Origin of the sequence: Streptomyces sp. NPDC048295, from assembly GCF_040652135.1 — a bacterium.
In the GTDB taxonomy this organism is placed as follows: Bacteria; Actinomycetota; Actinomycetes; order Streptomycetales; family Streptomycetaceae; genus Streptomyces.
On record NZ_JBEZLL010000010.1, the window covers coordinates 1 to 115343 of the forward strand.

A 115343-nucleotide genomic window follows, 5' to 3' on the forward strand; every position below is an offset into this window, starting at 1 on the left:
AAACGCCCGGTTACATTCCGAACCCGGAAGCTAAGCCTTTCAGCGCCGATGGTACTGCAGGGGGGACCCTGTGGGAGAGTAGGACGCCGCCGAACTCCTTTTACGGGAAAGCCCCGTGCCCTTGTGGCACGGGGCTTTTCTGCGTTTATGAGGAGATGGCAAGCCCTTTCCCCAATGAAGGCTTGATAGTTCGTGGCCGTGGGTTGCGTCAGAGCCGCCCTGCGCCCTTGAGGGCGAGGTAGGCATCGGCAAGGGCAGGAGCGAGGTTGCCCGGAGTGGCGTCGACAACCACCGCGCCGTGCCGTTGGAGCTGCTCGGCAGTGCGGATCCGCCTCGCCTGTGCCTGTTCCCCCGCGGCAGCTTCGTAGATCGCGTCCACTGTGCCCCTCGCACTTGCCATCTGCTCGACGTGCGGATCCGCCACCGAAGCCACCAGCACGGTATGGCGCTGGGTCAGACGACGGAGTACAGGGAGCAGACCTTCTTCGACCGGGGCTGCATCCAGGCCCGTGAGAAGCACGATGAGGGAGCGACGAGGCGCACCGGCGAGCACGGCGGCGGAGAGACCTCGGGCATCGGTCTCCACGAGTGCCGGCTCGATGGGCGCCAGGGCGTTCACCATGGCCGCCAGGACCTCTCCTGCCGACCGGCCCTGGACCTGTGCGCGGATGCGGCGGTCGTAAGCGAGTAGATCCACGCGGTCGCCCGCGCGAGTGGCAAGGGCGGTGAGCAGCAGGGCCGCGTCCAGAGAGGCATCGAGACGGGGCACGTCACCGACACGCCCCGCCGAGGTACGGCCGGTGTCCAAGACGACGAGGATGTGACGGTCCCGCTCGGGACGCCACGTACGTACCGCTACGGCGGATTGACGCGCGGTGGCTCGCCAGTCGATGGAGCGGGTGTCGTCACCCGGCACATAGGCACGCAGGCTGTCGAATTCCGTGCCTTCGCCACGGGTGAGGACACTGGTGCGGCCGTCGAGCTCGCGGAGTCTGGCGAGGCGGGACGGCAGATGCTTCCGGCTGGTGAAGGGAGGCAGGACCCGAACCGACCACGGGACCTCGTGATTCCCTTGCCGTGCAGCAAGCCCGAGAGGGCCGAACGAGCGGACGGTGACGCGTTCGGCCCGGCGGTCGCCCCGCCGTGTCGGTCTCAGGATGGTGGTCAGCCGACGGCGTTCTCCCGCCGGGACCGAAAGCGCGTGGCGCGAGGAAGCCTGGTCCGTGCCGGTGGGCCAGCTGCTGGGAGGCCAGGCATCGCGAAGGTGTGCTCGCAGCTTGCGGCGGGAAGGATTGGTTACGGTGAGTTGCACTTCGGCAGTTTCGCCAAGTCGAACGCTTGTGTCACCGGATCGAGTGAACTGAAGCGTTCGCACTGGTGCTGCCAGGGCGTAGTCGCACAGAATTGCCAAAGAGAGCGGTGCGTTGACTGCCAGCATCCCGGTCCAGCTGGGAGCCAGGATGCCTACAGGGAGTGACCCCAGGGCGGCCAGCAAGGCGGTGCGTCCAGTGAGGGCCACGGTCACCGCCTCATCGGGGTACGGGGACGTGGGCGAGGACGGCTGTGATGACGGAGTCGGGGGTGACACCCTCCATCTCCGCCTCGGGCCGCAACTGGATGCGATGACGAAGCGTGGGGAGCGCCAGGGCTTTGACGTCATCCGGAATGACGTAGTCACGGCCGGTGAGCCAGGCCCAGGCACGGGCGGTCGACAGCAGGGCGGTGGCGCCTCGGGGAGAGACTCCGAGGGAGAGCGAGGGGGATTCACGCGTGGCACGGCAGATATCGACGACGTAGCCGGCGATCTCGGGAGAGACCTTGGTCCGGGCGACTGCGTTGCGGGCGGCCTCCAGATCGGACGGGCCTGCGACGGGACGTATGCCGGCCGACTTGAGGTCGCGGGGATCGAAGCCCTCGGAATGACGGGTGAGGACGTTGATCTCTTCTTCCCGTGAGGGCAGGGGCACTGTCAGTTTGAGGAGGAACCGGTCCAGTTGGGCCTCGGGGAGAGGGTAGGTGCCCTCGTACTCGACGGGGTTCTGTGTGGCGGCGACGAGGAAGGGGTCGGGCAGCTGCCGGGGGGTGCCATCGACGGTGACCTGGCGCTCTTCCATGGCCTCCAGGAGGGAGGACTGCGTCTTGGGAGGGGTGCGGTTGATCTCGTCGGCGAGAAGCAGATTGGTGAAGACGGGACCGGGCTGGAACGAGAACTCGGCCGTCCGGGCGTCGTAGACCAGTGAGCCGGTGACGTCGCTGGGCATCAGATCGGGGGTGAACTGGACGCGCTTGGTGTCGAGCTCGAGCGATGCGGCGAGTGCCCGGACCAAGAGGGTCTTGGCTACTCCGGGGACGCCTTCGAGGAGGACGTGGCCGCGGCAGAGCAGAGCGACGACGAGTCCGGTGACGGCAGGGTCCTGACCGACCACCGCCTTGGCGATCTCTGAGCGCAGCGCTTCCAGAGACGCGCGGGCTGCGTCGCCGTTCCCGAGGGACTCGGTGGTCTCGGCGGGGACGGGGGGCGGGGCGCTCATGACGTGCGTACCTCTCTTTCGAGGGTGTCGAGTTGGTCTGCCAGTTGGACGAGAGCGGTGTCGTCGGACGGGGCTGGTCCGAAGAGCAATGTCTGGAGGCTGTCGTCAGTGCTGTTCAGACGGGTGCAAACGGCAGGGACGAGTGTTGAGGAGGAGTGGGCGTCGCGCGGGGAGACGCCGATGAGCGGGGCGATGCGGTTGCGGGTTGCGGAGCGCAGTGAGTCGGCGGCCCGGTCGCGGGCGTTCGCCTTGCGGTAGAGGCGGGCACGGCCCTCGGCGGATTCAGAGGCCCGGATGGCCACGGGCAGCCGTTCGGTCACCAGGGGGCCGAGACGACGGGCGCGCCAGATGGCGGCGAGCACGGCGGCCAGCGCGAGTTGCAGCGCGCCCCACAACCAGCCCCGGGGGATCAAGTCGCCGAAGCTGCGGTCGTCGGAGGTGCCGTCGCCAACGGTGCCCCCGTTCTCGGCGGTGGCTGATGCATCAGCGAGTGAGGGGAGGTACCAGATCAGATGAGGACGGGAACCGAGAAGCTGCAGGGCCAGGGATGCGTTGCCCTGGTTGGCGAGTCTGTCGTTGTGGAGAAGGTCGGGGGAACCGAGGAGCACGGTCTCGCCCGCGCCCCTTTCGACCAGGAGCACGGTGGGAAGGCCGCCGCTCGGGAAACAGCCGACGGTGTCGAGTCCGGACGAGGCGTAGCGGAAGCCTCCCGTTTCGACGGCGCCGGCGCTGCGGGCGGCGGGCAGGGAGCACTCGGGGGCGCGGGGGGCTACCGGTCCGGCGGACTCTGCCGTGACACCTGGGACCAGCCTGTGCACGGAGGGCGGGCCCGGTGCGAGCAGGACGGTGCGGCCGGCCGCGCTGTCGGTCGCGGCACGGAGTTCGCTCTGCCGGCGCGGTACCAGCAGATTGGGGGAGGTGACGAGCAACGTGGTGTCGGGGCCGAGCTCGGCGGTGGCGTCGTCCAGCGTGGTGACCACGTCAACGGAGACGCCGCGTTCCTTGAGGAGCTCGGCGACGGCCCGGCTGCCGAAGCGGTCGGCGGAACGAGGGTCGAGGCGGCCGTGCTGGTCGCCGGAGCGGACGGTTGCGAGGGCGATCCCGGCGACGACGAGTACCAGGAGGGCGAGGAGCAGACCGCGGACGCGGACCCAGATCTGGTGAGGGGTGAGGGCCGCAGAGGTGGGGGCGGCGGCGACCTCGGTCATTCGGCTGCTCCCCGGGCCGCGGCTGTCAGGAGAGGCTTGGCGGTTTCGAGATCGAGGTCGAGAACTCGTACGGCCAGATACGCCTGCTGGTCGGCGGTGCGGCCGCCGTATGTGACGTCGTCGAATTCTCTGGCGGCGGCGTGGAGGCGTGTTGCGTGTGCGGGCAGTGGGTGGCCTGCTTCTGCGGCGGCCTCGTCGGCGGTGCGTCCGGGGCGGGGGTCGAGCAGGGCGCGTTCCTCCAGGGAGCGGACGATGGCACGCATCCGTTCCTGGACCGCCTCGTTCCAACGTCGGGCGGCGGCGTGCGCCTCGGCTGCCTTACGGTGTTCGGCCGCGCTGCGGGGGCTGTCGTCGAAAAGCGCGTCCGCGGGACGCACGGTGCGGCGCGGAGTGCCCAGTCGCCACCAGAGCGCGGCGAGCAGGCCGATGACGAGCAGTACGAGCACGATCAGTCCGATCGGTCCACCCGGTGCGGCGCCGGAGGCCGTGTCGAGAAGGTCGCCGATCCAGCCCCAGAGCCGGTCGAGGCCCCGCTGGAGAAGGTTGGGATCGTTCTCGTGGTACATCGGTTTGGACAGTTCGTGCTTCGCTGCCTCGCGGGCGGGGACACGTGGAGTGTCCACGGGTATGTCGCTGCTCGCGTGGATCAGTAGTTGTACTGCTGTGACGCCCCCCGCCCCCGACACGGCATCAGCTCCTGGTGTCGTATCCCGGCAGACCTGCTGCCCGGGCGAGTTCGAGGTCGAGTGCCTCACGGCGGATGCGCTGGTCGATGTAGAGCAGTGCCATCACGCCGGCGGAGAGCGGGTACGTGATCGTCGCGACGATCACCTCGCCGATGCCGGAGACGATCAGGAAGGGCCAGCCGAAGTCCGCGGAGCCGTTCGTGAGGGCGGAGTCGATTCCCTCGCCGTCCACGGCCATCCCGATGACACCGAACGGGATGGCAATGATCAAGGCCACGACGAAGGTCAGCAGCCCGGTCAGCGCCAGGACGCCGAAGGTCCGCCACCAGGCGCCCTGGACGAGCTTCGCCGAACGGCGCATGGAGGTCGTGATCGACTGCCGCTCCAGCATCAGGGCCGGCGAAGCGAGGCAGAAGCGGACCATCAGCCAGATGACGACGACGAACGCGATCATGAACCCGATGAGGGCGAGTCCGGCACCCGCGGCGGAGCCGATGAGCATGCCCGGCAGCAGGCCCACCGCCATGATGGCGGCGCTGATCAGGGCCAGCAGCAGGGTCAGCCCCAGCAGCTGAGGAAGCCGGGACCGTGCCTCGGCCCAGGCTTCGGAAAGCGTCACGGTCCGGCCCAGCACCGAGCGGCTGATCACCACGGTCAGCACAGACGTCGTGATCAGCGTGGCGATCATGGTGATGAGCATGGACGGCACGCTGTTGAACACGGTCGACTGGGCCGAGTCGGCAGCCTGCCGCAGTACTTCCGCGCCGGTGGCGTTCGGATCGATCTGTGCAGGTTTCGGCAGCAGGAAGCGTTCCACAAGGATGGTTGCTACCTGGGCGATCACGGACACGGTGAGTGTGATGCCGAGGACCGTGCGCCAGTGGGCGCGCATCGTGGAGACCGCGCCGTCGAGGATCTCACCGACGCCGAGCGGCCGGAGCGGGATGACACCGGGCTTGGCCGCAAGAGGTGGCTGTCCCCAGCCGGGTCCCTGAGGCCCGCCACCCCAGCCCGTGGTGGAGGGCGGTGTGCCAGGACCTGTGCCGGGAGCGCTCGGTGGGGACCACTGCCCTGGGGGCGGCTGCGTGGGAGACCAGTTCCCTGCCGGGCCGCTGCCGTCGACGGGCTCGGAGGGCCGGGGTACACCGGCGCCCTGGTCCTCGGAGGGGGCAGATCCGGGCGAGGCCCAGCCCGGAGTGTCGTTCATTCTCGCTCCTTCATGGTCCTGTCCGCTCATCGGCGCGGCTCATCGGCGCGGCAGGTTGGCAGCCATCGTGCCACGCGTCGCTCCGCTATGGGCCAGGCGCTCCATCTCCTTCGTACCTTCATTTGTGGGCGGCTCACCGGGCAGACTGGGCAGATGGCTGATCAGGACGCGCAACCGCCGGTGGGCATCGAGCCTCCCCCGCTTCCCGTGCTTCGCTGGGTCGAGCCTCCGGAAGGTCCCGCGCTGGTGCTCCTCGACCAGACGCGGCTGCCGGCGGAGGAGGCCGAGTTCGTGTGCACCGATGTGCCCGCTCTGGTGCGGGCGATCCGGACGCTCGCGGTGCGAGGCGCCCCGTTGCTGGGTATCGCGGGTGCCTATGGCGTGGCGCTCGCGGCCCTGCGGGGGGACGAGGTGGCGGCGACCGCGCAGCTGCTGGAGCGGGCGCGGCCCACCGCGGTGAATCTCGGTTACGGGGTGAGGCGGGCCGCCGGGGCGTATCGGGAGGCAGTAGGGAAGGGCGCGGACCGGGAGCGGGCCGCGGCAGTGGCACTGGCCGAGGCCAGGGCGCTGCACCGGGAGGACGCCGAGGCCAGTGGGCGCATGGCGCGGTATGGCCGTGCCCTGTTGGACGAGTTGCTGCCCGATGGCGGTGGGTATCGCCTGCTGACGCACTGCAATACCGGGGCACTCGTCTCCGGTGGTGAGGGCACAGCCTTCGCGGTGGCACTCGGGGCGCACCGGGAGGGGCGGCTGCGGCGGCTGTGGGTGGACGAGACGCGTCCGCTGCTTCAAGGAGCCCGGCTGACGGCGTACGAGGCGTCGCGCCACGGAATGCCGCACAGCCTGCTCACGGACAACGCCGCGGGGTCGCTGTTCGCCGCGGGGGAGGTGGACGCCGTGCTCATCGGGGCGGACCGCATCGCTGCCGACGGGGCGGTGGCGAACAAGGTGGGGAGCTATCCGCTGGCGGTGCTCGCGAAGTACCACCACGTACCGTTCATCGTGGTCGCGCCGACGACGACCGTGGATCTGGACACCGCGGACGGTGCGTCGATCGTCGTTGAGCAGCGGCCGGGCGCCGAAGTGACGGAGCTCACATCGCCCCGGGGCGGGGCGGTGGGTGCCGGTGGACTGCTGGTGGCACCGGTGGGAACCACCGCGTACAACCCCGCGTTCGACGTCACGCCGCCGGAGCTGGTCACGGCGATCGTCACGGAAGAGGGCGCGATTTCCCCGGTCACAGGGGTCGGGCTGGCAGAGCTGTGTGCCAGATCATCGCAGGTAACGATTAGCTAATGGGATGATGTCGATTATGAAGGGACGCGTCCTTGTCGTCGACGACGACACCGCACTGGCCGAGATGCTCGGGATTGTGCTGCGTGGTGAAGGGTTCGAGCCGTCGTTCGTAGCGGACGGCGACAAGGCACTTGCCGCATTTCGTGAGGCCAAGCCGGACCTGGTCCTGCTGGATCTCATGCTGCCCGGTAGGGACGGCATCGAGGTCTGCAGGCTGATCAGGGCCGAGTCGGGTGTGCCGATCGTCATGCTCACTGCCAAGAGCGACACGGTTGACGTAGTGGTGGGCCTGGAGTCCGGGGCCGACGACTACATCGTCAAGCCGTTCAAACCTAAGGAGTTGGTCGCCCGGATCAGGGCACGTCTGCGGAGGTCCGAGGAACCGGCGCCGGAGCAGCTGGCCATCGGGGACCTGGTCATCGATGTGGCCGGTCACTCGGTGAAGCGGGAGGGGCAGTCGATCGCCCTCACCCCGCTGGAGTTCGACCTGCTGGTCGCGCTCGCCCGCAAGCCGTGGCAGGTCTTCACCCGTGAAGTGCTGCTCGAGCAGGTGTGGGGATACCGCCACGCCGCCGACACCCGGCTGGTGAATGTGCATGTCCAGCGACTGCGCTCCAAGGTCGAGAAGGACCCGGAGCGGCCGGAGATCGTGGTGACCGTCCGAGGGGTCGGTTACAAGGCCGGACCGAGCTGACATGCCTCCGAGTAGCGCTGCTCCGCAGCCCGGGGAGCCGGGAGCCCGTGCGGAGCGGGCTGCCGGTCCGGCACACAGGGCGTTCCGGATCGGGCGCTTCCTGCAGGGCGGCCGGTTGTTCCACGACCGGGCGCCCGGCGGACCTGTGCCGCGATTGCTGATGCGCTGGGTGCGGCGTCCGCTGCTGCCCGCCGTACGGCTCTGGCGGCGCAATCTCCAGCTGCGGGTTGTCGCGGGCACGCTGCTCATGTCGCTCGGTGTGGTGCTGCTCCTCGGGCTGGTCGTGATCGGGCAGGTGCGGAACGGTCTGCTCGAGGCCAAGGGCAAGGCCGCCCAGACGCAGGCGGCCGGCGGTTTCGCCGCTGCGCAGGAGAAGGCGAACGCTCCACTCACCCCAGGTGGTCAGGGCGGCGACACGACGGACGGCACCACTGCCAACAATTCCTGGCGGACGGAGCTCGTCGACCAGCTCGCCAGCGGCGGGAAGAACGCTTTCAACGTGGTGGCGCTCAGCGCAGACGAGGGAACGCGTGCCCCGCGCGGCTCGGGCAGCGTGGAGGCGGTGAGCATTCCGCAGCGCCTGCGGGATGCGGTGAACAAGGGGTCCGGGGCGTTCCAGACGTACTCCGAGATCCAGTACGCGAACGGTCAGGACCCGCAGCCCGGACTTGTCGTGGGCAAGCGGCTCTACGACATCGACCACAATCCGTACCAGCTCTACTACCTCTTCCCGCTGACGCAGGAGGAGAAGTCGCTGACGCTGATCAAGACCACGCTGGCGACCGCGGGACTCTTCGTGGTCGTGCTGCTCGGGGCCATCGCCTGGTTCGTGGTGAGGCAGGTCGTCACGCCCGTGCGCATGGCGGCCAGTATCGCGGAGCGGCTCTCCGCCGGCAGGCTCCAGGAGCGGATGAAGGTCACCGGCGAGGACGACATCGCCCGGCTCGGCGAGGCCTTCAACAAGATGGCGCAGAACCTGCAGCTGAAGATCCAGCAGCTGGAGGAGCTCTCCCGGATGCAGCGGCGCTTCGTCTCCGACGTCTCCCACGAGCTGAGGACCCCGCTGACGACCGTACGGATGGCCGCTGATGTCATCCACGAGGCCCGCAGCGACTTCGATCCCGTGACGGCGCGCTCCGCGGAGCTGCTCGGGGACCAGCTCGACCGGTTCGAGTCGCTGCTCTCCGATCTGCTGGAGATCAGCCGCTTCGACGCGGGGGCCGCGGCTCTGGAGGCGGAGCCGATAGATCTGCGGCAGGTCGTACGACGGGTGATCGGTGGGGCCGAGCCGCTGGCCGAGCGCAAGGGCACCCGGATCCGGGTGGTCGGCGACGAGCAGCCGGTGATCGCGGAGGCCGACGCGCGGCGTGTCGAGCGCGTCCTGCGCAACCTCGTGGTCAACGCCGTCGAGCACGGTGAGGGCCGGGACGTCGTGGTGCGGATGGGAGTGGCCGGAGGTGCGGTCGCCGTGGCCGTCCGGGACTACGGAGTGGGGCTCAAGCCGGGCGAGGCGACGCGGGTGTTCAACCGTTTCTGGCGGGCGGACCCGGCTCGTGCGCGGACGACCGGCGGTACGGGGCTCGGGCTCTCCATCGCTGTGGAGGACGCCCGGCTGCACGGCGGGTGGCTGCAGGCATGGGGTGAGCCCGGTGGCGGTTCGCAGTTCCGGCTGACTCTGCCGCGTACGGCGGACGAGCCGCTGCGCGGATCGCCGATACCGCTGGAACCCGAGGACTCCCGTCGTAACCGGGAGAGCCGTGAGCGGGCCCCGGCCGTGTCGAAGACCGGGAGCGGGCACCGGCTGGCGGCTGTGCCGGCCCAGCCCGTCGGCAGTGACCGGCCCGCACTGCCCGTGACGTCCCGTGCTTCCGTGGCTCCGCGGACGGCGCCGGCCTCGGTGCATCCGGCGGCCCTTCCGGGGAGCGGCGCACGGGTGGTCGCGCGTTCCGACGAGGACCGGCCGGGCGGCGAATTCGACACCGGGGCGCAGGACCCGGAGCGGGGGGACACGAATCGTGGGCACTGACCGTCGCAGGGACGGCCATGGGCGGGTGCCGGGGCTGCTCGCACTGCTCGGATGCGGCATGGTGCTGCTGTCCGCGTGCGGCTCGATGCCCGTCACCGGGGACGTCAAGGCCGTCGACGCCTCGCAGCCCGGCGATTCCCAGGTGCAGGTGTATGCCGTGGCGCCGCGTGACAACTCCACGCCCGACGAGGTGGTCGACGGCTTCCTGGAATCCATGACCAGTGATGACCCGCGCTTCAGGACGACCCGTCAGTACCTGACGAAGAAGGCGGCCGAGACGTGGAAGCCGAACGCGTTCACCACCGTGCTGACCAAGGCGCCGAACAGGAACGACCGCCCTCTGCGCGACAGCGACCGCAACGTCACCGAGGTCACCTACACCCTGACCGGTGAGAAGGTGGCGACGGTCGACGACCAGAGCGCCTATCAGCCGCTCGCGCCCACCGACTACAACCAGACCCTGCATCTGGTGAAGGAGAACGGACCGGACGGCAAGGAGTGGCGGATCGACCAGGTGCCGGACGGTCTTCTGCTCGGGCAGTCCGACTTCAAGCGCCTCTACCGCTCCGTCAACAAGTACTACTTCGCGGCGGGGCGGCCCGAGGTGCAGTCGACCCTGGTCGCCGACCCCGTCTATCTCCGCAGCCGGACGGACCCCGTCACGGGGATGGACACCGTGACGCAGTCCGTACGCAGCCTCCTCGCGGGGCCGACCAGTTGGCTGCGGCCGGTGGTCGCGTCCAGGTTCCCTCCCGGCACGGCGCTGAAGAAGGGGGTCACTTCGCTGGCGCCCGACGACCGCAGCGTGCTGAAGGTTCCGCTCGACAAGAAGGCGGACGGAGTCGGGCAGCGTTCCTGCCGCATGATGGCCTCGCAGATCCTCTACACCCTCAGGGATCTGACGTCCGCACGGGTCGAGCAGGTCGAGCTGCAGCGCTCCGACGGCTCCCCGTTGTGCCTGCTCGGGGCGGACCAGGCGGAGGAGTTCGCGCCTGACGGTTCGTCGAGCGGTCCGGACAGCCAGTACTTCATCGATGACAAGGGGCATGTGGAACGAATTCCCGGCAGCACCAAGAGCAGTGGAGCCCCGGAGGCGGTGACCGGCCCGTTCGGTGACGGGCCGGTGCGAATGGGCACGGTCGGTGTGGCCAGGGACGAGCAGTCGGCGGCGGCGGTCTCGCGCGACGGGGTGTCTCTCTATGTGTCGTCCATCGTCTCGGACGGCGAGCTTCCCACGGCGTCGGTGACCAGCGGGGCCCACGATGCGAAGAACCGTCTGTCGACACCGAGCTGGGACGGCCGGGGAGACCTGTGGGTGGCCGACCGGGATCCCGACAACACCAGACTGCTGCGACTGGCCGGTGGTACCGGCAAGCCGCAGGAGGTCGCCGTGCCCGACCTGGGCGGCGGGCGGATCGAGGCGCTGCGCATGTCCGCGGACGGAGTGCGGATAGCCCTGCTGGTGGACCAGGACAACCGCACCACGCTGAAGATCGGCCGCATCGAGCGGCGCGGGCCGGCGTCGGAGCAGCGGGTGTCGGTGGTGGAGCTGCGTCAGGCGGCGCCGCAACTGGCGGATGTGACGGCGATGTCGTGGTCGGGCCGCAGCCGCCTCGTGGTGGTCGGCAAGGAGCAGGGGGGCGTCCAGCAGGTGCGTTATGTGCAGGCGGACGGTTCGACGTCCGCGTCGGGCGTGCTGCCCGGTGTGAACCAGGTGTCGTCGGTCGCGGCGGCGGACGACGAGCAGCTTCCGCTGATGGCGGCCACGTCCAGTGACGGGATCGTGAAGCTGTCGCCCGGCGACAACTGGCAGACGGTGGTCAAGCAGGGCTCTTCGCTGGTCTACCCGGGCTGAGCGCCGCCAGGCCTGTTCCGCGCTTTCCGTGAGGGCCGTTCCGCGCTTTCCGCAGGGGTGGCCCGCCGTTTTCCACAGGGGTGGCCCGCTCGCGCCGGGAAGAGCACAGTGGAGTGATGCGGGGGTGGTGGCGGGAGATCTCCGGCCTGGTGCTGCCGGTGTCCTGCGGCGGCTGCGGCAGGCCGCGTGTGCAGCTGTGCGCGGAATGCCGTGCGGAGCTCCACGGCGGGGTGGCGCGCCGGGTGCGGCCCGTCCCGGAGCCCCGGGGCCTGCCGGTGGTGTACGCGGCCGCCGCGTACGAGAACGCGGTGCGCGCCGCGCTGCTGGCCCACAAGGAGCGGGGTGAGCTGGGACTGGCCGGGGCGCTCGGCAAGGCGCTGGCGGGGGCCGTGCGGGCCGGGACGGGGCATGCGGGTGGTGCAGGGCCGCTGCTGCTGGTGCCCGTGCCGTCGGCGCGGCGGGCGGTGGCGGCACGAGGCCATGATCCGACGCGCCGGATCGCGCTGGCCGCGGCGGGAGAGCTGAGGCGCGGCGGCATCCGGGCCCAGGTGGTCGCGGTGCTCCGGCAGCGGCGCGCGGTGGCCGACCAGGCGGGGCTGGGCGCCCGTCAGAGGCAGGCGAATCTGGCGGGGGCGCTGGAGGTCGTGGCCGGGGGCGAGCGGCTGCTCGCGGCCGGACAGGTGGTGCTGGTGGACGACCTTCTGACGACGGGGGCCTCGCTCGCCGAGGCGGCCCGTGCGGTGGGGACGGCATGCGGTCACGCGGGCGCTCGGGGCAGCGGGCAGGCGGCCGTTGTCGCAGTATCTCCCTCGGCCTTCGAAATAAACCGGAACTGTCAGTGAACTTGCATCGTTGCAGGTAATGAGTGACGAAAACAGCCCGAACGGAGGTACGCGCGAGTAGCGGGTGCCGACATCCGGCCAGGCAGGCTATGTTCGGTTGTGAGGAATGGTGAATGCCAGACCTCGATGAATGCACCGCCAGGTTTCGGGCAGGCAACACACCAGTGGTCCAGAGACTGGAAATTCGGTGGGGTGGAGACCTCACCGATGGGGGAGGAGGAGGTGGAAGTCACCGAGTCCGCGGCTCCGGTTGTCACCGGGGCCTGGTGCAAAAGGGAGATGCTCCGCCCCTGAGCGGAGCGATCCGGGAACGGAGTTCTGCGTGGACATCGTCGTCAAGGGCCGCAAGACCGAGGTGCCCGAGCGGTTCCGCAAGCACGTGGCCGAGAAGCTGAAGCTGGACAAGATCCAGAAGTTCGACGGCAAGGTGATCAGCCTCGATGTCGAGGTGTCCAAGGAGCCGAATCCCCGTCAGGCCGACCGTTCCGACCGGGTGGAGATCACGCTCCGCTCGCGTGGCCCGGTCATCCGGGCGGAAGCGGCCGCAGGCGACCCGTACGCAGCGCTGGACCTGGCCACCGGCAAGCTGGAGGCGCGGCTGCGCAAGCAGCACGACAAGCGCTACAGCCGCCGCGGCAATGGCCGGATTCCCGCTGCCGAGGTCGCCGAGACCGTGCCGGGCGCGGCGTCGTTCAACGGCGAGGGCGACCTGATCGCCAATGAGTCGGCCGAGTCCGTGCCCACCACCAGGTTCGGCTCGCTGGAGATTCAGGGCGAGGGTCCGCTGGTGATGCGCGAGAAGACGCATGTCGCGGCACCGATGTCGCTCGACCAGGCGCTCTACGAGATGGAGCTGGTCGGGCACGACTTCTATCTGTTCGTCGACTCCGAGACCAAGGAACCCAGTGTCGTCTACCGACGGCATGCCTATGACTACGGTGTCATCCACTTGAGGACCGACCCGCTGGCCGCCGACGAGGCGGGCGGCGCAGGCGGTGCGCTCGGCGGCTGACGCCACCCTTCCGCGGTGCCCCTGGAGTGTCTGTGCGCCCCCAGGGGCACCCGCGTGCGACCACGGGATCACCGCTTCGTCGTCCAGGCATGGAATCATGGCGTCCCAAGCCAACCGGTGCTCTGTGAACTGCCGTTGGTGGACAGTGTGTGAACTTCAGGCCACGGCCTTCAGGGGGAGGAACGATGGCGGACACCTTCGGGCCCATGCGCGATGCGAATGATTCCGACGAGATCGCCGGAGCCGGCACCGGCGCGGACATGGACAGTGGTTTCCGCAAGGAGCCGATCAGGGTCCTCGTGGTCGACGACCACGCGCTCTTCCGCAGAGGCCTGGAGATCGTCCTCGCCCAGGAGGAGGACATCCAGGTCGTCGGTGAGGCGGGTGACGGGTCGGAGGCGGTCGACAAGGCCGCCGATCTGCTTCCCGACATCGTGCTGATGGACGTACGGATGCCCAAGCGCGGTGGCATCGAGGCCTGCACATCCATCAAGGAGGTGGCCCCCAGCGCGAAGATCATCATGCTGACGATCAGCGACGAGGAGGCCGACCTCTACGACGCGATCAAGGCCGGCGCCACCGGCTATCTCCTCAAGGAGATCTCCACGGACGAAGTGGCCACGGCCATTCGCGCGGTCGCCGACGGGCAGTCCCAGATCAGCCCCTCCATGGCGTCCAAGCTGCTCACCGAGTTCAAGTCGATGATCCAGCGGACCGACGAGCGCCGACTGGTACCCGCGCCCCGGCTCACCGACCGGGAACTCGAAGTCCTCAAACTCGTTGCAACGGGCATGAACAATCGTGATATCGCGAAGGAACTGTTCATTTCCGAGAACACCGTGAAGAACCACGTCCGCAACATTCTGGAGAAGCTGCAGCTGCATTCCAGGATGGAGGCCGTGGTCTATGCCATGCGGGAGAAGATCCTCGAGATCAGGTGAGGGCGGGCGAACCCGGGCTCAGGCCAGGGCGCGGGCGATTTCCTGAGTGAGCGGCCCGCGCAGTTCCGGTGCGTCGACCCGCTCCAGCCGGACATCCGTACAGCCGACCCAGGAGGCGGCTTCCACCAGCGCCTCGGCCATCGGCGCCACGGCCTTCCTGCCCGCCAGGGACACCTGCCGGGCGACCAGCGTGCTGCCCTCGCGCGCCGGGTCGACGCGGCCCTGCAGCTTTCCGCCCGCCAGCAGCGGCATCGCGAAGTATCCGTGGACCCGCTTGGGCTTGGGGACGTAGGCCTCCAGGCGGTGGGTGAAACCGAAGATCCGCTCGGTGCGCGCACGCTCCCAGACCAGTGAGTCGAACGGCGACAGCAGCGTCGTACGATGCCGCCCGCGCGGCTCCGAGGCCAGCGCCGCGGGGTCCGCCCAGGCCGGTTTCGCCCAGCCCCGTACCGTCACCGGCACCAGTCCGGAGTCCGCCACCACCGCGTCGAACTGCTCGCCCTTCAGCCGGTGGTAGTCCGCGATGTCCGCCCGGGTGCCCACCCCCAGGGACTGCCCGGCGAGGGCGACCAGCCGGCGCAGGCACTCGGTGTCGTCCAGATCGTCGTGCAGCACGGCATCGGGCAGGGCCCGCTCCGCGAGGTCGTACACCCGCTTCCAGCTGCGGCGCTCGGTGCACACCACCTCGCCGTACATCAGGGCGCGCTCGACGGCGACCTTCGACGCCGACCAGTCCCACCACTCGCCGCCGTTCTTCGCGCCGCCCAGCTCCGTCGCCGTCAGCGGGCCCTCGGCGCGCAGCTGCTTGATCACCGTCTCGTACGCGCCGTCCGGCAGGTCGTGGTGCCAGTGCGGACGCGAGCGGTAGGCGCGGCGGCGGAAGGCGAAGTGCGGCCACTCCTCGACCGGCAGGATGCAGGCCGCGTGCGACCAGTACTCGAAGGTGCGGCCGCCCGACCAGTACGCCTCCTCGACGGGGCGCCGGCCGACCGCGCCGAGGCGCGCGTAAGGAATCAGCTCGTGCGATCGCGCGAGCACCGAGATCGTGTCGAGCTGTACGGCGCCGAGATGCCGCAGCACACCGGGAACCCCGGCCCGGCGGTCCGGAGCGCCGAGGAAACCCTGGGCGCGCAGGGCGATCCTGCGCGCCTGGTCGGCGGAGAGTTCAACGGCGGGAGGCGGCACAGACGTCATGCCCCGCACCCTAGAGGCAGCCACTGACATCCGGCCGGGGAGCCCGTGGAGTCCGTCAGGGGGCGGGCAGATAGGCGTGGGTGCCCGGCAGGCCGAGGTCGGAGGGGAGCAGCGCGCCGATCCAGGAGTCTCGCCGTACTCCCTTGTTGAGCAGGCCCGACCGCTGCTCGCCCTCCATCCGGAACCCCGTCCTCAGGGCCACGGCACGCGAGGGGATGTTGCCCACCTCGGCGCGCCACTCCAGCCGGTCACCGCCGAGGACGGTGAAGGTCCAGCGGGCGGCGGTCAGTACCGCCTCCGTCATGTAGCCGCGGCCCCGGTGCTCCTCGGCGGTCCAGAAGCCCACCTCGTACGTGCCGGGGAGGTTGCGGCGGTTGATGCCGAGGGCGCCGGTCAGGGCCCCGCTCCCGCGCAGGACCACCGCGAAGTTGTACATGGAGTCGTCGTGCCAGCCGTCGGGGCAGAGCTTCTCCGTGAAGAGTTCCGCGTCGGCGCGGCCGTACGGGGAGGGCACCACCGTCCACCGCTGGATGTCCGGGTCCTGACAGGCGACGTGGATCGCGTCCGTGTCGCCGCCGGTGAAGGGGCGCAGCAGCAGACGGTCGCTGGTGAGGGTGATCGGCTCCATGTACGGATTCTGGTGAGGTGCCGTGTGTGAAGCGAACACTTTTCGGACTTCCCGGCACCTTCGGCGCTCTCCGGCCGTTGACTCGGAGGGGATGGCGGGGCCGACGGGGCGGCAGCCCTCCCGGCGCGGCGGGGTCCTCGCTTACGATGGCCGTTGCGGTGGGGCCCACCTGCCGTGCCCGCGCCAGAGTCCATAACACGACCCAGTGCCAGGCCCGACCGGCAAGGAGACCAGCCTCAGTGTCCGTCTTCAACAAGCTCATGCGTGCAGGCGAAGGCAAGATCCTGCGCAAACTGCACCGCATCGCGGACCAGGTCAGCTCCATCGAAGAGGACTTCGTCAACCTCTCCGACGCCGAGCTGCGGGCGCTCACCGACGAGTACAAGGAACGGTACGCGGACGGCGAGAGCCTGGACGACCTGCTCCCCGAGGCATTCGCGACCGTCCGTGAGGCCGCCAAGCGGGTCCTCGGACAGCGCCACTACGACGTCCAGATGATGGGCGGCGCAGCCCTCCACCTCGGCTACGTGGCCGAGATGAAGACCGGCGAGGGCAAGACCCTGGTCGGCACCCTGCCGGCGTACCTCAACGCGCTCTCCGGCAAGGGCGTGCACCTGATCACGGTCAACGACTACCTGGCCGAGCGCGACTCCGAACTGATGGGTCGCGTCCACAAGTTCCTGGGCCTGACCGTCGGCTGCATCATCGCCAACATGACGCCGGCCCAGCGCCGTGAGCAGTACGCCTGCGACATCACGTACGGCACGAACAACGAGTTCGGCTTCGACTACCTCCGCGACAACATGGCGTGGTCGGCCGACGAGCTCGTCCAGCGCGGTCACAACTTCGCCGTGGTCGACGAGGTCGACTCGATCCTCGTCGACGAGGCCCGTACGCCGCTGATCATCTCCGGCCCGGCCGACCAGGCCACCAAGTGGTACGGCGACTTCGCCAAGCTGGTCACGCGGCTGACCAAGGGCGAGGCGGGCAACCCGCTCAAGGGCATCGAGGAGACCGGCGACTACGAGGTCGACGAGAAGAAGCGGACCGTCGCCATCCACGAGCCCGGTGTCTCGAAGGTCGAGGACTGGCTCGGTATCGAGAACCTCTACGAGTCGGTGAACACGCCGCTCGTCGGGTACCTCAACAACGCCATCAAGGCGAAGGAACTCTTCAAGAAGGACAAGGACTACGTCGTCATCGACGGCGAAGTCATGATCGTCGACGAGCACACCGGCCGTATCCTCGCCGGCCGCCGCTACAACGAGGGCATGCACCAGGCGATCGAGGCGAAGGAAGGGGTGGACATCAAGGACGAGAACCAGACCCTCGCCACGATCACCCTGCAGAACTTCTTCCGCCTCTACAGCAAGCTCTCCGGCATGACCGGTACGGCGATGACCGAGGCCGCCGAGTTCCACCAGATCTACAAGCTCGGCGTGGTGCCGATCCCGACCAACCGGCCGATGGTCCGTGCCGACCAGTCGGACCTGATCTACCGCACCGAGGTCGCGAAGTTCGCCGCGGTCGTCGACGACATCGCCGAGAAGCACGAGAAGGGCCAGCCGATCCTGGTGGGCACCACCTCGGTCGAGAAGTCCGAGTACCTCTCGCAGCAGCTCTCCAAGCGCGGTGTCCAGCACGAGGTCCTCAACGCCAAGCAGCACGACCGTGAGGCGACGATCGTCGCCCAGGCCGGCCGCAAGGGCGCGGTCACGGTCGCGACGAACATGGCCGGACGAGGCACCGACATCAAGCTCGGCGGCAACCCCGACGACCTCGCCGAGGCGGAGCTGCGCCAGCGCGGTCTCGACCCCGTCGAGCACGTCGAGGAGTGGGCGGCCGCGCTGCCCGCCGCGCTGGAGAAGGCCGAGCAGTCCGTCAAGGCGGAGTTCGAAGAGGTCAAGGAGCTCGGCGGGCTGTACGTCCTGGGTACCGAGCGGCACGAGTCGCGGCGTATCGACAACCAGCTGCGCGGTCGTTCCGGCCGTCAGGGCGACCCGGGCGAGTCCCGCTTCTACCTGTCGCTCGGCGACGACCTGATGCGGCTGTTCAAGGCGCAGATGGTCGAGCGTGTCATGTCGATGGCCAATGTGCCGGACGATGTGCCGATCGAGAACAAGATGGTGACGCGGGCGATCGCGTCGGCGCAGTCGCAGGTCGAGCAGCAGAACTTCGAGACGCGGAAGAACGTCCTGAAGTACGACGAGGTGCTCAACCGGCAGCGTGAGGTCATCTACGGCGAGCGTCGCCGGGTCCTGGAGGGCGAGGATCTGCAGGACCAGATCCGCCACTTCATGGACGACACGATCGACGACTACATCCGCCAGGAGACCGCCGAGGGCTTCGCGGAGGAGTGGGACCTGGACCGGCTGTGGGGTGCGTTCAAGCAGCTCTACCCGGTGAAGGTCACCGTCGACGAGCTGGAGGAGGCGGCCGGCGACCGGGCCGGGATCACGGCCGAGTTCATCGGCGAGTCGATCAAGGACGACATCCACGAGCAGTACGACGAGCGCGAGAAGCAGCTCGGCTCGGACATCATGCGTGAGCTGGAGCGGCGTGTGGTGCTGTCCGTCCTGGACCGCAAGTGGCGTGAGCACCTCTACGAGATGGACTATCTCCAGGAGGGCATCGGCCTCCGTGCCATGGCGCAGAAGGACCCGCTGGTCGAGTACCAGCGCGAGGGCTTCGACATGTTCAACGCCATGATGGAGGGCATCAAGGAGGAGTCCGTCGGCTACCTGTTCAACCTGGAGGTCCAGGTCGAGCAGCAGGTCGAGGAAGTGCCGGTGCAGGACGAGGCGGCCGAGCGGACCTCGCTGGCCAAGGAGGACGCCGTTCCGGCGGCGCGTCCGGAGATCCGGGCCAAGGGGCTCGATGCTCCGCAGCGTCCGGACCGGCTGCACTTCTCCGCTCCCACGGTGGACGGGGAGGGCGGGGTCGTCGAGGGCGACTTCTCCAATGGGGACGGTGCGACGGGGTCCGAGTCCGACGGGCTGACCCGGGCGGAGCGGCGCAAGGCCCAGAAGAACGGTGGGGGCGGCCGACGTCGCAAGAAGTAGCCGGAGCGGTAGCGACGGCGGTAGGTGGCGCGGCTGCCGGTGACGTCTTTGGACGCTGGTGCGGTGGTCGGGCTGTAGTTGGGCTGTAGCCGGGGTCGGGCGCGTGGTGTGGGCGTCCGGCCCCGGTGTTTTGGGGACACTGTTGGCGAATCCAGGGCCGAACGTGTCGTCGGCCTTCATGACCCGTTGTGGTCGTGAAGGCCGACGTTGCGTTTGGGGAGGGTGCCGGTGTCGTTGCACGCCAGGAAGGTCGGCGGGGTTCCTGAGGGGGCGGCTCGGGTGGCGCGGGCTGCGTTTCCGAAGGGCAGCCTGGCCATGCGGATTCGTGATGAGCCGGGCGACCCGGGCGCCCCTGCGTCCCTGAGGCTGCTCGAACGGGTCCGGACGCTGAGGCAGATGTGGAACCAGCAGGACTTCGTCGACGATGGGCAGGTCCGTCGCCGGGGCCCCAGGACCGCCCGCCGGGCGCGCGGAACGGCTGGTGACGCCCTACGACACCGACGCGCGAGGCAGCGTGAAGCGCGGCACCTTCCGGGACGGGTACAAGGTCACCTCACCGAGACCTGCGAGCCGGACCGCCCGAACTTGATCACGCACGTCGCCACCACCGACTCCACCGTCCAGGACGTGCGGATGGTTGCCCCGATCCGCGCTCATCTCGCCGAGTGCGACCTGCTGCCAGACCGGTACCTGGTCGACGCGGGCTACGCGACGGCCCGCGAAGTGGTCACCGCCCGCCGGGACCACAAGATCGACGTAATGGGGCCGGTCCTCGCGTCGACCAGCTGGCGGACCAAGGACGGCGGCGGCTTCTCCCAGGCCGACTTCACCATCGACTGGGACAACCAGCAGGTGACCTGCCCCAACGGCATCACCACCAGCAACTGGGGGGGGGAAAGACCGCTCCCCGTACGGGGCGGCCGTGGTCCGGGCACGGGTTCCGACGGCTGCCTGCCGGCCCTGCACGGCACGAGAGCAGTGCACTCGTTCCAACAACAAGTCGGACATGGGCCGCCGGATCACCCTCCGCCCGCGGGCGGAGCAGGAGGTGATCCAGCAGGCACGGGCCCAGGAAGGCACCCCGGAGTGGAAGGAGCAGTACGCACACCGGGCCGGTGGCGAAGGCACGATCTCCCAGAGAGTGCGAGCCTTCGGCCTGCGGCGATGCCGGTATCACGGCCTGGCCAAGGCCCGGCTGCTACACCAGATCACCGCCACCGCGATGGACTTCCACCGCCTCGACGCGTGGTGGGCCGACCCCCTGGAAGCCCGGACCCGCACATCCCATCTGGCAGCCCTCCGGCCTGCCCATTGGTTGCGGCAGACCTGCGTCCGACAGAGGCCGGGGCCAGCCATCAGTCCCATGAGTTGAAGAGTGTCGCGCCAAGGGTCTCCGGCCGCCAGTGCTTGATCTGACGCCACTCCGCCGCAGACAGAGCAGAGGTGTCCGACTCCGTCAACGGCGACAGGAGCTGTGCTGCGCCCAAGACGACAAAGCCGACGTCGGTGAGGACGGTGGCCCAAGCGGGAGGTTCCTGGAACTCGTCGGTGTACCAGTAGCGCCGGTCTCCGACGAAAGCAATCAGCGGGTAGTGAGCGTGGAACAGCGCGATGTGTGTGCCGTCCCGATCGCTGATCGTGGCGCTGCGGAAGCTCTGCGGGTACTCCTGCTCCGTGAAGTCCTCGACCTGCCCGCCCGCAGCCCGCGCCGCGGCATACCAGGCGGCGTGGCATGTCCTGGGATCAGTACTCGGCAGGGGCGGGTCACTCCAGTCGCGGAACCCGGTTGCACCCAGCCCCAAGCGGAAGGTGACCTGCGAGTCCGCCACGTTCACCCCTCCGAGCAGGCCGTTTCAACCTCGATGGCACAAACCTAGTGATCATCAACCTCCGTTGGCACAGGAAATTCGCCAACAGTGTCTTTTGGGTTGGGGGGCTGTGGCTTGTGGCCTGTGTGGATGGGCTGTGGGCTGCGGGGCTGGTGTGGGTGGGCTTGCTTGGCGTGCGTGGGTGGGCCGCTGCGCGGGGTCTGTCCCCTGCCCGCCCCTTCCCGGAACCGGGGCTCTGCCCCGGCCCCCGCTCCTCGAACGCCGGAGGGGTTGAGGGGGCGAGGTGGAGCCCGGTGGCCAGGAGTGGCCCGTGGGCAGTGGGCGGGACGGGGAGGGCGGGGCGGGAGCGCGGGACTGCGCGGGCTGGTCTGGACGGGGGTCGGGGAAGGGGCTGGAGGGTGGCGGGGGTGGTCGGGGAAGGGGCTGGAGGGTGGCGGGGGCGGTTGGGGAAGGGGCTGGAAGGCGGGTGGGGTGGGCGGGCTGTAGTTGGGGTCGGGCGCGTGGTGTGGGCGTCCTGCCCCGGTGTTTTGGGCTGAGGTATGTGGCCTGTGGGGGTGGACGAGCAGGGCCTCGAAGGGGACCGGGGTGGACGTGCAGGGCCCGTAAGGGGGCTGGGGTGGACCGGCCCGGGCTGGGGACCCAGGTGGCCGGGGGAGGGCTGGAACGGGTTGGGGTGTTTGTAAGCACTTCTTCGGGCTTCACCGCACGGAATGAAAGTGGCTCCAGGGCGTAAGAAGTTGATCTGGCTCCACTCTGCGCTCATAGTGATGCGCGCGAATCTTGGACGTTGGACAGGGGGGCGGGGGATGAGTTTCCGGCTTGCGGCGTACGCCGTGTGCGTCGAGGACGGGCGTGTGCTGCTCGCCCGTTGCGTACAACCGAAGGGTGAGAGCATCTGGACCCTTCCGGGCGGTCGGGTCGAGCACGGGGAGGATCCGTTCGATGCGGTGATTCGGGAGGTCGCCGAGGAGACCGGTTGCGACGCGGTGGTTGAACGCTTGCTGGGCGTGGACTCGAGAGTGATCCCCGCGGTCGCCGCGCGTGGGGGAGTCGAGCACCAGAACGTGGGCATCTTCTACCGGGTCCGTATCACCGGTGGCCAACTGCGGCCTGAGCCGAACGGCGATATCGCCGAGTCCGTCTGGACTCCGATCCCCGATGTCGCTTGCCTGCGCCGGTCATCGCTGGTCGATGTCGGCCTAGACCTGGCACAGACCGTTCCGGCGACCGGCCACGTCGCTCCTGTCCCGGTCGGCGGCCTGATCCAGAACTGAGGCACCACTGTTCGCGAGTGGGCCGGAGGACAGGTCTGAGACCTGCTCAAGGCCAGCGGAACCACTCGGTCGAAGTGGAGCCACATCACCTTGCTACAGGGGCGTGAATCACGCCGCCTCACGCCCCTCCAGCCTGCCCATGGAGCCCAAACAGATCCGTGAACTGGAGCCAGAACAAGTGCTTACAGACAGGTTGGGGTGTGGGAGTGGTCGGGAGTGCTGAGGAGGGTCGGGGAGAGCCGGAAGGGTCGGAGCGGACGGGCAGGTCCGGATGGCTGGGGTGGGCACAGGTGCAGAGGGGCTGGGGTGGGCTGAGACGGGGCTGGGGCAAACCTGTGTGTTCGGGCCAGCGCTGTGGCTCACAATGCGGGCATGGACAGCCAGGGTGGGGACTCGGTTTCGGTGTGGCGGGTGGGCGGGATGGCTCGTGTGGCGGGCTATGGGATCCCGGCTCTTGTGGGGGCGGGGGCGCTCTTCGACTGGGCGGGGTGGGTTTCTGCTCCCAGAGCGGAGACGGCGTGGTCGGCCGGGGCGTGGTCGGGGCTGACCGTCGGCGTTGCCTTGTTCTTCTGGTGGGTGATCCTCAGGGTCCGCCTCGAGGTCGGCCCTGACGGGATCGTGGCGGTCAATCCATGGGGCACCCATCGCCTGGGTCTGGATGAGGTGACTGCGGTGCGGCTCGGTGCGTGGGGAGCGGAGTTCCATCACGGGGACGGCTTCAAGACCACGGCCTATGCGCTGAGCGAGCTGGCTGCGGGAACCTCGCAGGACCGGCGTTTCGCGGAGCTGCTGGCTGTTCTGGAGTCGGCCCCGCCTTCTCATCGCGACGACGCCTGAGGAGACGGCAGTCAGGAGCCGGCCGTGAAGCCGGTGCTCCAGGCCCTCGTCAGCGCTCTGGGAAGCCTCTGGGGCTGAGTGATGCCCGTCCCCCGCAGGGAGGGGCTGAGAGCGGGTCTGGAGGGGCTTGAAGTGGTGGGGAGGGGTGATGGGGGGGCCGGGGTGGTGCTGAGAGGGGCCTGGAGGGGGGGGGAAGAGGTGCGGTGCGGGTCTCTGTCCTCCCCGGAGGTCTGCTTTCTACGTGGTGGCTGAGAACGGGAGGCCGGGCCCGGCCTCCCGTTCTCGTTGTCGCTCGCACTCCTTCTCCTGGTGCGGGAGCGGTTGGGTCGGGCCTGTGCCGTCCTACCTCGCCCTCCGGGTGGCGGGAGGCGGGGCGGGGCGGGCGGGGCGGCGTGTCAGCGGGTCGGGGACGGGCGCAGGTATTCGTCGCCGAGTTCCACTGCCGCGCAGCGCCAGCGGAGGTCGGTGCCCTGTTCCAGGCGGAAGGCCATGGCCCGTACCTGTTCGCCCGCCGCGATGCTGGCGCATGCCTCCACCACCCCGGGGGCCGGCTGGGCGCCGTGGCACATCCGGATGACGGGGCGGGCACCGCGGGCCCTCAGCGGGGTGCGGGGGGCCAGTTCGGCCAGCTGGTCGTAGGCCTCGCCGATGGTGTGGCCGAGCATCCAGTGAACCGGGCGCTGGCCGCTGAGGACCGCCAGGAGGCGCTCGGCGAACCAGTGGTGCGGGCGTACGCGCCGGGGCGTCCGTGTGCGCTGCGGTGGTACGGCTTCGGGCCTGCGCTGGTCGCGTCGTCCAGCGGGCCGGGTCCTGTTCGTGCTCATCGATCATCGCCCCCGTGCTTCAGAGGCCCGGTTTATACCGGGCGGTAACTTCTGCTGTGGACCTTCTACGGCGACGGCCGAGGCGGCCGCAAGCGCCGGCGGGGTGCCGGGGGTGACCGGGAGGAATCACCTATCCGGGTGATGCGCCGGGCACCGGGCGGGGCGTGAGACGGGCGCAGGGAGGGTGAGGGGTGGTTGCCGGGTGGACGGAGCGGTATCGGTGCACGTGACCCCAAAGGGGGACGTCACACGTATCCTGAGGGCGTTTCCGACTACGAAAGCGACCCGGCCATGCGCGTGTACGTCCCTCTGACCCTGTCCGGTCTCGCAGCGGCGCACCGGGCGGGCGAGATCGGCCCCGGTCCGCTCACCGCCTACGCGGTGACCCCCGCACTGCGCGAGTGGTACGTCTCGGACGACATCGAGGAGCTGGAGTACGCGGCGCTCAACCGGGCCGCCTCCGCCTCGCTCCGCATGATCGCGCAGAACCCCGACGCGGTCCGCAGGCGCGTCGTCGTGGCCGTCGAGGTGCCGGACGGCGCGGCCGTCGCGGACCCGGACCACAGCTTCGACCCGTCCTCGCTCGGCGAGGTGCGGATCGCCGCTCCCGTGGCGCTCGCCAAGGCCGCCGCGGTGCATGTCGACGCGGACGACGCGACGAAGGACGTCACGGCCGCGGCCGCGGCGCTGGGCGCGGCGGATCTCGGGGACGACGACGCGCAGTTCACCGTGGACGGCGCCGAGGACCACGAGCTGCTGTGGTTCGGTATCCAGGAGATTCCGAACCTGATCGGCTGAAGCAAAAGCAGAAGCAGAAGCCGAAGTCGGCGGACAGGCCGAAGGCGACGGAGAAGCCGAAGCCGAAGCCGAAGCCGAAGCCGAGAGTTCGAACGGATGTCGGAGGCGGCGGGTACTTTCTACGCATGGGGAAGCACGGGAAGCACCGCACTCATCTGGTCTGGGACTGGAACGGCACGCTGCTCGACGACAACGAAGCGGTCGTCGGCGCGACGAACGCCGCGTTCGGCGAGGTCGGCCTGGAGCCGATCACGCTGGAGCAGTACCGAGAGATGTACTGCATACCGATCCCCCGCTTCTACGAACGGCTGATGGGCAGGCTGCCCACGGAGGCCGAGTGGGAGCGGATGGACGGGATCTTCCACCGGTACTACACCGAGCAGCGGGCCGCCTGCGGACTCACCGAGGGGGCCGAGGAACTGCTCACGCAGTGGCAGCTGGGCGGGCGCAGCCAGTCCCTCCTGAGCATGTACGGGCACGAGCAGCTGGTCCCCGTGGTGCGGGGGTACGGCATAGAGCGGCGCTTCGTACGGGTCGACGGGCGCACCGGGCCGTCCGGCGGCAGCAAGGCCCGGCACATGGAGCGGCACATCGCCGCACTGGACGGGATATCCGCCGAGTACACGGTGGTCATCGGCGATGCGGTGGACGACGCCGTGGCCGCGGCCCACGTCGGTGCGAAGGCGGTGCTCTACACCGGCGGGTCGCACAGCCGGGCCAGCCTGGAGGCGGCAGGGGTGCCGGTGGTGGACAGTCTGGCCGAGGCCGCGCAGCTCGCCGAGCAGATCGCCGGGTGAGGGAGGACCCGGCGAGGGAGCGTCAGGTGGTCACCGGGGCCTTCGTGCGGAGGATCTTCAGGAATTCGCGCATCCACGCCGAGTGGTCCGGCCACGCCCGGGCCGAGACCAGGGTGCCGTCGACCACCGCCTCGTGGTCCTCGAAGGTGGCGCCCGCCGTCTGCATGTCGAGTTCCAGCGCGGGATAGGCGGTGACATGCCGGCCGGCCAGCGCGCCGACCGCCGCCGTCATCAGCGGGCCGTGGCAGATCTGGGCCACCGGCCGGTCCGAGTCGAAGAAGGCCTTGAGGAGCTTGCGCAGCTCGGGGTCGTTGCGCAGGTACTCGGGCGCCCGGCCGCCGGGGACGACCAGCGCCACGTAGTCCCCGGGGTCGACCTCGGAGAAGGCCAGGTCGGCGGGCCAGGTGTACCCGGGCTTCTCGGTGTACGTGTCGAAGCCGGGCTCGAAGTCGTGGACCACGAAGCGGAGCGTCTTGCGGGCGGGGGCCGCGATATGGACCTCGTACCCCTCTTCGCGCAGCCGCTGATAGGGATAGAGGACCTCCAGGGACTCGGCGGCGTCGCCGGTGACGATCAGGATCTTCGGTGCCATGGCGGGGCTCCCACGGTTCGTCGGCCTGTTCCGCTACCAGAGTGCGGCAATACGGACCCGCGCGCTGTCCAGAGTGTCAAAGTTCGGGCTCATCTTTTTACACAAACGGCTCGTGACGGTCACGGGGGCGGGCGATATAGCCTGGACCCCGTGATCAGCGCGATACGCCTCGGGGGCAGTGAAGCCCCCGGCCTGCGCCCGGAGTGCCACCGCACCCGGGCCTTCGCTGATTCCCGCAGCCCGGACCGACTGCCAAAAATGGCCAATATGGTCCCGGGCGTCTCTCATAGCGGCATAGCGTCGACTCAGACCGGAAACCCCGTGTCGTGGCGGTACGTCGTCTTTTTCACCTACGTCTCGCAACGGCGCGCGACAGGAGCCAGAGGACATGCAGACCAAGCTGGACGAAGCCAAGGCCGAGCTGCTCGCACGGGCCGCCAAGGTAGCTGACAACAGCCCGGGCGGTGGTGTCGGTGGCCCGGGAGGTACCTCCCGGGTGCGTGTTGCGGCCGCCGGGGCCGAGCAGGAGCGTCCCGGACAGGACGTGCTCCTCTCCTACCTCCAGCGCTACTACCTGCACACCGCTCCGGAGGACATCGCGGGCCGCGACCCGGTGGACGTCTTCGGTGCTGCCTCCTCCCACTACCGGCTCGCCGAGACGCGCCCGCAGGGCACGGCGAACGTCCGGGTGCACACCCCGACCGTCGAGGAGAACGGCTGGACGTGCAGCCACACCGTCGTCGAGGTCGTCACCGACGACATGCCGTTCCTGGTCGACTCCGTCACCAATGAGCTGTCCCGGCAGGGGCGCGGCATCCATGTCGTGATCCACCCGCAGGTCGTCGTACGCCGCGACGTGACCGGCAAGCTCATCGAGGTCCTCGCCGAGGGCAACGGCATCGCCGCAGGCCGCAAGAGCGCCGAGGACAAGAAGAGCGAGCTGCCGCACGACGCGCTCATCGAGTCCTGGATCCACGTCGAGATCGACCGCGAGACCGACCGCGCCGACCTCCAGCAGATCGCCGCCGACCTGCTGCGCGTGCTGTCCGACGTACGGGAGACCGTCGAGGACTGGGACAAGATGCGCGAGGCCGCGCTGCGCATCGGCGACGACCTGCCCGGCGAGCCGCTCGACGGCCTCGGCGACGAAGAGGTGAACGAGGCCAGGGAGCTGCTGCGCTGGCTCGCCGCCGACCACTTCACCTTCCTCGGCTACCGCGAGTACGAGCTGAAGGACGGCGACTCGCTGGCCGCCGTCCCGGGCACCGGCCTCGGCATCCTGCGCTCCGACCCGCACCACAGCGTCGACGAGGCGCACCCCGTCAGCCCGTCCTTCGACCGGCTGCCCGCCGACGCCCGGGCCAAGGCCCGCGAGCGCAAGCTCCTCGTCCTCACCAAGGCCAACAGCCGCTCGACCGTCCACCGCCCCAGCTACCTCGACTACGTCGGCGTGAAGAAGTTCGACGCGGACGGCAACGTCGTCGGTGAGCGCCGCTTCCTCGGACTGTTCTCCTCCGCCGCCTACACCGAGTCCGTGCGCCGGGTGCCCGTCATCCGCCGCAAGGTCGCCGAGGTGCTGGAGGGCGCGGGCTTCTCGCCCAACAGCCACGACGGCCGCGACCTGCTGCAGATCCTGGAGACGTACCCGCGCGACGAGCTCTTCCAGACGCCCGTCGACCAGCTGCGCTCCGTCGTCACCTCCGTGCTGTACCTCCAGGAGCGCCGCCGGCTGCGGCTCTACCTGCGCCAGGACGAGTACGGGCGCTACTACTCCGCGATCGTCTACCTGCCGCGCGACCGCTACACCACCGGTGTGCGGCTGCGTCTGATCGACATCCTCAAGGAGGAGCTGGGCGGCACCAGCGTCGACTTCACCGCCTGGAACACCGAGTCGATCCTCTCCCGGCTGCACTTCGTCGTCCGCGTCGCGCCCGGCACCGAGCTGCCCGACCTCACCGACGCCGAGGCCGACCGCATCGAGGCCCGCCTCGTCGAGGCCGCCCGCTCCTGGGCCGACGGCTTCCAGGAGGCCCTGGGCGCCGAGTGCGGCGAGGAACGCGCCGCCGAGCTGCTGCGCCAGTACGGCCACTCCTTCCCCGAGGGCTACAAGGCCGACCACACGCCGCGCTCCGCCGTGGCCGACCTGGTCCACCTCGAAGCGCTCAAGCAGGACGAGACCGACTTCGCCCTCAGCCTGTACGAGCCGGTCGGCGCCGCCCCCGGCGAGCGCCGCTTCAAGATCTACCGGACCGGCGAGCAGGTCTCCCTCTCCGCCGTGCTCCCGGCGCTCCAGCGGCTCGGCGTCGAGGTCGTCGACGAGCGTCCGTACGAGCTGCGCTGCGCGGACCGTACGCACGCCTGGATCTACGACTTCGGGCTCCGGATGCCGCAGACCAACGGCAACGGCAACTACCTCGCCGACGACGCCCGCGACCGCTTCCAGGACGCCTTCGCCGCCGTGTGGACCGGTGAGGCCGAGAACGACGGCTTCAACTCGCTGGTGCTGGGCGCCGGTCTGAGCTGGCGCCAGGCGATGGTGCTGCGCGCCTACGCGAAGTACTTGCGCCAGGCCGGGTCGACGTTCAGCCAGGACTACATGGAGAGCACGCTCCGCAACAACGTCCACACCACCCGGCTGCTGGTCTCCCTCTTCGAGGCCCGGATGTCCCCGGAGCGGCAGCACGCGGGCACCGAGCTGATCGACGGCCTCCTCGAAGAGCTCGACGGTGCCCTGGACCAGGTCGCCTCGCTCGACGAGGACCGCATCCTGCGGTCCTTCCTCACCGTCATCAAGGCCACCCTGCGCACCAACTTCTTCCAGCGCGCGGACAGCGGCAAGCCGCACGGCTACGTCTCGATGAAGTTCGACCCGCAGTCCATCCCGGACCTGCCGGCGCCCCGCCCGGCCTTCGAGATCTGGGTCTACTCGCCGCGCGTCGAGGGCGTGCACCTGCGCTTCGGCAAGGTCGCCCGAGGCGGTCTGCGCTGGTCGGACCGGCGCGAGGACTTCCGTACGGAGATCCTCGGCCTGGTCAAGGCGCAGATGGTGAAGAACACCGTCATCGTGCCGGTCGGCGCCAAGGGCGGCTTCGTCGCCAAGCAGCTCCCGGACCCGGCCGCCGACCGTGACGCCTGGATGGCGGAGGGCATCGCCTCGTACCGCACCTTCATCTCGGCGCTGCTCGACATCACCGACAACATGGTGGCCGGCGAGGTCGTGCCGCCCACGGACGTCGTCCGGCACGACGAGGACGACACCTACCTGGTCGTCGCCGCCGACAAGGGCACCGCGAGCTTCTCCGACATCGCCAACGAGGTCGCCGTCGGGTACGGCTTCTGGCTCGGCGACGCCTTCGCCTCCGGCGGCTCCGCGGGCTACGACCACAAGGGCATGGGCATCACCGCCCGCGGTGCCTGGGAGTCCGTCAAGCGGCACTTCCGCGAGCTGGGCCACGACACCCAGACCGAGGACTTCACCGTCGTCGGCGTCGGCGACATGTCCGGTGACGTGTTCGGCAACGGCATGCTGCTCTCCGAGCACATCCGGCTCGTCGCGGCCTTCGACCACCGGCACATCTTCATCGACCCGTCCCCGGACGCCGCCAGCTCGTACGCCGAGCGCCGCCGTCTGTTCGAGCTGCCCCGCAGCTCCTGGGCCGACTACAACAAGGACCTGCTCTCCGCGGGCGGCGGTGTCCACCCGCGCAGCGCCAAGTCCATCCCGATCAACGCGCACATCCGCGAGGCGCTCGGCATCGAGCCGGGTGTCACCAAGATGACGCCCGCCGACCTGATGCAGACCATCCTCAAGGCCCCCGTGGACCTGCTGTGGAACGGCGGCATCGGCACGTACATCAAGTCCTCCGCCGAGTCGAACGCGGACGTCGGCGACAAGGCCAACGACGCGATCCGGGTCAACGGCGAGGACCTGCGGGCCAAGGTCGTCGGCGAGGGCGGCAACCTCGGTGCCACCCAGCTCGGCCGGATCGAGTTCGCCCGGGGCGGCGGCCACATCAACACCGACGCGATCGACAACAGCGCCGGGGTGGACACCTCCGACCACGAGGTGAACATCAAGATCCTGCTCAACGGCCTGGTCCGGGACGGCGACATGACCGTCAAGCAGCGCAACAAGCTGCTTGCCGAGATGACCGACGAGATCGGCCGTCTGGTGCTGCGCAACAACTACGCGCAGAACGTCGCGCTCGCCAACGCCACCGCCCAGTCCCCCTCGCTGCTCCACGCCCACCAGCGCTTCATGCGCCGGCTGGGCCGGGACGGTGACCTCGACCGCGGTCTGGAGTTCCTGCCCAACGACCGCCAGATCCGTGAGCTGCTCAACGCCGGCAAGGGGCTCAGCCAGCCCGAGCTGGCCGTGCTGCTCGCGTACACGAAGATCACCTCGGCCCGGGAGCTGATCCGGACCAGCCTGCCGGACGACCCGCACCTGCAGAAGCTGCTGCACGCCTACTTCCCGGAGCAGCTGCGCGAGCAGTTCCCCGAGGCGGTCGACGGGCACGCGCTGCGGCGCGAGATCATCACCACGGTCCTGGTCAACGACACCGTGAACAGCGGTGGTTCGACCTTCCTGCACCGGCTGCGGGAGGAGACCGGCGCCTCGATCGAGGAGATCGTGCGGGCGCAGTTCGTGGCCCGCGAGATCTTCGGTCTCGGCCAGGTGTGGGACGCCGTCGAGGCGCTCGACAACAAGGTCGCCGCCGATGTGCAGACCCGGATCCGGCTGCATTCGCGCCGGCTCGTCGAGCGCGGTTCGCGCTGGCTGCTCGGCAACCGGCCGCAGCCGCTGGAGATCGCCGCGACGATCGACTTCTTCAAGGCGGGCGTCGACCAGGTCTGGGCCGAACTGCCCAAGATGCTGATGGGCGCCGACCTGGAGTGGTACCAGTCGATCCTGGACGAGCTCACCGAGGCGGGCGTGCCGGGCGAGCTGGCCCAGCGGGTCGCCGGATTCTCCTCCGCCTTCCCGGCGCTGGACATCGTGGCGATCGCGGAGCGCACGGGGAAGGACCCGCTCTCCGTCGCCGAGGTGTACTACGACCTCGCGGACCGGCTGGGCATCACCCAGCTGATGGACCGGATCATCGAGCTGCCGCGGGCCGACCGCTGGCAGTCCATGGCCCGCGCCTCCATCCGCGAGGACCTGTACGCCGCGCACGCCGCGCTCACCGCGGACGTGCTGGCGGTGGGCAACGGCACCTCGACGCCCCAGGAGCGGTTCCAGGCCTGGGAGGAGAAGAACGCGGCGATCCTGACGCGGTCCCGCTCCACCCTCGATGAGATCCAGGGCTCGGACGCCTTCGACCTGGCGAACCTGTCGGTCGCGATGAGGACGATGCGCACGCTGCTCCGCACGCACGCCTAGGGTCTTTCGTCCGGATCGGGCCGGATCAGGGAGCGGGGTCCGGTGCGTGCGATCGCAGGGCGGAGGAGGGAGTCGACGCGGAGCGTCGGCGACCGACGACAACGCGGCGAGCGTGCGTGCCGGACCCCGTGAGCCCGGCATGATCCGGATGAGAGGTCCTGGCCGGTAGGGAGGGGAGGCGGTCGCCGGGTTCTCCGGTGGCCGTCTCCCCTTCGCGTTGCCGGGGGCGCGCGGCCCCGCGTCAGTACATGCGGGTCTCGCCCGCCGCGTCCGGCGGGGGCGTCCGGCGGCGCTGCCATTCCTGGGCCAGCTCGGTCGGGAAGCGGCGGCCGCTGCGGGCCAGGACCACGCCCTCGACCAGTTCGAGCTCGTCCCCGCCGTGATACTGCCGCTCGGCCCTGCCGAGCCTCTTCCACGGGCCCGGCCCGGACTTTCCGGCCGTCGCACGCCACCGGGTGCCGTAGGTGCTGTGGTCGCGTACGTGGACGATGCCGCCGGTCACCCGCAGCTCGACATGGGCGCGGCTGAGACCGGCGGTGCGGTGCTCCGGGACCAGGCCGTGCAGGGCTATGCCGCCCTCGCCGGGCGCCCTGCCCACCGTGACCCGCGTACCGTCCTCCAGGGTGAAGCGGGCCTTCACGTCGCCCTCCACCAGGAGCTTGAGCTGGACGGTGCCGGTGCGCGGACCGTCGTCGGCCAGCGGGGTGCCGTGGCTCTGGCAGTGGGGCACGCCCCTGATGACGCGCGGCAGCAGGGCGGCGGTACCCCGGTGGGTGTCGTAGAGGGTGCAACGCCGGTCCTCGCAGCGCCAGTTGCGGCTGACCACGTCGAAGCGGGGGGTGCGGTGCGGGCCCAGCAGTCCCATCTTCTTCAGTACGTCCTCCTCCATCTTCCTGGAGATGTCCAGCGCGCTGGCCACCTCCATGTCGACGGGGACCAGCCCGACCGTGCCGCCACGGGCCGGGACCGGCTTCAGGAAGTCGTCCGTATTGCCCTGGAGCCAGGGGTGCGACTCGCGGTGGCCGCGGAAACGGTCGCCGGTGATGACGGGGATGCCGGTGTACGCGCACAGTTCGAGCAGGCGGTCGTCGGCGTCCGGCAGCTCCTCGACGAGGCCGCGCTCCACCCAGCGGCCGAGCAGCCGGATGTCGGCGGGATCGGTGAACTCCCGCCGTCCGCCGAGCCGCAGGCTGGCGTCGGCGACCAGATACAGCTTGACGTCCGGATCCCGGGCGAGCTCCTTCGCGGCTTCCACGAGGAGCCGCAGCCGCCGCAGCGAGCGGCCACCGGGCTCGCCCAGCGTGCGGTTGCGCACGACGTTGGACAGATCCACCAGGAAGCAGGCTTCGCCGAAGTCCGTGGTGAGGTGGTCTTCCATCGGAGGTCGCCTTCCCGGAAGTGCCTGAACGGGAGCCGACGGCATGTGAATCCCGTTGCGGTGCAACTATATTGACGTCCTCGGTGGCCCCGGAGTTCCGGCAGGGAAGCGGCAGCGGGCGCCCCGTGGGACGGCAGGGACGAGAACGTGGGGGCGTTTGCGTGTCGGAGTGGGGTTCGTTCATCGACGAGACGCCCTCGGGGCAGTCTCCGCCGCCACCGCCCGACCACCCCCCGTCCGGGGCGGGCGCCGTCGACGACGGCTGGGGCAGCTTCGCCGACGAGGCACCGGCGACAGGAGGCGCACCGCCGCCACCGCCCTCCGTGCCACCGGCCACACCGCGACCGTACGGGGTTCCGGTCCCCTCCCCGGAGGTCGCCGCCTCGCTGCTGACCGCCGGCGAGACCCTGTGGGCGCAGGTCGACGGGGCACAGGCGGTGCTCGGCTCGGGCTGCCGGGTGGCCGTGGTGCGGGAGGACGACGGGGACGGGGAAGCGGCCGCGGACGGGTTCGGCGGCTGGCGGCCGGTGACGGTGGTCGATCCGGCCGCGCTCACCGTACGGCTCGTACCGCTGGCGCTCGCCGAGCCGCCCGTCGGGACCGCGACCCCCGTGGCCGAGCTGTACGCGGACCCCGAGCCGTACAGCGCCGCCGCCCCCGAAAGGGCCGGGGTGTTCCCGGTCGGGCAGGGCCCCGATCTCGACGCGTTGCTGCACCGCGCGCAGGCGGAGGAGCGCGCCCGGGTCCGGGCCGGTGCCGAGGCCGATGCCCGGCGCGCCGAGCGGGAACTCGCCGACGCCAAAGCGGAGTTGCGGGAGCGGGCCGAGGCCGCCGAACAGCGGGCGGCCCGGCACGAGCAGCGGGCGCAGGAGGCCGCGCAGCGCGCCCAGGAGTATGCCGAGCAGCGGATCGGGGCGGCGCGTGACGAGGTCGCCCGGGCGGTGTGGCAGTGGCAGGAGCGCGCCCAGCGGGCCGAGGCGGAGGTCGCCCGGCTGAGCGGGGAGCTGGCGAGGGCGGAGCAGGCGGGCGTCCTGCGGCATGTACTGGACCGCCGTCGGCGCGCCGGCGGCGGGAGTGACCAAGGGGGCCAGAGGGGGACATGAGCGTGGAACTGCCCGCAGGCGCGACGGAGTCCGGCGCGGTCGCGCTGCCGGAGATCAGAGTGGAATGGCCGCAGGCGCTGGCCCCGACCCTCCGCGACAGCGTGGTCGAGGCGCACAGCCTGGACCGCGAGGAGCTCGTCGAGGCCCTGCCCGGACTGTGGCGGGCGGTGGACGCGGCGCTCGATCTGGCGGGGCCCGGAAGCCTGGTCGCCGAGTCCGTGCGGCATGACGCGTACGAGGGGTGGCAGGTGGCCGCGCTGCCCCGGTACGACCTCGACGGGCGGATCCGCCCGCGCGAGCGCAGGGAAGGCGCACCGCACGGGGCGCCGCAACTGCGGGACCGGCGAGCGCTGGTCAGGGCCCTGGTGGACGCCGTCGCCGAACGGCCGTGCCTGGACCTGCGGGACGCGCTCCAGATGCTCGACGTGTTCGCGGGGAACTTCCCGCCGGGGCTGGACGCGGTCTGCCGCCGGCTCCTCGGGAACGAACTGCGCAACGGTGTCGCCGCCGGGCTCGCGCCGCTGCACGAGGCGCTCGACCGGCGTGCGCCCGGCGGGGTGTCCACGCTCTGCTACCGGGAGAGCGCGGTCGGCTCGCGGAAGGCCAAGGGCGATCCGGCCACCGACAACGAGGACACCGCGGGCGCGCTGACCGGGCCGAGCGGGGTGCTGCGGTGCGCGGTCTTCGACGGCGTGACCGGCGACGGCGACGGCTCGGGCGGCACGGCCGCACGCGCGGCGCTGGAACAGGCGGTACGGCGGTGGCGGCTGGAGGAGGCGGCCACAGGGGACGCTCCCCCGGACGACACCCTCGTCGACCCCGGCACCGATGCCTTCGCCGGAGCCGAATCGCCCGCCGAGCTGATCGCCGAGCTGGACGCCGCCGTCGGACGGGCCACCACCGTCGGCAGCGCGGCCGCGGTCCTCGCCACCGTACGGCCCGACGGCACGGCGTCCGTGGTGTCGGTGGGCGACACCGAGGCCTGGCTGATCCGGCCCGTACGCGTACCCGCGGGTGAGATCCCGTACGCCGCGTGGAAGGTGACCCCGGCCCACACCGGGTTCGCGGAGCGGCTGCGGGTCACCGCCGATGCCGAGGGCGAGGAGTCGCAGCTGGTCTCCTTCCTCGGCGGCGGGACGGCCCGCTGGGCCCACCGGACGTTCCGGGTCGCCCCCGGGGATCTGCTGCTGCTCGCCTCGGACGGGGCGACCGAGCCGGAGCGGGACCGGTGGTTCGGCGCCGTGCTCGCGGAACTGACCGCGCAGCTCGACGCGTCCGGCAGACCGACCGCACCCGCGCTCGCCGCCGCGCTGGTGCAAAGGGCCGAGGCACTCGGCGGCTGGGACAACGCGACCGCGCTGGTGTGCGCGGTGGGGGAGGCGAAGGACCGATGACCACCGAGGACATCAAGATCACCGCGGACCGGCAGGAGGTGCACCTCGGCGAGGAGTTCACCGTCCTGATCGCCCCGCGCGAGCTGGGCCGCGGCGACCGTGTCGTCGAGGGCGTCGCCTATGTCATCGCCATCGACGACAGCTACTCCATGGAGATCAGGGCCGATTCGAGCACCGACGAGTTCGCCGACCCGGGCAACCCCGACGACCCGAGCCGCAAACAGGTCGCCGAGGCCGGGGTGCGGGAGCTGGTCGCCGCGCTGCCGCGCGGTGCCCACGTCGATGTCCTGACCTTCGCGCAGAACACCGGACTGCGCTTCTCCGGCACGGCGGGGGAGCTCCAGCGCCGCGGCCGGTGGAACGGCAACATCGAGGACGAGCGCCGCTGGACCAACATCGAGGGCGCGCTGCAACGCGCGTACCAGCAGCTCGACCAGCAGCGGGCCGCCTCGCGCCGCGTGGTGCTGTTCAGCGACGGCATTCCGAACTTCGGCGAGACCGACCCGGGCCGGCTCGCCGCCCTCGCGCGCGGCGCCGCCGACCGCGAGCTGCACACCGATGTGATCGGCATCGGCGCGGGCGCCGACTTCGGGCTCCTCGAACGCCTCGCGCCGACCGGGCTGCCCGAGCACGTCGCCTCCCGCGCGGGCGCGGCCGAGGCGATGAAGCAGATCACGGCCAGGTTCGCGGCCTTCGGCAGGGACGTGGTGGCGGGCAGCGGCGAACTCTCCCTGGAGATCAACCCGAACTTCCCCGTGCTCGGCGTCTACCAGATCGACCCGACCCGCCGCCGGGTCGACGGCGCGCTCGCGGACGGCGGGGGGCGGCGGCCCAGCCGGGTGCGGCTGAAGCTCGGCGCGATCGGAGCGGGAGAGGAGGGGCAGCCGCTGTACGCGCTGAAGCTGCGTGCGCCCGAGCGGATCAGCGCCGGTCCGATGCCCGTCCTGAAGGCGACCGGCTCCATCGGAACGGGACGCGACGCCCGGCAGCTCGCGCCCGGCCAGATAGCGCTGCGCACGGTCGACAACCCCATGTCGCCGATCCTGCAGCCCGACCTCAAGCGGCAGATCGACGCCATCGAACTGGACCGGGAGATCAGCGGCCGGATCGCGGCGGCAGCCTCGAAGGCCGAGCGTGAGCGGATCTACCAGGAGGGCGTGGAGCGCGCCCGGCGCATCCCCGACCCCGACCTGGCCGCCGCCTACCAGCGGGCCGGCGGCGGCCTGCGGGACGGGCTCGACCCGAAGGACGTGGCCAACGAGGCACGGGCGGCCTCCAGCCGCAGCTCCACGAAGTCCAAGCGGGACTGGTTCCAGCAGATCCCGGTCGAGACACCGGACGAGATCCGGGCCCGGCGCAGGCAGCAGAGCCTGGACGACGACGATGACGACGACGAGGGCCGGTTCGGGACCACGTACGGAAGCAGCGCGCACAGCGGCGGCACGTACAGCGGTGGCGCGTACGACAGCGGTACGTACAGCAGCGGCGGCCACGGAAGCGATGCGTACGGCAGCAGCGGTACGTACGGCCCCCCGCCCACCCTTCCGCCCGGCGCCCCCACCGGACCGCCGCCCGGCCGGGGCCCGCGGTGAGTGTGCCCGGCGTCATCATCGACGCCTCGAACGTCGCCGCGACCAGGAAGCGGCCCTGGCCCTTCTCCCGGGTCGTCGAGGTGCGGGACGCCTGGCTGCGCGACCACCCGGGCGCCACCGCGATCGCCGTGCTCGACGCCACCGTCCGCCCGTTCCTCGACGAACAGCACCTGGTGCGGCAGGCCGAGCGCGAGCAGTGGCTCGAAGTCCACCAGGGGGACGCGGACGACCGGATCCTCGCGCTCGCCGCGCGGTTCGGGGCCGCGATCGTCTCCAGCGACAACTTCCGCTTCGCCCGCCGCGAGCACGCCTGGCTGCAGGGCAACAACTCCCGGGTCTGGTCGGCGCGGCGGGTGCACGGCCGGGTCCTGCTCAGCCCGCGCCACCTCGGGATCGCCACCGACGAGGAGATCGAGCGCGACCGGCTCCACAAGCTCGACAAGGCCGGGCTGCTGCGCGAGGACGCCGAGGAACGCTTCCGCTGCACCGACCCGGCGGGCACCTGTCTGCGCCGCGGCACGGTGCTGCTGCCGCGCCAGGTCAACAAGGACGGCAACCGCTGGTTCTGCCGCTCCTGCGGCTACGAGGCGGTCGAGGTCGTCGAACCGCCGGTGCCCGAGGGGGTGGACGCCGGGCCCGTCCTGGTCACCGTCCAGCACGGCTACACCGTCCGCGCCACGGTCGCCGTGGGGCCGCAGGGGCTGACACTGGGCCGGGCCTCCCGCAGCCGCCCCGGGACCACCGATGTCACCGAAGGGCTCGGCGCCGACCGGGCGGCCGAGATCAGCCGGGCCCATCTGCGGATCTCCCTCGACGACGACGGCAGACCGCTCGCCGAGCACCTCCCCGAGAACAACGCCTCCTTCCTCAACCCCGAGCTGGACTTCGAGGGACTGCCCCGCACCGCCCGGCTGGCCGCCGGGACGCCGTACGCGCTGGAGGACGGCGACGAACTCCACCTGGGCCCCGGCACCGTACGGCTGCGCATCAGCAGCGGGGCCCGGGCCGGTGACGAGCCCGGAAGCGAGTACACCGGATGACCGATTTCCAGCCCGGCTGGGTGCACGCCGAGCACCCCGACGCCCTGGGCTCGCCCCGGCTGGCCTGGCTCCCCGGGAGCTACGGCGAGGACGGCCGCTTCCGCACCCTGCACCTGCTCGCCGGAGCCGGCCAGGGCTACGCCGTACTCGCCGAGGACCGCTGGTCCGGCGGCGACGTGGTGATCAAGGGCATGTGGTGGTCGCAGTCCGACCTCGACGACCCGCGCAGTGTCCATGGCGCGCTGGGCGAGCAGAAGAAACAGCGCGACCAGGGACTGCGGGCCGCCCGGCAGGCCGCGCAGCTCACCCAGCAGTGCCCGGTCGTGATCAGCGTCGAGTCCCAGCCCTCGCCCTCCCTGCTCGCCGACGGCAGGCACGGCGCACCGGGCGGCGGCGACGTGCCGTACGAGAGCTTCCTCGTGCAGCAGTTCATCGGCCACCACGGCGGCGTCTCGCGCACCCTCCAGGCGGAGATCGACGACCGGGCCGCCTCGCACCGCCGATTCAAGCCCGACCAACTCCTGGACCTGGCAGAGCAGTTGTGCAACACCCTCGCCGCGCTCCACGCCGACCGGCACCACGGGGACGAGCACGCCAAGGGCTGGATCCACGCCGACATCAAACCGGAGAACATCCTCGTCCTCGGCCCGCCCGCCCGGTACGTGCTCATCGACTACGACGCCGCCGTCCAGATCGGCGACCGCATCCGCACCACCACCAGCGCCTATGCCCCGCCCGCCGCCGAAGGCACCGACGAGCCCTCCGAACTCGCCCCGGCCTCGGAGCGGTTCGACATCTACATGCTCGGTGCCACCCTCGCCCACGCCGCCGCGCTGCGCAGACTCACCGACCGTCAGGCCCGCGAGCTGTACGCGGAGGACTTCGACGTCAGCGCCCCGGCCCGCCGTTTCATCGCCAATCTGCGCTACGGGCCGATCCTCACCAACGCCCTCACCACCTGCCTGTCGGCGAAGAAATTCCGGCTGGCCACCGTCGACCGGGTCCGGACCGACCTCGCCCGCGCCCGCAGCGCCACGGCCCTGAAGTCCGCACTCCGCACCCTGGGAGAGCCCCGATGAACCAGCAGGGAGACGCGACGCACCGGCAGGAAGCCGCGCCGTCCCGCCGTCCCGGAGCCAACCCCACGCTCACCGGGTTGCTCACCCGCGTCCCCGGCCGCTCCGGGCGGGTCTGGGAGCCGCACACCGTCCAGCTGCGCCCCGGCCATCTGCGTTCCTCGGGCGCCGCCGCCGTCCGGGCCACCCGGCTGGTGAAGGACGAGGACGCCGACGCGTACGGTGCGCTGCGGGTCTTCCCCAACCGCAGGCAACGCGGCCGGGCCGCGGCGCTCCTCGCGGCCGGCAGCCCCGTCACCCCCGCCCTCCTGGACATCGTCGACCACCCCGAGCTGCCGCCCGCCCTCGTCACCGCCTGGTCGCCCGGCGCCTCCTCCGTACCGCTGCACGCGCTGCGCGAGCGCGACGACCTCGACACCATGCTCGCCGCCGGCCACCGCTGGACCCCCGCCGAGGCCCTGCACACCCTCGTCCCGCTGGGCCGCGCCCTGGACGACATGGCGGGCGTCGGATTCACCCCGCTGGAGCTCTCCCCGGACCATCTCGTCCTCAACTCCGGCTCGCTCGCCCTCGTCGGCCTCGGCCGGCACGGCTACGTACCGTCCGAGGGCCGGATGCCGGGGCCGCAGGGCATGTCGCTGCCCAGCTCGTTGCTCCTCGGCGAGGACCTGCCGCCCGCCTCCGCCACCGGCCAGGACCTCGCGGTGCGCTGGCGGGAGGTGCAGCTGCGCGCCCTGACCCGGCTGGCGGGCTGGATGGCCTGCGGACTGCCGCCCGCCGCCTGGGGACCGGTGCACGGCCCCGCCGACCTCGGCGGCTATCTGTCGGCCGCCGGATTCCAGCGGGTGCCCGCGCTGCGCCCCGGACACCTCGCCGCCACCCTGGCCCGCGCCGCCCGGAACGAGGAGGAGGCCCGTGCCCTGCGCGACTTCGCCGAGGCCGAGGCGCTGCTGGTGTACGACGACGCCGCCCAGGGCTCCGGCGGCGGTGACCGGCTCGACATCAACCCCGAGGTGCTGCGTCTGGGCCTGCTGCACGACCACGGGCCCAAGGTGATCGCGCTCGCCGCGTTCGAGCAGCGGCGCCTGGGCACCCGCACCGCCACCCTGCTCTCCGGCGCCGGCTGGGTGCTGCTGGAACCCAAGGACTTCGCCGCCCAGGTCTGCCGGGCCGCCGCCGCCGCGCCCCGGGCCCGGCTCGTCGTCGCGGGCCGGATCGGGGGTGAGGACCTGAGGCGGATCGAGGCGGTGCGCGGCGGGCGCGCCCAGCGCGTCGACCCGGACGACCTCGCGGGCGCCGTGCCGCGCATCGCGGGCCGCCCCGCCGACCAGCTGCCCTACCTCACCGACCGGGACATGGACGCCTACTCCGCCGAACTCCTCGGCGGCGTCGGCGGCCAGGCGATGCGGCGGCGGACCTTCGCGGCGGGCTGGACCCTGGCGCTGGGCGGCGCCGACCAGATGCCGCCCCGCCAGCGCGGCAAGCTCCTGGACCAGATGACCGACTGCTTCGGCACCAACACCGAACTGCTCGTCGCGGTGCGCGCCCGGCAGAACGCCCCCGGCATGCGCAAGCAGAACCGGCTGCTCGACGAGGCCCGGATGCGGCGCCTGGTCGCCGCCCTGTCGGGTGTCCCCGGCTCCGTCTTCCGCGACTGCCTGATGTCCGCGCTGCTGGGCCCGGCCGCCGAGGACCTCTACGACGAGGCCGCCCGCCGACTGCTCCCCGTCGCCACCCGGCTCGCGACGGTCTTCGACCCGGACCTCCCGGTCGCGGCCGGCGCGCTGCCGATGGAGGACGCCCTGCGCGAGCGCCCCGGTATCCGCCGGGTCGGACTGTACGGACGGCTGTGCACCGCCGTCCCCGGGGTCGACCCGGCCAGGCTCGCCGCCGCCGTCGCCTCGATGGACGACACCCTCGTCGCGGTGCTCTCCGAGATCCCGGCGCCCAGTCTCCAGTTCCTCGCCGGCCGGCTGGAGGACCCCGAGCTGCTCGGACTGCTCGGCCCGCATCTCCAGGGCGACGACCTCGACCTCCTCAGCCGCTACACCCCGCAGATGTGGCGGATGCTCCTCGACGGGCTGCGCCAGCCCGAACATCTCGGCACCCTGGGCCTGGGCTGGGTCCAGATCGCCGTCCAGGACCGGGCAGGGGCCGTCGACGCGCGGGTGCTGCTGCAGATCGCCGCCGACGCCGAGGTCCCGAGGCCCGACGCGGTACGCGCCCTGCTCGGCACCGGTCCCGAGCACTGGGCCACCGTCTGCGCACACCCGCAGCTCGCCGCCCGCTGGCTCGCCGAACAGGGCGACCTCGACATCGCCGAGATCGTCGCCGCCTTCCCCGACCCGGCGGCCGCCCTCGCCGAACTGGGCACCGAGGGACTCCGGCACGCCCATGAACTCGGCCTGGACCAGCGGGCGATGAGCACCCTCGGCGGATACGCGCAGGGGGTGCGGCGCCCGCTCGACGAGGTGCTCGTCGCCTTCCAGGAGCGGGGTTACGAGAGCGAGCAGGCGGACCCGTTCGCCACCGCGGCGGCCGTCGAGTGGTCACGGCTCCAACTGGGCCGGGGCAAGGCGCTCGGCTGGATCGTCGGCAATGTGGTGGAGCGCCCCGGCAAGATCCGTGACTGGGCGGTGGACGGCACGGGGCTGGGGCGCCGGGTCACCGAGGCGGTGCTGGGCGCGCCCGGCACCGCCGCCCCCGCGCTGGAGTCGCTGCTGGCCACCCCCGCCCTGCTGCCCCTGCTGGCCGGACTCGGCAGCCCGGGCCGGCGCGCCGCGCTCCTGGAGCTGTACGCCGCCGAGCCCGAAGCCGTGCTCGACCCGCGGGCCCGTCGCGAACTCCCGATGATCCTCGCCGCCCCGGACCCGGGCGAGGCCCTGCGGACCCTGCTGCGCGAAGGGCTCGGGGTGATCGCCCAGCAGTTCGCCGACCGGCTGCGGCTCAGCCCCGAACAGCGCCGCGCCCTCGCCGGGCTCGCCCCGCTCGCCGGAGTGCTGGCACCGCCCTCGCTGGAGGCCGTACTGACCGCCGGAGTCCGGTTCGGGCCACGCGTCGCCGTCACCGCGGCCGTCGTCGAGCAACGGCTGCCGGGCGCGGCCGACGCCCTCACCGCGTGGGGCCCGCGCTGGCTGCCGCTGCTCGCCGGCCCGGCGGGGGAGCGGGTGCTGCGGCTGCTGGTGGAGCAGCGGGAGCGGCACGGCGGGCAGAGCGGCCGGCTCACCCCGTGGCTGCTCGCGGCGGGCGAGGACGGGCTGGCGCTGGTGGAGCGCTTCGGCTCGGACGCGCTCGACCTGGTCCTGGCCACCGACGCGCCGCCCGCCGACGCCCGGCTGCTCGGCGAGCTGCTGATGCTGCCCGGCCCCTCATCCGTGCTCCACCGGCTGATCACCGCTCATGGGCTGCCCGCCGCCACCTGGTCGCGGGCGGCGGCGCTGCTGGCGGGCGGGGAGCCGGAGGAGCGGGTGCTGCTGCGGCTGTGGAGCCGTGGCAGCGGTGCGCCTACCGCTGCCACAGGGTGAGTTCGGTGAAGTAGTCCGGCAGATCGTTGGTGGCGCGCTTCTCCACCTTGGTGATCTTCAGCATGGCGAGATTGCCGTCGGACGTCACCGTGCACAGGCGGGTGCCGACGGGAAGCGTCTGGCCGCGCTGGAGTTCCTTCTCCCTGATCTCGGACGGCAGCACGTCGGACTGCGAGCCCTGGAGGCACTGTTCGGGGGTGGCTCCGGTGCTCTTGCCCATCGGCGTACGGAAGGTCCAGCTGCCGCCCGACACCTCGCTCAGCTCCAGTTCGTCGTCGCCGTCGGTGAACTCGCCGGGGCCCGAGACCCGTGGTTCGTCGAGATCGACTCCGATGACGCTCGGTTCGGCGGGTGCCCGCAGTGCGAACGGCCGGTCCTTGAAGATGACCTTGTAGCTGCTCTGCTGCGCGGGCGGCCCGGACGATCCGGAGTCCGTTGCCTCCGGATCGGGGCCCGGCGTCGAGGGCCGGTCGCTGTGCCTGTCGTCGGCGTTCGTGGTGTCGCCGCCCTTGTCGTCGCCGTGAGTGGCGATCACCCATGTCCCCGCGACCAGCAGCAGTGCGGCCCCGGCGGCCGCCGCGACCCGCACCGCCCTCCGGGGCTCCGGAGCGGGCGCGGTGACCGGAGCCGGGGCGAATACCGGCGGCGGCATGGTGGGGTGAACGGGCTGCGGCGAAGCCTGCGTGGGCTGCTGGTGGGGCGGGGGCGTCGCGAATCCGGGACGCGTGCCCGGCGGCACCGGGTCGCCGGGGGCGATGGTGCCGGCCGGCGACGGGTACGTGGGGACCGACGGCGGGCCCGTCAGCGGGTCCGCCGGCTTCGGGGGCCGTTGCGCGGCAAGCTCGCGGCGGGCGATCTCCGCGGCGAGCGGCTCCGGCAGCCAGCCGGCCGATTCGTTCAACGGGCGGCCCGCCGACCGCTCGCACAGGGCGGCGAGTTCGGCGGGGGTGATGCGCTCCCGCGGATCGGCGGCCAGGCAGCGTTCCAGCAGCGGGCGCAGTTCCTGCGGGTAGCCGTCGAGCCGGGGCGGCCGGTGCTCGGTGTTGGCGATCTGGGCGGCGACGGTCATCGCCCCGCCCGTTCCGTACGGATGGCGGCCGGTCGCCGTGAGCGCCGCGATCAGGCCGAGCGAGAAGACGTCGGTGGCCGGTCCGACCGGCTCGCCGAGGGCGTGCTCGGGCGACATGAACTGCGGGGTGCCGATCAGTCCGCCGCTGCGGGTGAGCTGGGTGGCGTCGGCGGCGCGGGCGATCCCGAAGTCGATGACGTACGGGCCGTCCGCCCCGAGCAGGATGTTGCCGGGCTTCAGATCGCGATGGACGACCCCCGCCGCGTGGATGGCGGCGAGCGCCCGGGCCGTGCAGCCGACGAGCCGGAAGACCGTGGGCAGCGGCAGCGGCCCGTGGTCCGTCAGCGCCGTGTGCAGCGACATTCCTGGCACGAACGCCGAGGCGAGCCAGGGCTGTTGACCGGAGGTGTCGTGGTCGACCACCGGCACCAGGTGGTAGCCCTGCACCCGGCGGGCGGCCCGCACCTCCTGCTCGAACCGGCGGCGGAACTCGGGATCGTCGCCGAACTCGCGGCGGATCAGCTTCAGCGCGACGGCCTGGCCGCCGCGGGTGTGCGAGAGGTAGACGGTCCCCATGCCGCCCTCGCCGATACGGGCGAGCAGCCGGTAGCCGGCGGTCTCGCGCGGATCGTCCGGTCCCAGAGGTGTGAGTATGTCGCCCGTGCCGGTACTGATGGGAGCCTCCCCCGCTCGCATGGCCGAATGCTGACCGGGATGGAGCCTACGACAGGTGGCGAACCGTCAATTCACCGTGAGGGGCCCGGGCTTCGGCGGACCGGGCGCGGCCGGCCGGCGGCCGGCGGATCACGCACGGTCGGCACATAGGTGGGGGTGTACGAGGACGGGCGGGGCCGCGTCGCCGTCCCGATCCGGGCCACGGCCGACGCCACCGGGTCCGGCAGCCAGCCGGCGAAGTCCCCCGGCCCCCGTCCGCCGTCCCCGCCGAGCGCCTCCCGGCACATTTCGGCGACCTCGCGCGCGGCGGGGCGCTCCTCGGGCCGGGCGGCCAGACAGACTTCGAGCAACTGCCGCAGCGGCTGCGGGTGATGGTCCAGGCGCGGGGGTTCGCGGTCGGTGCCCGCGATCCGGGCGGCGACGGCGAGACCGTGGCCCCGGCCGTACGGATGCTGCCCGGTGGCGGCCTCGGCGGCCAGCAGTCCGAGCGCGAACACATCGGACGCGGGGGTGAGGCCCCGGCCCAGCGCGTGCTCGGGCGACATGTGCTTCGGGCTGCCGATGAGCCGTCCCACCGTGGTGAGGGTCAGGGCGCCGGCCGCCCGCGCGATCCCGAAGTCCAGCAGCCAGGGGCCGTCGGCGGCGAGCAGCAGATTGCCGGGCTTGATGTCCCGGTGGACGACCCCGGCGGCATGGACGGCGTCCAGCGCGCCGGCGAGAGCGCCGGTCAGCCGGAACACCGTGTCCACCGGCAGCGGCCCGTGCACGTCGAGCGCGGCGTCCAGCGGCAGCCCGGGGACGTAGTGGGTGGCGAACCAGGGCCGATGCCCCTCGGTGTCGTGGTCGACGACGGGCAGCAGGTGGTACCCGGAGACCCGGCGGGCCGCGGCCACCTCGCGGGCGAACCGCACCCGGAACTCCGCGTCCCGCGCGTACTCCCGGCGGATCACCTTCAGGGCGACGGGCCGGCCGCCCGGGGTGTGCGAGAGATAGACGGTGCCCATCCCGCCCTCGCCCACCCGGGCCCGCAGGACGTAGCCGGAGATCTCCCGCGGGTCGTCCGCCCGCAGCGGTCCCGGTACACCGTCCTGCATGTGCCCCCCTGAGCGGTTCGAGCGCAACCCCGTGGTGCGGCAGGGGAGTTTATCGCCCCGGCCGTATCTCGCCCCGGCCGCGACGCCCTACTTCTTGCCGGAGGTGAACTTCTCGTACGCCGCCACGACCTCGGCCGCCGGGCCGTCCATCCGCAGCGTCCCGGCCTCCAGCCAGATCGCCCGGTCGCAGGTCTCGGTGATCGATTTGTTGCTGTGGCTGACCAGGAAGACCGTGCCGGCCTCCTTGCGCAGCTCGATGATCCGCTCCTTGCTGCGCCGCTGGAACCTGGCGTCGCCGGTGGACAGCGCCTCGTCGATGAGGAGGACGTCGTGGCTCTTGGCGGCCGCGATGGAGAAGCGCAGCCGGGCGCCCATGCCGGAGGAGTACGTACGCATCGGCAGGGTGATGAAGTCGCCCTTCTCGTTGATCCCGGAGAAGTCGACGATCCCCTGGTAGCGCTCACGGATCTGGGCGCGGGTCATGCCCATCGCGAGACCGCCGAGCACCACGTTGCGCTCACCGGTCAGATCGCTCATCAGCGCGGCGTTCACCCCGAGCAGCGAGGGCTGGCCCTGGGTGTGCACCCGGCCCTTCGTGGCGGGCAGCAGACCGGCGATGGCCTTGAGCAGGGTCGACTTCCCCGAGCCGTTGGAGCCGATCAGGCCGATGGCCTCGCCCTTGTACGCGGCGAAGCTCACCCCCTTCACGGCGTGCACCTCGCGCACCCCGGGGGCCTGCCGGCGCGAGACGATCCGGCTGAGAGCCGAGGTGGCGCTGCCCTTTCCGGTGCGGGCGCCGTTGACCTTGTACGTGATGTGGACGTCGTCCACGACGACGGTCGGGACCCGCTCGTCGATGTCAGCCATGTGATCAGCCACGTCCGTACCGCTCCTCCGCCTGCCAGAAGTACACGAATCCGCCCGCGCCGCACACCAGCGCCCAGCCCGCGGCGATCGCCCACACGTGCGGCGGGAGGTGGGACGCGCCGAAGCTGTCGATGAGCGCGAACCGCATCAGGTCGATGAAGACGGCGGCCGGATTGCACTCCAGCATCACCATCACGAAGTGCGGAACCCGGTCGCCCTTGAGCATGGTGTCCACGCTCCACATGACCCCGGACGCGTACATCCAGGTGCGCAGGACGAACGGCGTCAGCTGGGCGATGTCGGGCGTCCGGGCGGCCAGCCGCGCCACCACCATGGAGACACCGGTGTTGAACACCGCCTGGAGCAACAGCGCGGGGACCGCCAGCAGCCAGGACGGCTTGGGGAACTGCCCGAACCCGACCAGGATCAGCACCAGCGCGCCCAGCGAGAACAGCAGCTGCTGGAGCTGCTGCAGGGCCAGGGCGATCGGCAGCGAGGCGCGCGGGAAGTGCAGCGCCCGGACGAGCCCCAGGTTGCCGCTGATCGCACGGGTGCCCGCGGTGATCGAGCTGCTGGTGAAGGTCCAGATGAAGACGCCGGTGACGAGGAAGGGCACGAAGTCCTCGACGTTGCGCTTGGTGTTCATCAGGACACCGAAGATGAAGTAGTAGACCGTCGCGTTCAGCAGCGGCGTCATGATCTGCCAGATCTGGCCCAGTTTCGCCTGGCTGTACTGGGCGGTCAGCTTGGCGGTGGCGAACGCCGTGATGAAGTGCCGGCGCCCCCACAGCTGGCGGACGTACGCCACCAGCGAGGGCCGGGCCCCGCTCATCGTCAGTCCGTGCCGGGCGGCGAGCGCGGCGAGCTCGCCCGGCGCGTACACCGGGAGGGCCGCGCCGGCTGGGGTGTCGGCCGGGGCCGGCGGGGTTGCTGTCTGGCTCACCACGATCGCTTTCGACGGGAGGGCAGGGGAGCGACGGCCGACGGAACGGGACCGTATCGTCGCAACGCCGAGGGTAGGACGCATGTACGTCGCAACGCAACCGTTCCGTCGCTACGGACTATGATTCGGCCATGACCACCGACCCGGGAACCCGCCGCCGTGTCCCCGCCGGAGCCGCCGTGCTGCGCGAGGACGTCACCGATGCGATTCGGGGCGCCGTCTTCGAGGAGCTGGCCGCGGTGGGCTTCGCCCGGATGTCGATGGAGGGGATCGCACGGCGCGCGGGCGTCGGCAAGACCGCCGTGTACCGCCGCTGGAAGTCCAAGCTGGCCCTGGTCCTCGACCTGGTGTCCGCCGTCGCGGTCCAGGGCATGCCGGCCCCGGCCACCGGTTCGCTGTACGGGGACGTCCGGGCCGTGCTCGAACTGGCCTCCTACGCCCTGCGCCACCCCGTCGCCTCGCAGGTCATCCCGGACCTGCTGGTCGAGGCGGCCCGCAATCCGGAGATCTCCGACACGATCAAGGCCGCCCTGCTGGACCCGCAGCAGGGCATCGCCGCCGTCGTCGTACGGGACGCGGTGGCCCGCGGCGAGCTGCCCGGGGGCAGCGATCCGGACCGGGCGCTGGACCTGATCGTCGGCCCGCTCTACTGGCGGCTCGCCGTCGTCCGCGCCCCGCTGCCCAAGGGGTACCTGGACGACCTGGCGGCCTCCGCCGTCGCCGCCCTCAAGGCGGGCTAGGGTCCTTCGTCCGGATCAGGGCCCGATCAGAACGACCGGCCCTGCCCCTCGGCCAGCAGCCGGTCCGCGACGCGGGCCGCCGCCCCGCCGTCGTCCAGGTCGCAGAAGTCCCGGCGGAAGCTCTCGTACGCCTCCGCGTGCCGGGCCGCCGCGGCGGTCAGGGTGTCGGCGTCGCGCAGGAGCGCGGCGATGCCGTCCGCGCGGGCGAGCAGCGGCCCCGGCGCCCGGGCCTCGAAGTCCAGGCAGAAACCGCGCACCGTGTCGCGGTAGTGCGCCAGGTCGTAGGTGTGGAAGAGCATCGGGCGTCCGGTGTGCGCGAAGTCGAACATCAGGCCCGCGTAGTCGGTGATCAGCACATCGGCGATCAGCAGCAGCTCCGCGGTGTCCGGGTGCGCCGACACATCGCGTACGCCCGGCCGCTCGGGCACGCTCCCGGACACCCGCGGATGGCGGCGCACCAGCACCGTGTGGGCCTCACCGACGGACCGCGCCAGCGCCGCCGGGTCGAGCGCCGGGTCCCAGCGGTAGCGGGGCCGCTCGCCGTCGGTGCCCGGGGTACGGGCCAGCTGGTCTCGGTAGGTCGGCGCGTACAACGCGATCCGGCGGCCGTCCGGGATACCGAGCCTGCGTCGTACCCGCTCCGCGGTCTTGGCGCGGTCGGCCGAGAAGAGCAGGTCGTTGGCGGGGGAGCCGGCCTCCAGGACCTCGCCCCCGTACCCGAGCGCGCGCCGCAGCAGCGGGGTGGAGTGGCGGCTGGGGGAGACCAGGACGGACCACTGGGCCGAGCGGTGCGCCAGCGTGGCGAGCTCCTGGTGGTCGGCGTACAGGGTGCCGTCCAGATCCGTGCCGAAGCGGCCGAGCGGGGTGCCGTGCCAGGTCTGCACGACCGTCTGGCCGGGCCGCCGCTCGAACCACTCGGGCAGCTGGTCGGCGGTGACGATGCGACGGGACCGCGCCAGCGCCTCGTACCAGGCGGCGCTGTGCTCGACGACCGGGACGGCGGTGGACGGGACGTGCCCGTGGACGCCGTCGGTGACCCAGAGGTGCTCCGACTCCACGCCCCGGCGCAGGAGTTCGGCGTGGACGGCGCGCGGTGAGTCGCCGCCCGTGTAGAGGACCGCGTCCCGCAGCGGCATCGCGCGCCGGGCCGGGTAGTGCCTGCCGCGCAGTTCGGCCCGGCGGTACCCACCGCGTTCGGCGGGCGCGAGCACCGGCCCGGCCAGCACGGTCAGCCGGTCGCCGAACCGGCGGCCCAGGGCGAACTCCCGGCCGGGCACGGGCGCCGCCGCGACCGGGACGCTCCCGCGCAGCGGCAGCCGGGCGGCGAGCGCGGTCAGCACCCGGACCGGCCGGCCGCCCAGATATGCCTCCCAGCGGCCCTCGTGCAGCCCGGCGGCCACCGAGGGCGCCAGGAACGCGGAGAAGCGGCACCCCCCGTACGCCGTCCCGCGCGCCCCCGCGCTCCTTCCCGCCCGCACCCCCGAACGCCGCTCGTCGTAGGTCACGGGCACCGACACCGTCTCGCGCAGCCCCTCGTGCCGCAGGACGAGCCGGTCCGGTCCCTCGTCCTGCCGCACTCCCGTACCGGCGCCGGTCACCCCCTCCACCCGCAGCGCACCGTCCGGCGTCCACACGGCCCCGTCCACGAACGGCTGCCCGCTCAGGTCCAGCACCAGCTCGCCCGCCGCGTCGGCCACGACCGGCGGCACCGACTCCCCGGCCGCCGCGAGCGGCACCCGCTCCCCGTCGGCCAGGACCAGCAGCGCCCGCCACCGCCCGCCGGGCTCCGGCTCGACCTCGCGCGGCGCCCGGTGCGGGGCCGGTGGCGCCGCCGCCATCCCGGCGAGGTCGGCGAGCGGGACCCGTACCGTGAAGCGGCCGTCCGGACGGCACTCGACGGGGTGGCCGAACTCCTGGTCCGTCACCCCGTCGCAGGTCAGCACCAGGGCCTTGGGCCGCGCACCCCCGTACAGCCTGCCGGTCAGCTCCAGGTCCTCGCCGAAGCGGTGGGTCTCGCAACGGGCGGGCAGCTGCGCCAGGTCCAGCCGGAGCCGGCCGTCCAGGAAGTCGAGCACCGCCCGCCGTCCGTCGCCCAGGTCGTGGACGAGCGGCTGGACGGCCCCCGCCTCCACGGCGCGCACCGCGACCCGGCGGACCGTGCCCTGGGCGGCCACCATCATGCCCACCAGCCAGCCGCCGGGCCGCAGCCGGCGCGGGTCGACGAGCATCTCGAAGCCGGAGTGGTCGTAACCGTGCACCTGCTGGCCGGAGTCGACGGTCGCCTCGGGCGCGGACACCCCGCGGACCGGCACCGTCCGCAGCTGCTGCCCGTGGATCGCGCGCACCATGCCCACCTTCAGCGCGTGGCGCGGCGTCGCGGCCGGCAGATTGCGGAGGTAGGCGTAACCGCGCAGCCGCAGCTTCCCGTCGTCGCCCCACCGCGCATCCACCAGCCGGGCCACGGCAGGGAGATCGCCGCGGGACAGGCGGGGGGTGTCCGGGATGCCGGGGAAGCCGGCCTGCCGCCGTCCCGGCACCCCGCAGACGGTGAACGTCCCCGCACCGTTGACCCGTTCGAAGGCGAGCACCTCCAGCAGCTCCGGGAGCCGGCGCTCCTTCACCAGCTGCCACTTGATCCGCAGCTCCACCGGCAGATCATGAGCCACGGCCCGGTCCGCGCGGCCCGCCCCGTCCATCCGCTCCATCCGGTCCAGGAACGCCCCGGCGTCCGCCATGAACGCCTCCCGGTACCCGGGCCCGCCCAGGGCGAGCCCCTCCAGGAAGTACACGAGGTCGTCGCGCAGGCAGGAGAGGTCGTAGCGGCGCCGCGCACCGCCGTTCGCCACCCCGCCCCGGCCCGCCAGGAATGCGCTGACCTGCTCGCACGCCGCGATCCGGTCCCGTACGCCCTGCACATCCGTGCGCCGCCGGACGATCGAACCCTCCCGCACCCGCCAGTAGTGGACGTGCTCGTGCAGCACGTCCACGGAGCCGGCGAGGTAGTGCGCCGGGATCACCACCGGGGCGTCCTCGTAGAGCCTCCCCTCCGGGAAGGTGAAGGCGTGCCGGTCCCAGAAGGAGCGCCGGAACACCTTGTTCCAGGCGAAGCGGTCGGCGAGCAGCCGGGGATCGCGGCCGATGTGGGTGCGCGTCCGGGTGTGGGTCAGCCACCGGTACTGCGCGGCCTGCCGCCGCCCCCGCTCGTCCAGCCGCCAGACATTGCCGGTCGCGAGGTCGGAGCCGGTCGACTCCAGCGAGGCCAGCATCCGTGCGTAGCCGTCGTGGACGACGATGTCGTCGCTGTCGGCGAACGCCAGGTGCGGCACGCCCGGCGTGGTGTGCCGCACGCCCGTGTTGCGGGCCGCGCCCGGACCGCCGTTGGGGCGGCGCACGAGACGGAAGCGGCGGTCGTGGGCGGCGAAGTCCTCGGCGATGGCCGTACTGCCGTCCGTCGAACCGTCGTCCACGAGGACCACCTCGATGTCGGTGACCGACTGCTCGGCCACCGAGCGCAGGCAGTCCTCCAGGTGGTCCTCGGCGTTGTGGACCGGGACGACGACACTGAGGCGCGGCTTCATGACCGGTCAACCGGGGCGGACGCCCGGGGTCACCGGGACTGCCCCGAACGGATGAACACGGGATTCGGCGTGATCGGGACCCGGCGGCAACCGGGGCGCGGCCGATCTCACCCGTTCGGGAGAGACCGCTGCCGGTGACCCCCGCCCCGTCACGGGGTTGAGCCGTACGGACAACCAGTCCCCGATGAACGGACGTGCCCAACATGCCGCCACGGCTGAGTGTCGTCGTACCCGTCCACGACGTCGAGCTCTATCTGACGGACTGCCTGAAATCCCTCGCGGGCCAGACCATGGGCGACCTTGAGGTGGTGATGGTCGACGACGGGTCCACCGACGGCAGCGCGGCCCTGGCCGCCGCCTTCGCCGGGCAGGACGGCAGGTTCCGTCTGGTGAGCCAGGAGAACGGCGGGCCCGGGCACGCCCGCAACACCGGGGTCCGCAACTGCGATCCGGGCGCCCGCCATCTCGCCTTCGCCGACAGCGACGACGTGCTCCCGCCCCGCGCGTACGAACTCCTCGTCGGCGCCCTGGACGAGACCGGCTCGGACCTCGCCTCCGGCAACGTGCTGCGGCTGCGGGCCTCCGGCAGGCTCCAGCAGTCGCCCGGCCTCCGCAGACCCATGGCCACCACCCGGCTGCGCACCCACATCTCCCGGGACTGGGACCTGGCCGCCGACCGGACCGCCTGCAACAAGGTCTTCCGCCGGTCCTTCTGGGACGAGCACGCCTTCGCCTTCCCGGTCGGCGCCCTCCACGAGGACATCCCGGTCGTCCTGCCCGCCCACTTCCTGGCCCGCTCCGTCGACGTGCTGAAGGACCCCGTCTACCACTGGCGCGACCGGCCGGGCCCGGTCACCACCCGACGCGCCCTCGTCCGCGGCGTCCAGGACCGGGTCTCGCACGTGCTGGGCGTCTCCGCCTTCCTCGACGAGCACCGCGACGCCGCCGACAAACGGCAGTACGAAGCGCATGTGCTCGCCAACGACCTCTGGCACTTCATGGAGGCGCTGCCCGACGGCGACGAGGAGTACCGGCGCGCCTTCCTCACGTACGCCAACGAGTTCACCGACCAGGTCGACCCGGTCGTCCTCGACGAGCTGCCGCTGCGACTGCGCCTGATGTGGCACCTGGTGCGCGAACGGCGGACCGGCGAACTGCTGGACCTGCTCGCCTTCGACAGGGCCGAGCCGGGCGCCTTCGAGGTGCGGGGCCTGCGCCGCCGCAGCGCCTCCTTCCCGGCCCTCACCCGGCCGGTGCCGCGCCCGGTGCTGCGGGTGGGCGAGCGGGACCTGCCGCTCACCGCCCGGCTGCGGGACGCCCGCTGGGAGGGCGGCAGGCTGCACCTCAAGGGGTACGCGTACATCCGCAACCTGCCCGCCGGCCCGCGCGCCGCCGAGTTCCGGGCCGGCTGGCTGCGGGCCGGGCGCCGGCACGTGGTGCCCCTGCGGCTGCGCACGGTCGACGAGCCGGAGGCCACCGCCCGGTCCCGGCAGAGCCTGCACGACTACGACCGGTCGGGCTTCGAGACCGTGGTCGACCCGGCCAGGCTCCGCATCGACCCGGACGGCGGCGTCGAACGGCTCACCTGGCGCCCGGAGATCGGCATCGCCGGACACGGCATGCTGCGCCGCTCCGGACTCTCCACCGACGAGGCGGCCGCACCGCCGCCCGTGCACCGCCCCGACGGCGACCACCGGATCGTGCCCGCCTTCGACGGCGGCAGGCTGGTGCTGCACGCCGAGCGGATCGACGCCCGCTTCGAGACGCACCGCGCGGGCGACACCGGCGACGGGGCCGCCGCCGTGGTCATCGACGGAATGATCCGCGACCGCCTCGGCAAGGGGCCGCTGCGCCTCGCGCTCACCCACCGGCCCTCCGGCACCACCATCGACCGCCCGGTCACGGTGCACGAGGGGACCGTGCCCTCGGCGGCGGGATGGCGCAGGTTCACCGCGGCCATCCCGCTCGACACCTTCGCCGACGGCCGGCCGGACACGGCACAGGGACCGGACCGCGCCGGGATCCCGTACAGCCTGCGTCTGGTCGGGCCGGACGGGCGCCGGACGCCGGTCGACGTGCCGGGGCCGGTCCTGCCCGGCCGCTACCCGCTGGCCGGGGACGGCGACGAGCGGCGTGAACTGGGCCTCACCACCGGCCCCCGCGGCGATCTGCTGATCACCGACCGCACCGTGCAGCCCGCCGTCGACCTGGCTACCTGGACCGAGGACGGACAGCTCCTCCTGGAGGGCGGCTTCCCCGGCCTCCCGGAACGGCACGTCGAGCTGGTGGCCAGGCACAGCGGGCACGGCGAGGAGGCCGTCCTCCCCCTCACCCTCTCCGGGCCCGCCGACGCCCGCCGGTTCAGGGCCGTGTTCCGGCCGGACGCCGTCGAGGGCCCCGGCGGGAAACTGCCGCTGGGCCAGGGGCACTGGTACCTCTTCCTCCGCGAGCGGGGCGGGACGGGCGGCGCCCCGCTGCGCATCCCGGCCGCCGCCCACCGCACCCTGCCCGCCGCCCGCACCCTCGCCGGCCGCACGTACACCGTCGAACGGCGCTTCCACGACCAGCTGCTGATCGACAGCGCCCCGGTGCTCACCGCCGGGGAACGCGGCCCGCGCGGCGAACGGCTGCTGCGCGGGAAATACCGGACCCGGCGCACCGCGCCACTGCGCGACACGGTGCTGTACAGCAGCTTCGACGGCCGCCAGTACTCCGACTCACCGCGCGCGATCCACGAGGAAGTGGCCCGGCGGGGCGCCGAGCTGGAGCACCTGTGGGTGGTGCGCGACCAGCAGGCCCGGATCCCGTCGGGCGCCACGGCCGTCGAGCACGGCTCCGCCGCCTGGCACGAGGCGCTGGCCCGCAGCCGGTACGTCGTCACCAACACCCAGCTCCCCCAGTGGTTCGAGCGGCGCCAGGGCCAGTGCGTCGTCCAGACCTGGCACGGCACCCCGCTCAAGCGCATCGGTCTCGACCTCGCGGGCACCGCGCGGGCCGACGCCGCACGCACCGCCGCCCTTGAGCAGCGCGCCCGCCAATGGAGCTTCCTGGTCTCCCCGAACAGCTTCTCCACCCCCGTACTCAGGCGCTCGTTCGGCTACCGGGGCGAGATCCTGGAGTGCGGCCACCCCCGCAACGACCTCTTCCACGCCCCGGACCGGGCCAAGGTCGCCGCGGCGGTACGGGAACGGCTCGCGCTCCCCGAGGGCAAGCGGGTCGTGCTGTACGCGCCGACCCTGCGCGAGGACCAGCCGCTCGGCGACGGCCGCTACGCCCTCGGCCTGCGGCTCGACCTGGCCGCCGCCGAACGCGAACTCGGCGCGGACACCGTCCTGCTGGTGCGCCGCCACTACCTGGTGACCGACCGCGTGCCGGACAGCGGCAGCGGCTTCGTCCGGGACGTCTCGCGCCACGGCGACGCCGGTGAGCTGATGCTGATCAGCGACGCCCTGGTCACCGACTACTCCTCGCTGATGTTCGACTTCGCCCGTACCGGCCGCCCGATGCTCTTCCACACCCACGACCTGGCGCACTACCGCGACACCCACGGTTTCTGCTTCGACTTCGAGGCCCGCGCCCCCGGCCCGCTGATCCCCGGTTCCACCGGCCTGGTCGAGGCGCTGCGCGACCCGGAACGCGCCGTCGCGGGACACGCGCAGGCGTACGAGGCATTCCGCCGGGACTTCTGCGACCTGGACGACGGGCACGCGGCGGCGGCCGTGGTCGACCGAATGCTGTAATCCGTACCGCCCGGCCGGATACCGCCGCCGGCCGGGCGAGAACACCAGAATCCCCACAGCACCCCTGAACCGTTCGAGTGGTTCAGGGGTGCGAGTGTTTGAGCGCGGGTTCGCGCATTCAAGTAATAGTCCTTCTAAGTGTGGCCATCGGTGCGTTGCTCGACGTCTTCGGGTTGCTACGTTCTGTTTTCATGGGTACCCGAATGCGATGCGAAACCTGGGACGTGCCACGTGCAAGAGCGATGGTGCTCATTGCCGCGGCCGCGGGTCTTTTCACCCGAATGCTGATCGCGGCGAATATGCCGGGCCCGGCCGATGTGCGAATCTTTCGTGGTTTCGCAAAGGCGATCGTGCGGTACGGGCCCATTCGGATTTACGAGCAGCCGCTGCCGGGACTTCCCGTCTACAACCATCCGCCGCTCGCCGGCTGGATGCTGCTCGGTCTGAACAGACTCTCCGAACTGGGTATCCCCTTCGGGACACTGATCAGATCGCCCGCCTCCATCGCCGACTTCTTCTGCGCGCTCCTCGTCTTCGAAATCGTGCGCCGGCGCGCCTCGACCGGTGCCGCCGTCGCCTGCGGAGTGGGAGTGGCCGCCAGCCCCGTACTGATCGCCACCTCCGGCTATCACGGCAACACCGACGCGGTCGCCATCACCTTCGCCCTGGCCGCCGCCCATCTGCTGGCGGACCGCAAGGCGCCGCTGGCCGCCGGGCTCGCCGCCGCGCTCTCGATCAGCATCAAGTTCATCCCCGTCGTGGTGATCCCGGCGCTGTTCCTCGTCGCGCTGCGGGCCGGCCGGCCGGCCTTCGTCCGCTTCTCCGCCGGTTTCGCCGCGCTGATCGCCCTCGTCTGGGGGCCGGTCCTGATGACCGTGCCGGAGAACCTCAAGGAGAACGTCCTGGAGTACGCGGGCGGCGGCTACCGGCTGTGGGGGCTCGTCCGGTTCGCCGACCTGTTCGGCCTGCCGGAGTCCTTCATCACCTTCATCGAGGGCGACGGCCACTTCCTGTTCGTACTGGCCTGCGTGGCGGCCGGGGTCTGGCTCGCGTGGCTGCGGCCCGCGCAGCTGCCGGTCGTCGTCGCCGTCACGATGGGCCTGTTGCTGCTGCTCTCCACCGCGTCCGCGCTCCAGTACCTGACCTGGGCCGCCGCCGGGCTGTTCGTCGTCGGGTTCTGGGAGGGCGCCGCGTACGGCTGCCTGCTCGGTCTGACAGCGGTCCTCGGCTACCACGGACGCTCCGCCGTGCGCTGGAGCGAAACGGTGCTGCATCTCGCCGAGGCCGGCTGGGTGGTTCTCGCCGTGGGCCTCTTCAGCGGGATCCGCAAGATCCTCGCCACCCGGCCGGGCCCGCCCGGACAGCCCCCCGCCGGGTGCGGCACGGTCACCGCGCCCCGTACCTCGCAGCCCACCGGTTCCGCCGTCAACTGACCGCCTCCGAGCAGCAAGCACCACGTACCGAGCACCGAGCGCAACTGGAGAACGCCCCGTGAAGGAAAGCCCGAGCCCCAGGATCGGCATCCTGGTGGTCGCGTACAACGCCGAGACGACGCTGGAGAAGACCCTCGACCGTATTCCGGAGGACTTCCGGTCCAAGGTCGCCGAAATCCTCATTCTCGACGACGCGAGCCATGACGCGACCTTCACCGCGGGCTGCCGCTGGTCGCAGACGGAAGGAATGCCGCGGACCGTGGTGATGCGGCACACCAAGAACCTCGGATACGGCGGGAACCAGAAGGCCGGATACGCGCTGGCCGCCGAGCACGGACTCGACATCATCGTGCTGCTGCACGGCGACGGACAGTACGCCCCGGAATTCCTGCCCGACATGGTCGCACCCATCGAACGCGGCGAATGCGAGGCCGTCTTCGGATCGCGGATGATGAAATCCGGATCCGCGCTCAAGGGCGGCATGCCGATGTACAAATGGCTCGGCAACCGCATTCTCACCCGCCTGGAGAACGCCCTGCTGGGCTCGCAGCTCTCCGAATTCCACTCCGGGTACCGCGCCTACAGCGTCGCGGCCCTCAAGAAGCTGCCGATCCACCGGAACACCGACGCGTTCGACTTCGACACCCAGATCATCGTCCAGCTGCTCAACGAGGGGATGCGGATCAAGGAGATCCCCGTCCCCACCTACTACGGCGACGAGATCTGCTACGTCAACGGCATGAAGTACGCGAAGGACGTCGTCAAGGACGTCCTCGAATACCGGCTCGCCGTCAAGGGATTCGGCACCTGCGGCTGGATCCCCAAGCCCGTCGAGTACGCGTTCAAGGAGGGCGACGGCTCCTCGCACGCCGTCATCCTGGAGAAGATGCGCAGCCTCCCGCCCGGCCGGGTCCTCGACCTCGGCTGCTCCGGCGGCCTGTTCGCCCAGCGCCTCGAAGCCCTCGGCCACGAGGTGACCGGCGTGGACTACATCGAGGTACCCGGTGTACGCGAGAAGTGCACCCACTTCCACCTCGCCAACCTGGAGGACGGGCTGCCGGTCGAGATCGGCGTCGGCTACGACTACGTGGTCGCCGGCGACGTCATCGAGCACCTCTCACGCCCCGAGCGGGTGCTCGCCGGGGTCGCCGAGGTGCTGCGGCCCGGCGGGCATGTGCTGCTCTCCGTACCGAACTTCAGCCACTGGTACTCACGGCTGCGTGTCGCGTTCGGAGTCTTCGGCTACGACCGGCGCGGCATCCTCGACGAGACGCATCTGCGCTTCTTCACCCGGGCCAGCCTGCGCCGCACCGTCAGGGAGGCGGGCTACGACGTCCTCCACATCGCGTCGACCGGGGCCCCGTTCTGGGCGCTGCTCGGTGGCGGACCGCTCCCCGCGGTCCTGGGCGGAGTGTCGAAACTGCTCACCCGGATCCGGCCGACGCTGTTCGGCTATCAGCACGTCGCACTGCTCACCCCGCATGCGGCCGAGACGATCATCGCTGGAGAGCACGTCGATGTACAGGACATCCTCAACCGACAGTACGTCCCTGCCGACCGGGTCGGCGTCTGAGGCCGCCGTCCCCCGTCCCGCCCCCTCCCCGGAGCCGCAGTCCCCGGGAGCCGCAGTCAGGAGCAAGGTCTTGACCCTCCCCAGTCTGACGCTGCTGCTGTTCGCCGTGTTCTCGTCGGCGGGCGGCCAGATCATGCTCAAGCACGGGATGAAGAGCGCCGCGGCCGCCGCGGGACACGGTGGCGGATCCGTCGCCCTGCGCGCCGCGACCAGCCCCTGGGTCGTCCTGGGCCTGGTGGTCTTCGCGGTCTCCGCCCTCGCCTGGATGGCGACCCTGGCCAAGGTGCCGCTGTCCATCGCGTACCCGTTCAACGCCCTCGGGTATCTGCTGATCGTGCTGGCCGGGGCGACCGTGCTGCACGAACGGACCTCGATGTGGACCTGGGGCGGCTCGGTGCTCGTGGTCGTCGGCCTCGTCACGGTGATGGCGGGCCAGCAACGCTGACCGAGCGTCGGACGGGCCTGAGGGCAGGCCCGTCCGACGGCCGGTTACCGTTCGCGGCTCACTTCACCGCGCCCGCCATCACGCCGGAGACGAACTGGCGCTGGAAGGCGAAGAAGACCGCCAGCGGAATCACCATCGACACGAAGGCGCCGGGCGCCAGCACGTCGATGTTGTTGCCGAACTGCCGTACCTGCTGCTGGAGGGCCACCGTGATCGGCGGTGAGTCCGAGTCGGCGAAGATCAGCGCGACCAGCATGTCGTTCCACACCCAGAGGAACTGGAAGATCCCGAGCGAGGCGATCGCCGGACCGCCCAGCGGCATCACGACCCGGGTGAAGAGCCGGATCTCGCCCGCCCCGTCCAGCCGGGCCGCCTCCAGCAGCTCCCTCGGGATCTCCGCGAAGAAGTTCCGCAGCAGGAAGATCGCGAAGGGCAGGCCGAAGGCCGTGTGGAAGATGACCACGCCGAAGGTCGTCTCGAAGATCCCGACCGCGCCGAAGAGCTTGGAGACCGGGACCAGGGCGACCTGCACCGGGACCACCAGCAGCCCCACGACCACCAGGAACCACCAGTCGCGGCCGGGGAACTCCATCCAGGCGAAGGCGTATCCGGCCAGTGAACCGATCACCACGACCAGGACGGTCGCCGGGACGGTGATCATGACCGTGCTGAGGAGGGAGTGGGTGATCGTCGAATTGTCCAGCAGCGTGGCGTAGTTGTCGAAGGTGAGCTGCGACGGGGCGGTGAAGACCTTCCACCAGCCGGTCGCCGCGATGTCGTCCGCGCCGCGCAGCGAGGACAGCAGCAGCCCCACCGTCGGCATCAGCCAGAACAGGCCCACCAGGACGAGGAAGATCCGCATCGCACCACCGCCGGCGCGGGCGGCGATGCGTGCGCCGAGGGACCGCTCGGCCTTCACCGGAACGTCTTCGGCCGAGGTGCTCGTGGCCGTCGTCGGCGCTGTCGTCATCGGCGCCCCTCCTTCCGGATCCGGCGGATGTTGACGTACATCACCGGGAGTACCAGCAGCAGCAGGAGTACGGCGATGGCGCTGCCGATCCCGAGGTCCGCGTCCGTGCCGAACGAGGACCGGTAGAGCTGGAGCGCCAGCACGTTCGCGTCGTCCTGCGAGGAGCCCGGCGCGATGATGAAGACCAGGTCGAAGATCTTCAGCACATTGATCATCAGCGTGACCAGCACCACCACGAGCACGGGCGCCAGCATCGGCACCGTGATCCGGCGGAACACCTGCCACTCGTTCGCGCCGTCCACCCGGGCCGCTTCGAGGAGTTCACGGGGCAGCCCCGCGAGCCCCGCCGCGATCAGCACCATCGCGAACCCGGCCCACATCCAGACGTACGAACCGATGATCCCGGGGGTGACGAGGGTCGGGCCGAGCCACTCGACCCCGTTGTACGGCTCCTTGAAGTTCGAGGCGGGCAGCCGGATTCCGGCGCCGTCCGCCGACGCGGGCAGGGTGAACGTACCGTCCGCGCCCGCCGTCGCCGAGGCGACCACCTTGCCGTCCTTGACCGCCTCGACCTTGAGGCCCTTGAGCCCCAGCTCCTCGGCGTCGATGACATTGGGCCGGCCTCCGCCGCCCTTGGTGAAGTCCAGCCAGGCGGTGCCGGAGATCTCGCCGTCCTTCGCCGCGGCGGCCTTCGCGGGTTCCGCGTCCTTCGGCATGTTCGCCGGGACCACCCCGACCAGCGGCAGCCGCACCGGCTGCCCGGCCCGTACCGGCGCCTTGGTGACGAACGAACCGCCGGGACCCGCCTTGAGCGGGTGGACGGGCAGCGGATGCGCCTTCGGATACCCAGCCGACTCGGCGAAGGTGTCGTGCACGCCCACCCACACGGCGTTGGCGACCCCGCGCTCCGGAGCGGCGTCGTACACCAGCCGGAAGATGATGCCGGCGGCGAGCATGGAGATCGCCATCGGCATGAAGACGACCAGCTTGAACGCCGTGCCCCAGCGGATCCGCTCCGTGAGCACCGCGAAGATCAGCCCGAGCGCCGTGGAGACCGTCGGCGCGAGCACGACCCAGATCGCGTTGTTCTTGACCGCCGTACGGATGGTGTCGTCCGTGAACAGCGCCTTGTAGTTGTCGAATCCGGCGAAGCCCGTACCCGCCTGGTCGAGGAACGACCGGTAGACGGAGTACACGATCGGATAGACCACGAGCGCGCCCAGCAGCACCAGCGCGGGTGCCAGGAAGAGGACCGCGATGAACCGGCGGGTGCCGGTCACGCTGCGGCGGCTGCGCCCCGGGCCGCCGGGCGGCGGGTCGGACGGCTTCCTGGGCGCGGGCACCGACGGCTCCGCGGACGATTGCTTGTCGGCGGGGGGCACCGCGTCGGCGCCCCCCGCTGCGGCTGTCGTCATCCCGTCAGCTCTTGTACGCCTTGGCCGCGTCGGACTCCAGCTTCGCTTGAGTCCCCGCGATGTCCTTCGGGTTCTTCAGGAAGTCCTGGAGGGTCTTCCACTCGCCCTTGCCGGGCGTCCCGCCGAAGGACTGCGGCGCCTGGTCGGACATGTCGAACCGGACGGCGTCACCGGCCGAGATCAGCGCCTTCGCCATCGTGCGCTGCACCTCGTTCGGGTACGCGGAGGCGTCCAGGGCCTTGTTCGGGGAGATGAACCCGCCCTGCTCGGCCATGATCTGCGCGGCGTCGGTCGAGGCCAGCCAGGTCAGCAGGGCCTGGGCGCCCTTGCCGTCCTTCAGCGCCACCGCGGCGTCGCCACCGGTCACGACAGGGGACTCTGCGCCGACCGCCGGGAACGGGAACACCTTGGCGTCCGTCCCGATCTTCGCCTTCGTCTGCGCGATGTTGACGCTCACGAAGTCGCCCTCGTAGACCATCGCGGCCTTGGGCTGGTCGCCGCCGGTGAAGGTCTGGGTGACCGAGGCGGGGAACTCCGTCTGCAGGGCGCCGTCGGCGCCGCCCGCGATCAGCGACGGCTTGCCGAAGAGCTCCGCGAGCGTGGTCAGCGCGTCCTTGACGGACGGGTCCGTCCACTTGATCTTGTGCTGGGCCAGCTGGTCGTACTTCTCCGGACCGGCCTGCGAGAGGTAGATGTTCTCGAACCAGTCGGTGAGCGTCCAGCCGTCGGCGCCGCCGACGGAGACCGGGGTGACACCCGAGGCGGAGATCGTCTCGGCCGTCTTCAGGAAGTCCTTCCAGGTCTTCGGCTCGGCCGCGCCCGCGTTCTCGAACGCCTTGGCGTTGTACCAGACCAGGGACTTGTTGGCGGCCTTGAAGTACACGCCGTACTGGGTGCCGTCCACCGCGCCGAGGTCCTGCCAGACCTGCGAGTAGTTCTTGCTCAGCTGGGCCTTGGCCTCGGGGCCGACCGGCTTCGCCCACTTCTTCTGGGCGGCCTGCTGGATCGCTCCGACCTGCGGGATCATCGCGACGTCCGGCGGCTGACCTCCCGCGATCTTCGTACCGAGGAAGTTGACGATCGGGTCCTGTGCCGGGACGAAGGTGACCTTCGCGCCCGTGCGGTTCTCGAACTCCTTGAGGACCTTGACGAAGTTGGCCTGTTCGGCGCCGGTCCAGACAGCCGCGACCGAGAGCTTCTCGCCGTCCAGCTTGGGCAGTGCGACGCTGGAGGTGCTGCCCTTGCCGCTCTCCGGGCTCTTGCCCGACTTGTCTTTTCCGCCGTCGTCACTGCAACCGGTGAGGGCCAGGGCGCCGACAGCGGTGAACACCGCGGCGGCCCTGCTGATCCGAAGGGTTGTGCGCATTGCTTCCCCGTCTCTCACATCGTTGTGTGCGCACAGTCCTACGCCCGGTGTACGGGCGCCGCAATACCGCTTCTCGTGTCAACTCCTTGATCGTAATGGGCTCGTGACGTCAAGTCAGTGGATGTCCGGACCCGGTTTCCCTCAGGAGTGGACCGGCCCGAACGGGGCTATCGGCTCGGCGTTCACCGACCGGGCCGCCCACTCCAGCGCACTGGCCAGCAGGGCCAGGTCGGTCGGTCCGTTGCCCAGCTCGCGGACCGGGCGCCGGGTCGGCGGATCGCCCATCCGCTCCCACTCCAGCGGTACGACGGTGGGCCGCAGCGTGGCGGTACGCGGGATGCGCCCGGTCACCCGGCCGCCCTGGAACGGGGTCACCCGCCCGTCCGGATGCCCGAGCCTGCCCCGTCCGGGCGCCGGGTCCTCCGGGGACGGCTGGACCACCGGCGCGTCCAGCACGATGCGCAGCCGGGCCCCGTGCGCCAGGTCCGTGTCCTCCGTACGGTCCGGGCGGGCGGACGCGGCGACCAGGTGGACACCCAGCCGGCCGCCCTCCCGGGCCACGGCCTCCAGGGCCCGCACCACCGAACCCGCGGCGGGACGGCCGGGACTGCCGAGCGCCGGGGCGACCAGCGCGTCGAAGTCGTCGACCAGGACGACGAGCCGGGGCAGCGGGGAGGGCCCGGGCTCCGAGGAGCGGGCGGCGGGGCGCAGCCGGAGCGTCCCGCTCATCGGGGAGTCCACGTCACCGCGCTGTTCCGCGGTGGCCGACGGGCGCTGGCCGACCATCCGCCGCGCCACCTCGTGCCGGTGGTGCCACTCGGTGAAGTCGTACGTGCCGAGCAGCTCGGCCCGGCGCTTCAGCTCGCCGCCCAGCGCCTGGGCGAACTCCCGCATCCGCACCGGATCGGAGGCCACCAGGTGTGTGAACGCGTGCGGCAGTTCGGTACAGGGGCCGAGGCCCTCGCCGCGGTCGCTGCCCGCGCCGTCGACCAGCAGGATGCCCAGCAGGTCGGGCCGGGCGGCCGCGGCGAGCGAGGCGGCGACGGCCCGCAGCAGCTCCGTGCGCCCGCTGCCGGCCGGTCCCTCGATGAGGAGGTGGGGGCCCTCCTCCGCCAGATCCACGCTGACCGCGCCCCGGGGCCCGGCCCCGAGCACCACCACGGGCCGCCCGACGGCCGCGGACGTGCCGGTACCCGGCTCGGCAGCCGCCTCCGCGGTCGCCCCGGCGGCGGTGCGTCCGGCCGGGGCGGCGCTCTCGGCACCTCGCGCGGCGACCCGGGGCGCGTCGTCGCGCGGCCCGCTGACCCGGTTCGAGCCGCGCCCGGATCCACCGGGGTACGGGGTGCGGCCGGAGTCGGGGTACGGGGTGCGGCCCGGGGCGGGGGTGCCGTGGCCGTCGTCGCCGGGGGCGAGGGGGCGGACCGGGGTGCCGATGTGGGTGGCGTTCTCGCTGCCGGGGTACGGGGTGCGGCCCGAGCCGGGGACGTAGCCGTCCGGGCCCGCCGAACCCCCCACGCGCTGGGCGCCCACGCGGGGGCCCGCGCCGCGCGGGTACTCCGTACGCCCCGAACCGCGGCTCTCCGTATCGGCGCCGTCGCCCGCGCCACCGCCCGCCGGTCCGCCCGTCCAGCGGCCCGAGCCGCGCACCGTGGCGCCCGGCTGGTCGTCGGCGGTGGAGGCCCAGCGGGCCATCAGGGAGGCCGGCGTGGCACGGGCCAGGCCCAGCTCGTCCAGCAGCCGGGCGGTCGCCGGGAGCGAGGCCGACGCCGACCGGCCGTGGGCCGTGGAGGAGCCCTCCGTACGCAAGGGGGCCAGCGCCCGGCCGAACCGCTCGGCCCAGTGCGCCGACACCGCGTCCACCGCGGCGACCGTGCCGCGGCCCGCGGCCCGGCCGTCCGCCGTCCGCAGCAGCCGCAGGGCCGTCGCCACATCGCCGCTGAGCATCGCCACCGCCCCGCACTCGCGGAACGCGATCGAGGCGTGGCAGGCGGCTTCGTACGTGGCCGCGACCGGCGAGGTGGGCGTCGCGGCCGGGGTCTCGGCCAGACAGATCAGATGGATGCCGGCCGCGGCACCGGCGGCGGCCAGCCGGGCGGTGTTCTCGCGCAGCGCCGCCGAGCCGGGATCGCCGTCGACGATCACCACGGTGTACGGGCCCGTGTACCGCTCCGCGGCCTCGGCGACCGTGCTCCGGTCCAGGCTCGCCCAGCCGGGCCCGAGCGGACCCTCGTCCAGCCGGCGCAGCAGCTCCGTGACCCGGGCGGTGGCCTGTTCGCGGTCGTACGCGAGAAGCAGCCGGCAGTCCTGGCCGTGCGTCGGCCGCAGATGGGGCAGCCAGCCGAGCCAGGCCCACTCGCGTCTGCGCTCGTCCGCGCCACGGGCGCGGTCCGTGCTGATCAGCACGATCTCCAGATCGGCGGGGGAGTGCAGCGCGGCGAGCTGCGCCACCGTCGAACGGGCGAGCCCGGCCAGCCGGGTCCGCGGCCCGGCGAGCCCGAGCGAACCGGCCTCCCGCAGCCCCACCGTCACCGGCACCGCGGGCAGCTCGGCCCGGTCGGTCGTCCCCAGGCGCACCACGAGCGCCTCGGGGTGGGCGGTGCCGCGCTCCCACAGCCGGGGGCCCGGGCCGAGCGCGGTCAGCAGCACGGCCGCCGGGTCGGGCCAGGCGCTCCGCTCGGCGGACCCCGACGCCGCCGAAGGGGTGGCCGGGAACGGCGGCCCGGCGGCCCACGCCCCGTCGGGCGCGGCCTCGTGCACGGGTTCGCCCCGGTTGCCCGTGAGTCTGCGGGCCCAGGCGCCTATCCCGCCCCGCCGGGGCGCCCCGTCGTCCGGGACGGGGGCGGGGTGACCGGGGGCGGACGGCCGGTGCCCGTCGGCCCGCCCGTCGCCCTCGCCCCCGTAATACGCGTGACCGGCGCCGGGGTCCTCCTGCGAGGCGGGCGCGGGGGAGGCGGGCGCGGCGTAACCGTGCCCCGAGCCGTCGTCGGCACCCAGGGTGCCCGCCGTGCCGGACACCCGCAGATGACCCTCGCCGTCCGGTGCCGTGGCCAGCGCCGGCGCGGGTGCGCCGGAGGTCAGCCGGAGCGTGGACTCGCCGAGCCGCAGCAGCGCACCGGGCTTCAGCCGGACCGGGCGGTCACGGACCTCCGTGCCGTCGAGCAGGGTGCCGTTGGTGGAGCCGAGGTCCGCCACCGAGACCAGGCCGTCCGGGGAGACCGTCACCGCGCAGTGCAGCCGGGACACATCGGGGTCGTCGAGCGGGACGTCCGCGTCGGCGGAGCGGCCGATCCGGATCTGCCCGCCGTGCAGCAGATGGACCCCGCCCGCGTCCGGCCCCGCGACCACGTGCAGACGGGCCGGGACGGCGTCGTCCACCGCCTCGTCCTCGCCCGGGACCTGGAGCGAGAGCACCGCGCCGTCCACCAGCGGAGGCTCGCCCAGCGCGCACCGCTGGGCGTCGAGCCGCTCACGCCCGGCGAACAGCACCACCGCACCGCTGCCGAGCGAGCCGTCGGGCCCCAGGACGGCCGCGGCCAGGTTGGACGCCACGGTGGCGAGCGCCGTCCCTGGCGGGGCGGTGACCAGCACGTCGCACGCGCGCGCCGGGGTCTGGCCGCTGCGCGGCGCGAGGACGGTCAGCCGGATCTGCATCGCCGTCAGCGGTCCCTTCTGCGCGGGGCGCCGGGCAGGGGAAACGCCCTGTGATTCCCCCCACCCGACACGGACGCGTCGTCCGGTACAGGTTCGTCACGTGCCGCGGGGCTCCCGACCCCACAGTCCGTGCTGGAGGCATCCTCGCACCTGCGACTGACAACACGCCCGGGGGTCACCGCTAAGTGATCATGAAACGTCGGCTGTGCGCCCATAAATGCCTGCTTGGAACCTCGTCCGCGAGGACGGAACGGTTCCGGAAGAGTGTCCGAAGCGGTGTGTCGCACATGTGTACGGCAACCATTGGCCCGATGTGAGCGTCTTGTTCCGCAACCGGCCACCGCCTTCGGGGCGGCATCCGGCCAACGGCGGACAGGGCGACGAAAGCAACCGGACGGAGCCGCCCGGCCCCGCCGGTCACCCCACTAGAGTGGGCCGGAAACTCCCGGGCGGATCCGGGAGCACCGCAATCACCACGATCTGCAGGGAGCGCATGACGTGCGGCCGGTAGGCAGCAAGTACCTCCTGGAGGAGCCGCTGGGACGCGGCGCCACGGGCACCGTCTGGCGTGCCCGCCAGCGGGAGACCGCGGGCGCCGAGGCGGCCGTCGCCGGCGAGCCCGGCGAGACCGTGGCGATCAAGGTCCTGAAGGAGGAGCTCGCCAACGACGCGGATGTCGTGATGCGGTTCCTGCGCGAGCGCTCGGTGCTGCTCCGGCTCACCCACGAGAACATCGTGCGCACCCGCGACCTGGTCGTCGAGGGCGACCTCCTCGCCCTCGTCATGGACCTGGTCGACGGCCCCGACCTGCACCGCTACCTCCGTGAGAACGGCCCGCTCACCCCGGTCGCCGCCGCACTGCTCACCGCGCAGATCGCCGACGCGCTCGCCGCCAGCCACGCCGACGGCGTCGTCCACCGCGACCTGAAGCCCGCCAATGTCCTGCTCGACGAGCGCGACGGCCGGATGCACCCGATGCTCACCGACTTCGGCATCGCGCGCCTGGCCGACTCCCCGGGCCTCACCCGCACCCACGAGTTCGTCGGCACGCCCGCCTATGTGGCGCCCGAGTCCGCCGAGGGCCGTCCGCAGACCTCCGCCGTCGACATCTACGGCGCGGGCATCCTGCTGTACGAGCTGGTCACCGGCCGCCCACCGTTCGCCGGCGCCACCGCGCTCGAAGTGCTGCACCGGCACCTCAGCGAGGAGCCCCGCCGCCCCAGCACCGTCCCGGCCCCGCTGTGGACGGTGATAGAGCGCTGCCTGAGCAAGGACCCCGACCGGCGGCCCAGCGCCGAGAACCTGGCCCGCGGCCTGCGCGTCGTCGCGGACGGGATCGGCGTGCACGCCAGTTCCGCCCAGATCGCCGCGGCCGACGGTGTGGGCGCCCTGCTCGCGCCCGATCCGGCGCCCGCGGCCGTTCCCGGGACCCCCGCCGCGGCGGACCCGACACAGGTGCTGCCGAGCAACGCCGGCTCGTACGACCCGAACGCCGCCACCAGCGTCATGCAGCAGGCCCCCGGCCAGGGCCCCGCCGGGCACGCCGACCCGACCTCGGTCCTGCCGCCCGTGCCGCCGCGTCCCGACGGCCCTCCGCAGCCCGACGGGCCGCACCCCTGGCAGTCCCAGCTCCAGGCGGCCCGCGACCGCAACGAGCCGACCCAGGTCCAGTACCTCGACCCGGACCAGGACCCGCTGCGCCGCCGCCCCCAGCGCGCCCAGCCCCAGCAGCCACAGGCGCAGCAGCGGCGTCAGCCGCCGCCGCAGCAGTACCAGCAGCAACAGCAGTACCAGCAGCCGCAGCAACAGCAGTACCCCCAGCGCCGCCAGCAGCAGTACCAGCCCCAACAGCGGCCCCAGCCTCAGCAGTACGCGCCCCCGCAGCAGCCGGTGGCGCCCCAGCCGGCCCCGCGTCAGCCCCGCGAGCCGAGGCAGCGCAGCGCCAACCCGATGAGGATCCCCGGCCTCGGCTGCCTCAAGGGCTGTCTGTTCACCCTGGTGCTGCTGTTCGTCGCGAGCTGGCTGATCTGGGAACTGACCCCGTTGCAGGACTGGATCGGCCAGGGCAAGAGCTACTGGCAGGCGATCAGCGACACGGTCTCCACCGTCGGCGACTGGATCTCGAAACTGGGCGGCAGCGACAGCGGAAGCACCGGCCCCTGAGTGGCCGCAACACCATCAACTCTGTAGCTATATCGACTTCCGCGGGCCAGTTTCCACCGCATATCGCCCGCGGAAGTGAAGGTTGGCACCATCCCGGGCACTCAACCCCCCGGCCGACGCGTAACTTTGTCGACCGGGGGTCATGAGCGACGGTCCATCGCCAGCCGCTGAGGGAGCAGTCTTGGCACGGAATATCGGCAGCCGGTACACCGCACACCAGATTCTGGGGCGCGGCAGCGCCGGCACGGTCTGGCTCGGCGAGGGGCCCGAGGGCCCGGTGGCCATCAAGCTGCTCCGCGAGGACCTGGCGTCCGACCAGGAACTCGTCGGCCGCTTCGTCCAGGAGCGCACCGCCCTGCTGGGTCTCGACCATCCCCACATCGTCGCGGTCCGCGACCTCGTGGTGGACGGCAACGACCTGGCACTGGTCATGGACCTGGTGCGCGGCACCGACCTGCGCACCCGCCTCGACCGCGAACGCCGTCTCGCCCCCGAGGCCGCCGTGGCGATCATCGCGGACGTCGCCGACGGCCTCGCCGCCGCACACGCCGCCGGAGTGGTCCACCGCGACGTCAAGCCGGAGAACATCCTGCTCGACATGGAGGGCCCGCTCGGCCCCGGCGGCTCGCACCCGGCGTTGCTCACCGACTTCGGTGTGGCCAAGCTGATCGACACCCCGCGCCGCACCAAGGCCACCAAGATCATCGGCACGCCGGACTACCTGGCCCCGGAGATAGTCGAGGGGCTGCCGCCGCGCGCCGCCGTCGACATCTACGCCCTCGCCACGGTCCTGTACGAACTCCTCGCCGGCTTCACGCCCTTCGGCGGCGGACACCCCGGCGCCGTCCTGCGCCGCCACGTCACGGAGACGGTCGTACCGCTCCCCGGCATCCCCGACGAGCTCTGGCAGCTACTGGTCCAGTGCCTGGCCAAGGGCCCCGCCTCCCGGCTGCGCGCCTCCGAGCTCGCGGCCCGGCTGCGCGAGCAGCTCCCGCAGCTGGCCGGCATCCCGCCGCTCGACGTGGACGAGCCGGACACCGAGCCGGAACCCCAGACGTACGACGAGCAGCAGTACACCCCCGCCCCCGAGGAACCCCGCCGCCGCGGCGCGGTCCCGCTGGTCCCCGGCTCGTCCGCCGACTCCAACCGCGACACCCACACCAGCATGCGCGTCCCGGCCCCCGACGAACTCTCCGGCGGCCCCCGGGGCACCGCCAGGGCCCCCCGCTCCCCGGGCACGCCCCGCCCCGGTTCGGCCCGCAACAAGTCCGCCGCCGTCCGCAAGCGCCGCCTCGCCCTGGGCGCCGCCGCTCTGGTGCTGGTGGCGGCGCTGGGTGTGGGCGGCGCGCTGGCGCTGGGCGGCGACGACGAGGGCGCACCCGCGCAGGACACGGAGAACTCGGCGCCCGCGACGCCCTGACCCGAGGCCCCGCAAAGGGCGGCCCCGGCGCTCCCCGGGCGGCCCGGACACCCCCGGAGCCCCTGTTCCCGCAGGGCCCGCGAGGCCCCGGCGCCCCGGTTCGCCGGGGCGTGATCGGACGGCCCGAGGAACGTCCGTGCCGACAGCCGTTACGCTGGACCCGTGGCAGTCGTCGATATTTCCGAAGAGCTGAAGTCCCTCTCCTCGACCATGGGGTCGATCGAGGCCGTCCTGGACCTGGATGCGCTGAGGGCGGACATCGCCGCGCTCGAGGAGCAGGCGGCCGCGCCTTCCCTCTGGGACGACCCCGAGGCAGCGCAGAAGATCACCAGCAAGCTTTCGCACCTCCAGGCCGAGGTCCGCAAGACCGAGGCGCTCCGCGGCCGGATCGACGATCTCGAAGTCCTCTTCGAGCTCGCCCAGGACGAGGGCGACGCCGATGCCCTGGCCGAGGCGGAGTCCGAGCTGGAGTCCGTCCGCAAGGCGCTGGACGAGATGGAGGTCCGTACTCTCCTGTCCGGCGAGTACGACTCCCGCGAGGCCCTGGTCAACATCCGCGCCGAGGCCGGTGGCGTGGACGCCGCCGACTTCGCCGAGAAGCTCCAGCGCATGTACATCCGCTGGGCCGAGCGGCACGGCTACAAGACCGAGGTCTACGAGACGTCGTACGCGGAAGAGGCCGGCATCAAGTCGACCACCTTCGCCGTCCAGGTGCCGTACGCCTACGGCACGCTCTCCGTCGAGCAGGGCACCCACCGGCTCGTCCGGATCTCGCCCTTCGACAACCAGGGCCGCCGCCAGACGTCCTTCGCGGGCGTCGAGGTGCTGCCGGTGGTCGAGCAGACCGACCACATCGAGATCGACGAGTCCGAGCTGCGCGTGGACGTGTACCGCTCCTCCGGCCCCGGCGGTCAGGGTGTCAACACCACGGACTCCGCGGTCCGCCTGACCCACCTCCCGACCGGCATCGTCGTCTCCTGCCAGAACGAGCGCTCGCAGATCCAGAACAAGGCATCCGCGATGAACGTCCTCCAGGCGAAGCTCCTTGAGCGCCGCCGCCAGGAGGAGCAGGCCAAGATGGACGCGCTCAAGGGCGACGGAGGCAACTCCTGGGGCAACCAGATGCGCTCGTACGTCCTGCACCCGTACCAGATGGTCAAGGACCTGCGTACGGAGTTCGAGATGGGCAACCCGGAAGCGGTCTTCAACGGCGAGATCGACGGCTTCCTGGAGGCGGGCATCCGCTGGCGCAAGCAGCGGGAGAAGTAGGCGGGAACAAGCGTTCACGGCGGTGCCGGAAACCCCATGGGGTCTCCGGCACCGCCGTTTTGGCCGGAGCCGTCAGGAGGCCGCCGCCGGAGGGGAGTTGGGGCTCCTGGTTGCGCGGATGCTGTGGCGAGTGCGTCACAGTCGTGATTCCGAATGAAGGTCAACTGCAAACAAACCAGTTCATATTGCACGGAACGGCCTTGACGTAGTCCTTAACTGTGGACAGGGTGCTAGGGCAGCATGCGTATGTCTGGGACGGGTGTGAACGGGGGCGGGCGGCATGACCACGGCTCTGTGTGGCGCCGTTCGGAGCGAACTCCGGAGAGCCGGGGCCCGCATATGGCTGCTCCACTGACGAGAACAGCTACTGGGGGTAGCAGCACATGACGAAGAAGACGCGAGTCCGCGTCGCGCGGATCGCTGCGGGCGCGGTCATCGCCGCGGGCGCCTCGCTCACCGCCGCCGGTGTGGCTTCGGCCGTCGGCGTCGATGTCAACGTCGCCGGGCTGTCGGCCAAGGCCGAGGTCGGGGCTGACAACGGCGACGGCGACGGCGAGTGCAGCCCGATCGACCCGCGCTGCAACGAGACCGGCGGCAATGAGACCGGCGGCAATGAGACCGGTGGTAACGAGACCGGTGGTAACGAGACCGGTGGTAACGAGACCGGCGGCAATGAGACCGGTGGTAACGAGACCGGCGGCAATGAGACCGGCGGTAACGAGACCGGCGGCAATGAGACCGGCGGCAATGAGACCGGTGGTAACGAGACCGGCGGCAATGAGACCGGTGGTAACGAGACCGGCGGTAACGAGACCGGTGGTAACGAGACCGGCGGCAATGAGACCGGTGGTAACGAGACCGGCGGTAACGGCAACAACGGTGGCAACGGCAACAACGGTGGCAACGGCAACGGTGGCCACCAGTCCGGCGGCACCGGCAACAACGGTGGCAACGGCAACGGCGGCAACAGCTCCTCCGGCACCTCCGGCAACGGCGGCACGGACAACGGCGGCACCACCGGCACCGGCGGTACCACCGGCTCCGTGACCGGCGGCGGCGACGACGCCGGCACCTGCACCGTCGACCTCGACGGCGCGAAGTGCGCGGACAACACCACCCCCGACTCCGTCGGCAACCAGCCGGTCGAGCAGGGCAAGGGCAAGGACGAGCTCGCCGAGACCGGTGCCGCCGAGACCACGTTCCTGCTGGTCGGCGCCGCGACGATGATCGCCGGAGGCATCGGCTTCCGGATGCTGCCGCGCCTCGTGAACGGCCGTACGGTCGCCTAACGGTCACCCGCGGTAACGGCTGCACAGCCACACGGATACACAGATACGCACAGAGGGGCCCGGGACGCCGATCGGCATCCCGGGCCCCTCCGCGTACACGTACCGGCGCCTGCGGGCCGGCAGACGGGGCGGGCGGCTACACGGTCTGGTGCGCCAGCAGTGCCAGCGCGCCCAGCAGCACCACCAGCAGGGCCACCAGCATCGCCGGGTTCAGCCCGGCGAACATTCCCTGCTCCTGTTCCTGCTGCAGCCGCGCACGGCTGGCCCGGCACACGGGGCAGCGGCCCTCGTTGACGGGCGCCGCGCAGTTCGCGCACACCAATCGGTCATAGGTCATGCGCTTTCCTCCTCCCGCGCGGCGGAGCCGCATACGCTTTCTCTCCGCACAACGCTCATGGAAACGCAACCGTTCCCCCTACCACTGTGCCAGCTCGCGCGGATTTCGGCGCGGCCCGCCGGACATCACCCGTTCCGTCGCACTTCGGCCCCGCTTCCGGCCGGTACCGTTCCGCCATAAATCGCCCATCCTCGGACGCGCGCCTGCACGCGTCAGTCCGGTTCGCGTATGGTCACGCACACCTACTCCCGGCCGACCGTGGTGCATCCGTGATCCGATTCGACAACGTCTCCAAGACCTACCCGAAGCAGAGCCGCCCCGCTCTACGGGATGTGTCCCTCGATATCGAGAAGGGCGAGTTCGTCTTCCTGGTGGGCTCGTCCGGCTCCGGCAAGTCCACCTTCATGCGGCTCATCCTCCGTGAGGAGCGCGCAAGTCAGGGCGCGGTCCACGTCCTGGGCAAGGACCTCGCGCGCCTGTCCAACTGGAAGGTGCCGCACATGCGCCGCCAGCTGGGCACGGTGTTCCAGGACTTCAGACTCCTCCCCAACAAGACCGTCGCGGAGAACGTGGCGTTCGCGCAGGAGGTCATCGGCAAGCCGCGCGGCGAGATCCGCAAGGCGGTGCCCCAGGTCCTCGACCTGGTCGGCCTCGGCGGCAAGGAGGACCGGAGGCCCGGCGAGCTCTCCGGTGGTGAGCAGCAGCGCGTGGCGATCGCGCGGGCGTTCGTGAACCGTCCCATGCTGCTGATCGCGGACGAGCCGACCGGCAACCTCGACCCGCAGACCTCCGTCGGCATCATGAAGCTGCTGGACCGGATCAACCGGACCGGCACCACCGTGATCATGGCGACCCACGACCAGAACATCGTCGACCAGATGCGCAAGCGCGTCATCGAGCTGGAGCAGGGCCGTCTCGTACGCGACCAGGCCCGCGGCGTCTACGGCTACCAGCACTGAGCACCGAGCACTGAAAGGACGCCATGCGCGCCCAGTTCGTCCTGTCGGAGATCGGCGTCGGCCTCCGTCGCAACCTCACGATGACCTTCGCCGTCGTCGTCTCCGTCGCCCTCTCGCTCGCCCTGTTCGGCGGCGCGCTGCTCATGCGCGAGCAGGTCAGCACGATGAAGGACTACTGGTACGACAAGGTCAACGTCTCGATCTTCCTGTGCAGCAAGAGCGATGTGACCTCGACGCCCAAGTGCGCCAAGGGCGCTGTCACCGCGGAGCAGAAGAAGGAGATCGAGGGCGACCTCCACAAGATGGACGTCGTCGACACGGTCACGTACGAGTCCGCGGACCAGGCGTACAAGCACTACCAGGACCAGTTCGGCGACTCGCCCATGGCGAGCAACATCACGCCGGACCAGATGCAGGAGTCGTTCCGGGTCAAGCTCCACGACCCGAAGAAGTACAAGGTCGTCGCCACCGCCTTCGCCGGCCGTGACGGGGTGCAGTCCGTCCAGGACCAGAGAAGCATCCTGGACAACCTCTTCCAGCTGATGAACGGCATGAACGTGGCCGCCCTCTTCGTGATGGCGCTGATGCTGATCATCGCGCTGATGCTGATCGTGAACACCGTCCGGGTGTCCGCGTTCAGCCGGCGGCGCGAGACGGGCATCATGCGGCTCGTCGGCGCCTCCGGCTTCTACATCCAGATGCCGTTCATCATGGAGGCCGCGTTCGCCGGTCTCATCGGCGGTGTCCTGGCCTGCGTGATGCTGCTGGCCGGCCGGTACTTCCTGATCGACGGCGGACTGGAACTCCAGAGCAAGCTGAATCTGATCGACTTCATCGGCTGGGACGCGGTCTTCACCAAGCTGCCCCTGGTCCTGGCAATCGGTCTGCTGATGCCCGCCGTTGCCGCGCTCTTCGCGCTCCGCAAGTACCTCAAGGTGTGACATGCGCCCCCTGGGCGCGCGGCCAACCGGCCGTGCGCCCAGGGGGTGTTGTCCTAGACTCGGCGACATGTCGGGCCCCACGCAGTGTTTCGGGCCCCGCGGCGTGCGCCGCGGGGCGGCCCTGACATTGGTTTTCGCGGGTGTGCTGGCCACCGGGGCGGTCACCGGTTCGCTGCCGCGCGGCAGCGCGAAGTCCGAGGAGTTCGCGACCCGTTCCGTGGCCTCCACCGTCGACCGCGACGAGGTGACCGCCGCCGCCGCCCGCGCCGTGGCCGACGGCAAGTCCGGCAAGGAGGCGGCCAAGGAGGTCGTCAGCCGCAGCGGCGACCGCTGGGGCGCCGTGTACGACGAGCGGCAGTACGAGGAGTTCGAGCAGGCCCTGGACGGCTCGTACACCGGCGTCGGGATCTCCGCGAAACGCTCCGCCGACGGGCAGGTCCAGGTGGCCCGGGTCCAGCCCGGCAGCCCCGCCGACCGGGCCGGCATCGAGCCCGGCGACCTGATCCGTACCGTCGACGGCCACCGGGTCGACGGACGCCCCGTCGCGGAGGTCGTCGCCCTGCTGCGCGGAGACCGTACGGAGGCCGCCGCGGGCACCACGGTCGTCCTGGGGACCGAGCGCGGCACCGGCCTGCGGACCGAGACGCTGCGCCGGGCCAGACTGAGCACCGAGGCCGTGACCGTGCGGCGTATCGACCACCCCCGTACCGGCTCCTCCACCCCTTCCGGCCCCTCGGACTCCTCCGGGGCCGTGCTGATCGAGGTCGACTCGTTCACCAGGGGCTCGGGCACCAAGGTCCGTGACGCGGTCCGGGCCGCCCCGTCGGACGCCGGTGTGCTCCTCGACCTCCGTGGCAACTCCGGCGGACTGGTCACCGAGGCCGTCACCGCCGCCTCCGCCTTCCTGGACGGCGGCCTGGTCGCCACGTACGACGTCCACGGCGAGCAGCGCGCCCTGTACGCACAGCCGGGCGGCGACACCGACCGCCCCCTCGTCGTCCTGGTCGACGGCGGCACGATGAGCGCCGCCGAGCTCCTCACCGGCGCCCTCCAGGACCGGGGCCGCGCCGTCACCGTCGGCTCGCGGACCTTCGGCAAGGGTTCGGTCCAGATGCCCAGCAAGCTCCCGGGCGGCTCGGTGGCGGAGCTGACCGTCGGCCACTACCGCACCCCGGCGGGCAGGGGGGTCGACGGCCGGGGCATCACCCCGGACCTCACGGTCGGCTCCGGGGCCGAGCAGCGGGCCGAGACAGTATTGAGTGGCCTCGGGGGTGGGTCGTAGTGCGAAAATGGCCGCACTATGGCTAAGGAAAAGGACACAGGGCGCAAGCTCATCGCGCAGAACAAGAAGGCGCGGCACGACTACCACATCCTCGACACCTACGAGTGCGGCCTCGTACTCATGGGCACCGAGGTCAAGTCGCTCCGGCTGGGCCGGGCCTCCCTGGTGGACGGCTTCGTCCAGATCGACGGCGGCGAGGCATGGCTGCACAACATCCATGTGCCCGAGTACGTGCAGGGGACCTGGACCAACCACTCGGCCAAGCGGAAGCGCAAGCTGCTGATGCACCGGGCCGAGATCGACAAGCTGGAGTCGAAGTCGGGCGAGACGGGCCACACGATCGTGCCGCTCGCGCTCTACTTCAAGGACGGCCGGGTCAAGGTCGAGATCGCGCTCGCCAAGGGCAAGAAGGAGTACGACAAGCGCCAGACCCTCCGCGAGAAGCAGGACACGAGGGAGACCAACCGCGCGATCTCGGCGGCGCGCAGGCGCCAGCGGAGCGCGTAGGACCGGGTCCGGCCCGGCGCCGCCGGGAATAGGCTGGCATCGTCGCGCGTTGGTCACGTACGATGGCACTGCACTCCACAGCGGGTGCGCGCATTTGAAAAAACAACATGGGGATGATCGGTTTCGACAGCGGATGTCGAAGCAGGGGAAGCGTGTCGAGGAAGCGGCAATGATCTCGTAAACCATATGTCGCAACCAATAATCGCCAACACCAAGCGCGATTCCTTCGCCCTCGCTGCCTAAGTAGCGACTTGCGAAGTGTCAGCCCGGGGGTGATCCCGACCCGGATCCTGGCATCATCAAGGGATCTAAACTTCTAGACCCGGTCACGGGGCCTGGAAGGAAATCAAACAGTGACTGAGCCCGTCGGAGACTTGTTCGCGTGATCTCCGGGGCTGAGAAAATCGCAGCGAACTGCACACGGAGAAGCCCTGATTCTGCACCGTTGGACGCGGGTTCGATTCCCGCCATCTCCACAATTCCCATGTGAACGAGGACCCCGTTGCCCACCGGCAGCGGGGTCCTCGTTCTTGTGCCCGTCAACGGTCCCGGGGCGCCCGGACCCCGATGGTCGCGACGGTCAGTGCCAGTGCCGCCGCGCAGACCGGTGCGGCGTAGCCCGTCACCTGCCCGGTGTGCTCCACCAGCCAGCCGCCGGTCGCCGAACCCGCCGCGATGCCGCCCAGCAGTGCCGTCACGGCCAGCGTCATGCCCTCGTTCAACTGGCTCTCCGGGGTCAGGCGTTGCACCAGGGTCATCCCGGTCACCATGGTCGGGGCCGTCGCCGCGCCGGCCAGCAGGAGTGCGCCGGCGAGGGCGAGCAGGGAGTCGGTCGAGGCGGCGGCGAGCAGCGGCAGGGACATCAGTGTCGTCATCCCGGCCAGGCAGATCAGCAGCCGGCGCCGGATGTCCGCGGCCGGGCGCAGCGATCCGTACAGCAGTCCGGCCACGCACGAGCCGGCCGCCTGGAGTGCCAGGATCGCGCCCCCGGCGTGGGCGATCGTGACGACCTCCATCGCGCCGAAGACCGCGCCGGTGGCGAGGAAGGCGGCGAGCAGTGCCGGCATGCCCGGGGTGCGCAGGGGGGTGCCCGTGTGGGTGCGGGGTGCCACGGGGGGTTCGGTGGCGCGCTGGGCGGCGAAGATCAGTACGCCGGTCATCAGCAGGACCGCCCCGACGAGCGTTCCGGCCTCCGGGAAGAGTGCCGCGCACAGCAGTGCGGCGAGGGCCGGGCCGAGCATGAAACAGAGTTCGTCCGCGGCCTGTTCGAAGGAGTTCGCGGTGTGCAGGGCGGCCGGGTCGCCCCGGTGCAGATGGGCCCAGCGGGCCCGGGACATCCCGCCCGTGTTGGGGGTGGTGGCGGTGGCGGCGTAGGAGGCGAAGAGGGTCCAGGACGGGGTCCCGTAGTGCACGCAGAGCAGCAGGGCCAGTGAGCCGAGCGCGGCGATCGCGGTGGCGGGCACCGCGATCCTGGCCTGTCCGTACCGGTCGACGAGCCGGGCCGTCCAGGGGGCGACCACCGCCGTGGCGGCGAGGCCGGTCGCGGTGACGGCCCCGGCCAGGGCGTACGAGCCGCGCGAGCCGGCGATCATGATGACCGCGCTGACGCTGAACATCCCCATGGGCAGCCTGGCCAGGAGGTTGCCCGCGGTGAAGGCGCGGGCGCCAGGGGTGGCGAGCAGTCTGCGGTACGGGTTGGTGGACGCCCGCCGGGCGGGCGCGGTGCGTGGGGCGATGACCAGCAGGTCACCGGAGACGGCGAGCATGGGACGGTCGGCGGGGGCTCTCTCGTACGGCATGGATCAAGCGTCGGGGCGCACGGTGTCCGGGGTCCAACACCTACTCCGTACCGATTGACGCACCTGTGTTGTAAATTCTGGTGTGGCCTCCTCCGCTGCCGGTCCCGGCACCCAGACACACACCGCCGACACCCACACCGACCCCCGGCTGCTCCGCGCCTTCGTCGCGGTCGCCGAGGAACTGCACTTCACCCGCGCCGCCGCCCGGCTCTACATCGCCCAGCAGGCACTGAGCCGCGACATCCGCCGGCTGGAGCGCGAGCTGGGCGCGGAGCTGTTCGTACGGACCACCCGGCAGGTCGGCCTCACCGCCGACGGCGAGCGGCTGCTGCCGTACGCGCGACGGGTGCTCGACACGCACGCCGAGCTCGCCGCGGCCTTCGCCGACCCCGCGGCCCGGCCGCTCTTCGTCGACCTCAACACCGACGGCATGGCGGCCGCCCGGGTGCTCGCCCGCGCCCGCGAGCTGGCCCCGGCCTGCGAGCTCATGGCGCGCTTCGAGAGCGGCCTGACCTGGGCGGCGGACGAGATCCTCGCCGGGCGGCTCGATGTCTCCTTCGGCCGCGCCGCCGGACTCGGTCCCGCGGTACGGGCACGGCTCGGCATACATCCGGTGCGGTACGAGCCGATGGCCGTGCTGCTCCCCGAGGACCACCCGCTCGCCGCGTGCGAGGCCGTCGCGCTCGACGACCTGGCCGGGGAGACCGTCTACGCGGGCAACGGGAACCCGCGCACGAAGGAGTGGACGGACTTCGCCCGGCTGCTCTTCGCCGGGCGGGGCATCGAACTGGCGCCGCCCGTCCCGCTCGCGATTGGCGTGGCCGAATTCCAGCGGGTCATGGCCAAGGACCGGAACCCAGTGCTCGCCGTGGTCGACTTCCCTCCGATTCCGGGCACCGTGGTGCGTCCGCTGGTGCGGCCCGTGCCGCTCTCGCCGCTCCTGCTGGTCTGGCGCAAGGGGCTGCGCCACCCCGGCCTGGACGCCCTGCGCGCGGCCGCGGACCAACTGGGTGCGGAGGAGGGCTGGATGGTGCGTCCGGGCGACGGCTGGCTTCCCGATCCGGACGCGGCGCTGATGCTGGAGTCCGGCTGACCGTGCACCGTGCGTATACCTTCCCGCCGGAGCGGGTCCCGCCGGGCACATGCCGGGGAGCCGCCGCTCAGCGGTGCCGGGGCCGCAGCGTGGCCGTCCGGTGTCGGGTGACGTAACGGGCGGGAAATACGGGTGAACCAGCCCTGTCACGCACCCTTGGCAGGCTCGCTCCTCGGCATCATCGGGCAGCAGCGGTACGAGAGCCGGGAAGACCATATGCGCGACACGCACGAGGACGAACAGCACGGGCCCCTCGCCGGATTCACCGTCGGGGTGACCGCCGCACGGCGCGCGGAGGAGTTCGGCGCGCTGCTCGAACGACGGGGTGCCACGGTCCTGCGCGCGCCCGCCCTGCGGATCGTGCCGCTCGCCGACGACGGCGAACTCCTCGCCGCCACCCGGGAGATCATCGGTTCCGTCCCCGACACGGTCGTCGTCACCACCGCCGTCGGCTTCCGCGGCTGGATCGAGGCCGCCGCGGGCTGGGGCCTCGGCGACCGGCTGCCGGCGGCCCTGCGCGGCGCCGAACTGCTGGTCCGCGGCCCCAAGGCCAAGGGCGCCGTCCGGGCCGCCGGGCTGACCGAGAGCTGGTCGGCCGCCTCCGAGTCCATGGCCGAGGTGCTGGACCGGCTCCTGGCCGAAGGCGTGACGGGCCGCCGCATCGCCCTCCAGCTGCACGGCGAGCCCCTCCCCGGCTTCATCGAGCCGCTGCGTGCCGCGGGCGCCGAGGTCCTCCCCGTACCCGTCTACCGCTGGACGGGACCCGAGGACATCGCCCCGCTCGACCGGCTGCTCGACACCACCCTGGCCCGCGGTCTGGACGCGCTCACCTTCACCAGCGCCCCGGCCGCCGCCTCGCTGCTCGGCCGGGCCGAGAGGCGCGGGCTGCTCCCGGAACTCCTGGGCGCGCTGCGCGACGACGTCCTCGTGGCCTGCGTCGGACCGGTCACCGCCCAGCCGCTGCGGGCCCGCGGCATCGGCACCGTCCAGCCGGAACGCTTCCGGATCGCGCCGCTCGTCCAGCTGCTGTGCCAGGAACTCCCCGCCAGGGCACCCGCGTTGCCGGTCGCCGGACGCCGGGTCCAGATCCGGGGGCACGCCGTGCTCGTCGACGGCGAGCCGCGCCCCGTGCAGCCCGCCGGAATGGCGCTGCTGCACGCCCTGGCCCGCCGGCCGGGCTGGGTGGTGGCCCGCGCCGATCTGCTGCGCGCACTGCCCGGCGGCGGCACCGACGAGCACGCGGTGGAGACGGCCATGGCGAGACTGCGCACGGCACTGGGCGCGCCCGGCCTCATCCAGACAGTCGTCAAGCGCGGCTACCGGCTGGCGCTGGACCCGGCGGAGGACGGCGGGGACCTGCGCTGAGCCCGCCGTCGGCCCCGCTGCCGCCGTCCCGTTGTCAGTGTCCCTTGGTAGAACGGGGGAGGCAGGGGAAGACCGGCGAAGGGGGTCCCATGGGTACCTGGGGCAGTGGGAATTTCGACAGCGACACGGCCGCGGACCATCTGTCGGACGTCACGGGACGGCTCGTCTCGGAGATCGAGGAGGCGATGGCCGGCGACCCGGTCGGCCTGGAGCCCGACGAGTACGACGGCGTCACCGTGCCGTGCAACGTCGAGCTGCTCTGCCTGATGGCGGAGCAGCACCACGTCGGCGCGAGGGTGCCGGAGCCGGCGGTGGCCGAGGGCTGGAAGAAGACGTTCATGGACGTGTGGGAGCGGACCATCGACGGCCTGGAGCCCGCGCAGGGGTACAAGGAGGACAGACGCGCCGAGCTGATCCGCACCTTCGACCGGCTGGTGGCCCTGGCGAAGGAGCGGAACGAGGAGCGGTGAGGGGGAGCGGGCAGGTGCGGGGGCCGGACCGGCGCCGGGATAGCGTGCCCGGATGACCCGAGACATCCACCGCCTCGACGCGGAGGTACGGCTCCGCCCCGTCACCCCGGCCGACGCCGCCGCGCTCGCCGTCGCACTGACCCGCAGTCGCGCGTACATGCAGCCCTGGGAGCCGGTGCGGCCCGACTTCTTCTACACCGAGCAGGGGCAGCGGGAGCGGCTGGCCGGGCTGCTCGCGGACCGCGACGCGGGGCGGGTGATGCCCTGGGTGCTGGCCGACGAGGAGGACCGCGCGATCGGCGGGTTCAACCTGAACGCCATCGTGCTCGGGCCGTTCCGCAGTGCCACGCTCGGCTACTGGGTCGACGTCGAGTACGTGGGCCGCGGCCTGGCCACGGCCGCCGTGCGGCGGATCTGTGAGGTGGCCAGGGACGGGCTGGGGCTGCACCGGGTCGAGGCGGGGACGGTGACGGACAACCTCGCCTCGCAGCGGGTGCTCGCCAAGTGCGGCTTCGAGCAGTACGGGACGGCCCCGCGCTACCTCCACATCAACGGCGAGTGGCGCGACCACCGGCTGTTCCAGCGGATCCTGCACGACGGCCCGCCCACGGGCTGAGCGACCGGCCGGGGACGGACGGCTACGGGCGGAGATACCGGGTACGCGGCGCATCCCGGGTACGGGGTGCAGCACTTCCCGGGTACGCGGCGCATCCCGGTGCGGGGCGCGTCCCGGGTTACGCGGCACATCCCGTCGGGTGCGCGGCACATCCCGGGTACGGACGGCTACGGGCGGAGATACCGGGTGCGCGGCGCATCCCGGGTACGTGGCACATCCCCGGTGCGCAGCCGCACATGCCGGTGCCCGTCCAGCGGCCACGGCGGCCGTGCCGGAACCACCTCCACGAAGCCGTATCCGCTCTTCTCCGCGACCCGGCAGGACGCCTCGTTGTCCATCCGGTGCAGCAGCTCCAGCCGCGTCAGCCCGTCCCCGGCGAACGCCTCGAACGCCCAGTCGCCGAGCGCCCCGAGGGCCAGGACCGCGACCCCGCGGCCGCGGGCGGGCGCCGCGGTCCAGTAGCCGACCTCCGCGTTCCCGGAGCCCGGTGCGGGGTACTTCAGCGCCACGTTGCCGACCAGTTCACCCCCGCGATCGCGGTCCACCACCGCGAAGCTGACGTAACGGCCGGACTCCCGGCCCTCCTGACGCACCCGCAGCCACCGCTCCGCCTCCGCCTCGTCCGTGACCTGCGACCGCAGCATGGTGCGCATCCCGGGGTCGCGGTACGCCTCGATCAGTGCCGGGAGGTCCTCGGCCAGCCAGGGCCGGAGCAGCAGCGGGCCGGCCGAGAGGGTGGTGGTGACGGCATCGTCGTTCATCCGGACACCGTACGGCTCCGCCGTGCGCGACGACCCGTGGGGCGGCAGGGGTTCCGGGCCGGGCCCGTGAGGGGCACCCTGGGGGAGACCCACCGGCGATCCGAGGCGGTGACATGTGCATGGCGATCGATAGGAGTTCGTGCGACTGGCGGTTCGACTCCGGTCGGCCCTGCCTCGACCTGGTGGCGACGGGGATCGGGACCACCGGCGCATGTGAACTGCTCGACGGTGCCGAACGGCTCGCCGACTGGCTGGTCGCCACCGGACTCGTACCGGGCGGCACCCGGCTCGACGCCGTGGACGAGACCTGGGTGGCGCGCTTCCGGCAGCTGCGCAGTGGTGTCGACCGGCTGCTGACGGCCGAGCTCGGCGGCGGCGGGGCCGGGAGCGCCCTGGACCGGGTCAACGAGCTCGCCGCCGGGGCGCCACCGGGGCTGCGGGCCGTGCGCGGCAGGGGCGGCAAGCTGGTGCGGGCGCTGAGCGCCGATCCCGAGTGCGGGGAACTGCTGGCCGCCGTCGCCCGCGACGCCGTGGAACTGCTCACCGATCCCGTGGCGCGCGCCGGACTCCGCCGCTGCGAGGCCGACAACTGCCGCCGCTTCTACCTGGACACCTCACGCGGACACCGGCGGCGCTGGTGCTCCAGCGAGGTGTGCGGGAACCGCGAGCGGGTGGCCAGGCACCGGCGCCGGGTCGCGGCCGTGTCGGGCGCCGGTGCCGACGCGGTCCCGGACGCGAGCCCGGCGTAAAGAATCCCGGCCGGTTTGAACGGATCGCGGCCCGCCCGCGTATTCGATGACCGAGGAGCTCCACAGGGCCGACCGGGAGGTGCGGGTGCGCAAGGATGCGGCCGTGGCCGACGACCGTCCGCGCAGGGCTCGGCATCGCGGCGGGCCGCCCCCGTCGGCGGGGGCGCCCGCACCCCCGGAACCCCCGCCGGAGCCTTCCGGTGCCCCGGACGAGGAGCTGATGCGCGCGCTCTACCGCGAACACGCCGGGCCGCTGTTCGCGTACGTGCTCCGCCTGGTCGCCGGCGACCGCCAGCGCGCCGAGGACGTGGTGCAGGAGACCCTCATCCGCGCCTGGAAGAACGCCGCGCGGCTGGGCGGCGCCACCGGATCGGTCCGACCCTGGCTGGTCACGGTCGCCCGGCGCATCGTCATCGACGGCCACCGCAGCCGGCGGGCCCGGCCGCCCGAGGTCGATCCGTCGCCGCTGGAGGCCATGCCCGCGGAGGACGAGATGGACCGGGCGCTCTGGCTGATGACGCTCTCCGACGCGCTCGACGAACTGACTCCCGCGCACCGGGAAGCCCTGGTCGAGACGTACTTCAAGGGCCGCACGGTCGGTGAGGCGGCCGATGTGCTGGGCATACCGAGCGGGACGGTGCGGTCCCGGGTCTTCTACGCACTGCGTTCGATGAAACTCGCACTGGAGGAAAGGGGGATCACGGCATGAACGACGACCACGACTGGGAGCCCTTCGGCCTCCGGCCGACCGGCCCCTCCGTCCCCGCAGCCCCCTCCGACCCCTTCAGCCCCTTCGGCCTCGGCGCCCCTGACCGCCCCCGCAGCCCCGGCGAGCCCCGTCGTCCCCGCGGTCCCCACCACCACCGCCGCGCCGACGACCCCTCCGGGCACGACGCCGCGGGTGCGTACCTCCTCGGGGTTCTCGACGAGGCCGAGACCTCCGGCTTCGAGGCGCACCTGGCCGGGTGCGAGCCGTGCGCCGACCGGCTCGACGAGCTGGCCGGCCTGGAACCCCTGCTCGCGGCGCTCGCCGAGCCCCCGGCCGCCGTGCCCGCCGCCCGCCTCGTCCCGCACGTACCGGGCCAGCCCGGCCCCCGCGTGCTGGAGCGGCTGGTCGGCGAGGTGGCGGCCGGGCGGGCCCGGCGCAGGCGCCGGGCCGGATATCTGGTGGCGGCGGCGGTGGCGCTGATCATCGGCGGCCCGGTGTTCGCCGTCCTGGCGAGCGGCGACGACGGCCCGTCCACGCGGGCGGCCGGCCCGTACCCCACCGGCTCCGCCGAGGACGCCCTCCCCGACCGCATGCCCGAAGAGGTGCGGGCCACCGACCCCCTCACCGGGGTCGACGCCACGATCGGCATGGCGGGAAAACCCTGGGGCACCAGCACCGTGCTGGAGCTCAGGAACGTCACGGGCCCGCGGAAATGCACCCTGGTCGCGGTGTCGAGGACCGGCGAGGAGGAAGTCGTCACCTCCTGGTCCGTACCGCAGGGGGGATACGGCGTCGCGGACTCCCCGTACCCGGGTGCGCGCCGCCCTCTCCGGGTCCAGGGCGGCACGGCCATGGACCGGGGCGACATCGACCACTTCGAGGTGCGTACGTCCGACGGCGGGCGGCTGGTCGAGGTGGATGCCTGACCGAGACCGGCGGCGGACCATTTCGATACGCGCGGCGGGTGCGCGGCGGGTCCCCCTTCGCATAAGGTTGACGGCTGCCCAATGCACGTCAGAAGGGGGCCTCGGTGGCCGCGCAGGATGCCGCTGTCGATTCGTTGCGGGACCGGGAAATCGGTGTCGAGCAGGAACATCTCGACCGTGTGTACCACCGCCTTGAGGAGAAGATCCACGAGGCGGAATTTCTCATGAATGACGCCGTCAAGCGCGGCCAGGTCGGGACCCCTGGAGCGCTCGCCGAGCGTGACGCCCAGGTGTTCCGGGCCGGAATCCACCTCAACCGGCTGAACAGCGAGTTCGAGGACTTCCTCTTCGGACGGATCGATCTGCTGCTCGGCAAGGACGGCGAACGCGGTCCGGACGGCGCCTACACCTCCGTCGAACCCGCCGACGACGCCGTACGCGAGGACCTGACGGCCGATATCGCGGAGACGCTGCACATCGGCCGGATCGGGGTCCTGGACTCCGACTACGCGCCGCTGGTCATCGACTGGCGCGCCCCGGCCGCCGCGCCGTTCTACCGGTCGACGCCGAAGGAACCCGGCAGGGTCGTACGCCGCCGGGTCATCCGCTCCAAGGGCCGCCGGGTCCTCGGCGTCGAGGACGACCTGATGCGCCCCGAGCTGACCGCGTACCTGGGCGGCGACAAGCTGCCCGTCATCGGCGACGGCGCCCTGATGGCGGCGCTCGGCCAGGCCCGCAGTCACACCATGCGGGACATCGTCTCCTCCATCCAGGCCGAACAGGACCTGGTGATCCGGGCCCCCGCCGCCTCCGTCACCGAGGTCTCCGGCGGCCCCGGCACCGGCAAGACGGCCGTCGCCCTGCACCGTGCCGCGTACCTCCTCTACCAGGACCGCCGGCGTTACGCGGGCGGCATCCTCGTCGTCTCGCCGACCCCGCTCCTGGTCGCGTACACCGAGGGGGTGCTGCCCTCGCTGGGCGAGGAGGGGCAGGTCGCGATCCGCGCCGTCGGCTCGCTCTCCGACGAGGCGGCCGGTGTCGAGGGCGCCACCACCTACGACGAACCCGCCGTCGCCCGGATCAAGGGCTCCTCGCGGATGCTCCAGGTACTGCGCAAGGCCTCCCGCGGTGCGCTGGAACAGCCCGGTACCCCTCGCAGGGCGGCGGACCGGGACGGCCAGCTGTCCTTCGGCGACGAAGCGGACGGAGCCGGGGGAGCGGACGGAGCCCCGGCCACCCCGACCCGGCTGCGGGTCGTCGCGTTCGGCGCCCGCGTCGAGCTGAACGCCGACGAACTGCACCGCATCCGGCAGTCCGTCCTCGGCGGCACCGCCCCGGTCAACCTGCTGCGCCCGCGCGCCCGCAGGATGCTCCTGGACGCCCTGTGGAACAAGTCCTCGGGCCGGGGCCGCTACACCGACCCCGAACTCGCCGCCGAACTGCGCTCCTCCTTCGACGAGGACGTCTCCACCGAGACGGTCTTCCTCGACTTCCTGAACGCCTGGTGGCCCGAGCTCACCCCGCGCGGGGTGCTCGCCGCGATGGCCGACGAGAAGCGGCTCGGCCGCTGGGCCCGCCGGGTCCTCAACCAGGGCGAGGTGCGCCGCCTCGCCCGCTCCCTGAAGCGGCTCGACCGCGAGGGGAACGGGCCGCTGTCCGTGCACGACGTGGCCGTTCTCGACGAGCTCCAGACGCTGCTCGGCACACCGCACCGGCCGAAGAAGAAGCGCGAGCTCGACCCGCTGGACCAGCTCACCGGTCTGGAGGAGCTGATGCCGCAGCGCGAGGAGACCCAGCGCGAACGCGCCGAACGGCTGGCGGCGGAGCGTACGGAGTACGCGCATGTCATCGTCGACGAGGCGCAGGACCTCACGCCCATGCAGTGGCGGATGGTCGGCCGCCGGGGCAGGCACGCCACCTGGACGATCGTCGGGGACCCGGCGCAGTCCTCCTGGTCCGATCCGGACGAGGCCGCCCGCGCGCGCGACGAGGCGCTCGGCAACCGCCCGCGCCGCCGCTTCACCCTCACGGTCAACTACCGCAACCCGGCGGAGATCGCCGAGCTGGCCTCCAAGGTCCTGGCGCTGGCGATGCCCGGAATGGAGTCACCGTCCGCGGTCCGCTCCACGGGGGTGAAGCCGCGCTTCGAGACCGTACGGGACGGCGACCTGGCCGCCTCGGTGCGCGAGGAGGCGCGGCGGCTGCTCGCCGAGGTCGACGGCACCGTGGGTGTGGTCGTCGCGATGAACCGCCGGGCGCAGGCCCGCGCCTGGCTCGCGGAGCTCGGCGAGCGGGTGGTGGCGCTGGGCAGCCTGGAGGCGAAGGGCCTGGAGTACGACGCCACGGTGGTCGTCTCGCCCGCGGAGATCGCCGACGAGTCCCCGGCCGGGCTGCGGGTGCTGTACGTGGCGTTGACGCGTGCGACGCAGCAGCTCACGGTGGTCTCGGGGGAGCGGGACCTGCCCGACGAGGACGGTGTTCCGGACCTGCTGAGGGACTGAGGCGGGGCCGGGCGGAAGCGGTGGGGACCGCGGGGCGGACTGATTTCCGGGTCAACCTGTGCTGTGGGGAATCACTTCTTCGGGGTCTTTGTTAGCCTGGTGTCGGCACCGGCTCGATCCAAGCCCCCGGGCCCAACCTTCGTCGCTACGAGCGACCACTTGCCGCGAGGCGAGCATGGCGGGTCGGTGCCGTTCGACCCAGAGACAGACCCGTGTCACCTCCAGGTGGCGCGGGTCTGTTCTTGTTTGCGGAGCCTTTGCGGAGCCCGTTCCCGTGCGGGAGGTGCCCCATCTCACGGGCCTGGCCGGTAACGGATGTGTCCGGGTCCGTTCGGGGGTTCCGCTGAAGCGGTCATATCTCGTATGGTGGAAACTACTTTCCGAAGAGTGGCAGTCATTACCGGCTACCGGCCAGTAGGTGCGACGATCGGGAAGCGTGTCCGAGGGCGAGCGCCCCGGTCGCGCGGCAATGAAGCTAAGGAAAGCGAAGGACTCGGCCATGGCAACGGCGCCCAGCGTCTCGTACTCGATGACGGTCAGGCTGGAGGTGCCCGCGAGCGGCACAGCGGTCTCCCAGCTCACCACGGCCGTGGAGTCCTCCGGTGGATCGGTCACCGGCCTCGACGTGACCGCCTCCGGTCACGAGAAGCTGCGGATCGACGTCACCATCGCGGCCACCTCCACCTCGCACGCCGACGAGATCGTCGAGGGCCTGCGCGACATCGAGGGCGTCGTCCTGGGCAAGGTCTCCGACCGTACGTTCCTGATGCACCTCGGCGGCAAGATCGAGATGGCGTCCAAGCACCCCATCCGCAACCGTGACGACCTCTCGATGATCTACACCCCCGGCGTGGCCCGGGTCTGCATGGCCATCGCCGAGAACCCCGAGGACGCCCGTCGCCTCACCATCAAGCGCAACACCGTCGCAGTCGTGACGGACGGCTCCGCCGTGCTCGGTCTCGGCAACATCGGCCCGATGGCCGCCATGCCGGTCATGGAGGGCAAGGCGGCCCTCTTCAAGCGCTTCGCCGACATCGACGCCTGGCCGATCTGCCTGGACACCCAGGACAGCGACGCCATCGTCGAGATCGTCAAGGCGATCGCCCCAGGCTTCGCGGGCATCAACCTGGAGGACATCTCCGCACCCCGCTGCTTCGAGATCGAGGCCCGGCTGCGCGAGGCCCTGGACATCCCGGTCTTCCACGACGACCAGCACGGCACCGCGATCGTCGTGCTGGCCGCGCTGACCAACGCGCTCCGCGTGGTGGGCAAGGGAATCGGGGACGTACGGGTCGTCATGTCCGGCGCCGGAGCGGCCGGTACGGCCATCCTGAAGCTCCTCATCGCCGCGGGCGTCAAGCACGCCGTCGTCGCCGACATCCACGGCGTGGTGCACGCCGGCCGCGAGGACCTGGTCTCCGCCGACGCCGACTCGCCGCTGCGCTGGATCGCCGACAACACCAACCCGGAGTCCATCACCGGCACCCTCAAGCAGGCCGTCGTGGGCGCCGACGTCTTCATCGGCGTCTCCGCCCCGAACGTGCTGGACGGCGCCGATGTCGCCGCGATGGCCGACGGTGCGATCGTGTTCGCGCTCGCGAACCCGGACCCCGAGGTGGAGCCGGCAATCGCACGTCAGACGGCCGCAGTTGTCGCCACCGGGCGCTCCGACTTCCCGAACCAGATCAACAACGTGCTGGTCTTCCCGGGTGTCTTCCGCGGTCTGCTGGACGCCCAGTCCCGCACCGTCAACACGGAGATGATGCTCGCCGCCGCGGGCGCCCTCGCCGACGTGGTCGCCGAGGACGAGCTGAACGCGAACTACATCATCCCCTCGGTCTTCAACGACCGGGTCGCGGGCGCGGTCGCCGGCGCGGTCCGGGACGCCGCGAAGGCGGCCGCCGGCGGCGTGAAGGGCTAGGGCCTCTCGCCCGGATCGGGGAGCGGGGCCCCGGGGCCTCTCGCCCGGACCGGCCCGGGGCCCGAGTGCTCCGGCCCGGTCCCGGTCCGGACGTAAAGACACCAGGGCCGGTCCGGCCTCCGGCGCGTCGCGGTTCGCCGTGCCCCAAACGCCCCTTTAGGGTGGGCGGGCGGCGCGTCCCGCCAAGGCCCGCATCCGCTGCGGAACGTTTTCGGGGAGTCGACGGAACGTCACCACGAAGAGGCAGTGGCGCTTTTCGTGTGACTCCGGAGGGTGCCGGATTGGCGTTACCGCCGCAGGTGGGGGCAGGATGCGTAATCGGGCGCGAGGGTCTGACGACAGACCCGGGTCCGGGGACTGTCCGAGGGCCCTGGCAGCATCGGCTTCGATCTCACGCCTCACAGGCAAGAAGAACACGGGAGTAACAACATGAACCGCAGTGAGCTGGTGGCCGCCCTGGCCGACCGCGCCGAGGTGACTCGCAAGGACGCCGACGCCGTGCTGGCCGCGCTCGCCGAGACCGTCGGTGAGATCGTCGCCAAGGGCGACGAGAAGGTCACCATCCCCGGCTTCCTGACCTTCGAGCGCACCCACCGTGCCGCTCGCACCGCTCGTAACCCGCAGACCGGCGACCCGATCAACATCCCGGCCGGCTACAGCGTGAAGGTCTCCGCGGGCTCCAAGCTCAAGGAAGCCGCCAAGGGCAAGTAAGCCCCACAGGCGCGACGAAGGGCGGTCACCCCACCAGGGTGACCGCCCTTCGGTGTACCGGCCCGAGAGGCCCCGTTCTGGGCCTTTACGGCCCAGTAGTGAGGAACCGGGACCCGGCAGGCGGGTGAACGGGGCCCTCGAAACGCGGAACGGGGGCCCGGGGCAGTGCCCCGGGCCCCCGTCAGCAGCCGTCCGGCGCCCGGGGTCTCAGACCAGCGCCCCGCCCGGCAGCTCGACCTTCGCGCCCAGCTTCTCCAGCTTCTCCATGAAGTTCTCGTAGCCGCGGTTGATCAGGTCGATGCCGTGCACCCGCGACGTGCCCTGCGCCGCCAGTGCGGCGATCAGATACGAGAAACCGCCGCGCAGGTCCGGGATGACCAGATCCGCGCCCTGGAGCCGCGTCGGCCCGGACACGACCGCCGAGTGCAGGAAGTTGCGCTGGCCGAAGCGGCAGTCGGAGCCGCCCAGGCACTCGCGGTAGAGCTGGATGTGTGCACCCATCTGGTTCAGCGCGGAGGTGAAGCCGAGCCGCGACTCGTACACCGTCTCGTGGACGATGGACAGACCCGAGGCCTGCGTCAGGGCCACCACCAGCGGCTGCTGCCAGTCGGTCTGGAAGCCGGGGTGCACGTCCGTCTCCAGGGCGATGGCGTTCAGCGCGCCGCCCGGGTGCCAGAAGCGGATGCCCTCGTCGTCGATCTCGAAGGCGCCGCCGACCCGGCGGAAGGTGTTGAGGAAGGTCATCATCGAGCGCTGCTGTGCGCCCCGTACGTAGATGTTGCCCTCGGTGGCCAGCGCCGCGGACGCCCAGGAGGCCGCCTCCAGGCGGTCCGGGATCGCCCGGTGCGTATAGCCGTCCAGCCGGTCGACACCCGTGATCCGGATCGTCCGGTCGGTGTCCATCGAGATGATCGCGCCCATCTTCTGCAGTACGCAGATGAGGTCCTCGATCTCCGGCTCCACGGCCGCGTTGGACAGCTCGGTGACGCCCTCGGCGAGCACCGCCGTCAGCAGCACCTGCTCGGTGGAGCCCACCGACGGGTACGGCAGCCGGATCTTTGTGCCGCGCAGCCGCTGCGGGGCCTCCAGGTACTGCCCGTCCGCCCGCTTCTCGATGGTCGCGCCGAACTGCCGCAGCACGTCGAAGTGGAAGTCGATCGGACGGCCGCCGATGTCGCAGCCGCCGAGCCCCGGGATGAAGGCGTGGCCGAGCCGGTGCAGCAGCGGGCCGCAGAAGAGGATCGGGATGCGCGACGAGCCCGCGTGGGCATCGATGTCGGCGACGTTCGCGCTCTCCACATGGGTCGGGTCCAGAATCAGCTCGCCCGGTTCGTCACCGGGCCGGACCGTCACGCCGTGCAGCTGAAGCAGCCCCCGGACCACCCGCACGTCGCGGATGTCGGGCACATTGCGCAGCCGGCTGGGCCCGCTGCCGAGCAGCGCGGCGACCATCGCCTTCGGCACCAGGTTCTTGGCGCCTCTGACGCGGATCTCGCCCTCCAGCGGGGTTCCGCCGTGGACAAGCAGGACATCGTCTGTGCCGGTCATGAATCTCGCGTTCCGGAGTGGTCGGGCAGGGGCCAAACGAAAGAGTAATGGCCCACTACCCCCATTCCGTAAGAGAAGAGGGGGTGTACGAACGTCATGAATCCGCCACAACACGCTCTGCTTCCCCGGTCTTGCGGAGGGTTACCGTCCGCATGGTCCTCCGCAGAGCGCGCTCCCCGTGCACCCGTGCGCCCTGAGCTGCGCCGCGGCCCGTCCGGCGACCGGGCGGCCCACTTGGTCCCCGCGAGGAGCGAAGATGCGGGATCATTTCTGCCATGACCGAGGTGTCCTCGCTCACAGGGCGACTGCTCGTGGCCACACCCGCGCTCGCGGACCCGAATTTCGACCGCGCGGTGGTGCTGCTCCTCGACCACGACGAGGAGGGCTCACTCGGCGTGGTCCTGAACCGCCCGACCCCCGTCGGCGTCCGCGACATCCTCATGCCCTGGGCGGGCCTGGCCGGCGAACCGGACGTCGTCTTCCAGGGCGGCCCGGTCTCGCTCGACTCGGCGCTCGGCGTGGCCGTCATCCCCGGCGACGAGGGGCCGCTCGGCTGGCGCCGGGTGTACGGGGCGATCGGCCTGGTGGACCTGGAGGCGCCGCCGGAGCTGCTGGCCGCGGCGCTCGGATCGCTGCGGATCTTCGCCGGGTACGCGGGCTGGGGCCCCGGCCAGCTGGAGGCCGAACTGACCGAGGGCGCCTGGTACGTGGTCGAGTCCGAACCCGGGGACGTCTCCTCGCCGCGCCCGGAACACCTCTGGCGCGCGGTCCTGCGCCGCCAGCGCAGCGAACTGGCGATGATCGCCACGTATCCGGACGACCCTTCGCTGAACTGAAGCTCCGGGCTGTCGGTACCCTTGGCGGTTATGAGCACTCTTGAGCCCGAGCGCGGGGCAGGTACCGGAACCCTCGTGGAGCCGACGCCGCAGGTGTCGAACGGCGACGGCGACCACGAGCGCTACGCCCACTACGTCCAGAAGGACAAGATCATGGCGAGTGCCCTGGAGGGCACCCCCGTGGTCGCACTGTGCGGAAAGGTCTGGGTGCCGGGGCGCGACCCCAAGAAGTACCCGGTCTGTCCCATGTGCAAGGAGATCTACGAGTCCATGGGCGCCGGTGGCGACAAGGACAAGGGCAAGGGCGGCAAGGGCAAGAAGTAGCGGGAAGCGGGCCGGAGCCGTCCGGCGACCATTGCTCGGGGCCCCCGGGGCGCGCGTTCGACGCGCGCCCCGGGGGTCCTTTGCGTTGCACGGACTGCTTCACCGGGTCACAGAGTGGTAGAGACCACTTGTCGGCGTCTGCGTGCGCACCTACTCTCCTGCCAGTTGTGCAGAACGAAACGCACGTTGCGTATGTTGCAACGCCTACCGGTAGGGAATCCCGGATGAAGCTGTCTGCCCGAATTGCCGCCCCGGCCGCGGCGCTTGTGCTGGCGGGTCTCACCGCCACCGGCTGTGCGCCGCAGACCTCCGACACCGGAGCCAAGGGGGACGAGAAGACCGGCACGCTGCGGGTCTGGTTGTTCCAGGAAGTCGGCAACAAGCCCAAGGAGCAGGTCGTCGACGCGGCGGTCGCCGACTTCAAGAAGGCCCACAAGGACGCGGAGGTCGAGATCGAGTACATACCGGTCGACACCCGTGCCCAGCGCATCAAGGCGGCGTTCAACGACCCGAAGAGCGCCCCGGACCTCATCGAGTACGGCAACACCGACACCGCCGGTTACGTCAAGGACGGCGGACTCGCCGATGTGAGCGCCGAGTTCGCCGCCTGGGACGAGGCCAAGGACACCGACCCGACCGCCAAGCAGTCCGTGACGGTCGACGGCAGGATCTACGGAGCCCCGCTCTTCGTCGGCGTACGGGCGCTGTACTACCGCACGGACGTCTTCGAGGATCTGGGGATCGAGGCCCCCAAGACCCAGGCCGAGCTGATCTCCACCGCGAAGAAGATCCACAAGAAGAAGCCGGACCTGTACGGACTGGCGGTCGGCGGCGCGTACACCTACGGCGCGATGCCCTTCATCTGGGCGGCCGGCGGCGAACTCGCCGACGAGAACGGCGGTACGTACAAGGCGGCCGTCAACAGCGACAAGGCCCGCAAGGGCATCGAGGCCTACACCTCGCTCTTCGGCGACGACAACTGCCCGGCCGCCAAGTGCGCGGCCATGGGCGGCAACGCGACCGTCACCGCCTTCGCCTCGGGCAAGGCCGCCATGGCGATCGGCGGCGACTTCAGCCATGCGGCCGTCGAGGCGGGTTCGGTGAAGGGCAAGTACGCCGTGGTGCCGCTGCCCGGCGTCACCGAGGGCTCCGTCGCCCCCGCGTTCGCGGGCGGGAACAACATCGGCGTACTGAAGAGCAGTTCGCACCGCACCCTCGCCGTGGACCTGATGAAGTCGCTGACCGGCAAGCAGACGCAGATGAAGATGTTCGACGCGATGGGCTTCCTGCCGACGTACACCAACGTGCGGGTCGCGGCCGCGAAGAAGGATCCGTTCGTCGAGCCGTTCGTCAAGACGCTCGGCGCGGGCGCCAAGTTCGTCCCCGCCTCGCCGGCCTGGGGGCAGATCGACTCCTCGCTGATCCTGCCGACGATGTTCCAGGAGGTCGTCAGCGGCCGCAAGGACGTGGCGAAGGCCTCGGACGACGCGGCGAAGAAGATGGACGCCGCGTTCGCCGACGCGGGCTGATCATGGCCGCGAACAGTACGGCGTACAAAGTGCCCGGCACATCCGGAGCGGGCGGCACGTCGGGAGCGGGCGGCACCTCCACCCGCCCGCTCCGGCGGCGCCGTCCGGGCCCTTCCGCCCGCCGCTCCGGCTGGACCCCCTGGCTCTACCTCCTGCCCGCACTCGTCCTCCTCGGCGGGCTGCTCGTCTACCCGATCTACCAACTCGGCCTGATCTCCTTCCTGGAGTACACCCAGGCCCAGGTCAGCGGCGGTGAACCGACCACCTTCCAGGGCTTCGGGAACTACACGACGCTCTTCGGCGACAGCCAGTTCTGGCAGGTGCTCCTGGCGACCGTGGTCTTCGCCGCAGCCTGCGTACTGGCCACCCTGCTGGTCGGCTGCGCGCTCGCCGTCCTGCTGACCCGCGTCCGGGCCCTGCCGAGGCTCGCGCTGATGCTGGCCGCGCTCGGCGCCTGGGCGACCCCGGCGATCACCGGGTCCACCGTCTGGGTGTTTCTCTTCGACCCGGACTTCGGACCGGTCAACCGGGTGCTCGGGCTCGGCGACTTCTCCTGGACGTACGGGCGCTACAGCGCCTTCGCGCTGGTGCTCCTGGAAGTCCTGTGGTGCTCGTTCCCGTTCGTCATGGTGACGGTGTACGCGGGCATCCGGGCGATCCCCACCGAGGTGCTGGAGGCGGCCGCGCTGGACGGCGCCTCGCAGTGGCGGATCTGGCGGTCGGTCATGGCCCCGATGCTGCGGCCGATCCTTGTCGTCGTGACCATCCAGTCGATCATCTGGGACTTCAAGGTCTTCACCCAGATCTACGTCATGACCAACGGCGGCGGCATCGCGGGTCAGAACCTGGTGCTCAACGTGTACGCGTACCAGAAGGCGTTCGCGTCCTCGCAGTACAGCCTCGGCTCGGCGATCGGCGTCGTGATGCTGGTGATCCTGCTGGCCGTCACGCTCGTCTATCTGCGCCTGGTGCGGCGCCAGGGGGAGGAACTGTGAGCGCACGGACCATGCTGCGCGTCCGCCGGCCCGGCCGGCTGGCCGCCGAGGCCGCGGCCCTGCTGATCGCCGCCGCGGTCGCCTTCCCGCTGTACTGGATGGTGCTCTCCGCCCTCAAACCGGCGGGCGAGATCCAGTCCGCCGAACCCCGCCCGTGGACGCTGTCGCCGTCCCTCGACTCGTTCCGCCGGGTCTTCGAGCAGAACGACTTCGGGCGGTACTTCCTCAACAGCCTGCTCGTCGCCGGAACGGTCGTCGTCCTCTCCGCGCTGATCGCCTTCCTCGCGGCGACGGCGGTCACCCGGTTCAGGTTCCGCTTCCGTACCACGCTGCTGATCATGTTCCTGGTCGCGCAGATGGTGCCGGTCGAGGCACTGACCATCCCGCTGTTCTTCCTGATGCGGGACTTCGGCCAGCTGAACACGCTCGGCTCGCTGATCCTGCCGCACCTCGCCTTCTCGCTGCCGTTCGCGATCTGGATGCTGCGCGGCTTCGTGAAGGCCGTCCCGGAGGCGCTGGAGGAGGCCGCGTACATCGACGGGGCGAGCCGCACCCGCTTCCTGTGGCAGATCCTCTTCCCGCTGGTCTTCCCCGGCCTCGTGGCGACCAGCGTCTTCTCGTTCATCTCGACCTGGAACGACTTCCTGTTCGCGAAGTCCTTCATCATCAGCGACACCTCCCAGTCGACGCTTCCCATGGCGCTGCTGGTCTTCTTCAAACCCGATGAGAACGACTGGGGAGGGATCATGGCAGCCTCGACGGTGATGACCATTCCCGTACTGGTCTTCTTCGTACTCGTACAGCGCCGCCTGGTCTCGGGACTCGGCGGAGCAGTAAAGGACTGACGCCATGGACACGGCCAAAGACATGGACCCGACTCCGGCCCCGGCGCCCGCACACCTCGTCCCGGCACCCGTGCGCGAGGGTGGTGAAGGGGGGCCCGGCTTCCTGCTCGACGCGTCCACCACCATCACGGCTGCCCCCGGCACGGAGAACACCGAACGCTGGCTGCGCACCACGCTCGGCGCCGCCTTCGGCCTGCCGCTCGCCCCGCAGCCGGCTGCCGAGGGCGGCGAACACACCACGAACACCGTCCGGCTGGCAATCGACCCGGCACTGGAGCCGGAGGGCTACCGGCTGAGCACCGGGACCGGCGGGAGTGCCGAGATCACCGGCGGCAGCCCCGCCGGGGTCTTCTGGGGCGCGCAGACCCTCCGTCAGCTCCTGGGCCCCGAGGCCTTCCGCCGCGCACCCGTCGGTCCCGGCGCACGGCGCGCGATCCCCGCCACGGACATCGAGGACAGCCCCCGCTTCGCCTGGCGCGGCATGATGCTGGACGTGGCGCGGCACTTCATGGCCAAGGACGACGTCCTGCGCTACCTCGACCTCCTCGCCGCCCACAAGCTGAACGTCTTCCACTTCCACCTCACCGACGACCAGGGCTGGCGCATCGAGATCAAGCGCTACCCGCGGCTCACCGAGATCGGCTCCTGGCGGTCCCGCACGAAGCACGGCCACCGGGCCTCCGAGCTGTGGGACGAGACCCCGCACGGCGGCTACTACACGCAGGACGACATCCGCGAGATCGTCGCGTACGCCGCCGAGCGGCACATCCGCGTCGTCCCCGAGATCGACATCCCGGGCCACTCGCAGGCCGCCATCGCCGCGTACCCCGAACTGGGCAACACCGACGTCGTCGACACCACCGCCCTCTCCGTCTGGGACACCTGGGGCATCAACGCGAACGTACTCGCCCCCACCGACAACACCCTGCGCTTCTTCGAAGGCGTCCTCGAAGAGGTCCTCGACCTCTTCCCCGCCACCACCTCGCCGTTCATCCACATCGGCGGCGACGAATGCCGCAAGGAGCAGTGGAAGGAGTCGCCGGTCGCCCAGGCCCGGATCGAGGAATTCGGCCTGGCCAACGAGGACGAACTGCAGTCCTGGATCATCCGGCACTTCGACACCTGGCTCACCGCACGCGGACGCCGGCTGATCGGCTGGGACGAGATCCTGGAGGGCGGCCTCCCGGCGGGCGCCGCCGTGTCCTCCTGGCGGGGCTACGGCGGAGGCATCGCCGCCGCCGAGGCCGGCCACGACGTCGTCATGTGCCCCGAGCAGCACGTGTACCTGGACCACCGTCAGCACGGCGGCCCCGACGAGCCGATGCCCATCGGCTTCGTCCGCACCCTGGAGGACGTCTACCGCTTCGAACCCGTACCGGCGGGCCTCTCCGAGGAGGCGGCCCGTCACATCCTGGGCACCCAGGCCAATGTCTGGACCGAGGTGATGCAGAACCGGGCCCGCGTCGACTACCAGGTCTTCCCGCGCCTGGCGGCGTTCGCGGAGGTCGCCTGGTCACCGCTGCCCGCCTCCGCCGAGCGGGACTTCGCCGACTTCGAGCGCCGGATGGCCTCGCACTACGCCCGACTTGACGCCCTCGGCGTCGACTACCGGCCGCCGGGCGGCCCGTTGCCCCGGCAGCAGCGCCCCGGTGTGCTGGGCCGGCCCATCGACGGAGTGCCCCCGAACGTGTGATCCCGACCGCACCGGACCCCGGCCGGCACGCTCCGAAACGAGCGTGCCGGCCGGCGGTTTTTTGTCCGGAACTCGCCCTGCCGCAAAGGCCGCCGCACTACGCCGTGTCGTCAAGCCGCGTCTGCCGCGCGGCAGAGCGCCACGGTGGAGCAAGAGGAACAAGAGGAACAATCGGCGGCAAGGCGTGGTGAAGAGTCGCAATTCACACTCGGTGGCGAAGTGGGTCGAAGCATTCTGAAACGGGAACATTCCCCTGATCAAGGATGGATACGTCCTTCGTGGACCCTCGCGTCGGTCCGATCCGAAGATGTGCCAGAGTTGCCACGTCCAGGCTTTGAGCACGTACCGTACGGCGAAACAGCCGGACAGCCGGGACACCGGGAAGGGGCAGCTGGGTTGACCACGCACGCACCGCAGGCGACGCAGTCCGTGACGTTGCCGGCCTCGCTCGACGAGGCCGTGGCGGCGCTCGGCGCCATGCCCGCCGCCGTTCCCGTGGCAGGCGGCACGGACCTCATGTCGGCCGTCAACAAGGGGCTGCTGCGCCCCTCGGGCCTGGTCGGCCTGGGCCGGATCAGCGAGCTGCGCGGCTGGCACTACCAGGACGGCCACGCCCTGCTCGGCGCCGGACTCACCCATGCGCGCATGGGACGGCCCGACTTCGCCGCCCTCATCCCCGCCCTGGCCGCGTCGGCACGAGCCGCGGGCCCGCCCCAGATCCGCAACGCCGGAACGCTCGGCGGCAACATCGCCACCGCGGCCCCGACCGGCGACGCCCTGCCGGTGCTCGCCGCGCTGGAGGCCGAACTGGTCATCGCGGGCCCGGGCGGCGCCCGCCGCGAGATCCCGGTCTCGCACCTGCTGGCCGGCCGCGACATGCTCGAACCCGCCGAGCTCATCGGCTTCGTCCGGGTACCGCTGCTGCACGCTCCCCAGGTCTTCCTGAAGGCCACCGGCCGCACCGGCCCCGGCCGCGCCACCGCGTCCGTCGCGATCGTCCTCGACCCGGCCCGGCGCGGGGTGCGCTGCGCGGTCGGGGCCATCGCGCCGATGCCGCTGCGGCCGCTGGAGGCCGAGCGCTGGATCGCCTCACTGATCGACTGGGACGGCGAACGCGGCCTGGCCCCCGACGCGCTGGCCGCCTTCGGCGAGTACGTCGCCGCGGCCTGCATCCCGGACCAGGCACCGCCCGCCGACGGGGGAGAGGCACCACCGCTGCCCCCTGCCGTACTGCATCTGCGGCGGACCGTCGCCGCGCTGGCCCGACGCGCGCTGGGGAGGGCACTGTCGTGAGCAACGAGGACCGCAACGATCAGCACGGGCAGCAGGATCACCTGCAGCACGGGAGCTGGCAGCCGACGCCGCAGGGCGGCGAGTACGACGCCGACGCGACCGCCTTCGTCCACCTGCCGCCGGAGGACCTGGCGAACATCCCGCTGGCCGCGCCGGGCCAGGGCTACGTACCGCCGATGATCCTCCCGCTGACACCTGCGGCCGGGCTCGACCCGTCGGCCACGGGCAGCTGGGTCGTGCAGACGCAGAGCGGGCAGGAGCACGGCACGGGCGCGGAGCAGCCGGCACCCGAGGCGGTGCACTGGCCGGACCCGAACCAGCAGCAGGGCCCGTACGACTACGAGTACGAGTACCCGCAGCCCCCTCACGCCTCCCAGGTCCCGCAGGCGCCTCACGCCTCCCAGGTCCCGCAGGCGCCTCACGCGTCCCAGGTTCCGCAGGCGCCTCACGACGCGTACCCGCAGCAGCAGTACGGGGAGACGCAGGGGGTGGCCACGGGCCAGTGGAACTTCACCGAGTCCACGGAGTACGGCGTCCACACCGGCCAGGTCGGGCACGCGGGTCAGGTGGACTCGGCGGGTCAGGTCGACCACACCGGCCAGGTGGATCACACGGGTCAGGTCGACCACACGGGTCAGGTCGGCCACGTCGATCACGCCGGTCATATCGACCACGCCAGTCACACCACCCAGGGCGGCCACACCGGTCAGTGGACGATTCCCGTAGCCGACGGTGATCTCCCGGAGGAGTCCGGCGAATTCGCCGCCTCGGCCCTGGCCGCCCAGTGGTACGGGGACCGGACCCCTCCGGCCACGCTGCCGGGCGGTGCGCCCGCCCCGTGGGCGACACAGCAGCCGACTCCGGAGCCCGATCCCGTTCCGGAGCCCGTTGCCGAGGCCGTTTCCGAGGCCGAGCAGGCATCGGCACCCGAGGAGGCACCGGCACCCGAGGAGGTGCCGGCTCCCGAGGAAGCACCGGCGACGCCCTTCGACAACGCCTCTGCTTCGGACGAAGCACCCTTCGGGCATCGGGCGGAGCCCGAACCCGAGCCCGCGGCCGAGCCCGAGCAGCACTCCGCGGACCGGTCGCCGGACCCGGCGCCCGACGCTCCGCAGCCCGTGGCCGCCGCCGACGCCGCACCGGCCCCCTCGGCCGACACCACACCGCCGGAGCCACAGGCTTCCGAGCCGCAGGCTCCCGAGGCACAGGCTTCCGAGGCACAGGCTCCGGATGCCGAGCCGCTGGACCCCCAACCGGCCGCCGACCCCCAACCGGTGGACGACGCCCGGCCGGACGCCGCCACGCAGTCCACCGACCATGAGCCGGACGCCGATCTCCAACCGCTCGCCCTCCCGGACGAGCACCCCGCCGCCTCCTACGTCCTGCATGTGAACGGCGCCGACCGCCCCGTCACCGACGCCTGGATCGGCGAGTCGCTCCTCTACGTGCTCCGCGAGCGCCTCGGCCTGGCCGGCGCCAAGGACGGCTGCTCGCAGGGCGAGTGCGGCGCGTGCAACGTCCAGGTGGACGGCCGGCTGGTCGCCTCCTGCCTGGTCCCCGCGGCGACCGCGGCCGGCAGCGAGGTCCGTACGGTCGAGGGCCTCGCCGTGGACGGCGAACCGTCCGACGTCCAGCGTGCCCTCGCCAAGTGCGGCGCCGTCCAGTGCGGCTTCTGCATTCCCGGCATGGCCATGACCGTCCACGATCTGCTGGAGGGCAACCACGCCCCCAGCGAACTGGAGACGCGTCAGGCGCTCTGCGGAAACCTCTGCCGCTGTTCCGGCTACCGCGGTGTCCTCGACGCCGTCAACGAGGTCATCGCGGGCCGCGAGGCCGCCATCGACCCAGCCTCGTCGGACTCCACGTCCCCGGAGCCCGACGAGGCCCGCATCCCGCACCAGGCGGCCCCCGGCGCCGGTAGCGTCCAGTCCCACCCGCAGGACGGAGGCATGGCGTGAGCAACGACGCAGCCACCGCTGCCAACGCGACCAGCACACGGATCACCACCCCGGTGACCGAGGGCCCCGACACCGAGCCGCCCGCACTCGGCCTCGGCGTCTCGCTGCCGCCCGCCGACGCGCGCGCCAAGACCGAGGGCACCTTCCCGTACGCGGCCGACCTCTGGGCCGAGGGCCTGCTCTGGGCGGCGGTCCTCCGCTCCCCGCACCCGCACGCCAGGATCCTGTCCATCGACACCTCGGCCGCCGCCGGGATGGCGGGGGTACGGGCCGTCATCACGCACGAGGACATCCCCGGGGAGCGCGCGTACGGCCGCAGGATCGTCGACCGCCCGGTCTTCGCGTCCGATCTGGTCCGCCACCACGGCGAGCCGATCGCAGCGGTCGCCGCCGACCACCCCGACACGGCCAGGCTCGCCGCCGCGGCCATCGTCGTCGAGTACGAGGTCCTGGAACCGGTCACCGACCCGGAGAAGGCATTCGCCGCCGAACCGCTGCACCCCGACGGCAATCTGATCCGCCACATCCCGCTGCGCTACGGGGACCCGGACGTCACCGGCGAGGTCGTCGTCGAGGGCCTGTACCGCATCGGCCGCCAGGACCCGGCCCCGATCGGCGCCGAGGCCGGCCTCGCCGTGCCCCGCCCCGACGGCGGAGTGGAGATCTACACCGCCTCCACCGACCCGCACACCGACCGTGATCTCGCCGCCGCCTGCTTCGGCCTCGAACAGGAGCGGGTGAAGGTCGTCGTCACGGGTGTTCCCGGCGCGACCGGCGACCGCGAGGACCCCGGCTTCCAGCTTCCGCTCGGCCTGCTCGCCCTGCGCACCGGCTGCCCGGTCAAGCTGACCGCCACCCGCGAGGAGTCCTTCCTCGGCCACTCCCACCGCCACCCGACGCTGTTGCGCTACCGCCACCACGCGGACGCCGAAGGGCGGCTGGTGAAGGTCGAGGCGCAGATCCTGCTCGACGCGGGCGCGTACGGCGAATCCTCGTCCGAGTCGCTGGCCGCGGCGGTCGCGTTCGCCTGCGGCCCGTACGTCGTCCCGCACGCGTTCATCGAGGGCTGGGCCGTCCGTACGAACAACCCACCGTCGGGCCATGTGCGCGGCGAGGGCGCGATGCAGGTCTGCGCGGCGTACGAGGGCCAGATGGACAAGCTGGCCGCCAAACTCGGCATCGACCCGGTCGAACTGCGCCTGCGCAACGCCCTGTCCACCGGCGACATCCTGCCCACCGGCCAGACGGTGACCTGCCCCGCACCCGTCTCCGAACTTCTCACCTCCGTAAGGGACTTCCCCCTTCCCGCTCTTCCCAAGGACGCCCCGGAGGACGACTGGCTGCTCCCCGGCGGCCCCGAGGGCGCGGGCGAACCGGGTGCGGTGCGCCGGGGAGTCGGCTACGGGCTCGGCATGGTCCACATGCTCGGCGCGGAGGGCGCCGACGAGGTCTCCACGGCCACGGTCAGGGTCCACGACGGCATCGCCACGGTCATCTGCGCCGCGGTCGAGACGGGCCAGGGCTTCTCGACCCTCGCCCGCCAGGTCGTCCAGGAGACCCTGGGCATCGAAGAGGTCCACGTGGCGTCCGTCGACACCGACCAGCCCCCGGCCGGCCCGGCGACCCACGGCCGCCACACCTGGGTGTCGGCCGGAGCGGTGGAACGCGCCGCGAAGATGGTCCGCACCCAGCTCCTGCAGCCCCTGGCCCACAAGTTCGGCATGTCCACGGAGCTGCTGCAGATCGCCGACGGCAAGATCACCTCGTACGACGGCGTGCTGTCCACGACGGTCACGGAAGCGATGGACGGCAAGGAACTCTGGGCCACCGCCCAGTGCCGCCCCCACCCGACCGAACCCCTCGACGAATCCGGCCAGGGCGACGCCTTCGTCGGCCTCGCCTTCTGCGCGATCCGCGCGGTGGTGGACGTCGACATCGAACTCGGCTCGGTCCGGGTCGTGGAGATGGCGGTCGCCCAGGACGTCGGCCGGGTCCTCAACCCGTCCCAGCTGGCGACCCGTATCGAGGCCGGCATCACCCAGGGCATCGGCGCCGCCCTCACCGAGAACCTCCGCACCGCCCGCGGCCTGATCCGCCACCCCGACCTCACGGGCTACGCGCTCCCGACCGCCCTGGACGCACCCGAAATTCGCATCGTCAAACTCATCGAGGAGCGGGACGTGGTGGCCCCCTTCGGCGCCAAGCCCGCATCGGCGGTCCCCGTGGTGACGTCCCCGGCAGCAGTGGCCGCCGCAGTACGCGCAGCCACCGGCCGCCCGATAAACCGCCTCCCCATCAGACCCCAGGCGGCGGTGGCGGCCCCCAACTCCTGAGCCCTGCACGGATGGCGTGATCCGGGTTGCAGATGCAACCCGGAGATGCACAGTGTCACCACTGCTGACTAAGGTGAACCTCGAAGCTGAGCCGATGAGCTGGTCGGCTGTCGCCAAACGGGGGAGGGCACTGTGGGACAGAACGATCCTGGGGCGGAATCGCCCGCATACTCATGGAACGTCATCGGTGCCGTGGGAGCTGCCGGGGCGATGTCGCCCGGTGTTGCGAACGAACTGGTCACAGAACTCACGTCGTTCACGAAGTTCCGCGACCGAGTCGACGGACTCCTCCACGACCTCAAGACCTCACCGGCCGGCCCGAAAAAGGTCGGCGAGGACACGATGGGCCGGGACCGGTTCGGCGGGGGCAAGGGCGAGTGGTCGGAGGCGGATGCTCTGCACGGCTCGTACTCCAAGGTCATCAAGGAGCTGGAGGAGCTGTCCCAGCTGCTGTCCGACTCCATCGAGGGCATGAGCATCGCTGTCCTGGGAGCCCACAAGGGTTACGAGAACGTCGACTTGGACGTGCGAGACCGCATGCTCGCGATCCAGGGCAGCACGAATGCCCACCACGATGCCGAGCAGGCCACAGCAGCGAAGCAGGCTGAGGAGCATTCAGATCGGCCGGAGAGGCCGACGAACCCGTCGGAGGATACGTCCGGCGGTGCCGGCACGTGATGAGTGGCGAACTTGCCTGCACGGGGACTACGTGGACGGGAGAGGCAGCGACGTGAGCTCGATTTTTGACGGCATGAGCCACGAGCAGATGCTGGAGTGGCTGGACACGGCCAACAGCGGTGAGATCCGGGGGGCGGCGGATCGACTTCGGAGCGCGGCATCGGAGATCCATAAGATCGCCGAGGACCTGAAGGTCCGTCCACAGTGGGTGGAGTGGAAGGGTAAAGGAGCCGATGCATTCCGTACATGGAGTGCAGATCTGGCCAATGCGACGCTGCGCCTGGGGGATTACAGCGAAGGTGCATCCAAGTGGCTTGCTGAAACTTCGACGGCGATCGCGTCGGTGCAGGCGTCCATTCCGCGGACACATGCCGGTGCACAGGCGAACCTGGAGGCTGCTCTCGCCGCGCGAAACGACCCTGATGCGTCAGCGGTGGCGAAGAAGTCCGCGGAGACGCTGGTCGCGGACAGGGAGAACAGTCGCCAAGAGGCAGCCTCACAGATGCGGAGGCTGGCGGATACGTATGCTTTCTCTTCATCGCAGATGAAGGCCCTGGAGAAGCCAGTGTTCCCGGCGATGCCACAAGTGATTGCTCCGCAGGTTGACGAGAGATACGACGGGCGACAGGGCGAACACATTGGGCCTGGGGAAGGACCTATCGCCAGCGACACGGGCTACGCCATTGAGCCAGGGCACCGAGCGCGAGCAGTAACCGACCTGGCTGCGCCCGCCAGTAGCGTGGGCGCCTTTTCCCGCATGGCGCCACCCTCGATGCCAGGTCCGGTGGACATGGGGATCGATGGAGTGGCCAGGCTGGCGGATACTCCGCCTTCGCTGGTCGCGAATCCAGTAGTGCCGCCAACCGGGTCAAGACCTGACAGCCTTCCCTCGCTGACGCCGGTCATCGTTCCGCCAGCTCCCAACATCAGCCCCTCCGCACCACGCAGCACAAGTGGAGGAGGCAGAACGACAGGTCCGCCACGTCCGTCAGTGTCTGCTCCAGGGGTGACTCCGTTGGGCCCCGGGCCGGTGGGTCGTGCCCCTGGGCCCAACGGGATCACTGGTGGCCGCGTTGTACCCCCAGGACCAGGGCGCTCCTCCGTTGGTATCCCTCGTGGAACGGTCATCGGTAGCGAGAACACTCACAGCACAGCGCCAATGGGGCGCACCCCAGGCATGGGCGGTGGCGTCGGTCCTGGGGTCCCTTCGAGCACAGGCGGCAGCAGCCGTCGGCTGGCCGGGGAAGCGGGTGGCGTGGTTGGCGGTCGCCAACAGCAGGGTCAAGGGACTTCACGCCCGTTCACTGCCGGAGGGTCCGGTTTGGTGAGGGGCGGGGCCTCAGAAGGATCGATACGCAAAGGCTCTGGGGCGCACACGACAGGGCGAGATGAGAACGCTGATCGGCCGGATTACCTGGTCGAAGACGATGAGACCTGGCAGCAAGGTGGCCGACGCGTTGTGCCGCCCGTTATCGACTGATAGCAGTCAACTCACGAAGGACTCGTATGCCCATCAGGAGCAAAGGACTGACACGACGGCGATCCGCGATGGCGGCTGCCCTGGGCCTACTCCTGGTAGGTGGTTCTGTTGTGCCCGCATTTGCTGACTCCACACGTTCCATGCAATGGCATCTCGATGCCATGAAGGCAGACGAGATGTGGAAAACGAGCACGGGCAAAGGTGTCGTCGTTGCTGTGCTCGACAGTGGTGTGGACCCGAAGAATCCCGATCTTGTAGGGCAGGTTCTCGAAGGAAGGAACCTGGAGCCGGACATCAAGGGCGACGAGCACACCGACTATGACGGTCACGGCACGAGCATGGCTGGGCTGATCGCAGGGACGGGTCGGAGCAACGGAGGGAACGGTGCGTTCGGACTTGCGCCGGGAGCGAAGATTCTGCCGGTCCGTATGCCTGATTCCGGAGTCGGGGCAACCCAGGCGGAGGGGGACGCAAAGTTCAACAGAGTTGCTCCCGTGGCGATTCGGTATGCGGTTGAGCATGGCGCAAAAGTCATCAATATTTCTTTGGGCGCGCAGGCGGGATCGCAGGCACTCGCAGATGCTGTCAAATTCGCACTTGATAGCGGGGCGTTGATCTTTGCTGCTGCAGGAAACAGTGGTGACGGAGCAAACACGGTTGCGTATCCCTCCGGAACGCCAGGGGTAGTTGGCGTGGGTGCTATTGGTCACGACTCGAAGAAAACTGACGAGTCCCAGCATGGGCCGCAGATCGACCTCACGGCACCCGGAATCGACATGGTTCATCCCTGTACGGGCGGAACTCAGTTGTGCAAGACGAGCGGAACCAGCGATGCCACTGCCCTGGTTTCCGCTTCTGCTGCCCTCATCTGGGCCAAGCATCCCGACTGGACCAACAATCAGGTCCTCCGCGTCATGCTGAACACGGCCGGCGCCCCGACCAGCGGTGCCAAGCGCAACAACTATGTCGGCTACGGCATTGTCCGCCCCCGCATCGCACTCAAGACCCCAGGTGACCCCGGCCCGCCCGACGTGTACCCGCTCCCCGACCTCGCGGCAGCCGAGAGGCCGAGTCCCAGGCCTTCAGACAAGCCTTCCAAGGCGGCCGGAGGTTCGGCGGACGTCGACAAGTCGGCCGAGGCAGCCCCCGCTTCCGGTGACAGCGGCAGTAACACAGCTCTATGGGGCGGACTAGGCGCTGGTGTGGTCGTGGTCATCTGCGCAGTGGTGGCAGCCCTGGCCGTCCGCTCCCGCCGCCGCAAGTCCGCTGCCGCAACTGTCCCACCCGCGTACCCGCATCAGCCCCCGTCCCCCAACCCCTACCAGCAACCACTGTCTCAGCCTCAGTATCAACCCATGCCTCCGTCCTTCGGCCCCCATCCCGCTGCTCCTCCCAGTTCCAATCCGCCCTACGAAGGCCCTACTCGGTAGGCGTGCCTATTCCTTGAGTTGGCACAGTGATACTGGGAACGACGGGGCTTCTGGGGCGTCATTGTCAATTCCGCGACAAGGACACGCCACGGACCAGGACCAGGGTGCTGATGGGTCTCACCGCATCCCTGGACATCGGCATCATTGGCAAAATCTCCACCAGTGTGGGCACCAGTTGTGCCGTGAACTCCGCGATGGCCTATTTGAAGGAGATGCAAGGGCACTTCGGCGGGCCGAAGGCAGAGGGATTACAGCCGCGGGAGCGTTCTTTTTCGATGGCGTAGCCATCGACAACTACCTCGACTTCTTCGGGAACGAGAAGTGGGAGTCCTTCGGGGATGTTGACTCGCTTGACCCGAAGGAACAGGGGAGGTCGCTCGGCTACATGCCGGACGCGCTCGGACATGCACTGGAGGCGGCGACCCTCGGATACCCGTACGACAGTCCGAACGCCGACGTCGAACGGGACGCGGGCAACGCCGACGTCATGCGGGATGTCATGGAGAAGTACGGCTCGGATGCAGGCCTGCTCAAAAAGCAGGAAGCGATGGCCGACAGCCTTGGGGTCATGGGCGCTGGGTACATCGACGACATCAACTGGTCGCTTGAGAAGAACGATGGGGAGAGCGTCTTCGCTCCAGGCAGGAACCCCGCAGGGCACCTGGACTTTTCTGATCTCGACGACGACAAGGGAAGGCCCATCGCCCGTCAATTTCTCAGCGCCCTGGGCCAACATCCGGATGCATACGCCACGGTTTCTAACGCCGAACAGATCTACACCTCTGGCATGTTGGAGCGTCAAGTGGATTCGAACGGCCAGATCAACACTGGTGGGGCACGAGCAGTGGTGAGCACCGGTGCCGAGGTGCAGGGAATGCTCGACCAATCCCGTGCGGATCAGGTCGTGGCATCCCATATGAAGGATCAAGAAGACTACGAGAAGGCTGTGGCCGCGCGTTCTGGCTGGGTCGAGTTCGGTGCCGGTGTGGGAATAGCCGCTGGTGTTGCCTTCTTGCCCGAGGTCGCTGCTGTGGGGGCAGCGGCGACGCTCATTACTTTGGGCAGCGATACGGCCAGCGGAGCTGTGGAGCATGTCGTCGGTCAGTTCATCGGAAACATTTCGGACCAGTCCGTGGATGAGCACAAGGAAAAGGTCGAGGAACTCACCCGTGAGGAGAAAACCAAGGTGTTCCGTTCTGGCGAGTCCATGGCTGAGTCACCCATGGAAGGGTTCCTGGATCGGCATACGACCGCTTCCGACACCACTTTCCGTCAGGACTTGAAGGAATCGATGAGGCTTGGGTACGCGGTGGGCAACGACCGTGAGGACCAGCAGGGCAATGATCCCGAGACAGGGGGCTGAGCCAGGAATGGTGCAGGACGGAGTGCGAAGGTGAGTCATATGAGGGCGGGGCAGTTCAGGCGGGCATGGTGCATCACAGGCTTGGTGATGGCTGTGGGTGCCGGTGCGGTTGGGTGCGGCGGCGAGGAGAAGACGCCGGATTACGTTGGTGCGGAGGAGGTGTGTGATGCCCTGTTCCAAGGGCCTTTGGCGAAGAAGGTGGAGTCCGTCACGGGCGCGACGTCGTTCGCCTGGACGGGGACGAAGGGTTACGACCGGGTAGTTGAGGGGCTCAAGACCGGTTACACATCGGGGCACCGCTGGGCTGCAGGGGGCGAGCTGTGCACGCTGTCCCCGAAGAGAGGTGCGCTGGCGGACAAATCGAGGATCAGCTTCGATATGTACGCACCGCAGGATTTGAATGATCCCTATGCGAAGGATGGGCACTATTACACACTGGGGAAGAGGTCTCAGGCGGCTCCTCGGGGGGCCTCCCTCTATTTCGAGTGCGTAAGCCCCCAGATCGAAGGGTCGAAGGAACGCCCGCTGCGTGTCAGTGGCCGTTTCTACCACCCGAAGGCCACCGCGCGGAGTACGCCCGAGCATTTCGACGCCAACATGGAGATTATGCATGCCGCGTCCCTTGCCGTGGCCAAGAAGTTGCAGTGTGAGAACGATGGCGGCCTGCCGGAGAAGGCGGATCTGACGCCGCGGATTTTTTAGCGGGCAGGCACGTCGGCCGGACTTCGAAAGGTTACTGGGGCACCGTGGCACGCGTCGAAAAGCCGCCCGCCCCGGAACGTTCCCGGGCCGGGCGGCTTTGTCCGTGGAGGCCGTGACCGGATTCGAACCGGTGTAACTCGAGTTGCAGTCGAGCCCCTGAACCACTCGGGCACACGGCCGTGTGTTCCTCGTCGTGGTCCGACCGTAGGGCCGGGTGTCCCGGCCGTTCAAGAGCACGGGGCGGGGTGCAATGCGACTGCCACACCGCGTTCACGAACGGTGTCGTGGTCCTACGACCAACGGAGGACCACAGGACCGTCCCGGGACAGGGCTCATATGGGATCTCGCCCCTTACTCTTGGGCTCATGAGTGCCCTGGAACCACGAGACGCCGGTGTCGAGACCGGCACCGACGTCGACGCGGATGCGCCGGACGGGACCACGCCGTCCGCCGAGTCCGGAGCCGGGGAAGGGGTGCTCGGGCGGACCTACCGGGCGCTCAGCGTCGGCATCGTCTCCGTCGTGTTCCTGATCGCCTTCGAGGCGACCGCCGTGGGGACCGCGATGCCGGTCGCCGCGCGCGAGCTGCACGGCATCCCGCTGTACGCGTTCGCGTTCTCCGCGTACTTCACGACCAGCCTCTTCGCCATGGTGCTCTCCGGGCAGTGGGCGGACCGGCGCGGTCCGCTGGGGCCGCTCGCCACCGGGATCAGCGCGTTCGCCGCGGGGCTGCTGCTCTGCGGGACCGCCGGGAGCATGTGGGTCTTCGTCGCGGGGCGGGCCGTCCAGGGGCTCGGCGGCGGGCTGGTGATCGTGGCGTTGTACGTCGTGATCAGCCGGGCCTACCCGAAGCGGCTGCAGCCGTCGATCCTGGCCGCCTTCGCCGCGAGCTGGGTGATCCCGTCGGTCGTCGGGCCGCTGGCCTCCGGGACCGTGACCGAGCACCTGGGGTGGCGGTGGGTCTTCACCGGCATCCCCGTCCTCGTGGTGTTCCCGCTGGCGCTCGCGCTGCCCGCGATCCGGCGGCGGGCGTCCGGGCCGGCCGATCCCTCGGCGCCCGTCGAGCCGTACGACCGGCGGCGCATCATGCTCGCGCTCGGGATCTCGCTGGGGGCGGCGCTGCTCCAGTACGCCGGGCAGGAGCTGAACTGGTTCGCGCTGCTGCCGACCGCCGTGGGTGTCGCACTGCTCGTGCCCGCCGTGCGGGGGCTGCTGCCCCCGGGGACCGGCCGGGCGGCGCGCGGGCTGCCGTCGGTGGTGCTGCTGCGCGGGGTGGCGGCCGGGTCGTTCATCGCGGCCGAGTCGTTCGTACCGCTGATGCTGGTGACCCAGCGCGGGCTGAGTCCGACGATGGCCGGGCTCTCGCTCGCGGCCGGGGGCGGGACCTGGGCCCTCGGTTCGTACGTGCAGTCCCGGCCGCGCCTGGAGCCGCACCGGGAGCGCCTGATGGTGGGCGGCATGGTGCTGGTCGCCGCGGCGATCGCGGCCGCGCCGTCCGTGCTGATCGACGCGGTGCCGGTATGGACCGTGGCCGTTGCCTGGGCCTTCGGGTGTTTCGGCATGGGCATGGTGATCGCATCGACGAGCGTGCTGCTGCTGAAGCTCTCGGCACCGGAGGAGGCGGGGGCGAACTCGGCCGCCCTTCAGATCTCCGACGGGCTGTCCAACGTCCTGCTGCTCGCCGCGGGCGGGGCGGCCTTCGCCGCACTCGGCGGCGGGACGGTGGGAGCCGTGCACGACGCGGTGCAGGCGGGGGCCTCCGGGTCCCATCCGGGTGCCTTCGCGGTGGTCTTCCTGCCGATGGCGGGAGTGGCGCTGGTGGGGGCGTGGGTGGCGGGGCGGGTACGGGCAAAGCCTTAGTACCGCGTGGTACCGCGCGGTACCATCCCTATATGGCTGGTCTGAATCTGCGGTTCACCGAAGAAGAGCTGGACGCACTGCGTGCGCGCGCCGAGTCGGAGGGGCGGAGCATGCAGTCGTTCGCCCACGACGCGGTGATCTCCGCCATGAACGAACACTCGCGCCTCTTCGACGAGGCTGCGGACCACGTGCTGAAGGTGAGTGAGGAGCTCAACCGGAGGCTCGCCTGATGAAGTACCTGACACTTCCCGAGCTGCTCAACCTCGCCGAGCGCCTCGGGGCCGCCGAGGTGCGCGACTACGGGCTGCTCGATTCGGCACTCGCCCGCCCGCAGGCGAGCGTGTTCGGCCAGGACGCCTATCCGGACGTGTGGCAGAAGGCCGCGGCGCTCATGGAGTCCCTGGCGCGCAACCATGCGCTCGTCGATGGCAACAAGCGCATCGCCTGGTATGCCACCTGGGTCTTCCTGCATATCAACGGGCATCGGCTGAGCGCGGACTTCGATGTCGACGAGGCCGAGAAGTTCGTGCTGGACGTCTGCCAAGGGGCCCTCGACATGCCCAGGATCGCGGAAAGGCTCCCTCGGTTCGCCGCGTGACGCTGTTCTGTGAAGAGGGTCTCAGCGGGGCCGAACCACCGCTCGTCCGTACGGGGTTCCGCCCGGCCCCCCGGTAAGGTGGCCCGGTTGTCGTATCGCGTGCGGGTCCGTCCCGGCCGTGCGGACAGCGCCCCACGTACCCGAGAGACCCGAACCGGAGACCGTGACTACTACCGCCTCCCACCACCTCTCACCCGCCTTTCCCGGCCGCGCCCCCTGGGGCACGGCCGGCAAGCTGCGAGCCTGGCAGCAGGGCGCCATGGAGAAGTACATCCAGGAGCAGCCGCGCGACTTCCTCGCGGTCGCCACCCCCGGCGCGGGGAAGACCACCTTCGCGCTGACCCTCGCGTCATGGCTGCTGCACCACCACGTCGTGCAGCAGGTCACCGTCGTCGCGCCGACCGAGCACCTGAAGAAGCAGTGGGCCGAGGCAGCGGCCCGGATAGGCATCAAGCTCGACCCCGACTACAGCGCGGGCCCGCTCAGCAAGGAGTACGACGGCGTCGCGGTCACCTACGCGGGCGTCGGCGTACGGCCGATGCTGCACCGCAACCGCTGCGAGCAGCGCAAGACCCTCGTGATCCTCGACGAGATCCACCACGCCGGTGACTCGAAGTCCTGGGGCGAGGCGTGCCAGGAGGCGTTCGACCCGGCCACCCGGCGGCTCGCGCTCACCGGTACGCCGTTCCGGTCCGACACCAACCCGATCCCCTTCGTCGTGTACGAGGAGGGCAACGACGGCATCCGGCGCTCCTCGGCCGACTACACCTACGGCTACGGCAACGCGCTCGCCGACGGTGTCGTCCGGCCCGTGATCTTCCTCAGCTACAGCGGCAACATGCGCTGGCGCACCAAGGCCGGTGACGAGATCGCCGCCCGGCTCGGCGAGCCGATGACCAAGGACGCCATCGGGCAGGCCTGGCGCACCGCCCTGGCGCCCACCGGCGAGTGGATCCCCAATGTGCTGAGCGCCGCCGACAAGCGGCTGACCGAGGTGCGCAAGGGCATTCCGGACGCGGGCGGGCTGGTCATCGCCACCGACCAGGAATCGGCGCGCGAGTACGCCAAGATCCTCAAGCGCGTCACCGGCGAGAAGGCCACCGTGGTCCTCTCCGACGAGAAGGCCGCCTCGAAGAGGATCGACCAGTTCAGCGAGGACGGGTCGCGCTGGATGGTCGCGGTCCGCATGGTGTCGGAGGGCGTCGACGTACCGCGCCTCGCCGTGGGCGTGTACGCGACCACCATCTCCACGCCGCTGTTCTTCGCGCAGGCCGTCGGGCGTTTCGTGCGCTCGCGCAGGCGCGGCGAGACCGCTTCCGTCTTCGTACCGACCATTCCGATGCTGCTCGACTTCGCCAACGAGATGGAGGTCGAGCGGGACCACGTCCTCGACAAGCCCAAGAAGGGCAGCGACGAGGAGAACCCGTTCGCCGAGGAGGACAAGCTCCTCGCCGACGCCGAGAAGCTGGAGGACGAGGAGACCGAGGAGCAGCTGCCCTTCGAGGCCCTCGAATCCGACGCGGTCTTCGACCGGGTGCTGTACGACGGTGCCGAGTTCGGCATGCAGGCGCACCCCGGCAGCGAGGAGGAGCAGGACTACCTGGGGATTCCCGGGCTGCTGGAGCCCGACCAGGTGCAGCTGCTGCTCCAGAAGCGGCAGTCCCGGCAGATCGCGCACAGCCGCCAGCGGCCGGCCGAGGAGGCCGATCTGCTGGAGAAGCCGGCCGACGCGCGGCCGGTGGTCACGCACAAGCAGCTGCTCGGGCTGCGCAAGCAGCTCAACACGATGGTTTCGGCCTACACGCACCAGAGCGGCAAGCCGCACGGGGTGATCCACACCGAGCTGCGGCGGGTGTGCGGCGGGCCGCCGAGCGCGGAGGCCACGGCCGGGCAGATCCAGCAGCGGATCAAGAAGGTCCAGGAGTGGGCCACCCGTATGACGTGAGCCGTCGGGCATGCGGATGCCGGCCCGGGGCGGGGACTGCGGTCCCTGCCCCGGGCCGGTGTCGTGCGTGCGGATGCGGGTGGCGCGACTGTCGGAGGAACGACGTGGTTGCCGGACGGACGGTGCGGACTGTCGCGGGAACCGCGCGGCTGCCCGACGGACGGTGCGGAGCGCCGGAAGAACCGCGCGGCTGCCGGACGAGCGGTGCGGACTACCGGAGGAACCGCGCGGTCACCGGGTGAACGGTGCGAACTACCGGAGGAACCGCGCGGCTACCAGACGAACGGCGCGGACTGGTTCGTCGTGGCCACACACGGAACCGTGGCCGAGGTCGGGGACGAGGCCACGATCTGCAGTGACCAGTTGGTGGCGCTCGGGGGAGTGGGCAGCACCACGGAGTTCGTGCTGTCACCCGCCGCCAGGGTGCCGGAGGTGAGCTTCAGCGGACCCAGGGTGATCGGGCTGCCGCCGCTCATGCCGGGGTTGGTCTTCCCGGAGAACTGCACCTGACTGGTGACGCCGCCCGAGGTCTTGGTGAGCTTGAGCGTCGTCGTGATGCTGTTCGGGTCGGCGCTGGTACCGGCCGGCATGGTGATCGCGCTGGACGTGACCTTGATGGTCTTGGACGTGCCCGAGTCGGCGGCGGTCAGGGTGGCGAGACCGCTGCCCCAGGCGCCGCAGTCGTACGTGGCCGTCGCGGTGAGCGGAGCCACGGCCTGGGCCGTCGGGGCCAGGGCGAGCGCGCCGGCCACGGAACAGGCCGCGACCAGCACCACGGGGATGTGTCTTCGATTCGACGACATGACGGGGGGAACTCCTTCCGGTTCTGAATTCCGCAGATTCACCGAAGAACTGGAGAAGTGGATCTGCGTGCCGGGCCCGGCATGTCGGCAGCAGTGAAACGGTGATCTTCGGAGAAGTCAAGAGATGTCCGCAGGGGCACTTGAAATTCCCATGGAAATGCTTTTCGGGCATTTCAGATAAGGATCAATCGGTTCTCTCTTGACTTCTTGGCACCCGGCCTCCTCAATGTGCGCAATCAATGGGCCATGGAGGGGTGTCTGGTGATACGACGACGAAGACCCGGCGTGACCGGGTTGCTCGCTGCCTGCTTCGTGATGTCGCTGAGCTGCGCCGGGGCGAGCGCCCAGGCCGCACCGTCGGCGGGCGGGCGGGCCGCCGGTACGGTCACCCCGACCGTCCACTGCATCCTGCCCGCGGGTCAGGGCGAGGCGACCGGGCCGCAGGAGATGACCGTCGAACTGTCGCCCGCGGTCGTCGCCCCGGGCGGCAAGGTCCACGCCAAGGTCACCCTGGGCCCGTCGCCCGCCACCAGCGGCCTCGCCCTGGAGGACGTGCCGACCATCCCCAGCATCGACTTCGCCATGTCCGGCGGCGCCACCGGTACCGTCACGGTGCGCGGCGCCGAGTTCACCATGGACATCCCGTCCGGCACCCCCATCGAACTCCCGCCGTACGAGGGCGACTTCCTGGTCCCCGCGAACGCCTCCGGAGACATCTCCTTCACCCCGGTCCGTACGCTGACGCAGACCAAGGTGCTCGGCTCGGTCTTCGAGACGCCCTGCGACGTCGTCGACGGCGGGGCCGCCATCGGTACGGTCACGGTGGAGGGCACCGGCTCCGAGCCCGCCACCCTGACCGCGCCCGCCGACCCCGTGCGCCCCAACACCGCTGTGACGCTGGGGGGTTCGGGCTGGACGCCGGGCGGTACTCCGGTGCCCTCGCTCTGCGCGGTGGGCGGAGGCGGCTGCGATCCGCTGAAGTTCGCCGGCAACACGCTCACCATCGGCGGTGACGGGACGCTGAACGGCACGGCCACCCTCGCGGAGGCCGGCGCCGTGCCGGACGGCACGTACGAGGTGAAGGTCAACGACGGCACGAAGGAGGCCACGGCCCCGCTCACCGTCAGGGCCGTCGCGGCCGGCGACCGCGAGATCTCGCTG

The 115343-nt window shown here is 71.1% G+C and carries 85 protein-coding genes, 1 tRNA gene, 1 rRNA gene, 1 other RNA gene and 1 pseudogene (1 of these 89 running past the window's edge); 63 read left to right on the forward strand and 26 right to left on the reverse strand.

Going from position 1 to position 115343, the window contains the following annotated elements; all coding sequences use genetic code 11:
- A 5S ribosomal RNA gene (rrf, locus tag AB0D53_RS16800) occupies positions 1-95 on the forward strand; the annotation flags it as partial.
- Positions 96-208: 113 nt separating this feature from the next.
- On the opposite strand, the gene AB0D53_RS16805 is transcribed toward rrf, so the two are convergent.
- The 5 genes from AB0D53_RS16805 to AB0D53_RS16825 are packed head-to-tail and all read right to left on the reverse strand — an operon-like array spanning position 209 to position 5632.
- The gene (locus tag AB0D53_RS16805) at positions 209-1519 is read right to left on the reverse strand and encodes a DUF58 domain-containing protein (protein WP_362447061.1); all 1311 of its coding nucleotides are present in this window, start codon (positions 1517-1519) and stop codon (positions 209-211) included.
- A gap of 10 nt (positions 1520-1529) precedes the next feature.
- Positions 1530-2531: a MoxR family ATPase gene (locus AB0D53_RS16810; protein ID WP_362446459.1), complete on the reverse strand. Its 1002-nt coding sequence runs from the start codon at positions 2529-2531 to the stop codon at positions 1530-1532.
- Positions 2528-3739, reverse strand: a complete 1212-nt coding sequence (locus AB0D53_RS16815) for a DUF4350 domain-containing protein (protein ID WP_362446462.1) — start codon at positions 3737-3739, stop codon at positions 2528-2530. Before AB0D53_RS16815 ends, AB0D53_RS16810 begins: the two co-directional genes overlap by 4 nt.
- Entirely contained in the window at positions 3736-4425 is a 690-nt protein-coding gene (locus AB0D53_RS16820) for a DUF4129 domain-containing protein (RefSeq protein WP_362446465.1), read from the reverse strand. The genes AB0D53_RS16815 and AB0D53_RS16820 overlap by 4 nt, the downstream gene beginning before the upstream one ends.
- A 4-nt stretch (positions 4426-4429) precedes the next feature.
- Positions 4430-5632, reverse strand: a complete 1203-nt coding sequence (locus AB0D53_RS16825) for a glycerophosphoryl diester phosphodiesterase membrane domain-containing protein (RefSeq protein ID WP_362446468.1) — start codon at positions 5630-5632, stop codon at positions 4430-4432.
- Between the two features lie 153 nt (positions 5633-5785).
- On the opposite strand from AB0D53_RS16825, the gene mtnA reads away from it, so the two are divergent.
- From mtnA to AB0D53_RS16860, 7 genes are all read left to right on the forward strand, one after another.
- Entirely contained in the window at positions 5786-6928 is a 1143-nt protein-coding gene (gene mtnA / locus AB0D53_RS16830) for an S-methyl-5-thioribose-1-phosphate isomerase (RefSeq protein ID WP_362446471.1), read from the forward strand.
- Positions 6929-6932: 4 nt separating this feature from the next.
- Positions 6933-7622 (forward strand): two-component system response regulator MtrA, encoded by a 690-nt coding sequence (mtrA, locus tag AB0D53_RS16835; protein WP_187438793.1) that lies wholly within the window; start codon positions 6933-6935, stop codon positions 7620-7622.
- Position 7623: 1 nt separating this feature from the next.
- Positions 7624-9648, forward strand: coding sequence for an MtrAB system histidine kinase MtrB (gene mtrB / locus AB0D53_RS16840; RefSeq protein WP_362446474.1), 2025 nt, complete (start codon positions 7624-7626; stop codon positions 9646-9648).
- Positions 9638-11503: an LpqB family beta-propeller domain-containing protein gene (locus tag AB0D53_RS16845; protein ID WP_362446477.1), complete on the forward strand. Its 1866-nt coding sequence runs from the start codon at positions 9638-9640 to the stop codon at positions 11501-11503. The genes mtrB and AB0D53_RS16845 overlap by 11 nt, the downstream gene beginning before the upstream one ends.
- A gap of 116 nt (positions 11504-11619) precedes the next feature.
- Positions 11620-12345 carry a ComF family protein gene (locus AB0D53_RS16850; RefSeq protein ID WP_362446480.1) on the forward strand — a complete coding sequence of 242 codons (726 nt, stop codon included), beginning with the start codon at positions 11620-11622 and terminating at the stop codon, positions 12343-12345.
- A gap of 322 nt (positions 12346-12667) precedes the next feature.
- Positions 12668-13357, forward strand: coding sequence for a ribosome-associated translation inhibitor RaiA (gene raiA / locus AB0D53_RS16855; RefSeq protein WP_362446483.1), 690 nt, complete (start codon positions 12668-12670; stop codon positions 13355-13357).
- Between the two features lie 185 nt (positions 13358-13542).
- Complete coding sequence (locus tag AB0D53_RS16860) at positions 13543-14298, forward strand: response regulator transcription factor (RefSeq protein ID WP_362446486.1); 756 nt, start codon at positions 13543-13545, stop codon at positions 14296-14298.
- Between the two features lie 18 nt (positions 14299-14316).
- Here the strand turns inward: AB0D53_RS16860 and AB0D53_RS16865 are convergent, their stop codons facing one another.
- Both AB0D53_RS16865 and AB0D53_RS16870 read right to left on the reverse strand, forming a co-directional pair.
- The gene (locus AB0D53_RS16865) at positions 14317-15492 is read right to left on the reverse strand and encodes a crosslink repair DNA glycosylase YcaQ family protein (RefSeq protein ID WP_362446489.1); all 1176 of its coding nucleotides are present in this window, start codon (positions 15490-15492) and stop codon (positions 14317-14319) included.
- A gap of 55 nt (positions 15493-15547) precedes the next feature.
- Positions 15548-16120 carry a GNAT family N-acetyltransferase gene (locus tag AB0D53_RS16870; protein ID WP_362446492.1) on the reverse strand — a complete coding sequence of 191 codons (573 nt, stop codon included), beginning with the start codon at positions 16118-16120 and terminating at the stop codon, positions 15548-15550.
- 239 nt (positions 16121-16359) lie between these two features.
- Between AB0D53_RS16870 and secA the strand changes: the two genes are divergently transcribed.
- On the forward strand, positions 16360-19182 hold the full coding sequence (secA, locus tag AB0D53_RS16875; protein ID WP_362446495.1) for a preprotein translocase subunit SecA: 2823 nt from the start codon (positions 16360-16362) through the stop codon (positions 19180-19182).
- 922 nt (positions 19183-20104) lie between these two features.
- Positions 20105-20554, forward strand: coding sequence for a transposase (locus tag AB0D53_RS16880; RefSeq protein WP_362446498.1), 450 nt, complete (start codon positions 20105-20107; stop codon positions 20552-20554).
- Here the strand turns inward: AB0D53_RS16880 and AB0D53_RS16885 are convergent.
- Positions 20538-21011 (reverse strand): hypothetical protein, encoded by a 474-nt coding sequence (locus AB0D53_RS16885; RefSeq protein WP_362446501.1) that lies wholly within the window; start codon positions 21009-21011, stop codon positions 20538-20540. The two genes, AB0D53_RS16880 and AB0D53_RS16885, sit on opposite strands and share 17 nt — an antisense overlap.
- Before the next feature lie 806 nt (positions 21012-21817).
- On the opposite strand from AB0D53_RS16885, the gene AB0D53_RS16890 reads away from it, so the two are divergent.
- Together AB0D53_RS16890 and AB0D53_RS16895 are read left to right on the forward strand one after the other, a co-directional pair.
- Positions 21818-22285 (forward strand): NUDIX hydrolase, encoded by a 468-nt coding sequence (locus AB0D53_RS16890; protein WP_362446504.1) that lies wholly within the window; start codon positions 21818-21820, stop codon positions 22283-22285.
- 372 nt (positions 22286-22657) lie between these two features.
- A complete protein-coding gene (locus AB0D53_RS16895) occupies positions 22658-23122 on the forward strand; it encodes a PH domain-containing protein (protein ID WP_362446507.1) in 465 nt (154 codons plus the stop codon).
- A gap of 395 nt (positions 23123-23517) precedes the next feature.
- Here the strand turns inward: AB0D53_RS16895 and AB0D53_RS16900 are convergent, their stop codons facing one another.
- On the reverse strand, positions 23518-23946 hold the full coding sequence (locus tag AB0D53_RS16900) for an Rv3235 family protein (RefSeq protein WP_329814273.1): 429 nt from the start codon (positions 23944-23946) through the stop codon (positions 23518-23520).
- Positions 23947-24237: 291 nt separating this feature from the next.
- On the opposite strand from AB0D53_RS16900, the gene AB0D53_RS16905 reads away from it, so the two are divergent.
- Both AB0D53_RS16905 and AB0D53_RS16910 read left to right on the forward strand, forming a co-directional pair.
- On the forward strand, positions 24238-24744 hold the full coding sequence (locus AB0D53_RS16905) for a hypothetical protein (RefSeq protein WP_362446511.1): 507 nt from the start codon (positions 24238-24240) through the stop codon (positions 24742-24744).
- Positions 24745-24869: 125 nt separating this feature from the next.
- Complete coding sequence (locus tag AB0D53_RS16910) at positions 24870-25541, forward strand: HAD hydrolase-like protein (protein WP_329814271.1); 672 nt, start codon at positions 24870-24872, stop codon at positions 25539-25541.
- 22 nt (positions 25542-25563) lie between these two features.
- Here the strand turns inward: AB0D53_RS16910 and AB0D53_RS16915 are convergent, their stop codons facing one another.
- Entirely contained in the window at positions 25564-26133 is a 570-nt protein-coding gene (locus AB0D53_RS16915; RefSeq protein WP_362446515.1) for a DJ-1/PfpI family protein, read from the reverse strand.
- 388 nt (positions 26134-26521) lie between these two features.
- Between AB0D53_RS16915 and AB0D53_RS16920 the strand changes: the two genes are divergently transcribed.
- Positions 26522-31516, forward strand: a complete 4995-nt coding sequence (locus AB0D53_RS16920) for an NAD-glutamate dehydrogenase (RefSeq protein WP_362446518.1) — start codon at positions 26522-26524, stop codon at positions 31514-31516.
- Between the two features lie 241 nt (positions 31517-31757).
- Here the strand turns inward: AB0D53_RS16920 and AB0D53_RS16925 are convergent, their stop codons facing one another.
- Positions 31758-32894: an FHA domain-containing protein gene (locus AB0D53_RS16925; protein ID WP_362446521.1), complete on the reverse strand. Its 1137-nt coding sequence runs from the start codon at positions 32892-32894 to the stop codon at positions 31758-31760.
- Positions 32895-33055: 161 nt separating this feature from the next.
- Here AB0D53_RS16925 and AB0D53_RS16930 point away from each other — a divergent pair, with 161 nt between their 5' ends.
- From AB0D53_RS16930 to AB0D53_RS16955, 6 genes are read left to right on the forward strand one after another with little or no spacing between them, the layout of a single operon-like run.
- Positions 33056-33997 (forward strand): hypothetical protein, encoded by a 942-nt coding sequence (locus AB0D53_RS16930; protein ID WP_362446524.1) that lies wholly within the window; start codon positions 33056-33058, stop codon positions 33995-33997.
- A complete protein-coding gene (locus tag AB0D53_RS16935; protein WP_362446527.1) occupies positions 33994-35391 on the forward strand; it encodes a SpoIIE family protein phosphatase in 1398 nt (465 codons plus the stop codon). The genes AB0D53_RS16930 and AB0D53_RS16935 overlap by 4 nt, the downstream gene beginning before the upstream one ends.
- Positions 35388-36983 carry a vWA domain-containing protein gene (locus AB0D53_RS16940; RefSeq protein ID WP_362446530.1) on the forward strand — a complete coding sequence of 532 codons (1596 nt, stop codon included), beginning with the start codon at positions 35388-35390 and terminating at the stop codon, positions 36981-36983. Before AB0D53_RS16935 ends, AB0D53_RS16940 begins: the two co-directional genes overlap by 4 nt.
- Entirely contained in the window at positions 36980-38023 is a 1044-nt protein-coding gene (locus AB0D53_RS16945; RefSeq protein ID WP_362446533.1) for a hypothetical protein, read from the forward strand. The genes AB0D53_RS16940 and AB0D53_RS16945 overlap by 4 nt, the downstream gene beginning before the upstream one ends.
- Positions 38020-39102 carry a hypothetical protein gene (locus AB0D53_RS16950; protein WP_362446536.1) on the forward strand — a complete coding sequence of 361 codons (1083 nt, stop codon included), beginning with the start codon at positions 38020-38022 and terminating at the stop codon, positions 39100-39102. The genes AB0D53_RS16945 and AB0D53_RS16950 overlap by 4 nt, the downstream gene beginning before the upstream one ends.
- Positions 39099-42623, forward strand: a complete 3525-nt coding sequence (locus AB0D53_RS16955) for a hypothetical protein (RefSeq protein WP_362446539.1) — start codon at positions 39099-39101, stop codon at positions 42621-42623. Before AB0D53_RS16950 ends, AB0D53_RS16955 begins: the two co-directional genes overlap by 4 nt.
- Here the strand turns inward: AB0D53_RS16955 and AB0D53_RS16960 are convergent.
- The 4 genes from AB0D53_RS16960 to AB0D53_RS16975 all read right to left on the reverse strand — a co-directional run bounded on the left by AB0D53_RS16960 (position 42604) and on the right by AB0D53_RS16975 (position 47274).
- Complete coding sequence (locus tag AB0D53_RS16960; protein WP_362446542.1) at positions 42604-44388, reverse strand: protein kinase; 1785 nt, start codon at positions 44386-44388, stop codon at positions 42604-42606. The two genes, AB0D53_RS16955 and AB0D53_RS16960, sit on opposite strands and share 20 nt — an antisense overlap.
- 50 nt (positions 44389-44438) lie before the next feature.
- Positions 44439-45461, reverse strand: coding sequence for a serine/threonine-protein kinase (locus AB0D53_RS16965; protein ID WP_362446545.1), 1023 nt, complete (start codon positions 45459-45461; stop codon positions 44439-44441).
- Between the two features lie 87 nt (positions 45462-45548).
- Positions 45549-46328, reverse strand: a complete 780-nt coding sequence (locus AB0D53_RS16970) for an ABC transporter ATP-binding protein (RefSeq protein WP_329814287.1) — start codon at positions 46326-46328, stop codon at positions 45549-45551.
- A 4-nt stretch (positions 46329-46332) separates the two neighbouring features.
- Complete coding sequence (locus AB0D53_RS16975; protein WP_362446548.1) at positions 46333-47274, reverse strand: ABC transporter permease; 942 nt, start codon at positions 47272-47274, stop codon at positions 46333-46335.
- Positions 47275-47402: 128 nt separating this feature from the next.
- Here AB0D53_RS16975 and AB0D53_RS16980 point away from each other — a divergent pair, with 128 nt between their 5' ends.
- Positions 47403-48011 (forward strand): TetR/AcrR family transcriptional regulator, encoded by a 609-nt coding sequence (locus AB0D53_RS16980; protein ID WP_362446551.1) that lies wholly within the window; start codon positions 47403-47405, stop codon positions 48009-48011.
- Positions 48012-48037: 26 nt separating this feature from the next.
- Here AB0D53_RS16980 and AB0D53_RS16985 read toward each other — a convergent pair whose 3' ends face one another.
- Complete coding sequence (locus AB0D53_RS16985) at positions 48038-51589, reverse strand: CDP-glycerol glycerophosphotransferase family protein (RefSeq protein ID WP_362446554.1); 3552 nt, start codon at positions 51587-51589, stop codon at positions 48038-48040.
- A gap of 203 nt (positions 51590-51792) precedes the next feature.
- On the opposite strand from AB0D53_RS16985, the gene AB0D53_RS16990 reads away from it, so the two are divergent.
- The 4 genes from AB0D53_RS16990 to AB0D53_RS17005 all read left to right on the forward strand — a co-directional run bounded on the left by AB0D53_RS16990 (position 51793) and on the right by AB0D53_RS17005 (position 58780).
- Positions 51793-55329 carry a CDP-glycerol glycerophosphotransferase family protein gene (locus tag AB0D53_RS16990; RefSeq protein ID WP_362447065.1) on the forward strand — a complete coding sequence of 1179 codons (3537 nt, stop codon included), beginning with the start codon at positions 51793-51795 and terminating at the stop codon, positions 55327-55329.
- A gap of 350 nt (positions 55330-55679) precedes the next feature.
- Positions 55680-56762 (forward strand): hypothetical protein, encoded by a 1083-nt coding sequence (locus AB0D53_RS16995; protein ID WP_362446557.1) that lies wholly within the window; start codon positions 55680-55682, stop codon positions 56760-56762.
- A 58-nt stretch (positions 56763-56820) separates the two neighbouring features.
- The gene (locus tag AB0D53_RS17000) at positions 56821-58335 is read left to right on the forward strand and encodes a bifunctional glycosyltransferase/class I SAM-dependent methyltransferase (protein WP_362446560.1); all 1515 of its coding nucleotides are present in this window, start codon (positions 56821-56823) and stop codon (positions 58333-58335) included.
- A 70-nt stretch (positions 58336-58405) separates the two neighbouring features.
- Positions 58406-58780, forward strand: coding sequence for a hypothetical protein (locus AB0D53_RS17005; RefSeq protein ID WP_362446563.1), 375 nt, complete (start codon positions 58406-58408; stop codon positions 58778-58780).
- 58 nt (positions 58781-58838) lie between these two features.
- Here the strand turns inward: AB0D53_RS17005 and AB0D53_RS17010 are convergent, their stop codons facing one another.
- The 4 genes from AB0D53_RS17010 to AB0D53_RS17025 all read right to left on the reverse strand — a co-directional run bounded on the left by AB0D53_RS17010 (position 58839) and on the right by AB0D53_RS17025 (position 66182).
- Positions 58839-59750, reverse strand: a complete 912-nt coding sequence (locus AB0D53_RS17010; RefSeq protein ID WP_362446566.1) for a carbohydrate ABC transporter permease — start codon at positions 59748-59750, stop codon at positions 58839-58841.
- Positions 59747-61165 carry a sugar ABC transporter permease gene (locus tag AB0D53_RS17015; protein WP_362446569.1) on the reverse strand — a complete coding sequence of 473 codons (1419 nt, stop codon included), beginning with the start codon at positions 61163-61165 and terminating at the stop codon, positions 59747-59749. The genes AB0D53_RS17010 and AB0D53_RS17015 overlap by 4 nt, the downstream gene beginning before the upstream one ends.
- Positions 61166-61169: 4 nt before the next feature.
- Positions 61170-62531, reverse strand: a complete 1362-nt coding sequence (locus tag AB0D53_RS17020) for an ABC transporter substrate-binding protein (protein WP_362446572.1) — start codon at positions 62529-62531, stop codon at positions 61170-61172.
- Positions 62532-62672: 141 nt separating this feature from the next.
- The gene (locus AB0D53_RS17025) at positions 62673-66182 is read right to left on the reverse strand and encodes an FHA domain-containing protein (RefSeq protein ID WP_362446575.1); all 3510 of its coding nucleotides are present in this window, start codon (positions 66180-66182) and stop codon (positions 62673-62675) included.
- Between the two features lie 498 nt (positions 66183-66680).
- On the opposite strand from AB0D53_RS17025, the gene AB0D53_RS17030 reads away from it, so the two are divergent.
- The 4 genes from AB0D53_RS17030 (at position 66681) to AB0D53_RS17045 (ending at position 72323) form a co-directional block, all read left to right on the forward strand.
- Complete coding sequence (locus tag AB0D53_RS17030) at positions 66681-68345, forward strand: serine/threonine-protein kinase (RefSeq protein WP_362446578.1); 1665 nt, start codon at positions 66681-66683, stop codon at positions 68343-68345.
- 181 nt (positions 68346-68526) lie between these two features.
- Positions 68527-69765, forward strand: a complete 1239-nt coding sequence (locus AB0D53_RS17035) for a serine/threonine-protein kinase (RefSeq protein WP_362446581.1) — start codon at positions 68527-68529, stop codon at positions 69763-69765.
- 162 nt (positions 69766-69927) lie between these two features.
- A complete protein-coding gene (gene prfB / locus AB0D53_RS17040) occupies positions 69928-71034 on the forward strand; it encodes a peptide chain release factor 2 (RefSeq protein WP_124723230.1) in 1107 nt (368 codons plus the stop codon).
- A 383-nt stretch (positions 71035-71417) separates the two neighbouring features.
- Positions 71418-72323, forward strand: coding sequence for an LPXTG cell wall anchor domain-containing protein (locus AB0D53_RS17045; protein WP_362446585.1), 906 nt, complete (start codon positions 71418-71420; stop codon positions 72321-72323).
- Between the two features lie 136 nt (positions 72324-72459).
- Here the strand turns inward: AB0D53_RS17045 and AB0D53_RS17050 are convergent, their stop codons facing one another.
- On the reverse strand, positions 72460-72660 hold the full coding sequence (locus tag AB0D53_RS17050) for a hypothetical protein (protein WP_072484166.1): 201 nt from the start codon (positions 72658-72660) through the stop codon (positions 72460-72462).
- A gap of 269 nt (positions 72661-72929) precedes the next feature.
- On the opposite strand from AB0D53_RS17050, the gene ftsE reads away from it, so the two are divergent.
- The 5 genes from ftsE (at position 72930) to ssrA (ending at position 76828) form a co-directional block, all read left to right on the forward strand.
- Positions 72930-73619, forward strand: a complete 690-nt coding sequence (gene ftsE / locus AB0D53_RS17055) for a cell division ATP-binding protein FtsE (RefSeq protein ID WP_093540601.1) — start codon at positions 72930-72932, stop codon at positions 73617-73619.
- A 23-nt stretch (positions 73620-73642) separates the two neighbouring features.
- Positions 73643-74560, forward strand: coding sequence for a permease-like cell division protein FtsX (ftsX, locus tag AB0D53_RS17060; protein ID WP_362446589.1), 918 nt, complete (start codon positions 73643-73645; stop codon positions 74558-74560).
- A 67-nt stretch (positions 74561-74627) separates the two neighbouring features.
- Entirely contained in the window at positions 74628-75842 is a 1215-nt protein-coding gene (locus tag AB0D53_RS17065; RefSeq protein ID WP_362446592.1) for a S41 family peptidase, read from the forward strand.
- A gap of 18 nt (positions 75843-75860) precedes the next feature.
- Positions 75861-76349 carry an SsrA-binding protein SmpB gene (smpB, locus tag AB0D53_RS17070; protein WP_072484162.1) on the forward strand — a complete coding sequence of 163 codons (489 nt, stop codon included), beginning with the start codon at positions 75861-75863 and terminating at the stop codon, positions 76347-76349.
- A 109-nt stretch (positions 76350-76458) separates the two neighbouring features.
- Positions 76459-76828: a transfer-messenger RNA gene (ssrA, locus tag AB0D53_RS17075) on the forward strand.
- A gap of 60 nt (positions 76829-76888) precedes the next feature.
- Here the strand turns inward: ssrA and AB0D53_RS17080 are convergent.
- The gene (locus tag AB0D53_RS17080) at positions 76889-78148 is read right to left on the reverse strand and encodes an MFS transporter (protein ID WP_362446595.1); all 1260 of its coding nucleotides are present in this window, start codon (positions 78146-78148) and stop codon (positions 76889-76891) included.
- Between the two features lie 82 nt (positions 78149-78230).
- On the opposite strand from AB0D53_RS17080, the gene AB0D53_RS17085 reads away from it, so the two are divergent.
- The 4 genes from AB0D53_RS17085 to AB0D53_RS17100 all read left to right on the forward strand — a co-directional run bounded on the left by AB0D53_RS17085 (position 78231) and on the right by AB0D53_RS17100 (position 81692).
- On the forward strand, positions 78231-79241 hold the full coding sequence (locus AB0D53_RS17085; RefSeq protein WP_362446599.1) for a LysR family transcriptional regulator: 1011 nt from the start codon (positions 78231-78233) through the stop codon (positions 79239-79241).
- 216 nt (positions 79242-79457) lie between these two features.
- Positions 79458-80606, forward strand: a complete 1149-nt coding sequence (locus AB0D53_RS17090) for a uroporphyrinogen-III synthase (protein WP_362447068.1) — start codon at positions 79458-79460, stop codon at positions 80604-80606.
- Positions 80607-80695: 89 nt separating this feature from the next.
- On the forward strand, positions 80696-81076 hold the full coding sequence (locus tag AB0D53_RS17095) for a DUF4259 domain-containing protein (protein WP_362446602.1): 381 nt from the start codon (positions 80696-80698) through the stop codon (positions 81074-81076).
- A gap of 52 nt (positions 81077-81128) precedes the next feature.
- The gene (locus tag AB0D53_RS17100; protein ID WP_362446605.1) at positions 81129-81692 is read left to right on the forward strand and encodes a GNAT family protein; all 564 of its coding nucleotides are present in this window, start codon (positions 81129-81131) and stop codon (positions 81690-81692) included.
- A 167-nt stretch (positions 81693-81859) separates the two neighbouring features.
- On the opposite strand, the gene AB0D53_RS17105 is transcribed toward AB0D53_RS17100, so the two are convergent.
- Positions 81860-82453 carry a GNAT family N-acetyltransferase gene (locus AB0D53_RS17105; RefSeq protein ID WP_362446608.1) on the reverse strand — a complete coding sequence of 198 codons (594 nt, stop codon included), beginning with the start codon at positions 82451-82453 and terminating at the stop codon, positions 81860-81862.
- A gap of 119 nt (positions 82454-82572) precedes the next feature.
- On the opposite strand from AB0D53_RS17105, the gene AB0D53_RS17110 reads away from it, so the two are divergent.
- The 6 genes from AB0D53_RS17110 to AB0D53_RS17135 all read left to right on the forward strand — a co-directional run bounded on the left by AB0D53_RS17110 (position 82573) and on the right by AB0D53_RS17135 (position 89970).
- Entirely contained in the window at positions 82573-83202 is a 630-nt protein-coding gene (locus tag AB0D53_RS17110; RefSeq protein WP_362446611.1) for a CGNR zinc finger domain-containing protein, read from the forward strand.
- 79 nt (positions 83203-83281) lie between these two features.
- The gene (locus AB0D53_RS17115) at positions 83282-83911 is read left to right on the forward strand and encodes a sigma-70 family RNA polymerase sigma factor (protein ID WP_362447071.1); all 630 of its coding nucleotides are present in this window, start codon (positions 83282-83284) and stop codon (positions 83909-83911) included.
- The gene (locus tag AB0D53_RS17120; RefSeq protein WP_362446614.1) at positions 83908-84837 is read left to right on the forward strand and encodes a zf-HC2 domain-containing protein; all 930 of its coding nucleotides are present in this window, start codon (positions 83908-83910) and stop codon (positions 84835-84837) included. Before AB0D53_RS17115 ends, AB0D53_RS17120 begins: the two co-directional genes overlap by 4 nt.
- 104 nt (positions 84838-84941) lie before the next feature.
- Positions 84942-87338: a UvrD-helicase domain-containing protein gene (locus AB0D53_RS17125; RefSeq protein ID WP_362446617.1), complete on the forward strand. Its 2397-nt coding sequence runs from the start codon at positions 84942-84944 to the stop codon at positions 87336-87338.
- 499 nt (positions 87339-87837) lie between these two features.
- Positions 87838-89259 carry an NAD-dependent malic enzyme gene (locus AB0D53_RS17130; protein WP_362446620.1) on the forward strand — a complete coding sequence of 474 codons (1422 nt, stop codon included), beginning with the start codon at positions 87838-87840 and terminating at the stop codon, positions 89257-89259.
- A gap of 429 nt (positions 89260-89688) precedes the next feature.
- A complete protein-coding gene (locus tag AB0D53_RS17135; RefSeq protein WP_003968811.1) occupies positions 89689-89970 on the forward strand; it encodes an HU family DNA-binding protein in 282 nt (93 codons plus the stop codon).
- A gap of 207 nt (positions 89971-90177) precedes the next feature.
- On the opposite strand, the gene murA is transcribed toward AB0D53_RS17135, so the two are convergent.
- On the reverse strand, positions 90178-91518 hold the full coding sequence (gene murA / locus AB0D53_RS17140) for a UDP-N-acetylglucosamine 1-carboxyvinyltransferase (RefSeq protein WP_362205375.1): 1341 nt from the start codon (positions 91516-91518) through the stop codon (positions 90178-90180).
- 275 nt (positions 91519-91793) lie between these two features.
- Between murA and AB0D53_RS17145 the strand changes: the two genes are divergently transcribed.
- The 13 genes and pseudogenes from AB0D53_RS17145 (at position 91794) to AB0D53_RS17205 (ending at position 108977) form a co-directional block, all read left to right on the forward strand.
- Positions 91794-92354, forward strand: coding sequence for a YqgE/AlgH family protein (locus tag AB0D53_RS17145; protein WP_072484143.1), 561 nt, complete (start codon positions 91794-91796; stop codon positions 92352-92354).
- A 30-nt stretch (positions 92355-92384) separates the two neighbouring features.
- Positions 92385-92678 carry a DUF3039 domain-containing protein gene (locus AB0D53_RS17150; RefSeq protein WP_362446624.1) on the forward strand — a complete coding sequence of 98 codons (294 nt, stop codon included), beginning with the start codon at positions 92385-92387 and terminating at the stop codon, positions 92676-92678.
- Between the two features lie 224 nt (positions 92679-92902).
- Positions 92903-94207: an extracellular solute-binding protein gene (locus AB0D53_RS17155; protein WP_362446627.1), complete on the forward strand. Its 1305-nt coding sequence runs from the start codon at positions 92903-92905 to the stop codon at positions 94205-94207.
- Positions 94208-94209: 2 nt separating this feature from the next.
- Positions 94210-95202 carry a sugar ABC transporter permease gene (locus tag AB0D53_RS17160; protein ID WP_362446630.1) on the forward strand — a complete coding sequence of 331 codons (993 nt, stop codon included), beginning with the start codon at positions 94210-94212 and terminating at the stop codon, positions 95200-95202.
- Complete coding sequence (locus AB0D53_RS17165) at positions 95199-96047, forward strand: carbohydrate ABC transporter permease (RefSeq protein ID WP_362446633.1); 849 nt, start codon at positions 95199-95201, stop codon at positions 96045-96047. The genes AB0D53_RS17160 and AB0D53_RS17165 overlap by 4 nt, the downstream gene beginning before the upstream one ends.
- 4 nt (positions 96048-96051) lie before the next feature.
- Positions 96052-97740, forward strand: coding sequence for a beta-N-acetylhexosaminidase (locus tag AB0D53_RS17170; RefSeq protein ID WP_362446636.1), 1689 nt, complete (start codon positions 96052-96054; stop codon positions 97738-97740).
- Positions 97741-98136: 396 nt separating this feature from the next.
- A complete protein-coding gene (locus tag AB0D53_RS17175) occupies positions 98137-99033 on the forward strand; it encodes an FAD binding domain-containing protein (RefSeq protein ID WP_072484141.1) in 897 nt (298 codons plus the stop codon).
- A complete protein-coding gene (locus AB0D53_RS17180) occupies positions 99030-100991 on the forward strand; it encodes a 2Fe-2S iron-sulfur cluster-binding protein (protein WP_362446639.1) in 1962 nt (653 codons plus the stop codon). The genes AB0D53_RS17175 and AB0D53_RS17180 overlap by 4 nt, the downstream gene beginning before the upstream one ends.
- Positions 100988-103324: a xanthine dehydrogenase family protein molybdopterin-binding subunit gene (locus AB0D53_RS17185; protein ID WP_362446642.1), complete on the forward strand. Its 2337-nt coding sequence runs from the start codon at positions 100988-100990 to the stop codon at positions 103322-103324. Before AB0D53_RS17180 ends, AB0D53_RS17185 begins: the two co-directional genes overlap by 4 nt.
- Before the next feature lie 210 nt (positions 103325-103534).
- A complete protein-coding gene (locus tag AB0D53_RS17190) occupies positions 103535-104002 on the forward strand; it encodes a hypothetical protein (protein ID WP_362446645.1) in 468 nt (155 codons plus the stop codon).
- 1620 nt (positions 104003-105622) lie between these two features.
- The gene (gene mycP, locus AB0D53_RS17195) at positions 105623-106912 is read left to right on the forward strand and encodes a type VII secretion-associated serine protease mycosin (protein ID WP_362446648.1); all 1290 of its coding nucleotides are present in this window, start codon (positions 105623-105625) and stop codon (positions 106910-106912) included.
- A gap of 274 nt (positions 106913-107186) precedes the next feature.
- Positions 107187-108275: pseudogene (locus tag AB0D53_RS17200) on the forward strand (hypothetical protein); the annotation flags it as partial.
- An 87-nt stretch (positions 108276-108362) separates the two neighbouring features.
- Positions 108363-108977: a hypothetical protein gene (locus AB0D53_RS17205; RefSeq protein WP_362447074.1), complete on the forward strand. Its 615-nt coding sequence runs from the start codon at positions 108363-108365 to the stop codon at positions 108975-108977.
- 104 nt (positions 108978-109081) lie between these two features.
- Here AB0D53_RS17205 and AB0D53_RS17210 read toward each other — a convergent pair.
- A tRNA-Cys gene (locus AB0D53_RS17210) sits at positions 109082-109156 on the reverse strand.
- A 186-nt stretch (positions 109157-109342) separates the two neighbouring features.
- Here AB0D53_RS17210 and AB0D53_RS17215 point away from each other — a divergent pair.
- The 4 genes from AB0D53_RS17215 (at position 109343) to AB0D53_RS17230 (ending at position 113379) form a co-directional block, all read left to right on the forward strand.
- Positions 109343-110836 (forward strand): MFS transporter, encoded by a 1494-nt coding sequence (locus tag AB0D53_RS17215; RefSeq protein ID WP_362446651.1) that lies wholly within the window; start codon positions 109343-109345, stop codon positions 110834-110836.
- A gap of 32 nt (positions 110837-110868) precedes the next feature.
- Positions 110869-111066 (forward strand): Arc family DNA-binding protein, encoded by a 198-nt coding sequence (locus tag AB0D53_RS17220; protein WP_362446654.1) that lies wholly within the window; start codon positions 110869-110871, stop codon positions 111064-111066.
- Positions 111066-111434, forward strand: coding sequence for a type II toxin-antitoxin system death-on-curing family toxin (locus tag AB0D53_RS17225; RefSeq protein WP_093900268.1), 369 nt, complete (start codon positions 111066-111068; stop codon positions 111432-111434). The genes AB0D53_RS17220 and AB0D53_RS17225 overlap by 1 nt, the downstream gene beginning before the upstream one ends.
- Before the next feature lie 163 nt (positions 111435-111597).
- The gene (locus AB0D53_RS17230) at positions 111598-113379 is read left to right on the forward strand and encodes a DEAD/DEAH box helicase (protein ID WP_362446657.1); all 1782 of its coding nucleotides are present in this window, start codon (positions 111598-111600) and stop codon (positions 113377-113379) included.
- Positions 113380-113651: 272 nt separating this feature from the next.
- Here AB0D53_RS17230 and AB0D53_RS17235 read toward each other — a convergent pair whose 3' ends face one another.
- A complete protein-coding gene (locus AB0D53_RS17235) occupies positions 113652-114182 on the reverse strand; it encodes a hypothetical protein (protein ID WP_362446660.1) in 531 nt (176 codons plus the stop codon).
- A 285-nt stretch (positions 114183-114467) separates the two neighbouring features.
- Here AB0D53_RS17235 and AB0D53_RS17240 point away from each other — a divergent pair, with 285 nt between their 5' ends.
- Positions 114468-115343, forward strand: the 5' portion of a protein-coding gene (locus tag AB0D53_RS17240; RefSeq protein ID WP_362446663.1) for a hypothetical protein. It continues 738 nt past the right edge of the window; only the first 876 of its 1614 coding nucleotides appear in the window; the start codon lies at positions 114468-114470; its stop codon lies off the right edge, out of view.

Coding starts and splice junctions, on each gene's coding strand:
- AB0D53_RS16810 (WP_362446459.1), bottom strand. CDS start 2,531: ATGAGCGCCCCGCCCCCCGTCCCCGCCGAGACCACCGAGTCCCTCGGG.
- AB0D53_RS16815 (WP_362446462.1), bottom strand. CDS start 3,739: ATGACCGAGGTCGCCGCCGCCCCCACCTCTGCGGCCCTCACCCCTCAC.
- AB0D53_RS16825 (WP_362446468.1), bottom strand. CDS start 5,632: ATGAACGACACTCCGGGCTGGGCCTCGCCCGGATCTGCCCCCTCCGAG.
- mtnA (WP_362446471.1), top strand. CDS start 5,786: ATGGCTGATCAGGACGCGCAACCGCCGGTGGGCATCGAGCCTCCCCCG.
- mtrA (WP_187438793.1), top strand. CDS start 6,933: ATGATGTCGATTATGAAGGGACGCGTCCTTGTCGTCGACGACGACACC.
- mtrB (WP_362446474.1), top strand. CDS start 7,624: ATGCCTCCGAGTAGCGCTGCTCCGCAGCCCGGGGAGCCGGGAGCCCGT.
- AB0D53_RS16850 (WP_362446480.1), top strand. CDS start 11,620: ATGCGGGGGTGGTGGCGGGAGATCTCCGGCCTGGTGCTGCCGGTGTCC.
- AB0D53_RS16860 (WP_362446486.1), top strand. CDS start 13,543: ATGGCGGACACCTTCGGGCCCATGCGCGATGCGAATGATTCCGACGAG.
- AB0D53_RS16865 (WP_362446489.1), bottom strand. CDS start 15,492: ATGACGTCTGTGCCGCCTCCCGCCGTTGAACTCTCCGCCGACCAGGCG.
- AB0D53_RS16870 (WP_362446492.1), bottom strand. CDS start 16,120: ATGGAGCCGATCACCCTCACCAGCGACCGTCTGCTGCTGCGCCCCTTC.
- AB0D53_RS16890 (WP_362446504.1), top strand. CDS start 21,818: ATGAGTTTCCGGCTTGCGGCGTACGCCGTGTGCGTCGAGGACGGGCGT.
- AB0D53_RS16895 (WP_362446507.1), top strand. CDS start 22,658: ATGGACAGCCAGGGTGGGGACTCGGTTTCGGTGTGGCGGGTGGGCGGG.
- AB0D53_RS16900 (WP_329814273.1), bottom strand. CDS start 23,946: ATGAGCACGAACAGGACCCGGCCCGCTGGACGACGCGACCAGCGCAGG.
- AB0D53_RS16905 (WP_362446511.1), top strand. CDS start 24,238: ATGCGCGTGTACGTCCCTCTGACCCTGTCCGGTCTCGCAGCGGCGCAC.
- AB0D53_RS16910 (WP_329814271.1), top strand. CDS start 24,870: ATGGGGAAGCACGGGAAGCACCGCACTCATCTGGTCTGGGACTGGAAC.
- AB0D53_RS16915 (WP_362446515.1), bottom strand. CDS start 26,133: ATGGCACCGAAGATCCTGATCGTCACCGGCGACGCCGCCGAGTCCCTG.
- AB0D53_RS16920 (WP_362446518.1), top strand. CDS start 26,522: ATGCAGACCAAGCTGGACGAAGCCAAGGCCGAGCTGCTCGCACGGGCC.
- AB0D53_RS16925 (WP_362446521.1), bottom strand. CDS start 32,894: ATGGAAGACCACCTCACCACGGACTTCGGCGAAGCCTGCTTCCTGGTG.
- AB0D53_RS16935 (WP_362446527.1), top strand. CDS start 33,994: ATGAGCGTGGAACTGCCCGCAGGCGCGACGGAGTCCGGCGCGGTCGCG.
- AB0D53_RS16940 (WP_362446530.1), top strand. CDS start 35,388: ATGACCACCGAGGACATCAAGATCACCGCGGACCGGCAGGAGGTGCAC.
- AB0D53_RS16950 (WP_362446536.1), top strand. CDS start 38,020: ATGACCGATTTCCAGCCCGGCTGGGTGCACGCCGAGCACCCCGACGCC.
- AB0D53_RS16955 (WP_362446539.1), top strand. CDS start 39,099: ATGAACCAGCAGGGAGACGCGACGCACCGGCAGGAAGCCGCGCCGTCC.
- AB0D53_RS16960 (WP_362446542.1), bottom strand. CDS start 44,388: ATGCGAGCGGGGGAGGCTCCCATCAGTACCGGCACGGGCGACATACTC.
- AB0D53_RS16965 (WP_362446545.1), bottom strand. CDS start 45,461: ATGCAGGACGGTGTACCGGGACCGCTGCGGGCGGACGACCCGCGGGAG.
- AB0D53_RS16970 (WP_329814287.1), bottom strand. CDS start 46,328: ATGGCTGACATCGACGAGCGGGTCCCGACCGTCGTCGTGGACGACGTC.
- AB0D53_RS16980 (WP_362446551.1), top strand. CDS start 47,403: ATGACCACCGACCCGGGAACCCGCCGCCGTGTCCCCGCCGGAGCCGCC.
- AB0D53_RS16985 (WP_362446554.1), bottom strand. CDS start 51,589: ATGAAGCCGCGCCTCAGTGTCGTCGTCCCGGTCCACAACGCCGAGGAC.
- AB0D53_RS16990 (WP_362447065.1), top strand. CDS start 51,793: ATGCCGCCACGGCTGAGTGTCGTCGTACCCGTCCACGACGTCGAGCTC.
- AB0D53_RS17010 (WP_362446566.1), bottom strand. CDS start 59,750: ATGACGACAGCGCCGACGACGGCCACGAGCACCTCGGCCGAAGACGTT.
- AB0D53_RS17015 (WP_362446569.1), bottom strand. CDS start 61,165: ATGACGACAGCCGCAGCGGGGGGCGCCGACGCGGTGCCCCCCGCCGAC.
- AB0D53_RS17020 (WP_362446572.1), bottom strand. CDS start 62,531: ATGCGCACAACCCTTCGGATCAGCAGGGCCGCCGCGGTGTTCACCGCT.
- AB0D53_RS17025 (WP_362446575.1), bottom strand. CDS start 66,182: ATGCAGATCCGGCTGACCGTCCTCGCGCCGCGCAGCGGCCAGACCCCG.
- AB0D53_RS17045 (WP_362446585.1), top strand. CDS start 71,418: ATGACGAAGAAGACGCGAGTCCGCGTCGCGCGGATCGCTGCGGGCGCG.
- AB0D53_RS17050 (WP_072484166.1), bottom strand. CDS start 72,660: ATGACCTATGACCGATTGGTGTGCGCGAACTGCGCGGCGCCCGTCAAC.
- ftsX (WP_362446589.1), top strand. CDS start 73,643: ATGCGCGCCCAGTTCGTCCTGTCGGAGATCGGCGTCGGCCTCCGTCGC.
- AB0D53_RS17065 (WP_362446592.1), top strand. CDS start 74,628: ATGTCGGGCCCCACGCAGTGTTTCGGGCCCCGCGGCGTGCGCCGCGGG.
- smpB (WP_072484162.1), top strand. CDS start 75,861: ATGGCTAAGGAAAAGGACACAGGGCGCAAGCTCATCGCGCAGAACAAG.
- AB0D53_RS17080 (WP_362446595.1), bottom strand. CDS start 78,148: ATGCCGTACGAGAGAGCCCCCGCCGACCGTCCCATGCTCGCCGTCTCC.
- AB0D53_RS17090 (WP_362447068.1), top strand. CDS start 79,458: ATGCGCGACACGCACGAGGACGAACAGCACGGGCCCCTCGCCGGATTC.
- AB0D53_RS17095 (WP_362446602.1), top strand. CDS start 80,696: ATGGGTACCTGGGGCAGTGGGAATTTCGACAGCGACACGGCCGCGGAC.
- AB0D53_RS17100 (WP_362446605.1), top strand. CDS start 81,129: ATGACCCGAGACATCCACCGCCTCGACGCGGAGGTACGGCTCCGCCCC.
- AB0D53_RS17105 (WP_362446608.1), bottom strand. CDS start 82,453: ATGAACGACGATGCCGTCACCACCACCCTCTCGGCCGGCCCGCTGCTG.
- AB0D53_RS17110 (WP_362446611.1), top strand. CDS start 82,573: ATGGCGATCGATAGGAGTTCGTGCGACTGGCGGTTCGACTCCGGTCGG.
- AB0D53_RS17120 (WP_362446614.1), top strand. CDS start 83,908: ATGAACGACGACCACGACTGGGAGCCCTTCGGCCTCCGGCCGACCGGC.
- AB0D53_RS17130 (WP_362446620.1), top strand. CDS start 87,838: ATGGCAACGGCGCCCAGCGTCTCGTACTCGATGACGGTCAGGCTGGAG.
- AB0D53_RS17135 (WP_003968811.1), top strand. CDS start 89,689: ATGAACCGCAGTGAGCTGGTGGCCGCCCTGGCCGACCGCGCCGAGGTG.
- murA (WP_362205375.1), bottom strand. CDS start 91,518: ATGACCGGCACAGACGATGTCCTGCTTGTCCACGGCGGAACCCCGCTG.
- AB0D53_RS17145 (WP_072484143.1), top strand. CDS start 91,794: ATGACCGAGGTGTCCTCGCTCACAGGGCGACTGCTCGTGGCCACACCC.
- AB0D53_RS17150 (WP_362446624.1), top strand. CDS start 92,385: ATGAGCACTCTTGAGCCCGAGCGCGGGGCAGGTACCGGAACCCTCGTG.
- AB0D53_RS17155 (WP_362446627.1), top strand. CDS start 92,903: ATGAAGCTGTCTGCCCGAATTGCCGCCCCGGCCGCGGCGCTTGTGCTG.
- AB0D53_RS17160 (WP_362446630.1), top strand. CDS start 94,210: ATGGCCGCGAACAGTACGGCGTACAAAGTGCCCGGCACATCCGGAGCG.
- AB0D53_RS17170 (WP_362446636.1), top strand. CDS start 96,052: ATGGACACGGCCAAAGACATGGACCCGACTCCGGCCCCGGCGCCCGCA.
- AB0D53_RS17190 (WP_362446645.1), top strand. CDS start 103,535: ATGTCGCCCGGTGTTGCGAACGAACTGGTCACAGAACTCACGTCGTTC.
- mycP (WP_362446648.1), top strand. CDS start 105,623: ATGCAATGGCATCTCGATGCCATGAAGGCAGACGAGATGTGGAAAACG.
- AB0D53_RS17205 (WP_362447074.1), top strand. CDS start 108,363: ATGGCTGTGGGTGCCGGTGCGGTTGGGTGCGGCGGCGAGGAGAAGACG.
- AB0D53_RS17215 (WP_362446651.1), top strand. CDS start 109,343: ATGAGTGCCCTGGAACCACGAGACGCCGGTGTCGAGACCGGCACCGAC.
- AB0D53_RS17220 (WP_362446654.1), top strand. CDS start 110,869: ATGGCTGGTCTGAATCTGCGGTTCACCGAAGAAGAGCTGGACGCACTG.
- AB0D53_RS17225 (WP_093900268.1), top strand. CDS start 111,066: ATGAAGTACCTGACACTTCCCGAGCTGCTCAACCTCGCCGAGCGCCTC.
- AB0D53_RS17235 (WP_362446660.1), bottom strand. CDS start 114,182: ATGTCGTCGAATCGAAGACACATCCCCGTGGTGCTGGTCGCGGCCTGT.